This window comes from Sulfurimonas sp. (genome assembly GCF_050296975.1).
Taxonomy (GTDB): domain Bacteria; phylum Campylobacterota; class Campylobacteria; order Campylobacterales; family Sulfurimonadaceae; genus Sulfurimonas.
Window position 1 is genome coordinate 115,344 of the sequence record NZ_JBNKRX010000036.1, and the last position, 82,968, is coordinate 198,311.

The 82,968-nt window shown below is 34.1% G+C and carries 88 protein-coding genes, 1 tRNA gene, 1 other RNA gene and 1 pseudogene (1 of these 91 cut by a window edge); 46 read left to right on the forward strand and 45 right to left on the reverse strand.

Annotated features, from left to right (window positions below):
* The 6 genes from hemL to ACQY56_RS11245 form a co-directional block, all read left to right on the forward strand.
* Positions 1–530: the final stretch of a glutamate-1-semialdehyde 2,1-aminomutase gene (gene hemL / locus ACQY56_RS11220; RefSeq protein ID WP_428737800.1), read on the forward strand. 763 nt of this gene lie to the left of the window's left edge; the window shows 530 of its 1,293 coding nt (coding positions 764–1,293); the start codon falls outside the window, past its left edge; its stop codon occupies positions 528–530.
* Positions 523–852 carry an AtpZ/AtpI family protein gene (locus ACQY56_RS11225; protein WP_428737801.1) on the forward strand — a complete coding sequence of 110 codons (330 nt, stop codon included), beginning with the start codon at positions 523–525 and terminating at the stop codon, positions 850–852. Before hemL ends, ACQY56_RS11225 begins: the two co-directional genes overlap by 8 nt.
* On the forward strand, positions 836–1,345 hold the full coding sequence (locus ACQY56_RS11230; RefSeq protein WP_428737802.1) for a hypothetical protein: 510 nt from the start codon (positions 836–838) through the stop codon (positions 1,343–1,345). The genes ACQY56_RS11225 and ACQY56_RS11230 overlap by 17 nt, the downstream gene beginning before the upstream one ends.
* 121 nt (positions 1,346–1,466) lie before the next feature.
* Complete coding sequence (locus tag ACQY56_RS11235) at positions 1,467–1,880, forward strand: TOBE domain-containing protein (protein WP_428737803.1); 414 nt, start codon at positions 1,467–1,469, stop codon at positions 1,878–1,880.
* A gap of 122 nt (positions 1,881–2,002) precedes the next feature.
* Positions 2,003–2,593, forward strand: coding sequence for a LemA family protein (locus ACQY56_RS11240; protein WP_428737804.1), 591 nt, complete (start codon positions 2,003–2,005; stop codon positions 2,591–2,593).
* A gap of 3 nt (positions 2,594–2,596) precedes the next feature.
* A complete protein-coding gene (locus ACQY56_RS11245; protein WP_428737805.1) occupies positions 2,597–4,546 on the forward strand; it encodes a M48 family metalloprotease in 1,950 nt (649 codons plus the stop codon).
* A 2-nt stretch (positions 4,547–4,548) separates the two neighbouring features.
* Here ACQY56_RS11245 and ACQY56_RS11250 read toward each other — a convergent pair whose 3' ends face one another.
* A complete protein-coding gene (locus ACQY56_RS11250; RefSeq protein WP_428737806.1) occupies positions 4,549–5,235 on the reverse strand; it encodes a hypothetical protein in 687 nt (228 codons plus the stop codon).
* A gap of 6 nt (positions 5,236–5,241) precedes the next feature.
* Complete coding sequence (gene rpoD, locus ACQY56_RS11255; RefSeq protein ID WP_428737807.1) at positions 5,242–7,119, reverse strand: RNA polymerase sigma factor RpoD; 1,878 nt, start codon at positions 7,117–7,119, stop codon at positions 5,242–5,244.
* A 163-nt stretch (positions 7,120–7,282) separates the two neighbouring features.
* Between rpoD and ACQY56_RS11260 the strand changes: the two genes are divergently transcribed.
* The 11 genes from ACQY56_RS11260 to ACQY56_RS11310 all read left to right on the forward strand — a co-directional run bounded on the left by ACQY56_RS11260 (position 7,283) and on the right by ACQY56_RS11310 (position 14,881).
* Positions 7,283–8,104 (forward strand): flagellar hook-basal body protein, encoded by an 822-nt coding sequence (locus ACQY56_RS11260; RefSeq protein WP_428737808.1) that lies wholly within the window; start codon positions 7,283–7,285, stop codon positions 8,102–8,104.
* A 23-nt stretch (positions 8,105–8,127) separates the two neighbouring features.
* Positions 8,128–8,916, forward strand: coding sequence for a flagellar basal-body rod protein FlgG (flgG, locus tag ACQY56_RS11265; RefSeq protein WP_428737809.1), 789 nt, complete (start codon positions 8,128–8,130; stop codon positions 8,914–8,916).
* A gap of 149 nt (positions 8,917–9,065) precedes the next feature.
* A complete protein-coding gene (locus ACQY56_RS11270; RefSeq protein ID WP_428737810.1) occupies positions 9,066–9,572 on the forward strand; it encodes a 3-isopropylmalate dehydratase small subunit in 507 nt (168 codons plus the stop codon).
* Positions 9,572–10,639: a 3-isopropylmalate dehydrogenase gene (leuB, locus tag ACQY56_RS11275; RefSeq protein WP_428737811.1), complete on the forward strand. Its 1,068-nt coding sequence runs from the start codon at positions 9,572–9,574 to the stop codon at positions 10,637–10,639. Before ACQY56_RS11270 ends, leuB begins: the two co-directional genes overlap by 1 nt.
* A gap of 4 nt (positions 10,640–10,643) precedes the next feature.
* Positions 10,644–10,892, forward strand: a complete 249-nt coding sequence (locus ACQY56_RS11280) for a hypothetical protein (protein ID WP_428737812.1) — start codon at positions 10,644–10,646, stop codon at positions 10,890–10,892.
* Positions 10,883–11,212: a CiaD-like domain-containing protein gene (locus ACQY56_RS11285; protein WP_428737813.1), complete on the forward strand. Its 330-nt coding sequence runs from the start codon at positions 10,883–10,885 to the stop codon at positions 11,210–11,212. Before ACQY56_RS11280 ends, ACQY56_RS11285 begins: the two co-directional genes overlap by 10 nt.
* 1 nt (position 11,213) lies before the next feature.
* Positions 11,214–12,047, forward strand: a complete 834-nt coding sequence (gene purU, locus ACQY56_RS11290) for a formyltetrahydrofolate deformylase (RefSeq protein WP_428737814.1) — start codon at positions 11,214–11,216, stop codon at positions 12,045–12,047.
* A gap of 8 nt (positions 12,048–12,055) precedes the next feature.
* On the forward strand, positions 12,056–12,526 hold the full coding sequence (locus ACQY56_RS11295) for a tRNA (cytidine(34)-2'-O)-methyltransferase (protein ID WP_428737815.1): 471 nt from the start codon (positions 12,056–12,058) through the stop codon (positions 12,524–12,526).
* A gap of 2 nt (positions 12,527–12,528) precedes the next feature.
* Positions 12,529–12,660 carry a hypothetical protein gene (locus tag ACQY56_RS11300; protein WP_428737816.1) on the forward strand — a complete coding sequence of 44 codons (132 nt, stop codon included), beginning with the start codon at positions 12,529–12,531 and terminating at the stop codon, positions 12,658–12,660.
* Positions 12,661–12,886: 226 nt separating this feature from the next.
* Positions 12,887–13,543, forward strand: a complete 657-nt coding sequence (locus tag ACQY56_RS11305) for a LexA family transcriptional regulator (RefSeq protein WP_428737817.1) — start codon at positions 12,887–12,889, stop codon at positions 13,541–13,543.
* 9 nt (positions 13,544–13,552) lie between these two features.
* On the forward strand, positions 13,553–14,881 hold the full coding sequence (locus ACQY56_RS11310; protein WP_428737818.1) for an SH3 domain-containing protein: 1,329 nt from the start codon (positions 13,553–13,555) through the stop codon (positions 14,879–14,881).
* Here ACQY56_RS11310 and ACQY56_RS11315 read toward each other — a convergent pair whose 3' ends face one another.
* Together ACQY56_RS11315 and ACQY56_RS11320 are read right to left on the reverse strand one after the other, a co-directional pair.
* On the reverse strand, positions 14,882–15,190 hold the full coding sequence (locus ACQY56_RS11315) for a flagellar basal body rod C-terminal domain-containing protein (RefSeq protein ID WP_428737819.1): 309 nt from the start codon (positions 15,188–15,190) through the stop codon (positions 14,882–14,884).
* Positions 15,191–15,253: 63 nt separating this feature from the next.
* Positions 15,254–16,453 carry a tetrahydrodipicolinate N-succinyltransferase N-terminal domain-containing protein gene (locus ACQY56_RS11320; RefSeq protein WP_428737820.1) on the reverse strand — a complete coding sequence of 400 codons (1,200 nt, stop codon included), beginning with the start codon at positions 16,451–16,453 and terminating at the stop codon, positions 15,254–15,256.
* 77 nt (positions 16,454–16,530) lie between these two features.
* Between ACQY56_RS11320 and ACQY56_RS11325 the strand changes: the two genes are divergently transcribed.
* The gene (locus ACQY56_RS11325; protein ID WP_428737821.1) at positions 16,531–17,037 is read left to right on the forward strand and encodes an ankyrin repeat domain-containing protein; all 507 of its coding nucleotides are present in this window, start codon (positions 16,531–16,533) and stop codon (positions 17,035–17,037) included.
* On the opposite strand, the gene ACQY56_RS11330 is transcribed toward ACQY56_RS11325, so the two are convergent.
* From ACQY56_RS11330 to ACQY56_RS11350, 5 genes and pseudogenes are all read right to left on the reverse strand, one after another.
* Positions 17,038–17,229 (reverse strand): hypothetical protein, encoded by a 192-nt coding sequence (locus ACQY56_RS11330; protein WP_428737822.1) that lies wholly within the window; start codon positions 17,227–17,229, stop codon positions 17,038–17,040.
* Positions 17,230–17,239: 10 nt separating this feature from the next.
* Positions 17,240–17,974 (reverse strand): DUF6166 domain-containing protein, encoded by a 735-nt coding sequence (locus ACQY56_RS11335; protein ID WP_428737823.1) that lies wholly within the window; start codon positions 17,972–17,974, stop codon positions 17,240–17,242.
* A gap of 48 nt (positions 17,975–18,022) precedes the next feature.
* On the reverse strand, positions 18,023–18,754 hold the full coding sequence (locus ACQY56_RS11340; RefSeq protein ID WP_428737824.1) for a competence/damage-inducible protein A: 732 nt from the start codon (positions 18,752–18,754) through the stop codon (positions 18,023–18,025).
* Between the two features lie 347 nt (positions 18,755–19,101).
* Positions 19,102–19,278, reverse strand: a pseudogene (locus tag ACQY56_RS11345) (methyl-accepting chemotaxis protein); the annotation flags it as partial.
* A 1,184-nt stretch (positions 19,279–20,462) separates the two neighbouring features.
* Positions 20,463–21,056, reverse strand: coding sequence for a DUF2238 domain-containing protein (locus ACQY56_RS11350; RefSeq protein ID WP_428737825.1), 594 nt, complete (start codon positions 21,054–21,056; stop codon positions 20,463–20,465).
* A gap of 85 nt (positions 21,057–21,141) precedes the next feature.
* On the opposite strand from ACQY56_RS11350, the gene ACQY56_RS11355 reads away from it, so the two are divergent.
* The 3 genes from ACQY56_RS11355 (at position 21,142) to ACQY56_RS11365 (ending at position 22,974) form a co-directional block, all read left to right on the forward strand.
* Positions 21,142–21,414: a hypothetical protein gene (locus ACQY56_RS11355; RefSeq protein WP_428737826.1), complete on the forward strand. Its 273-nt coding sequence runs from the start codon at positions 21,142–21,144 to the stop codon at positions 21,412–21,414.
* A gap of 66 nt (positions 21,415–21,480) precedes the next feature.
* Entirely contained in the window at positions 21,481–22,131 is a 651-nt protein-coding gene (gene adk, locus ACQY56_RS11360) for an adenylate kinase (RefSeq protein ID WP_428737827.1), read from the forward strand.
* A gap of 9 nt (positions 22,132–22,140) precedes the next feature.
* Entirely contained in the window at positions 22,141–22,974 is an 834-nt protein-coding gene (locus tag ACQY56_RS11365) for a patatin-like phospholipase family protein (RefSeq protein WP_428737828.1), read from the forward strand.
* On the opposite strand, the gene ACQY56_RS11370 is transcribed toward ACQY56_RS11365, so the two are convergent.
* Positions 22,971–23,540, reverse strand: coding sequence for an adenylate kinase (locus ACQY56_RS11370; RefSeq protein WP_428737829.1), 570 nt, complete (start codon positions 23,538–23,540; stop codon positions 22,971–22,973). The two genes, ACQY56_RS11365 and ACQY56_RS11370, sit on opposite strands and share 4 nt — an antisense overlap.
* A complete protein-coding gene (gene aspS, locus ACQY56_RS11375) occupies positions 23,540–25,297 on the reverse strand; it encodes an aspartate--tRNA ligase (protein ID WP_428737830.1) in 1,758 nt (585 codons plus the stop codon). The genes ACQY56_RS11370 and aspS overlap by 1 nt, the downstream gene beginning before the upstream one ends.
* An 82-nt stretch (positions 25,298–25,379) precedes the next feature.
* On the opposite strand from aspS, the gene ACQY56_RS11380 reads away from it, so the two are divergent.
* The 3 genes from ACQY56_RS11380 (at position 25,380) to modD (ending at position 27,993) form a co-directional block, all read left to right on the forward strand.
* The gene (locus ACQY56_RS11380) at positions 25,380–26,234 is read left to right on the forward strand and encodes an NAD(+)/NADH kinase (protein ID WP_428737831.1); all 855 of its coding nucleotides are present in this window, start codon (positions 25,380–25,382) and stop codon (positions 26,232–26,234) included.
* A gap of 158 nt (positions 26,235–26,392) precedes the next feature.
* Positions 26,393–27,139: a molybdate ABC transporter substrate-binding protein gene (gene modA, locus ACQY56_RS11385; RefSeq protein WP_428737832.1), complete on the forward strand. Its 747-nt coding sequence runs from the start codon at positions 26,393–26,395 to the stop codon at positions 27,137–27,139.
* Between the two features lie 2 nt (positions 27,140–27,141).
* A complete protein-coding gene (gene modD / locus ACQY56_RS11390) occupies positions 27,142–27,993 on the forward strand; it encodes a ModD protein (RefSeq protein WP_428737833.1) in 852 nt (283 codons plus the stop codon).
* An 81-nt stretch (positions 27,994–28,074) separates the two neighbouring features.
* Here the strand turns inward: modD and ACQY56_RS11395 are convergent, their stop codons facing one another.
* Positions 28,075–28,737 (reverse strand): hypothetical protein, encoded by a 663-nt coding sequence (locus tag ACQY56_RS11395; protein ID WP_428737834.1) that lies wholly within the window; start codon positions 28,735–28,737, stop codon positions 28,075–28,077.
* A 387-nt stretch (positions 28,738–29,124) separates the two neighbouring features.
* Here ACQY56_RS11395 and ACQY56_RS11400 point away from each other — a divergent pair, with 387 nt between their 5' ends.
* The 11 genes from ACQY56_RS11400 to mrdA all read left to right on the forward strand — a co-directional run bounded on the left by ACQY56_RS11400 (position 29,125) and on the right by mrdA (position 38,888).
* Positions 29,125–30,651 carry an AAA family ATPase gene (locus ACQY56_RS11400; RefSeq protein ID WP_428737835.1) on the forward strand — a complete coding sequence of 509 codons (1,527 nt, stop codon included), beginning with the start codon at positions 29,125–29,127 and terminating at the stop codon, positions 30,649–30,651.
* Positions 30,648–31,421 carry a TatD family hydrolase gene (locus tag ACQY56_RS11405; RefSeq protein ID WP_428737836.1) on the forward strand — a complete coding sequence of 258 codons (774 nt, stop codon included), beginning with the start codon at positions 30,648–30,650 and terminating at the stop codon, positions 31,419–31,421. Before ACQY56_RS11400 ends, ACQY56_RS11405 begins: the two co-directional genes overlap by 4 nt.
* An 87-nt stretch (positions 31,422–31,508) precedes the next feature.
* The gene (locus ACQY56_RS11410; RefSeq protein ID WP_428737837.1) at positions 31,509–32,732 is read left to right on the forward strand and encodes a transglycosylase SLT domain-containing protein; all 1,224 of its coding nucleotides are present in this window, start codon (positions 31,509–31,511) and stop codon (positions 32,730–32,732) included.
* Positions 32,725–33,555: a septal ring lytic transglycosylase RlpA family protein gene (locus ACQY56_RS11415; protein ID WP_428737838.1), complete on the forward strand. Its 831-nt coding sequence runs from the start codon at positions 32,725–32,727 to the stop codon at positions 33,553–33,555. The genes ACQY56_RS11410 and ACQY56_RS11415 overlap by 8 nt, the downstream gene beginning before the upstream one ends.
* The gene (gene hisB / locus ACQY56_RS11420; RefSeq protein ID WP_428737839.1) at positions 33,556–34,128 is read left to right on the forward strand and encodes an imidazoleglycerol-phosphate dehydratase HisB; all 573 of its coding nucleotides are present in this window, start codon (positions 33,556–33,558) and stop codon (positions 34,126–34,128) included. It begins immediately after the preceding gene.
* Entirely contained in the window at positions 34,125–34,625 is a 501-nt protein-coding gene (locus ACQY56_RS11425; RefSeq protein WP_428737840.1) for a KdsC family phosphatase, read from the forward strand. Before hisB ends, ACQY56_RS11425 begins: the two co-directional genes overlap by 4 nt.
* A 24-nt stretch (positions 34,626–34,649) precedes the next feature.
* Positions 34,650–35,147, forward strand: coding sequence for an LPS export ABC transporter periplasmic protein LptC (gene lptC / locus ACQY56_RS11430; RefSeq protein WP_428737916.1), 498 nt, complete (start codon positions 34,650–34,652; stop codon positions 35,145–35,147).
* A complete protein-coding gene (gene lptA, locus ACQY56_RS11435) occupies positions 35,144–35,623 on the forward strand; it encodes a lipopolysaccharide transport periplasmic protein LptA (protein ID WP_428737841.1) in 480 nt (159 codons plus the stop codon). The genes lptC and lptA overlap by 4 nt, the downstream gene beginning before the upstream one ends.
* Complete coding sequence (gene yihA, locus ACQY56_RS11440) at positions 35,620–36,237, forward strand: ribosome biogenesis GTP-binding protein YihA/YsxC (RefSeq protein WP_428737842.1); 618 nt, start codon at positions 35,620–35,622, stop codon at positions 36,235–36,237. Before lptA ends, yihA begins: the two co-directional genes overlap by 4 nt.
* Positions 36,227–36,688, forward strand: a complete 462-nt coding sequence (locus ACQY56_RS11445) for an N-acetyltransferase (RefSeq protein ID WP_428737917.1) — start codon at positions 36,227–36,229, stop codon at positions 36,686–36,688. The genes yihA and ACQY56_RS11445 overlap by 11 nt, the downstream gene beginning before the upstream one ends.
* A 415-nt stretch (positions 36,689–37,103) precedes the next feature.
* On the forward strand, positions 37,104–38,888 hold the full coding sequence (gene mrdA, locus ACQY56_RS11450) for a penicillin-binding protein 2 (protein WP_428737843.1): 1,785 nt from the start codon (positions 37,104–37,106) through the stop codon (positions 38,886–38,888).
* A gap of 2 nt (positions 38,889–38,890) precedes the next feature.
* On the opposite strand, the gene ACQY56_RS11455 is transcribed toward mrdA, so the two are convergent.
* Genes ACQY56_RS11455 through ACQY56_RS11465 form a run of 3 tightly spaced genes read right to left on the reverse strand, consistent with a single transcriptional unit; the run spans position 38,891 to position 40,440 of the window.
* The gene (locus ACQY56_RS11455; protein WP_428737844.1) at positions 38,891–39,820 is read right to left on the reverse strand and encodes a calcium/sodium antiporter; all 930 of its coding nucleotides are present in this window, start codon (positions 39,818–39,820) and stop codon (positions 38,891–38,893) included.
* Entirely contained in the window at positions 39,820–40,239 is a 420-nt protein-coding gene (ybeY, locus tag ACQY56_RS11460; protein WP_428737845.1) for an rRNA maturation RNase YbeY, read from the reverse strand. Before ybeY ends, ACQY56_RS11455 begins: the two co-directional genes overlap by 1 nt.
* A gap of 18 nt (positions 40,240–40,257) precedes the next feature.
* Positions 40,258–40,440, reverse strand: a complete 183-nt coding sequence (locus ACQY56_RS11465) for a hypothetical protein (protein ID WP_428737846.1) — start codon at positions 40,438–40,440, stop codon at positions 40,258–40,260.
* Positions 40,441–40,511: 71 nt separating this feature from the next.
* On the opposite strand from ACQY56_RS11465, the gene queC reads away from it, so the two are divergent.
* On the forward strand, positions 40,512–41,186 hold the full coding sequence (queC, locus tag ACQY56_RS11470) for a 7-cyano-7-deazaguanine synthase QueC (protein WP_428737847.1): 675 nt from the start codon (positions 40,512–40,514) through the stop codon (positions 41,184–41,186).
* Between the two features lie 16 nt (positions 41,187–41,202).
* The gene (locus ACQY56_RS11475) at positions 41,203–41,700 is read left to right on the forward strand and encodes a M48 family metallopeptidase (protein WP_428737848.1); all 498 of its coding nucleotides are present in this window, start codon (positions 41,203–41,205) and stop codon (positions 41,698–41,700) included.
* On the opposite strand, the gene ACQY56_RS11480 is transcribed toward ACQY56_RS11475, so the two are convergent.
* From ACQY56_RS11480 to mobB, 7 genes are read right to left on the reverse strand one after another with little or no spacing between them, the layout of a single operon-like run.
* A complete protein-coding gene (locus ACQY56_RS11480; RefSeq protein ID WP_428737849.1) occupies positions 41,671–42,885 on the reverse strand; it encodes a putative glycoside hydrolase in 1,215 nt (404 codons plus the stop codon). The genes ACQY56_RS11475 and ACQY56_RS11480 overlap by 30 nt on opposite strands.
* Positions 42,886–42,888: 3 nt before the next feature.
* Positions 42,889–44,019 (reverse strand): TRAP transporter substrate-binding protein, encoded by a 1,131-nt coding sequence (locus ACQY56_RS11485; RefSeq protein ID WP_428737850.1) that lies wholly within the window; start codon positions 44,017–44,019, stop codon positions 42,889–42,891.
* A gap of 14 nt (positions 44,020–44,033) precedes the next feature.
* Positions 44,034–45,053: a hypothetical protein gene (locus ACQY56_RS11490; RefSeq protein ID WP_428737851.1), complete on the reverse strand. Its 1,020-nt coding sequence runs from the start codon at positions 45,051–45,053 to the stop codon at positions 44,034–44,036.
* Positions 45,050–46,987 (reverse strand): methionine--tRNA ligase, encoded by a 1,938-nt coding sequence (gene metG / locus ACQY56_RS11495; RefSeq protein WP_428737852.1) that lies wholly within the window; start codon positions 46,985–46,987, stop codon positions 45,050–45,052. Before metG ends, ACQY56_RS11490 begins: the two co-directional genes overlap by 4 nt.
* A gap of 57 nt (positions 46,988–47,044) precedes the next feature.
* Entirely contained in the window at positions 47,045–47,242 is a 198-nt protein-coding gene (locus ACQY56_RS11500; protein ID WP_428737853.1) for a hypothetical protein, read from the reverse strand.
* Entirely contained in the window at positions 47,235–48,077 is an 843-nt protein-coding gene (locus tag ACQY56_RS11505) for a class 1 fructose-bisphosphatase (protein WP_428737854.1), read from the reverse strand. The genes ACQY56_RS11500 and ACQY56_RS11505 overlap by 8 nt, the downstream gene beginning before the upstream one ends.
* A gap of 11 nt (positions 48,078–48,088) precedes the next feature.
* A complete protein-coding gene (mobB, locus tag ACQY56_RS11510) occupies positions 48,089–48,592 on the reverse strand; it encodes a molybdopterin-guanine dinucleotide biosynthesis protein B (RefSeq protein WP_428737855.1) in 504 nt (167 codons plus the stop codon).
* 64 nt (positions 48,593–48,656) lie between these two features.
* Here mobB and ACQY56_RS11515 point away from each other — a divergent pair, with 64 nt between their 5' ends.
* The 3 genes from ACQY56_RS11515 to ACQY56_RS11525 all read left to right on the forward strand — a co-directional run bounded on the left by ACQY56_RS11515 (position 48,657) and on the right by ACQY56_RS11525 (position 50,554).
* A complete protein-coding gene (locus tag ACQY56_RS11515) occupies positions 48,657–49,121 on the forward strand; it encodes a hypothetical protein (RefSeq protein ID WP_428737856.1) in 465 nt (154 codons plus the stop codon).
* Positions 49,122–49,197: 76 nt separating this feature from the next.
* Positions 49,198–50,133, forward strand: coding sequence for a zinc dependent phospholipase C family protein (locus ACQY56_RS11520; protein ID WP_428737857.1), 936 nt, complete (start codon positions 49,198–49,200; stop codon positions 50,131–50,133).
* A 1-nt stretch (position 50,134) separates the two neighbouring features.
* The gene (locus ACQY56_RS11525; protein WP_428737858.1) at positions 50,135–50,554 is read left to right on the forward strand and encodes a hypothetical protein; all 420 of its coding nucleotides are present in this window, start codon (positions 50,135–50,137) and stop codon (positions 50,552–50,554) included.
* On the opposite strand, the gene ACQY56_RS11530 is transcribed toward ACQY56_RS11525, so the two are convergent.
* Positions 50,551–50,829, reverse strand: a complete 279-nt coding sequence (locus ACQY56_RS11530; protein ID WP_428737859.1) for a YggT family protein — start codon at positions 50,827–50,829, stop codon at positions 50,551–50,553. The genes ACQY56_RS11525 and ACQY56_RS11530 overlap by 4 nt on opposite strands.
* The gene (locus ACQY56_RS11535; RefSeq protein ID WP_428737860.1) at positions 50,826–52,070 is read right to left on the reverse strand and encodes a glutamate--tRNA ligase; all 1,245 of its coding nucleotides are present in this window, start codon (positions 52,068–52,070) and stop codon (positions 50,826–50,828) included. The genes ACQY56_RS11530 and ACQY56_RS11535 overlap by 4 nt, the downstream gene beginning before the upstream one ends.
* A 173-nt stretch (positions 52,071–52,243) precedes the next feature.
* On the opposite strand from ACQY56_RS11535, the gene ACQY56_RS11540 reads away from it, so the two are divergent.
* Positions 52,244–52,576, forward strand: a complete 333-nt coding sequence (locus ACQY56_RS11540) for a hypothetical protein (protein WP_428737861.1) — start codon at positions 52,244–52,246, stop codon at positions 52,574–52,576.
* A 230-nt stretch (positions 52,577–52,806) separates the two neighbouring features.
* Complete coding sequence (locus tag ACQY56_RS11545; RefSeq protein WP_428737862.1) at positions 52,807–55,065, forward strand: glutamine--tRNA ligase/YqeY domain fusion protein; 2,259 nt, start codon at positions 52,807–52,809, stop codon at positions 55,063–55,065.
* A 98-nt stretch (positions 55,066–55,163) separates the two neighbouring features.
* Here ACQY56_RS11545 and ACQY56_RS11550 read toward each other — a convergent pair.
* The 5 genes from ACQY56_RS11550 to rnpB all read right to left on the reverse strand — a co-directional run bounded on the left by ACQY56_RS11550 (position 55,164) and on the right by rnpB (position 57,165).
* Positions 55,164–55,238: transfer RNA gene (locus ACQY56_RS11550), tRNA-Glu, on the reverse strand.
* A gap of 92 nt (positions 55,239–55,330) precedes the next feature.
* Complete coding sequence (locus tag ACQY56_RS11555) at positions 55,331–55,876, reverse strand: response regulator (protein WP_428737863.1); 546 nt, start codon at positions 55,874–55,876, stop codon at positions 55,331–55,333.
* A gap of 76 nt (positions 55,877–55,952) precedes the next feature.
* Entirely contained in the window at positions 55,953–56,159 is a 207-nt protein-coding gene (locus ACQY56_RS11560; RefSeq protein ID WP_428737864.1) for a hypothetical protein, read from the reverse strand.
* Between the two features lie 43 nt (positions 56,160–56,202).
* Entirely contained in the window at positions 56,203–56,829 is a 627-nt protein-coding gene (locus tag ACQY56_RS11565) for a hypothetical protein (RefSeq protein ID WP_428737865.1), read from the reverse strand.
* An 8-nt stretch (positions 56,830–56,837) separates the two neighbouring features.
* Positions 56,838–57,165: RNase P RNA component class A (gene rnpB, locus ACQY56_RS11570), an RNA gene on the reverse strand.
* A 178-nt stretch (positions 57,166–57,343) separates the two neighbouring features.
* On the opposite strand from rnpB, the gene ACQY56_RS11575 reads away from it, so the two are divergent.
* Entirely contained in the window at positions 57,344–57,967 is a 624-nt protein-coding gene (locus ACQY56_RS11575; protein ID WP_428737866.1) for a TetR/AcrR family transcriptional regulator, read from the forward strand.
* 79 nt (positions 57,968–58,046) lie between these two features.
* Here the strand turns inward: ACQY56_RS11575 and ACQY56_RS11580 are convergent, their stop codons facing one another.
* The 11 genes from ACQY56_RS11580 to mltG all read right to left on the reverse strand — a co-directional run bounded on the left by ACQY56_RS11580 (position 58,047) and on the right by mltG (position 69,017).
* On the reverse strand, positions 58,047–58,601 hold the full coding sequence (locus ACQY56_RS11580) for a 2-oxoacid:acceptor oxidoreductase family protein (RefSeq protein ID WP_428737867.1): 555 nt from the start codon (positions 58,599–58,601) through the stop codon (positions 58,047–58,049).
* Positions 58,602–58,611: 10 nt separating this feature from the next.
* Positions 58,612–59,466 carry a 2-oxoglutarate ferredoxin oxidoreductase subunit beta gene (locus tag ACQY56_RS11585; RefSeq protein WP_428737868.1) on the reverse strand — a complete coding sequence of 285 codons (855 nt, stop codon included), beginning with the start codon at positions 59,464–59,466 and terminating at the stop codon, positions 58,612–58,614.
* Entirely contained in the window at positions 59,466–60,620 is a 1,155-nt protein-coding gene (locus tag ACQY56_RS11590; protein ID WP_428737869.1) for a 2-oxoglutarate synthase subunit alpha, read from the reverse strand. The genes ACQY56_RS11585 and ACQY56_RS11590 overlap by 1 nt, the downstream gene beginning before the upstream one ends.
* A complete protein-coding gene (locus tag ACQY56_RS11595) occupies positions 60,620–60,970 on the reverse strand; it encodes a 4Fe-4S dicluster domain-containing protein (protein WP_428737870.1) in 351 nt (116 codons plus the stop codon). Before ACQY56_RS11595 ends, ACQY56_RS11590 begins: the two co-directional genes overlap by 1 nt.
* A gap of 157 nt (positions 60,971–61,127) precedes the next feature.
* Positions 61,128–62,000, reverse strand: a complete 873-nt coding sequence (gene sucD, locus ACQY56_RS11600) for a succinate--CoA ligase subunit alpha (protein WP_428737871.1) — start codon at positions 61,998–62,000, stop codon at positions 61,128–61,130.
* Positions 62,001–62,005: 5 nt separating this feature from the next.
* Positions 62,006–63,178: an ADP-forming succinate--CoA ligase subunit beta gene (gene sucC / locus ACQY56_RS11605; RefSeq protein ID WP_428737872.1), complete on the reverse strand. Its 1,173-nt coding sequence runs from the start codon at positions 63,176–63,178 to the stop codon at positions 62,006–62,008.
* A 26-nt stretch (positions 63,179–63,204) separates the two neighbouring features.
* Positions 63,205–63,762 carry a Fe-S-containing hydro-lyase gene (locus ACQY56_RS11610; RefSeq protein ID WP_428737873.1) on the reverse strand — a complete coding sequence of 186 codons (558 nt, stop codon included), beginning with the start codon at positions 63,760–63,762 and terminating at the stop codon, positions 63,205–63,207.
* Positions 63,763–63,771: 9 nt separating this feature from the next.
* Positions 63,772–64,623 carry a fumarate hydratase gene (locus ACQY56_RS11615; RefSeq protein ID WP_428737874.1) on the reverse strand — a complete coding sequence of 284 codons (852 nt, stop codon included), beginning with the start codon at positions 64,621–64,623 and terminating at the stop codon, positions 63,772–63,774.
* Between the two features lie 2 nt (positions 64,624–64,625).
* Positions 64,626–65,582 carry a malate dehydrogenase gene (mdh, locus tag ACQY56_RS11620; RefSeq protein WP_428737875.1) on the reverse strand — a complete coding sequence of 319 codons (957 nt, stop codon included), beginning with the start codon at positions 65,580–65,582 and terminating at the stop codon, positions 64,626–64,628.
* Positions 65,583–65,773: 191 nt separating this feature from the next.
* The gene (locus ACQY56_RS11625) at positions 65,774–67,945 is read right to left on the reverse strand and encodes an NADP-dependent isocitrate dehydrogenase (protein WP_428737876.1); all 2,172 of its coding nucleotides are present in this window, start codon (positions 67,943–67,945) and stop codon (positions 65,774–65,776) included.
* A 127-nt stretch (positions 67,946–68,072) separates the two neighbouring features.
* Positions 68,073–69,017 carry an endolytic transglycosylase MltG gene (mltG, locus tag ACQY56_RS11630; RefSeq protein WP_428737877.1) on the reverse strand — a complete coding sequence of 315 codons (945 nt, stop codon included), beginning with the start codon at positions 69,015–69,017 and terminating at the stop codon, positions 68,073–68,075.
* Here mltG and ACQY56_RS11635 point away from each other — a divergent pair.
* Positions 68,947–72,069, forward strand: a complete 3,123-nt coding sequence (locus tag ACQY56_RS11635; protein WP_428737878.1) for an AsmA-like C-terminal domain-containing protein — start codon at positions 68,947–68,949, stop codon at positions 72,067–72,069. The genes mltG and ACQY56_RS11635 overlap by 71 nt on opposite strands.
* A 9-nt stretch (positions 72,070–72,078) precedes the next feature.
* On the opposite strand, the gene ACQY56_RS11640 is transcribed toward ACQY56_RS11635, so the two are convergent.
* Together ACQY56_RS11640 and secA are read right to left on the reverse strand one after the other, a co-directional pair.
* Complete coding sequence (locus ACQY56_RS11640) at positions 72,079–73,281, reverse strand: ABC transporter permease (protein WP_428737879.1); 1,203 nt, start codon at positions 73,279–73,281, stop codon at positions 72,079–72,081.
* Positions 73,278–75,854: a preprotein translocase subunit SecA gene (gene secA / locus ACQY56_RS11645; RefSeq protein WP_428737880.1), complete on the reverse strand. Its 2,577-nt coding sequence runs from the start codon at positions 75,852–75,854 to the stop codon at positions 73,278–73,280. Before secA ends, ACQY56_RS11640 begins: the two co-directional genes overlap by 4 nt.
* A 141-nt stretch (positions 75,855–75,995) precedes the next feature.
* Here secA and lolA point away from each other — a divergent pair, with 141 nt between their 5' ends.
* Both lolA and ACQY56_RS11655 read left to right on the forward strand, forming a co-directional pair.
* On the forward strand, positions 75,996–76,511 hold the full coding sequence (gene lolA / locus ACQY56_RS11650) for a LolA-like outer membrane lipoprotein chaperone (RefSeq protein ID WP_428737881.1): 516 nt from the start codon (positions 75,996–75,998) through the stop codon (positions 76,509–76,511).
* A gap of 82 nt (positions 76,512–76,593) precedes the next feature.
* Positions 76,594–79,389, forward strand: coding sequence for a sensor domain-containing protein (locus ACQY56_RS11655; RefSeq protein ID WP_428737882.1), 2,796 nt, complete (start codon positions 76,594–76,596; stop codon positions 79,387–79,389).
* Positions 79,390–79,437: 48 nt separating this feature from the next.
* Here the strand turns inward: ACQY56_RS11655 and acnB are convergent, their stop codons facing one another.
* The 3 genes from acnB to ACQY56_RS11670 all read right to left on the reverse strand — a co-directional run bounded on the left by acnB (position 79,438) and on the right by ACQY56_RS11670 (position 82,861).
* Positions 79,438–81,981 (reverse strand): bifunctional aconitate hydratase 2/2-methylisocitrate dehydratase, encoded by a 2,544-nt coding sequence (acnB, locus tag ACQY56_RS11660; RefSeq protein WP_428743766.1) that lies wholly within the window; start codon positions 81,979–81,981, stop codon positions 79,438–79,440.
* A 206-nt stretch (positions 81,982–82,187) separates the two neighbouring features.
* Positions 82,188–82,592, reverse strand: coding sequence for a putative quorum-sensing-regulated virulence factor (locus tag ACQY56_RS11665; protein ID WP_428743767.1), 405 nt, complete (start codon positions 82,590–82,592; stop codon positions 82,188–82,190).
* A complete protein-coding gene (locus ACQY56_RS11670) occupies positions 82,592–82,861 on the reverse strand; it encodes a type II toxin-antitoxin system RelE family toxin (RefSeq protein ID WP_428743768.1) in 270 nt (89 codons plus the stop codon). Before ACQY56_RS11670 ends, ACQY56_RS11665 begins: the two co-directional genes overlap by 1 nt.
* Positions 82,862–82,968 lie beyond the last annotated feature (107 nt).

The following is an 82,968-nucleotide window of genomic DNA, read 5'->3' on the forward strand; positions in this document are numbered from 1 at the left end:
CAGGTGTTAAACCAGACATCGTAACACTTGGAAAAGTGATCGGTGGTGGTATGCCTGTGGGTGCTTTTGGTGCAAGAGCTGAAATCATGGCAAAACTAAGCCCAGAAGGTCCTGTGTATCAAGCAGGAACACTAAGCGGAAATCCGGTTGCAATGGCAGCTGGATACGCAGCACTTACAAAACTCAAACAAAATGCAAGAGTGATCGAGGTGTTAAACGCTAGAGCTGTAAGACTTGTAGAAGGAATGAAAGATGCGGCAGCAGAGTGTGGCGTAAAAATGCAGATAGACACTCGCGGAAGTATGTTTGGCTTTTTCTTCAATGAAAACCCGGTAAAAAACTTTGCAGATGCTACTAAAACAGATGCAGAACTTTTCGCAAAATTTCATGCTGGAATGTTAGCAGAGGGTTACTACTTTGCTTGTTCTCTGTATGAAACAGGGTTTATATCAACTGCTGTCACAGATGAGATGATCGAAGATACGATCAAAGCAGCTTCTAAAGTACTAAAAGAGATTACAAATGGCTAATGATAATCAAACTCCAGAGGAAGAACCACGTTTTAAACCTCTCATAGAAGCAGCAGATCATCTCTCTTTAGGGATCTCGATTGTAGTTGCAGTGCTTATGGGTGTTGGAATAGGATGGTTGCTACAACGTTGGACAGGTGCAGGGTGGACAATGTTCATCGGTGTATTTATCGGTGTAGCAGCAGCAATACTGAACGTTTACAAAGTCTACTCAAAACAGTACCAAGAGTACCAAGAGTTAGCAAATGAGAGAAGTGAGCGTATGAAGCCTCATTTTGATAAAGACGATGACGATGAGGACTATGGTGAGAAAAACTATTAGTCTTTTTCTGATTGCTCAAGGGGTTATACTTCTAAGTTTTCTGATCTCAAAAGAGGCGTTTATAAACATAGAAGTAGCCTTTTTCAGCTCTTTTTTCATCATTCTCGGATCATCACTCGCGTATAGAAATATGGTTAATAAAGATATAGAGAGTGGAAAATACGAAGAGAAACGCGATCTACTTGATGAGATCGATGACAAGTATGAACTCTACGACGATGAACCGATCAATGAAGCCCCAGCAGAAGATCTTGATCTAAAAGCGATCGTAAAAGAGGAAAAATCAAAGATCAAAACATTTAGCCTAAGCTCCATGAAATACGGAACAAAAGGGGGATTTTCTCTTTTTAGACTAGTGCCATACATCTTCTTGATCTTAGGTTTTATAGCCCTAAAAAATAACGAGATACTCAATCTCGCTTTCTATCTTCCAGCACTTGCATTTGGGATAGTTATTGCTTCTTTAGTTTCTAAAGAGGTTATAGCTACTTAATTTTTAAGATTATTGACCAATTCATTTACTGAAGTATGGGTACTAAGCATTATATCATCCTTAATATAACTATAAGAAAAATAGGACTAAAATCTTCATATATTAACACAAGGAATTATAAATGAAAACAAGTGCACGTAATCAACTTCGAGGAACTGTTCAGACAATTATAGAAGGAAAAGTAAATGACGAAGTAGTGCTTGATGTGGCTGGAAATACATTAAAAGCAGTTATTACAAAAGAAGCAGTTGAAGATATGGGATTGAAAACAGGTTCTGAAGTATATGCTATTATTAAAGCATCATTTGTGATGGTTGCAAAAGATAAGCCAGGAAAAATTAGTACAAGAAATGTTTTTGAAACAACAGTAAATGATATTATTGAAGGTGTAGTAAATAGCGAACTTAAACTTTCAATGGGAAGTACAGTTATTACTGCTATTATTACAGAAGAAGCAGCTAAAGAGTTAGACCTTGTTAAAGATGATACCGTTTATGCACTGATTAAAGCAAGTTCAATTATTTTAGCCTTATAAAGAATTATTGATACTATTTGGTAAAAACTTATATCCTGCATCAACAAAAGAAACTTTCAAAAGTTAGTTTATTTAAGTTTTCTTATGTTATAAAAATATAGAATTTTTAAAAAAGGTATAGTATGAGTCCATTAATCTTACTTGTAATAGTTATCGCACTTGCATTATTTTTGATGCAGATTTTTAATCGTCTTGTTACATTGAAAAATCAGTATCTCAATTCATTTTCCCAAATTAAAGTGCAATTAAAACGACGTTATGATCTTATCCCTTCACTTGTTGAAGTTGCAAAAGGGTACTTAAAGCATGAGCATGAAACATTAGAATCAGTTGTTTATGCAAGAAATAATGCTGTACAAGCATTACAAAAAGTACAAAACAATTTAACAAGTGTAAGTGCTGTAGAAGAACTTGCACAAGCAAATCAGGAACTAACAAGCAGTCTTGGAAAACTAAATTTTGTAGTAGAAGCGTATCCAGAATTAAAAGCAAATGAAAATATGATTAGATTGCATGAAGAGATAGCTACAACTGAAAATAGAATTGCTTTTGCACGACAAGCATATAATGATGCAGTTATGGAATACAATATTTACAAACAGATGTTTCCTCAAAATTTTCTAGCTGCTAATTTTGGGCATGTAGAAAATGCTGTCTTATTAGAGTTTGAAGATGAGAATGTAATACAAGAAACTCCAAAATTTAACTTTTAACAAATGAATTTTTTTCACTCCCAGAAAAAGGCAAAACGCAATACATTTGTATTGGTTGCTTTGTTCTTATTAGCAGTACTTTCTCTTGTAGTTTTATTGAACTTTTTTTTGATGTATGTACGGTATAACTACAATACCCATATGCCATTTCCTAGTTTGAGTGAGTATGTCAACAGTTTTTCTTGGGAGAACTTTATTGAAGTCTTTATAGTAGTAGTTACTTTTGTTGCAATGATTAGTTTTTTTAAATTGAAAGAACTTTCAAAGGGTGGGTATATTATTGCTGAAGCTTTGGGTGGAAAAATTGTACTACCTTCGACATCCACTTTTGAAGAGAAGCAACTTTTAAATGTAGTAGAAGAGATGGCTATAGCTTCTGGGGTACCAGCACTTCCTGTGTATATTTTAGAGCAGAGTAGTATTAATGCGTTTTGTGCAGGTTCGACATATAATGATGCAGTTATCGGTATTACAAGTGGTGCATTACGAGTTTTAAATCGAGATGAATTACAAGGTGTTATAGCGCATGAGTTTAGTCATGTTTTTAATGGAGATATGCGTCTAAATATTCAAACAACAGGTCTTTTACATGGTATTGTAGTTATTAGTCATATTGGAGACAGTATGCTAGAGATGATGACAAGCGCACACAAGTATGTTATACGCCCTTACTCCCCAACATTTGTTATCTTTTTAGTGGCGTATGGTTTTTTATTTTTTGGTTCTATAGGAAAATTTTTCGGAAATCTAATAAAATCATTGATATCTAAACAAAGAGAGTATTTAGCGGATGCCTCAGCTATGCAGTATACGAGAACTGATGGACTTGTAAATGCTTTAAAAAAGATAGGTGGGCATAAAAAATATTCGTATATATTCAATAAAGAAGCACGAATTTATAGTCATATTTACTTTTCAAACGCTGTAAAGTCTTCTTTCTTTGAAACGCATCCAGCATTAGAAAAAAGGATAAAAAGGCTTGATCCACAATGGGATGGAGAATATATCACTACTAGTAAACCCATTACGCATAATAACTCATTTGATGTTGTAGCAGAAGAAGAGTATACACAATTTCAAAAGCAAAATATTTTTAAAAAAGAACTTCTTGAATCTTTAGCTGTTGTATCTGTTCTTGAGGAACTTGAGCATATTGGACAACCAAGTAATGTACATGTAAAAAAAGCTCATGAAGTTTTAAGTGCTATTCCTACAACACTTTTATCTATGACTAAAGAACCATTTAGTGCTCAAGCGATTATTTTAGCACTTATATCCAAACAGGTTAATGAAGTTCCAGCACAACGACATAGTGCATTAGAAAAAAGGCATGAAGCACTCTACCAAGAGGTACAAAAAGCACGTATAGAGCTAAATATTTTGCCTGAGGAATATTATCTACACCTTATTCAAATATGTTTACCAGTTTTAAAATCAATGTCAAAGTTACAATATACCTATTTTAAAGAACTATTTTTGGACTGGGTATATGCAAATGAAAAGCTTTCTTTATTTGAATGGAGTCTCAAACATCTTATTTTATATCCATTAGATATTGCTTTTGGCAATGATACAATCAAAAGAGAAAAGTACAGATCAATAGGTGCTGTAAAACAAGAACTAGAGGTATTTTTAAGTATATTAGCACTCTCGCATACAAAAGATAAAGAAAAAGCAAAAGAGTTGTTTGACAAAGCAAAACTCTCAGTGGATATCAATAATAACCTAAATTTTATCGTGCATCAGGACTTTTCCAAGTCACATTATGAGATTTTAGATCAAGTTATAGAAAAGATACAACAATCAAAAATTATGTTGCGTAAAAAGATTTTTATTATGGCAGTTATGTGTTTATCTGAAAGTGAAAAAATATCTCCGCAAAACACTAAAGTGTTGTATGCCATTGCTTCAACGTTTGGATTGCCTTTATTGTTGCGATTAGATGAGATATAAACCTATGAAGTAATCATAGGTATATTGATAGTTATTTTAGACTTATTTGGATCGAGGTAGTAGTTGTAGTGTTCTGCAAACACTTTGATCTCTCCCTCTTTATCTGCGTTTACTGTGTCGCCTGATATCTCTATAGAGAAGATAGAGTACTTTTTCCCATCAAACTTGATATGCTCACCAACTCTGTAAAATACTTTTGTATCTACACTTTCACTTTGTGCAAAATATGCGTATATTTTGTTGAGAAGTTTGATGATTGAGTTTGATTCTAGTATAACTTCTGGGATAGTAGGGTCATACGTTTTTGTAAAGTTAACACCACTGTTTATAGAATTAGATGATATACAAAGATCGATGATGGTATAGATGTTTGTAAGTTGTCCATCTGGTTTTTTTGCATCGAGTTTATATGATGGAGACTGATAGAGTTTTATCCCTATTTGTTCTTCATCTTCGTATCCAACAGTGATACCAAAAAACTTATATCTTCCATACTCTAGCTGTACAAAAGTAGTTTTAAATCCAAAACTGATACTTGCATATGTTTGTGCAAGATCAAAAAGCTCACTAGCGTTTGCAATACCTAGTAAAAACTGAGCTTCAGAATTCAAGGAAATGATTTTTCCACTTGAATTAAAAAGTATAAAAGGGTTGTAATCGTATTCGATCCAACTTTGCTCAAATGTCATGTATGCTTACTCTTCGATGTAATTTTTGAGTCTACGACCAACTTTAGGGTGTTTTAGTTTCTTGATGGCGCTTGATTCGATCTGACGAACACGCTCACGAGTAACGCTAAGCTCTTTTCCGATCTCTTCAAGAGTTCTATCACTCTCATCGTCCATAATTCCGAAACGAAGTTTAATAACCGCTTTTTCACGCTCATTAAGTTGCTCAAGAACTTGCTCGATCTGAATTTTAAGATCATCTTTGAGGATCGCTTCAGAAGGTGAAAGTGATGTTTTATCTTCGATGAAGTCACCAAAACGACCATCCTCTTCACTTCCTATTGGAGCTTCAAGAGATATAGGCTCTTTTGTGATCTTAATAACGTTTTTAACTTTTTCAACCGAAAGACCAACTTCTGCTGCGATTGTATCAACATCCGGTTCTTTCCCGTGTTCTTGAAGGTGTTTACGCATAATCTTGTTAATTCTGTTGATCGTTTCAATCATATGGATTGGAATACGAATAGTACGTGCTTGATCGGCAATCGCACGTGAAATTGCCTGACGGATCCACCAAGTTGCATAAGTAGAGAATTTATACCCTTTTTGATATTCAAACTTATCAACCGCTTTCATAAGACCAATGTTACCCTCTTGGATAAGGTCAAGGAATGGTAAACCTCTATTTGTATAACGTTTTGCAATTGAAACAACAAGACGTAAGTTAGACTTAGCCATTTTTGTTTTTGCAGTTTCAGAGATGTTTTTACCACGTTTGATCTGCTCTAAAATGTCCGAGAGTTTTTCTGGTTCCATATCGAAGCTGTTTTTACTTGCTTCTTTTGTCTGAACAAGTTTTTTGATCTCCATATATGTAGAAACCATTGTAGCTTCTGGAACCATATTTACGATATCTTCTTTATTTAAGTCTTGGATTTTATCTACAAGAACTTTGTGATTTGCACGAAGTGTTGCATTAAATAAAGGAAGTTTATACTCAAGACGTTTAAGCTCTTTGTCATACCCCTCATCAGATTTAAGTGCAGTTTCCATCGCTTTTACAAGTTCATTGATAAGCTTAGAAGTTGGTCCAAGGTCTAAAAGTTTTTCTTTTAGCACAGCTTTTTTGAAAGTTACTGAGAGTTGATACATTACGATATCTTCGTTGATATCTCCATCAAGGTCATCAGGTGTTTTTTCTGTAAGTTTTACCCACTCTTTTTTTGCTTTTTCAAGTGCTTTAAAGCTTGTTGTTACTTTATCTACACGAGTTTTATCTTTTGCAGAGAGTGTTTTTTCTGTTGAGTTTTCATCATCATTATCGTTGTCACTGTCGTTATCGTCATCATTGTCGTTATCGCTGTCATCATCATTATCGTCTTCAAAACTTTTAAATAGCTCTTTTACACGACGTTCACGATTTATGAGTGGCTCTTTATAGTCTAAAATAAACTCAATGAGGTATGGAACTGAACAGATAGCATCGATGATAATACTTTCACCTTTTTCTATCTGTTTAGAGATATCTATCTCTTCCTCTTTAGTAAGAAGTGGTATTTGCCCCATTTCACGTAAGTACATACGTACAGGTGAATCTGAACGAGACCATTCAAGAAGTTCATGTTCTTTTAAGATGTCAAACTCATCGCTTTCGCTCTCTTCGATCATCTTTCTTTGTGCTTCTCTACGAGCCTCTGCTTCTTTATCGTTTAGTCTTTTTGCGTGTTCACTTGAAGTATATATACATTTATTGTATTTTTGTAATAGTTTATAAATGTTTTTTACTTGTGCCGCTGTAGGTTGTTTATCGAAAAAGTTTATAATCGATTCATATGTTATACAATCTTTTGATTTATGCTCTTCGAAGAAGGTTGTTAGTGCTTGATTGAGTTCTTTTGCCGTCATATCGGAGTATTCTCCACATCTTAAGTTTAAGGATTTTAAAAGGTGGATTATACCGAAATTTTTTTAAAGTAAGCTTTTTTTATCATAAATTTTATGCTGTTTTTTAGGTGGAACACTCTTTGCTATGAAACAAAAAATACTCAATTATTTATGAGGAAAGCGTATGCAAACAGGGTATTATAGTTCTGCTGCTGGTATGGTTACACAGTTCAACAGACTCGATACAATCGCAAATAACTTAGCTAATGTAAACACTATAGGCTACAAAGAAGATAATGTTGTAGTTGGTGATTTCATGCGTATTTTTAAAGAAGCACGTGATGAATTACCAAATGCAAATCAAACAAAAGAGGGTGCGGCATTTTTAAATAGAACGCTGACAAAGTCACCGCAGGTAGTAGATAGTTTTACAGATTTTTCTGTAGGAGATTTACAAAAAACTTCTAATACTCTTGACTTTGCACTTTCAAAAGACAACCTTTTCTTTGCGGTACAAACACCGCAGGGGATTCGTTTTACTCGTGATGGCTCTTTTACATTAAATGAAGAGGGGAAACTTGTAAACAAACAAGGTTATGAAGTACTTGGCACAGACTATAAAACATCAAATAATGGCATAACACTTAACCAAGAGGATGTTGTTGTCAAAGTAGATAAAAATGGACAAATGTATACAAATGTTCCAGATAGCTTTACAATGGTTGAAAACTCTAAACTGTTAGTGATCCAACCAGAAAATTTAAGTGAGCTAAAAAAAGATAGTGATAACCTTTATAGTTTAGTCAATAGCGATGCATTTGACGTTGTAGAAGATAGTGGAGCTGTTAGTCAAGGCTTTATAGAAAAAAGCAATGTCAATGCTGTAAAAATGATGACACAACTTATAGAGACAAATAGACTTATCGGGATGTATCAAAAAGCGATGGATACACAAATGAACGATATGAACAAAGATGCAATTGAAAAAATTGCAAGTAAATCTTAATTTAGGATAAGGGGAAAACAACAATGATGCAATCATTACACACTGCTGCAACAGGGATGTTGGGGATGCAGTTACAGATCGATACTACAGCCAATAACATTGCCAATGTAAATACTATAGGGTTTAAAAAATCTCGTGCAGAATTTGCTGATCTTATGTACCATACGATGGAATATGCTGGAACTGCAACAAGTGATACTACACAAAGCCCAACAGGTATAGAAGTTGGTCTTGGTGTGCGTACAACAGCGGTAAATAAGATATTTACAGAAGGTTCACTCAAACAAACTGATAATCCGTTAGATATCTCTATCACTGGAAATGGTTTTTTTAAACTGCAACTTCCAGATGGTACAGAGGTTTATAGTAGAAATGGTGCATTTAAACGTGACCAAAATGGTACAGTTGTAAACTCTGATGGATACACACTTATCCCAGAGATCGTAATTCCTGAGGATGCGACAGATATCAGCATTGGTACAGATGGAACTGTAAGTGTTGTACAAGCTGGACAAACACAAGCAACAGTAATAGGGCAGATCAATACAACTGCGTTTATCAATCCTGCTGGACTTCACTCAGTTGGAGATAACCTTTATATGGAAACAGATGCTTCAGGTCAACCTGTAGATGGTACTCCTGGGCAAAATGGACTTGGTGTTATCCGTCAAGGTTTTGTGGAGTTAAGTAATGTTGAACTTGTTGTTGAACTCACGGACTTAATTACAGGGCAACGTGCATACGATGCAAACTCAAAAATCATCACAACAAGTGATGAGATGCTACAAACTGTAAATAACTTAAAACGTTAATAATCCCCTAAAATAGCTTTGATACTTTTTAATATTAAAGCTATTTCCTCTTAATAAATCCAAAAATTTAAAGAACTTTCAATTTCAATTTGGGTATAATCGCGAAATTATTTAATAAATAGACTGTATGTCTAAGAGTAGGAATGTATATGCAAAAAGCAAACATAAACGGAAAAGTTTGGAGATTTGGTAAAGATATCGATACTGACTTAATTATCGCAGCACGTTATCTTAATACTTCAGACCCAAAAGAACTTGCAAAACATGTTATGGAAGATGCAGACCCAGAATTTGTAAGCAAAATGAGTGTTGGTGATGTAATAGTTGCTGATGAAAATTTTGGTTGTGGAAGTTCTCGTGAACACGCTCCTATAGCACTTAAAGCTGCTGGTGTTGCCGCAGTTGTTGCTCCAACATTTGCAAGAATTTTTTATCGTAATGCTTTTAATATGGGTCTTCCTATATTTGAACTTCAAGAATCGAGTGAAATTAATGAAGGTGATAAAATCTCTATCGATATGGATAATGGAACTATCACAAACGAAACAACAAATAAAACATACAATTTCATTCCAATCCCACCATTTATGCAAGAGCTTATTGATGCTGGTGGACTTATGAGTTTTGCAAAAAAAGAGATTGAGGAAGGAAAATAATGAAATCTTACAAAATAGCACTAATTAAAGGTGATGGAATAGGACCAGAGATCGTAGATGAGGCTGTAAAAGTTTTAGACTCTGTAGCGTCTTGTTGCGGTTTTAGTTTCTCATATGATGAGCTTCTTATGGGAGGAGTTGCATATGATATTACTGGTGATCCACTTCCACAAGAAACAATCAATGGTGCATTAAACTCTGATGCTGTACTTTTTGGTGCAATTGGTGGGGAAAAATGGGACACATTACCTCGTGAAAAACGTCCAGAGAGCGGACTGTTACGTTTTAGAAAAGAGCTAGGCGTATATGCAAACTTACGTCCAGCAGTAGTATATGATGAACTTGCAAACGCTTCATCATTAAAGCCTGAAATCGTAAAAGGTGTTGATCTTATGGTTGTCCGTGAGTTAATTGGCGGTATCTATTTTGGTGAGCCTAAAGGGCGTGATGAAAACAAAGGCTGGAACACTATGGTGTATACAAAACCTGAGATTGTACGTATCGCTCATCAAGCATTTAAAATCGCAATGACTAGAAATAAAAGAGTGTGCTCAATTGACAAAGCAAATGTACTTGATGTTTCTCAACTTTGGCGTGAAACTGTAGAAGAAGTGGCAAAAGAGTATCCAGAGGTTGAACTTTCTCATATGTATGTTGATAATGCTGCTATGCAACTTATCCGTGATCCAAAACAATTTGATGTTATGCTTACTGGGAATATCTTTGGAGATATTTTAAGTGATGAGGCTTCTATGCTTTCTGGTTCTATTGGACTGTTACCATCAGCTTCTGTTGGTGCTAAAATCGGTGTATATGAACCTATTCACGGTTCAGCTCCAGATATTGCAGGACAAGGGATTGCAAATCCGATCGCTACTATCTCTTCAGCATCTATGATGTTAAGATATGCACTAAACGAGCACGAAGCCGCAGATAAAATTGATGCTGCAATCAAACGTGCGCTTAGTGAAGGGTATAGAACTGGCGATCTTGCTCAGTTTGATGCAAAAGAGGTTTGTTCAACTTCTGAGATGGGTTCAATTATCGCGAACTATATCGTAAAGTAAAAAAATGCAGACACTCACTTTAGCAAATATCTATGAATTACAGGGTTTAAAAGAGGAAGCTTTAGAGATATATAAAGATATACTCAAAAATGATCCTGCAAACTCTGAAGCGAAAATTGCTATAAGAAGATTGTCTGGAGTGAGAAAAAAATTTTTAAAAGTAAATTCTCAAATGAAAGAGTTTTTCATAAAAATGGATACTGACGTTGAGTTTAAAGAGTTTGAAAGGTGGTTGTTAAAAGCATGGAACTAAAAGATGTAATATTATCGACTTTAGCAGAGATGGAAGAGGAACTTCCACCTGTTGATACAAAACAAGAAGAAAAAGCACATACAACATTTAATGAACCTACAACATCTACTGTTGCTACTGCATCACATAATAATAGTGTAGATAATGAACTCTATTTTCTAAAATCAATTAGAGAAAGACTTTTAGTATTATTTGAAGGGTTTCAAGCGCCAAATAACTCAAATATTGAAGCAAAAATAGATATGACACTCAACTTTTTAGAATATACTCTAGCAACAATTGATGAGAGAGTAAAAGTGTTAGAGAAGGACAAAATATAAGATGAAATATCGTGTATTGATCGATGCTAATGATGAAAAAGGTTTAGTATATAAAGTTTCAAGCGTATTTGTAAATCACGGTCTTAATATGGTTTCAAATAGTGAATTTGTTGACAATGAAAGCAATAAATTTTTTATGCGTAGTATTGTAGACGGAGATGTTAACAAAGAGCAATTAGCTCAGGATGTATTAAATGTGCTTCCGAAAAATTCTAGTGTGAAGATATTAGAGCCTAAAAAGAAAAATATTATTATCATGGCAACAAAAGAACTCCATGCACTCGGTGATATCTTAATTCGTCACGAAGCAGGAGAGTTAGAGGCAAATATTTTAGCAGTAGTATCTAACTATGATACGTTAGAGCCTTTTGTATCTAAGTTTGATATTCCTTACATCACTATCTCTCACGAGGGATTAGAACGTGCTGAGCATGAAACAAAGGTTATAGAAGCGATCAATAGTTTTGAAGATGTTGATTATATTGTTCTTGCTAAATATATGAGAATTTTAACTCCTAGATTTGTTGAGGAGTTTAGTGACAAGATTATAAATATTCATCATTCATTCTTACCAGCATTTATTGGTGCAAATCCTTATAAACAAGCGTATGATCGTGGTGTGAAGATCATTGGTGCTACAGCTCACTTTGTAAATAACAATCTTGATGAAGGTCCAATCATCGCTCAAGATGTTATCCATGTTGATCATGCTTATAGCTGGAGAGATATGCAAAGAAGCGGTAGGGATGTGGAAAAAGTGGTACTTTCACGTGCATTAAAACTAGCACTTGAAGATCGCATTTTTGTGTATGCAAATCGCACAGTTATCTTTTAGAAGTATAAATGGCATTTCATTTAGTATTAGTACATCCCCAAATCCCAAACAATACAGGTGCAATAGGGCGTTTGTGTGTAAATGCTGGAGCTAGTTTACATCTCATCAAACCAATTGGTTTTGACATAGATGAAAAAGCAGTTCGACGTGCTGGACTTGATTATTGGGATAAACTTGATCTTCATGTATGGGAGAGTTTAGATGACTTTTTTGCAAATAACGAGATTGCTGACAATGCTCACTTTGCAACTACAAAAACAAATCGACCATATTTTGAAGCAACATTTAAAGATGGTGATTTTATATTTTTTGGAAGTGAAACAGCAGGTATTCCAGAAAATGTTTTAAATAGATACAAATCTCAATGTGTAACTATTCCAATGACAAAAGATGGAAGAAGTCTCAATCTTGCTATAAGTACAGGTATTGTGCTGTACGATGCAATAAGACAAACATACGAAACATTTCCAAAGGCATAATGATGAATATACTTGACACTATAATGCTTGTAGCATTTTTTCTTTTTATGGTATTTATTTTTGGTGGGTACCATAAAACAAAATTTGAACAAAGAGAAAAACAAGAAGAAAAAGAGAAAGAGAAAAATTCTTAAAAAATTTTTTCTGCCCATATCTCCATTTTACTTTCAAATCTCTCAAAAAAACTTTCTGCTCGTTTAATAATGATAGCCATTTTTGACTCCTTTTTATTTCTAAGTTGAAAAAATATTACAGTTTAAATAAATAAAATTTAAAAAATATGACAAACTGTCATAAAAATATTGATTTTTTTTCAAAATTCGATTATACTTTGGTAATTTAAGTCAAAAAGAGGACAAGATGAACAGTTTTAATGACATTGTTGAAGAGATTAAAAGTATATTATCTTCAGATTTCTCTCCAAAAAAAGTTTTTGATAAAGATGTTGCAGAATCGATCGGGATTTCACAGATGAATTTTGCAACTATGAAAAAAAGAAACAAGATACCGTTTAGTGAGCTTTTAGACTTTTGTGCACGTAAAAGTATCTCTATAAACTGGCTTTTATATGGACAATCACCAGAGAGCTTAGTCGGTCCTACAAATAACTACATGATCAGATATTTTACTGATATCAATGCTAGTGCAGGTGGTGGTAGTGATAATGAGTTTGAAGAGATTGAAGAGTTACAAATCCCTGAGCAGTTTGTATTTATGTTAGGTGGTGAGAGAGAGCTTAGAAACATAGAAGCAATTAATGTAAGTGGTGATTCTATGGAACCAACTTTTAGCTATAATGATATAGTATTTATCAATAGAGCCAAAACAGATATAAATCGTGGAGGAATTTTTACTATTCGTACAGAAGGTGGACTTTTTATAAAAAGAATCCAAAAACGTATAGACGGTAAAATAGATGTAATTTCAGATAATTCTGTGTATAGCACACAAACATTGGAACCTCATGAATTAGAAGTGATAGGGCGCGTAGTAAGCCGTTTTGGGGATGTTGATTAAGGAGTATAATTGAGATACTTTTATCTTTTAACTTTTCTTGTACTTTTAAGTGCTTGTTCGCAAAAGCAACAACAGATTTCAGAACAAACATCCAAAATGACAAAAAAACAGCCAGAAAATATAGAAGAGTTAAAAATAATTCCTCAAGAACCTAGCTTTTATGCAAAAAATCTTTCAGATGAATACATCAGTGATATAGAAACTTTTGTAGAACACTATTTTAAACCTTGGCAAATTGATACAATCTCAATAGATCAAGATAAAGCCACATGGGCATATACTTACGATAACAATACAAGCTATACATATACATTGCAACCCATAAAGCAAAATTTTTTTAAAGAGATAAAAGAAAATTCAAACATGGAGCAATTTGCAACCATCAATGAAAAAGCACTCACTTTAAAACTTCTCAATGTAAGGGCCATCCCAACAGATAAACCTATATTTTTAGACCCTTCAATCGCTGGAGAGGGATATCCCTTTGATTATCTACAAAACACAACATTAGCTCCAAATAAACCTATATTGATATCTCATTATTCAAAAGATAAAGAGTGGGTATTTATTGAGTGTAGTTTTGGTTTTGGCTGGGTAAAAACAAAAGATATAGTTTTTATCAAACCAGCATATACACAACTATGGCAAAAAGCACAGCAGGTATTTTTTCTCAAAGATGCACAGCCTATTTATGATGAAAATGGAAATTATTTATTTGATTCACGTTTGGGAATGGTATTACCATTAATTGATGAAGATGATGAGACATATACAGTTTTAAGTGTTTCAAAATCAAAAGAGAATACACCTCTGTATTTACGATCAAAAATCTCAAAAAATATAGCACATAAAGGGATTATACGATTTAATACAAAAAATGTAGTGCAGTTGATAGAAGAGTTAAAAAAAGGAAAATATGGTTGGGGTGGAATATATGGACAACGTGATTGTTCTTCAACACTTCGAGACTTTTATACACCTTTTGGTTTTTGGCTTCCACGTAACTCATCTGTTCAAAGTAGTGTAGGGGATGTTTTAATGTTAGAACAGTTTTCAAATGAACAAAAAATAGAGCAGATAAGAGAAAAAGCAACGCCATTTAAAACATTTGTATATAAAAAAGGGCATATAGCACTTTATGTTGGTAATTATAATAATCAACCAATTATCTTTCAAAATGTTTGGGGTGTTAAAACAAAAAAAGATGGTGTTGAAGGTAGATTTTTAATCGCACGACCAATTTTTAGCACTTTAGAGGTTGGAAAAAATTTAAAAGAGTTTGACCCTGATGCTTCAATGTTAAGTCAAATGAAGAGTATAAATACAATTGTAAAGTAGTTATGCTTTTATATCTAAAAGTGTCCCCATTACATCATCTTGAGTTTTAATAGCGACTACGTTTGCTTCAGTTGCACGTTGTGCCACGATCTCATTAGGGATCTCTTTTGAAAGGTCTGTTTGACTTTTCTGTGCGCCTGTATCTTCTGCTTTTCTTGTTTCAGCTGTAACAGTGTCACTCCCTTTATTTGTTGCTATCGTACTATCTGGTACAAAACCATCAGTATTTGCATTTGCAACATTATTTGCAGTTGTATTTAAGAGTGTTTGACTCGTTTGAATTGATGAGATGTTATTTGAGATATTCATAATACACTCCTTCTTAGTACTATTATAGTACCAAGAAGATAAAAGTAAAATTAGACGTAGGTATTAGTGTAGATCAGTGTTGAGTTTAATTTCTCTAGTTGAACGAGATGCAGTAACTTCACCAGTGAGAGAGTTTTGTCTAAAATGAAGACCATTTAAACCTGCTAATTGTTTTCCTTTAAACACTTCACCCTCAAGTGTAAGACCTGTATTTACTTCATTGATTTTTGCAAGTTGTTCAGGGTAGATACCAACTTTAGTACCCTCTAAAATAGCAATACCAGCATCGATGATACAAGCATCGCCAAGAGGGATACCACATACAGAGTTTGCACCTAAAAGACAGTTTTTACCAACACTAATTGGATTTCCATCAGTTCCACTTAACACTCCTAAAATAGAAGCACCACCACCAACATCTGAACCATCTCCAACGATAGCAGAAGAACTGATGCGTCCTTCAACCATAGATACACCAGTAGTTCCAGCATTGAAGTTGATGTATGAAGCACCTGGCATTACAGTAGTACCTGCTGCTAATTGTGCACCAAAACGTACTTTTGAAGTATCTAAGATACGAGTATTGTCGGCTGGAATGATATGTTGTAAAAATCTTGGGAATTTATCTACGAAATCGATATGCGGGTATTCTCCTGAGAGTTTTAATTCAATCTCAAACTCTCTAAGATAATCTAATTCGATTGGTTTCCCAGCAGACCATGCAACATTTGGAAGTGCACCAAATGCACCGTTTAAATTGATACCTCTTAAAGGAACTTTTGCTAAACTCATAGCGTAAAGTTTTAAATAACTTGCTTCAACACTTTGAAGTGCAGCATCTTCAAAGATGAAACATACTTTAAACTCACCATCTTTATATCCATCATTAATCATTTGGTTATAAAGTGCTGAAACTACTTGAATATTTTTATGAGCATCCCCAAAAGCTTCGTCACTATATGGTGTAAAAGCGTTTAAACAAGCTTGTAAAAAGTCTAAATTAATGTCAAAAACTTGCTCACTTTGAGAAAAATCTACGTTTAAACCTTGATCTGCAAGTGCTTGAATAAAAATAGCTGCACTCCCAAAATTCTCATCCCAGTTGATTATTGGATAAGTAGCTTGAAGAGATTTATCTGGATTTAACTGCCCTAAATCAACTCTAGCAATACCAAATGCTAAAGGATCTTTATACCCCTTTGTTCCTTTTTTAATGTTTTCTATTAATGCTTTAAAAGCATCTGTCGTTTCTATAACTTCCATATGAATTCCCGCTTAATTAATTTATTGGTGCAATTATAATTAAAAATTACTAATAAGATTTGATATATACTGTCATTATGAGTAATAAATGGCTAGAACTTTTAAATAATGATGACTATATTGGTATAAAAAAATATCTCAAAACTGATGGCGATATTTCTGAGGAAAACGATGCAGGGGAAGGTATACTTGCGTGTGCTATCCGTGCAAGATGTAGTTTTGATACTCTGATGTTATTAATAGAATCTGGAGTTGATATTTTTGATTTTGATAATGAGGGTGTGAGTGTTTTTGATATAGCAATTACCTATGATAATCGTGAGATGGTAAAGTACCTAATAGAACACGGTAGAGATGTTAATCAAACAAGCAGAAAAAGTGGTTTTACACCATTGATGGCCGCTGCATGTTATGGAAGAGCAGAGATTGCTAAAATACTAGTAGAAAATGGTGTAAATCAAAATGCCACAGATGCAAAAGGTTTTAGTGCAGCAGATTTCGCAAGAAAGATGAATAAAAAGTCTGTTTTAAAAGTTTTGAAATACGATGAAAATGCACCTAAAAATACTAGCTACGCAAGGTAGTTAGTCAAAAAACTTTCCTTGCTTTTCATTGTCTAAAGGTTTTCTACGCTCTTTGGTTAGCCACTCTTGGAGTAATGATTCGATCACTTTGCTAAGACTCATTTTATATCTTATACGAGAGTACTTCATAGCTTCCTCCCATGTGTCTTTGTCTATAAGTAAACTTCGAATTATTTCATCTTTTGGCTTCAACTAAACTCCTTTAGGCATTTTGTAATAGATTGATAAACTGTTTATAGCTATCTACTATTTTTTGGTTTTTTTGGTTTTGCATATAAAACTCTATAGCTTTTTTCCCAAGTCTAGGAATCTCATTTTTTACCGCCCAGCTTGAAACTGTTCCCTCTGGAACTTCGAGTACTTCAGCCAATTGTTTTTGCGTGATACCAAGCTCTTTACATACTTTTTTTACAACATTACTTTTTGATTTTGATTGTTTTTTTATTGTAGATGCAGGGGTAGATGGCGTTTCTCGAACAAATGATTGACAATTTGCTTCAATCCACTTTAAAACCTCAGAAGCACTGAGTATCCAATCTCTATTGTTCAGTGTCCTTACAATATCATTTGTAAATGATATAACACACTCTTTCGCAACCTCTTCATTAGAAAGTTGACAAAGAATTGAAAAAGCGAGTTGGTTTGCACCTTTTGAACTATTGCCCCATTCAAAGCCACTTTCGGAAGTTGGATAAAGGTCGTATCTTGTAGGAAGTTCAAGCTCACCATACGTGACAAACTTACTTCCAAGCAGTGTCCTATGCCCTTTAAAAACGTGATTGTTCATTACTATTGCCATATAATTCTCTAATATTTTAAAAGTGTAATTGTGCCCAGAGTCATTTTTAACTTCTACATCATCAGATAAAAAAACAACTCTGTAAACAATATATGCAAAAGCAAAAAGCAAAAAAAGTACCAATAACCAAACTAACATGATAAATTTCCTTGACTAATGATAATTTAATATCGGTAGTTTGTTGTTTTACATTACTTTGTATGTGATTTTTTGATTATTTAACTCTTCAATAAAGAGGGAGAAATAGTGGTGCACCTCATTTTTATCTTCTCCATACAATGAAAGTTCCACATTTGGTAAGTTGTCAACAAAAATAGGAAGAGAGGAAAGTTCTATATGTGAAGGGATTTGTTTCATTATAGATATCAGAGAATTTTCACTTGTGTGTGCATAAAGAGTTATTCGAAAGTTTTCTTTAGAGTGTGAAAAGTGTTCTTTTATGGCACTTCTTATCATAGGGTGAGCCATAGATGGAAAACCTGGGACGAAAAAGTAACGATTATCTAGTGAAAAGCCAGACATATTATTGACTGGGTTAAAAAGTAAGTCAGAATTAGGTGGAATCTCTGCCATATGGATTCGATATGGATATGCTTCATCTCCAAAACGCTCAATAATATCTTGGAAAAATTTTTCATCTCTTTGGGTAGATGCATTGCGAAATACTTTTGAGGCTATTTTACGTGTTAAATCATCTGGTGTTGAGCCTATCCCACCAAATGAAAACATAACACTTTGTGGATCAGCTTTTATCATTTCGTAAGTTGTTGTTATAAGTTTTTGATCGTCTTTTATAACAAAGGAGGCAAAAAGCTGATGCCCATATAAAGAGAGTTCATTTTTTAAAAACTCAAAATGTTTATCGACCCTTCTGCCATTTAAAATCTCTGTACCAATAATAACTGCATAAAAATTCATATTCAAATTAGCATTTATACTTTGAATTTTTGAATCTCTTCAGTTAAAGCATCAGCATCATTTGTAAGTATATTTGCAAGTTCTAAAAGTTCATCGATTGTTTTAGAACTTTCACCTGCTACACATTGTACATCAGTAGTATGTTTTAAAATATTATCTATATCTTTTGTAATATCATTATTTTTCTCAAAAAGTTTATCTGTAAGCTCTTTTGTCATATTTAGTTTTGACGTAACTTCTACAATCATAGATTTTACTTCATCACTACTGCTACCTAAATCTTCTAATGATTCAGATTGCTCTTTAATATTTTCAACTGTAGAGTTGAGATTTTCCTCTAAAAGTTTAAAGCTTGAATCACTCTCAATAACAGACTTTTGTGTGCGTTCTGCGAGTTTTCTTACCTCATCTGCAACAACAGCAAAACCACGTCCATGTTCACCTGCACGTGCAGCTTCAATAGCGGCGTTAAGTGCTAAAAGATTAGTTTGACTTGCAATTTCAGAGATTACGTTAAGTACTGACTGTACATCTAAAATACTTGCTTTTAATTGATCTATATCTAACACTGTTTGAGCTGATTTTTCAACATTGTGGTGGATAGATTCTAGCATTGTCGTTATTTGGTTTGCAGCATTGTCAAGAGCAGAATCTGCTTCAGAGATACAATCTACAGATTCTTGATTTATACTGTTTGAATCCTTCATGATAGTTGTAATTACATGGGTATTTTCCATCATAATGTTGAGCAGATCACAACCTTTTGTAATCTCCTCTTTTTGATCTATAGTCATAATATTTATCTTTTGTGCTACATCTTGATTATTCACAACAGCATGTTTTGTATCACGAATAAAGTTTGCAGAATCTGCTAAAAATTCATTTATATAGGTTGAAATTTTTCCAATCTCATCATCATATTTTACTGGTAAGCGTTTTGAAAAATCTCTTTTCATATTTGCTAACATATTTACAATAGTATCAACTTGGTTTCTTAGAAAAAATTTCATTAAAAAATAGATAATAAATTGCAATACAATTAAAAGTAAAATTGTACCTATCCACATAGTAATGGTTTCAGTTCTTATTTGTCCAAGTTCTTCAGAGATATCTATATATACTGTAGCTCCGCCTAAAACGGTTCCTTTTTCTACACTATGGCACATAAGACAATTTGTATCTTTATAATTTTCTTGGGCTATAAAGGGGAGGGTGACACGCAGATTTTTGCTATTGTCTTCATCAATATCAATAACAGCTTCTTTTGTATCTATACTTTTTTGATCTAATGCATCGCGTATATTTTCAGTTGTTAAAGTTGTTGGGTATTGCTCGTTGAGTGTATGTGTACGAAAAGCATAAAACTTTTTTACACCATCTTGTAAAGATGCTTTTTTATAATAAAGTGTTCTACTATCAGGATCAGAGATAGAGCCTGTAAGCATCATCATATTGAGTGAATCAATTGTACTTTTGGCAATTGTGATTCCCTCTTTTTCTATCATCTTCATAGCATTTTCTTTGTTATATGCTTGAAGCCATTGGATAGAGAGACCTAAAATGACTAGTAGGACGAAGAAAATAGGAATTTGTAATTTTGTACCAATATTGAGGTTATGAAAATAATTCATCATAAGAATTCCTAATTTTTAAAGTTGAAATATTGTAGCATTATTTTTAAAAAAATAAAATTTATCAGAAATAAATATCACTTTTTTTCCAATTGCATATTATGAACTTTTGATAAAAACAGAAGTGATACAATTCCGCCAAAGAGTGCAAAAGCCATATCTGATTGAGTATCCCAAACATATCCTTGAGTACCTAAGAAAGCTTCAGCATTTTCTCCTGTAGCTAAAGCTACCCACCACTCTACAAGTTCGTAAAAGGCACTAAAAGCTAGGACAATCGAGATAACGATGTAATGAAGCCACATATCATTTTTGAGCACATTTTTTCGCAGTAAAATTTCACGTGCTAAAATAGCTGGAACAAACCCTTGAAAAAAATGCCCAAGTTTATCATAATTGTTTCTATTGGAGCCAAAAAACTCACTGATGTGATCAAACAATGGTACTTCTGCATAAGTATAGTGCCCACCAATCATTAAAACGATACAGTGTAAAAGTATCAAGATGTATAAAAGTGACGTCAACCTAAAAGAGTTGTATGTGACTATAAGAATAATAGCAGCTATTAAAGCAGGTGTGACTTCAAGTATCCATGTAAACATATCTTTTGGTGCAATGAATGACCAGATAAGAACTGCACAATAAATAAAAATCCATATATATTTATTCATGGGAAAATTATATCGAACTTTCTAAGTAAGTTTCTAAGTAAAATAAAAGTATAATGCTCCAAAACTAAATAATACGAGGCAATCCATGTCATATGCACAGAAATTAGAAGAGTTACTGACAACAAGTGTTATACCAGATATAAATGAAAGATTAGATGAGATATTTGAAGAGATTGCAGATAGTAAAAATGCAAGTGATGATGCAAAAGAAGAGATAGAAGAGCTTCGTGAATTTAAAGCTGATCTTGAAGATGTTTTAGAAGAGATTAAATTAGGTGAAATTGATGAAGAGGAGTGTAAAGAGCTGATTGAAGATATTCAAGACGCGCAAACTTCTTACGACGATGATGATGAATAGACAACATAGCTTTTTTTAAACTCATTACTATATAATTTCACTTATAAAAAAATTAGGACGACAAATATGAGAATTATTCTACTTGGAGCTCCTGGTGCTGGTAAAGGTACACAGGCTCAATTTTTGACAAAAAAATTCAACATCCCACAAATCTCTACAGGAGATATGCTTCGAGCTGCTATAAAAGCAGGTACTGAGATGGGTAAACTAGCTAAAGAGGCTATGGATGCTGGGAAACTTGTAACTGATGAGATTATCATCAGTCTTGTAAAAGATCGTATCGCTGAAGATGATTGTAAAAATGGTTACCTTTTAGATGGTTTTCCACGTACACTTGCTCAAGCTGATGCAGTAACAAATGCCGGAATTTCAATAGATGCTGTAATTGAGATTGATGTAGCCGATGCAGAAATTGTTAAAAGAATGAGTGGTCGTCGTGCTCACCTTGCAAGTGGTCGAACATATCATGTTGTATTTAACCCACCAAAAGTGGAAGGCAAAGATGATGAAACTGGTGAAGAGTTAGTACAACGTGATGATGATAAAGAGGAAGTAGTTTTAGATCGTCTAAAAGTGTATCATGACCAAACAGAGCCACTAATTGGTTACTACAAAGATCAAGCTTCTAAAGACTCATCTATTAAGTATATCACAGTAGATGGAACTGCTGATATTATAGATGTTGAAAAAGCTATCGTTGCAGGTTTAGCAAACTAACTTATACTCATGAAAAAAGATATAGCACTTTATCTTGGAAGCGGTGGTGCACGTGGTTATGCACATATAGGTGTTATACGTGAGCTTGAAAAGCAAAATTATAATATAAAGTTTATATCTGGTTCATCTATGGGAGCGCTCATAGGTGGGCTTTATGCATCAGGTAAACTCGATCTTTATGAAGAGTGGGTATTAAACCTTGATCCACTAGATGTTCTTAAACTTATCGATTTTAGTTTTAAAAAGGGTGGGATTATAGAAGGTGAAAAGGTCTTCAATATTATGGCCGATATGATCGGCTCACTTAAGATTGAAGAGCTTTCTATCCCTTTTGTTGCGATAGCAACAGATATCAAATCAAAACAACCTTATCTTTTTAAAGAAGGCTCCCTCAGAGAAGCAATCCGTGCATCGATAGCTATACCGACACTTTTTACACCTGTACTTAAAGAAAATATGGTGCTTGTAGATGGTGGACTTTGTAACCCTCTTGGAATTGTGCAACCTTATGATGATTCTCTTTATTCTATTGCTGTAGATTTAAGTGGAAGAGAATCGATCAATGAAGCATTTAAACTCCCTATAAATCCAAAAAATCCATTATTAAAAAAAGTGAGTGATTTTTTCTATTCTAAAAAAGCGGAGAATGAAAAGTTAAATTCCATTGGGATCATTCAAGATTCTATTGAAACGATGCAAAAGATTATCACTGATGCTCACTTGGAAAAAGTAGAACCTGATTTAACCATCTCTATACCAAATGATTTATGTGAATTTTATGAGTTTCATAAAGCAGAAGAGATCATTTATTATGGAAATCAGTCTGCTAAGTTTTTGCTTTAGATTCTTGCTTTTATAAAGCTTTCCATTTCTGATACTATCTCGTCTATCGTCCCTTTACCAGAGATCACTTTTAAAAGGTCCTTTGAGTTATAAAAACTGCGTATCTCTTCAAGTGGTTCCATATATACTTTCATACGGTTATCAAAAACTTCGTTATTATCATCTTCACCACGCGCACGTCCAAGAACTCTATCACGTGCTGTTTCTTCGTCTACTTCAACTTCGATAACACTAGTAAGTTTTACATCAGAACTCTCTTGCAGGTATCTATCAAGTTCCATCATCTGTTCAATACTTCTAGGGTATCCATCGATGATAACAAGATTATTTTTTGATGCTTTAATAGCATTAACGATAGTCTCAATTACGATAGCAATTGGTACTATCTCACCTTTTGAAGTGTATTTATTAATCTCTTGCCCACGAGGAGTGTTGCGTGCAACTTCAGCACGTAGCATATCTCCAGTAGAGTAGTGTGATATATGTTCGTTATTTTTAGCGATGAGTTCAGCGTCTGTTGTTTTACCAGAGCCAGGTGCTCCGATAATTAAAAATAGCTTTTTCATTACGCTTTAACTTGCTCGCGGATTCTGATATGAAGATCACGCAGTTGATCGTTATCAACAGCAGATGGTGCTTCTGTTAATAAACAAGAAGCTTTTTGTGTTTTAGGGAATGCTATAACATCACGGATAGATGATTTTTTTGTTATTAACATCATAAGTCTATCAAAACCAATAGCAAAACCACCGTGTGGAGGTGCACCGAATTTTAATGCATCTAGTAAGAAACCAAATTTTTCTTGTGCTTCTTCTTCACTGATTCCAAGAAGTTTAAAGATCTCCTCTTGAACTTCTTCTTTGTGAATACGGATAGAACCACCTCCAAGCTCAACACCATTAAGTACGATGTCGTAAGCGATCGATTCGATCTCTTCAACATCGTCTTTGTCAGTGTCTTTTGGCATTGTAAATGGGTGATGAAGTGCTTTTACACGTCCATCTTCCACTTCAAACATAGGAAAATCTACTACCCATAAAAATTCAAACTTGCTAGGATCAACAAGATTCATTTTTTCATGCTCAGCAATGAAAATTCTTAGTCTTCCCATGTAATCCCAAACAGTTTTTTTCTCTCCAGCACCGAAAAATACTACATCGCCAACTTCCATACCAAGTCTTTGGATCAGGAGATCAATATCTTCATCACTAAAGAATTTAATAAGTGGACCTTTTAAACCATCCTCTTTCATTTGGAAGTACCCAAGACCTTGCGCACCAAACTTACGTACGAAATCTTCAAATGATTTCATTTCACGTTTAGAAAATACTAAGTCAGCACCAGGAACTTTTAAAGCTTTAATACGGTTTACATGTGGTTTTTTAGCAATATTTGTAAAGATTTCGTTGTCACATCTCTCAAAAATATCGATAACGTCAACCATCTCAAGACCATATCTCATATCTGGTTTGTCTGAACCGTATTTTTCCATAGCTTCGCTATAAGGCATACGATTAAATGGAGCTTTTACTTCGATGTCACATGCTTTAAACATCGCTTCGATCAACTCTTCAGCAACTTTAATAACATCTTCTTGATTACAGAAACTCATCTCAACGTCTATCTGAGTAAATTCCGGTTGACGATCAGCACGTAAATCTTCATCACGGAAACATTTTGCTATTTGGAAGTATCTATCAAATCCACCTACCATTAAAAGTTGTTTAAAGAGTTGTGGTGATTGTGGAAGTGCATAAAATTCACCATTATGTACACGTGAAGGTACTAAGTAATCTCTTGCACCTTCAGGAGTAGATTTTGTAAGAATAGGTGTTTCAACTTCTAAAAACCCATTAGCATCTAAGATGTTTCTAGCTGCAATCGCTGCTTTTGAGCGAAGACGGAACGCTTCATACATTGACTGATCGCGAAGTTCTAAGTAACGGTATTTTAGACGTGTCTCTTCACCAACTTTATGATCACCGATCACAAATGGAAGTGGAGCAGACTTGTTTTCGATAACAAGTTCACTCACAACGATTTCAATCGCACCAGTTTTTAGACGTGGATTTGTTAAACCTTCACCACGAAGACGCACTTTCCCTTTAGCAACAAGTACATACTCATCTCTTACGCTATCAGCAATCTTATGAGCTTCTGCACTATCTTCTGGATCACAAGTAAGTTGGATAAGACCAGTTTTGTCACGTAAATCTATAAATATAATACCACCATGGTCACGATAGCTGTTAGCCCAACCAACAACAGTTACTTCGTCACCGACATTTGTTTCGTTTAAATCTGTACAATAATGAGTTCTCAATATAGAGTCCTATTTAAAATATTTTCGCGATTATATCTAAATAGTGTATAATTTTCAAAGTAAACCAACAAAAAGAGCCATTTTGGAAACAAAAAAGATTCAAAAAGTCGGAGTAGTACTACGTCCATCTACACCAGAATTAAAAGATGATTTTTTCAAATTAAAGTCTATCCTTGAAGCACATAATATGGATGTATATATAGAAAGCGTAAGCGGTGGTATGATCGATGTTATGGGGATGGATTTTGATCTTTTATGTAAACAGTGTGATGTATTGGTAACTTTGGGAGGGGATGGGACACTTATCTCTGTGGTTCGTAGAAGTTTTGACCACGATATCCCTGTATTTGGCGTACATGCTGGAAATCTAGGATTTTTAGCCGACCTTGGGATGGATGAGCTTGATACATTTGTAGCAAATTTAGAGCAGGGTAAGTACCGCATAGATGAACGTGCCGTACTTGAAGCTACAGTTATCAAAAACGGTGAAGAGGTTACGATGTACGCATTTAATGATGTAGTACTTACTCGTCCCTCTATCTCAAATATGATCCATATAGAAACTTTAGTTGATGGAAACTCTTTTAACACTTACTACGGCGATGGTGTAATCGTTTCAACGCCTACAGGTTCTACTGCATACAATCTTTCTGCTGGTGGACCAGTATTGTTTCCATTAACGCAGGTATTTACACTTACACCTATTTGTCCACACTCTTTGACACAAACTCCAGTGGTATTACCGGGAAAATTTCAAATCGAGATGAAGTCAACTGATAAGAGGGCACTCATCATTATAGATGGGCAAGATATGCATGAACTAGAACAAAATGAAAGTTTACATATAAAACTAGCATCTAAAACTGCAAAACTGCTCCATAGAGAAGAGTTTAACTACTTTGATGTTCTCAAGCAAAAACTAGGCTGGGGTGACTAAATAAAATCTTTATTTAGGTTCTATATGTTTTTATTGACATAACGTTATATAAAAAGATATACTACGATTGAAAATTTTCTTGGATATAAAACTCTAAGGGAACTGATTTTGCATAAATACCGTTATGTCATTTAAAATATAAATAAAAAGGAATAACAATGAAAAAGTTAATGTTGATACTAGTTGCTGGTCTCTTATCTCTCAATGCAGAAAGTATAAATATCGCAGTTGCTGCAAATGTAAGCTATGCTATAGATGAACTTAAAGCTGAGTTTGCTAAAACACATCCAGATACAGATGTACAAGTAACACTTGGAAGTAGTGGAAAACTCACAGCACAGATCAAAAACGGTGCACCTTATGGGCTTTTTATGGCGGCAAATATGAAGTATCCAGAGGCACTTTATAGCGACAAAATTGCCACTACAAAACCTGTTGTATATGCACAGGGTGCTTTAGCCTACTTAAGTGTTAAAAACCAAGATTTTTCTAAAGGGATTAAACTTTTAGATACTAAAGCAATTAGTAAAATAGCTATCGCAAATCCTAAAACTGCCCCTTATGGTAAAGCTGCAATCGAAGCGATGAAAACAGCGGGAATCTACGAAAATGTAAAACAAAAGTTTGTATTTGCCGAGTCGATCTCTCAAACAGTTACATACTCAATTGCCGCAGCAGATATAGGAATCATCGCAAAGTCTTCACTTTATAGCGATAAAATGAAACAGTATAAAGAGGGGAAAAACTGGGAAGCAGTAAATCCAAAACTCTACACACCGATAAAACAAGGGATAGTTTTGCTACAATATGGGAAAAATAATGCCCAGTACAAAGCTTTTTATGACTTTATTTTAAGTGATAAAGCAAAAGAGATTTTTAAATCTTATGGCTACATAGTGGAGTAATAATGCGCTTAAGCGATCAAGAACTTTTAGAATATATACGTGAAGATATACCATACTTTGATCTTACAACTCATCTACTCGATGTAAAGGGTAAACAAGGTGTTTTAGAGATAAAAACACGTGAAGATATAGTAGTGGCTTGTGTAGAAGAAGCTGCAAGAATGGGTGAACTACTTGGATGTGAGGTAAATCAAAAACTCACATCTGGTACTCAACTAGAAGCTGGTGGAACTCTTTTAGAACTAAGAGGTGACACAGAGTTACTGCATCAAGCATGGAGAGTTTCACAAATACTTTTAGAATACTCTTGTGGTATGGCAACAGCTGCATATAAAATGGTGCAAGATGTTAAAAAACTAAACCCAAAATGTGAAGTTTTTGTAACACGTAAAAGCTTCCCATTTGCAAAACGTTTTGTGATGCGATCTTTGGTATGTGCTGGAGTGCTTCCTCACAGACTAGGACTTTCAGAATCAGTCCTGATCTTCGATAATCATAGAGCTTTGTATGATACTCCTGAAGAGTTTGAAGCTGCACTTCCAAGCATAAAAGAGCGTTGTGTAGAGAAAAAATTAGTTATAGAGGCTGATAGCCTTGAAGATGCAAAAAAAATGCTCTCACTTGGTGCAGATGTGATCCAGATGGATAAAACAACACCAGAGGTTTTACGAGAGCTAGTAGAGTATAAAAACCAAAACTACCCAAATACCAAAATCCTCGCTGCTGGTGGGATCAATAGAAAAAATGCAAAAGAGTTTGCAGCAACTGGTATAGATGCTGTTGTTACTAGCTCTTTATACTCAGCAGGACTTAGCGATCTTACTAGTTGTTTTAGGGTTGTGGATAGCGTTTGAAATGAGCCAATCAGTGGCCTGTGTGCGGGTAACTGATTGGCTCCTCTGATTTGTTATGTGCTCTTTTGGTAAAGTATCTTGTTATGCCTCGTATATGTAGTTAACAATTTTGCTTCCATATCCTGTGACTGAATGCCTAAGATCGGCGGCACCATGGCCTGTCATCATTGTCTTCAAACTTCTTTGATTTGTTATGCGCATATCATTTAGTTGTGCCACAATTTCTTCAATACGCTTTTCATCAAAGTCCGGCAATCTTTGTCTTAGAGTTTGAATCGGAGTACCCATCGACCCTGGATTAGGCTCAGGTTTTTGGGAAAAAGCTTTTAAAACTTGAATATGATCTGGCGATATTTGCTCAAAAGTACGGAGTAAGCGAAGTTGGTCATCGTATGGCTCACCAGGGGATTCTATGGAATCAGTTAAAAAAGCTTTATATAAATGCCTTTTCTCTTCGTTTCGTTCTTCTCCAACTCTCTTCAAGGTTTGCTCCAGCAAATCTTCGAACTCTTCCGTTTTTACATAGCTTTCTGATGCTTCTGACTTAAACTCTTTCAGGTCATTAGATAATGACTCTAAAACCTCGCGCACTCTCCCTAGTTTTCTTCCTAATGACATTCCACTCAGTACATTGCTCACGGGTCCGCCAATCCATGGGACAGCACTGCCAACAAACGAAACCACATCTAACGCTTTCTCTGTTCCTGTAGATGCTAAAATTAACTCATTTTTTTCATCAGACACTATATTTCTCTTTTTAAGACATAACTATTTATTAGTAGTACATTATATATAAGTTAGCTATAAAATTACTTAATATCTTATCATTTAAAGTGTAATACTATTAAAGTATGTTAAATAATCTAAGCAAGGACTTCCATATAAAAATATTACCATTTTCAATGATTTCTCTAAAACATTTTAAAAATTTTTGTATCGTTTTTTATGTATAACTATTAACGTATATCCGTAATATCTTATCAATTTGTAAAGATATCAAGCAAAAATCGTAATAGTTTAGCAATATGATAAGTATATTGAAAGTGGAAAATATGTCAATTTGTCATATTCTTTTCTTCTCCATAAAAAACAGGTTAATATTTTTCAAAAATAAGATGTGAGGGTGTTCGCATGATTGAAAGATTTTATTTAAAAGATTACTTGAGTTTTCAAGAAGCTGAGCTTAATTTACAGCACGGTTTGATTGTGTTTTCTGGCCCTAGTGGGAGTGGGAAGTCTATACTTATGGAGTCTATCCTTTCATCACTTGGGCTTAGTTCTTGTGATGCAAATATTTGTGAGAGTAGTGTTACTTGGGATATAGACGAGGAAGAAACAGGGCTTGAAAACGATGAAATCAATGTCTTTAAACACATAAAAAAAGAGAAGTCTCGCTACTTCATAAACAACCAAAGCATCTCTAAAAAATCTATCAATACACTTACTTGTAAATATCTAAAACACTTAAGCCTACGAGATTTTCGTGATTTTGAAAACGAAGGGCTATTGTCTATACTCGATCATAAGATAGGGAAAAATGCACTTGATCTAAAGTCACATTACCGAGAAACATTTAAAAATTATAATCAAGTCAAAAAAGAGTTAGAAATTATAGAAGATGAGGAAAGACGCATAATTGAACTCAAAGAGTTCGCAAAATTTGAGATCGATAAGATTAACTCTATTAGTCCTAAAGTAGGGGAAGATGAAGAGCTATTAGTGATCAAAAAAGAGCTTTCACGTAAAGAAAAAGCACTAGAGATGATTGAGGGTGCAAATGAGATATTTAATTTTGAACATCATATCTCTTTAGCACTTGATACTTTAGATGTAGATAGTGCTTTTTTTGATGATACTATGAATGAACTGCGCTCCATTTTAGAGAGTGCGGAAGAGCGATTTAGCGCACTTGATGAAGTAGATGTAGAGGAGGTTTTAAACCGTATAGAGGAGTTAGGAGAACTTAAACGTAGATATGGGTCGATCGAGGAAGCCTTAGAGTATAAGGAGCAAAAACTACAAGAACTTGAAAAGTATGAAAATATAGAGGTACAAAAAGGGGATTTAGAGCAAAGATATCAAACACTTCACAAAGAGGTATATTCACTAGCTCGAAGCTTAACAGAGCTTCGCTCAAAAGCGGTTAAGAACTTTGAAAAAGAATTGAATGCTTATTTAAAACAACTCTATTTAAGAGATGCAAAAGTTTCACTTGCACAAGATAAACTTACACAATTTGGGCAAGATATACTAAGTATAGAGCTAAATGCAACGGAGCTTTCAAAAGTATCTACAGGGGAGTTTAACAGACTACGTCTAGCGGTCTTAGCTCTTAAATCTGAAAGTATGCAAAATATTGGTGGTGTGTTGATGCTAGATGAGATCGATGCAAACCTAAGTGGTGAGGAGTCTATGAGTGTTGCAAAAGTGCTTAAAAAACTTACTAAGAACTTCCAAATTTTTGTGATCTCTCATCAACCACAGCTTACTTCTATGGGGGATCAACACTTTTTAGTCTATAAAGATGGTACTATTTCAAAAACAAAAGAGCTTAATTTTGATGAAAAAATTGATGAGATAGCCAGAATCATAAGTGGCGATACTATCTCAGATGAAGCGAAAAAATTCGCTCGGGAGCTCTTAGAAGGCAATAGATGATCATAGATACTCATATACATTTAGATGACGATAGATACGATGAAGATTTAGACGCTGTACTTGATCGAGCACGTGAGGGTGGGGTAAAGCAGTTTATCATCCCTGGTGCTGATCCTGTAACGCTTGGTAAGGCTATAGATATAGCGCAGAAATATAATGATGTATATTTTGCTGTTGGTGTGCACCCTTATGATATGGAAAACTTTAGTGAAGATATTTTTCATACATATCTAAAACATGAAAAATGTGTAGCAGTTGGAGAGTGTGGGCTTGATTACTTTCGTTTGGAGGGGAGTGATGAGGAAAAAGAGCTTGAAAAACAAAAGCAAAAAGAGGTCTTTATGGCGCAAATAAAACTTGCTCGTGAATATAAAAAACCTTTGATTGTGCATATTCGCGATGCTTCAAATGACTCTAAAACTGTTCTTTTAGAAAACTCAGCCGCTGAAGTTGGAGGAGTGCTGCACTGTTTTAATGCAGATGAGCAACTTCTTTCTTTAGCTTATGAGGGATTTTATTTTGGGATAGGGGGTGTTTTGACATTTAAAAATGCAAAAAAACTTGTCAATGTTCTTCCTAAAATTCCAGAAGATAAACTAGTGATAGAAACAGATGGACCTTACCTTACTCCAACACCTCACAGAGGTGAGCGAAATGAGCCGCTTTACACTCAGTTTATAGCTCAAAAGATGGCAGAACTCTTAAAAAAAGAGCTTAGTGAAGTAGAGGATATCACTACAAAAAATGCCCAAAAACTCTTTAATATTTGATAATATTAAACTGAAATATTAGCCTGTTTTACGTATTTTTAACAACTTTTGGATAGAATAAGAAAAATTTAATCCCAAAAGTTGTTTATGATCAGATATTTTTTCTTACTTTTATTGCCATTATTTTTATATGCAAATTTAACGTATGACTCTAATTATGAAAAAGAGTTACGAGTGCTTACTTCTTTTGATATAGACCCTTCTTTTTTGTATGACCCCGTTTTAAACAATATGAAACAAAAAACTCTCTCCAAAGATAAACATTTTTTTAAAGCTATGGAGGATGCATATTTATTTATACCTGCTATAAAAAATGCTCTTTCAAAATATGATGTACCTCAGGAGTTTTTATATCTTGCTATGGCAGAGTCCAACTTTAGAACAAAAGCATATTCAAGTAAACGTGCAGCTGGACTGTGGCAATTTATGCCAAATACTGCTAAGCATTATCATTTGCATATTGATGAGTATACAGATGAAAGACGTGACCCTATCAAATCTACTGAGGCTGCTGCAAAGTACCTCTCTTCACTCCATGATCGTTTTGGAAAATGGTACTTAGCTGCGATCGCGTACAACTGTGGCGGTGGAAGATTGAGCCGTGCTATAAAAGAAGCAGGAACAGATGATATAGCTATTTTACTAGATGAAGATAAAAAGTATATCCCCCAAGAGAGTAGAAATTATATAAGAAAAATCGTAGCATTTTCACTTATAGGGAGCGATGAGAGATATCTTTTAAGAAGTGAGTATGAGTACCTTTTAAATCGTGCAAATGCTTACTCTTTAGCGACTATTAAGCTTTCAGGTGGTGAGTCTTTACAAAGAATTTCAAAACTTATAGGTATTCCGCTAAAAGATTTAAAAAAGCTCAATCGTCATCTAAAATATGACTTTGTGCCACCGTATTCAAGCAACTATGATGTGTATATACCATATATAAAGCTTTCAGAGTTTAAACAAAAGTATAGTGTTGAACCTGTAAAAAATATCTATAAAATTCATGTAGTGACAAAAGGGGATAACCTTTCGTACATTGGTAAAAAATATGGAGTTTCTTATAAAGTAATCAAAGACTTTAATAATCTAAAAACGACAAAACTAAGTCTGAAACAAAAGCTTATTATTCCTATACCTAAAAAGAGCTCAAAGCAAAAAGTTGACTCGAAACATTACTATATAGTCAAAAAAGGGGATTCGTTAGAGTCGATCTCAAAGGCGCATAAAATTAGTATACAAAATATTCGTTCTCAAAACAATTTAGAAGGTTCATTGATTAGAATTGGTGATAGGTTAAAGTTGTATGAATAAACAGTATTTTTATCTTATTTTATCGATTGCCATTATATTTTCTGGATGTAGTACACGAGGTAAAGGTGTGTATAGAGCAAATAACTATACACCTGCAAATGATTACTCGTCTAGTAGCAGTTATAATCCTAGTCCTACTCAAAAAACATATTCGCATCCAACAATGCGTCCATATGTTGTTCGTGGTAAAAAGTACTATCCAACTGTTGTGAGTGTTGGGGATGATTTTAAAGGGACTGCGAGTTGGTATGGTCCAGATTTTCATGGGAAGCTCACTTCAAATGGTGAAAAATACAACATGTGGGATATGACAGCTGCTCATAAAACGCTTCCAATGAATACAATTGTAAAAGTGACAAATAGACGCAATGGAAAATCCGCTGTAGTAAGGGTAAATGACCGTGGACCTTTTGTAGATACTAGAATTATCGATCTTTCAAAAGCTGCTGCAAGTAAAATCGATATGATAGGAACGGGAACTGCTCCTGTGAAGCTTGAAGTTTTGGGTTTTGCAGGGAAAGGGACAAAGAAAACACCAGTCACAAAAAAAGAGTTAGACAAAGAGCTTGAAAACTCTCCAAAAACTGTAGATATGGATCAGTTTTTATTGCAGATCGGCTCTTTTTCAAAGATTGAGGGTGCTTTGACAACTCAAGAGAAGTATGACAATACAGATGGGTATCATACAATGATTAAAGATGTGCAAACACAACAAGGACGAATGTTCAAAGTAGTTTTAAGTGGCTTTAAAAGTGAGCAGGAAGCAAGAGATTATAAATCGCTTGGGAAATTTGAACACGCATTTATTTTACGGGAGGATTAGATGATTACAAAAACAAGAACAACAAAAGAGACAGATATTAGTGTATCTTTAGAGATCAATGGGAGTGGTAAAAGTAAGATTGCCACTGGTGTTGGATTTTTAGATCATATGCTTGAGAGTTTTTCAAAGCACTCTTTGATCGATTTAGAAGTAAGTTGTAAAGGTGATACTCACATCGATGACCATCATAGTGTTGAAGATGTAGGTATAGTTCTTGGAGATGCTCTAAGCACAGCTATCTATCCTGTAAAAAATATGGAGCGTTTTGGCAGTGCAAATATTGTTATGGATGAAGCGTGTGTATCGTGTGACTTGGATTTAAGCAACCGCCCATTTTTAGTTTATGAGCTTGATGTAGTTGGAAAAGTAGGGCAGTTTGACACTGAGCTAACAGAAGAATTTTTTAGAGCATTTATACTCAACTCTAAAATAAGTGCGCACATTGTACAACTTCGTGGTAAAAATAAGCACCACATTATCGAAGCCGCTTTTAAAGCAGTTGCAGTGGCAATAAGACGTGCAACTGCTACAAATGAGAGAGTCGGTATACCAAGTACAAAAGATGTATTATGATTAAACTGTTAGTATTAGATGTTGATGGTTGTTTAACTGATGGTAAGATTATCTATTCAAGTGATGGAGTTGAGAGCAAAAACTTTAATGTAAAAGATGGTTTGGCAATCAGCTCATGGATAAAAATGGGTGGAGAAGTTGCTATCATTACTGGAAGAAACTCTAGTATTGTTGAAAAAAGAGCACAAGAGTTAGGTGTGCAACACCTTTTTCAAGGAGTAAAAGATAAAGCTATACTGCTTCAAGAACTAGTAGTGAAAATAGGATTGAAGTTTTATGAAGTAGCAGCTATAGGTGATGATTTTAATGACTATGAGATGCTGAAATCTGTAGGCAGAAGTTTCACCCCTAATGATGCTACAAAAGATATGCATGATTTAGTAGATGTAGTGCTTTCACACAATGGTGGAGATGGAGCAGTACGAGAGATGATCGATATGATTATTGAGCAAAATGATCAAAAAGAGCAATTTTTATCTTTATGGATTAAAGGATAAATCATTAATATAAATCTGTTCTTTATATTTGTTATTACTGTTTTATTATCTATCTTTTTTCTTTTTCAGCCTCACAAAGTAGATCAGAAAATTTTGCAAGATATGCCATTATTGCATATAGAAAATTTTATTATGTATGAACTTGATCCTTTTGGTCTGAAAACATTAATGCTAGGAAGTGAAGCATTTCGTTATAAAGATAGATATACTGTTGATAATATTAACCATACAGATCATTCACAAGTTCATATATCAAATTTACGAGCAGATTACGGTATTTATAAAGATAATACGCTCGATTTAACAGGGGATGTTACGTTGGTGCGTGATGATGGTTTAAGTTATAAAACGCAAAAGGCATCTTTTTATAAAGATAAGGGTGTTTTTGTAACCGATACAAACTATACTTTATCTCAAGGAAATAATGTGATCCATGGAACTTACTTAGATCATAATAATTTTACAGGTAAAATACATTCTAAAAACATAAATGCAAAATATTATATAAACGAGGACAAATGAAAACAATCATATTTCTAATAGTTTTTTTACAAACATTTTTATTTGCTGATGAATTGCAAGTCAAAGCACAGAAGTTTTTTGCAGATGAGAAAGCTGGATTGTCTATTTTTGAAGGTGATGTAAAGATAAAGAAAGGGTATGATGAACTTAATGCTTCTAAAGTGACTGTGTATATCGATAAAGAAAAAACACCAACGAAGTTTGTAGCCGAAGGCAATGTGTCTTTTCAAGTGGAAACAAAAGATCAAGTCAAGTATCGAGGTGTAGCACAAAAAGCAATATATCTACCAATTACAAAAGAGTACAATTTCTATAAAGATGTACATTTAAAACAATTGGGTGATAAAAAAGAGATTCAAGGCGATGAAGTAACTCTAAAAATACTTGAAAACAAGGCATTTGCAAAGGGTGCTCAAAAAGAGCCTGTTATCATGATTTTTGAGTTTAAAGATAAAAGTGAAGAAGAGCAAAAATGATAGATATTGTAGATGCAAAGTTTGTTACATCAGCACCAACAGTGAAAGAAGTCCCAGACTCAGATGAGCAAAATGAAGTTGTTTTTATGGCGCGAAGTAATGTTGGGAAAAGTTCACTTCTAAATGCTTTGACAAATCATAAAGGGTTAGCCAAAGTCTCTGCAACACCGGGAAAAACAAAACTCATTAACTATTTTGATGTGACGTTTATGGATCGCGATACAAATGAAAAAATAGTAGCAAAGTTTGTTGATCTCCCTGGATTTGGTTATGCAAAAGTGGCAAAATCTATGAAGAGTGATTGGGAGAAAAATCTGACTGATTACATCTCAAAACGTAAAAATATCAAAGTTTTTATCCATCTTATTGATTCACGCCATCCAAATTTAGATATCGATGTGGATGTAAGTAACTTTTTGTTCTCAAACGTAAGTGAGGAACAGTATATCGTTCAAATTTTTACAAAAATAGATAAACTGAATCAAAAAGAGCAAAATGCTCTTCGACGTGAGTTTCCAAATGCATTGATGGTTTCAAGTTCAAAAAAACGTGGAATCAATAAAATAGTAGACTTAGTCTATAAAATTTTAAATGAGAGTTCAAATGACAATTGAGTTTAGAAAGGCAACATTAGGCGATATTGCTAAAATGAGAGAACTGGTAAAACCAGAGGTTGATAGTGGAATTATTTTAGAGCGTAGTGAAGATGAAATTGCGACAAATATCCGCTCGTATACACTTGCATTTGATGGATATGAATTAGTAGGGTTTTGTGCTCTTCATATCCATACTTCTTACCTTGCTGAGATTCGCTCACTTATTGTTAAAGATGGGTATAGAGGAAATAAAATAGGAGAAAACCTAATCAAAAAACTTTTAGATGAAGCAAAATCTTTAGGTTTGCAAAAAGTGTTAAGTCTTACGTATAAACAGTCATTTTTTGAGCGATTAGGCTTTGTAGAGATTCCAAAAGAGACCCTCCCAGAACATAAAATCTGGGCTGATTGTATTAAATGTAAACATTTTCCTATATGCAACGAAGTATCACTTATCAAAAACCTCTAACGACAGTTTTTTACCTTATGGGGTATATTGTGTATAGCTCTATCGCTACTATATACCCTTTCTTACCACCATTATTTGCTGTGTTGTTTGTTTTATTTTTACGAGCATTAGAGGAACAAAATTTTAAAAATTTAATTTTTGTAACGTTTTGTTTGCTTATATTTGAAGTCAATTATGGATATATCCTTTTTAGTTCAATTACATTTTTTTACATACTCTATAAACTTGTTATGCCAAAAATTTATCTCAATTTTTCATGCCATCAATGTGTCAATATATCTTACATATTTTTGTCATATATCGGATATTTTTTATTTTTATCTCTTTTAGGAAATATTTTTTTATTTCCTTTGCCAAATATAGATTACTATATAATATACTATATAATAGTTGAGTTTTTTATAGTGAGTGTATTGTGAAAGTAAAATTTATCATTTTTATGTTTGCAACGATTTGGTTGATGTTATTAACAAGAGTCTTTTTCCTTGCTATCCAATCAAATGACTATTATGCAACACTTTCACAAAACAATACAATAAAAATAGAAGAGATAGCACCAGTAAGAGGTGAAATTTTAGATATTCATAATAATCCAATTGCAATCAATAAACTCGGTTTTAAAATAGCACTTGCTCCACATCTACTATCGAAAAAAAAGAAAAAAATTTTTCAAAAAGAGATAGATCTTATTATGAAGTTATTTCCTGCACTTGATAGGGAAGATATTGAAAAAAACTACATCAAACAAGACTCTTATTATAATCATAATTTTATAGAAGTGGTTTCATTTATCCCTTATGAAGATATGATGCCCGTCTATTCTATTTTAAATTTACGAAAAAATATCAAAATTACTGCAGCTCCAAAAAGATTTTATCCATATAAAAATATCGCTGCGCATATGATAGGGTACGTTGCACGTGCTAATAAAAAAGATATTAAAGATAATCCTTTAGTGGATTTGATTGGTTACACTGGAAAAACTGGGATTGAAAAATTTTATAACCAATATCTTCAGGGAACTCCCGGTGAAAGAAAAATCAAAGTAAATGCAAACAATCAAGAGATAGAGGAACTCAGTTATACACCAGCAGATGAAAGTAGAAAACTAACTCTCAGTTTAGATATGGAGTTACAGCAATATATCTCAAAACTTTTTGATGGAAAAGTAGGGACTTTCGTTGTTATGAAAGTAGATGGTTCTATCCTTTCAGCGGGAAGTTTTCCAAACTATGATCTTAATATCTTTGTAAATGGTATGTCACATGAGATGTATGATGAACTCTCGTCGAGTTTAGACCATCCTTTTACAAATAAACTTGTTCACGGTCTTTATCCTCCTGGTTCTACTATTAAACCAGCTTTAGGATTGCTTTACATTACGACAGATTTAAATGAGTACTGGAGTGTTGATTGTAAATCAAAACTCCCTCTTAGTGGACGTATATTTAGATGTTGGAAACATGATGGACATGGGCGTACAGATATCGTTAAAGCGATTCGTGAGAGTTGTGATGATTATTTTTACAAGGGTAGTTTAGTACTAGGAAATCAAAAGATGAGCGATGGTCTTAAGCGCTATAACTTAGGCAATAAAACAGGAGTTGATCTGCCAAATGAGTTTATTGGGATTGTTCCATCACGTGAGTGGAAATACACAAAATATAAAAGAGTTTGGAACATTGGTGAAACTGTAAATATGTCTATCGGGCAGGGGGATTTTTTAGTAACACCTATTCAAATTGCTCAAATGACTGCTCTCATAGCTACAGGTAAGCTACCGACTCCACATTTTGCTAAATATATTGGTGGGGAAGAATATGTCGCTGAATATAAAGAGATTTTCAATGTAAAAGAGAAAGCAAAGCTCCCAATTATCCAAAGAGCAATGTATCAAGTATGCAACAACCCCCATGGAACTGCTACACAATATCTCCACTCAAAAGTAAAATTAGCTGGGAAAACAGGAACAGCACAAGTGATTGGAATCAAGCAAGATGTTAAAAGACGTAAATTAGAGCATGAACTTGCATACTATAATCGTTCTCATGCTTGGATTACTACGTATGGTCCTTTTAAAAATCCTCAGTATGTTGTGATGGTAATGATTGAACATGGTGGGCATGGTGGACTTGCAGCAGGGGGAATTGTGTCAGATATATACAACAAGCTCTTAGAGCTTGGGTATATAAAAAAATAGTTTTAAACTATGTAGTTTTGAATAAGTAATGCTAGGATAGTTAACAAAAAGATTCCCCCAGCTTTGTTATAAAGCTTATTTGCGATGATGAAGAGTAAAGTTAGTGAAGCAGATGTAAGAACAATAAGATCAAATGATGTTTTTGTCACATCTATTGCTAATGGGTGTACAAGTGCAGCTGAGCCTAAAACCATAGAAAAATTTGCTACATTTGAGCCTATGATATTTCCTATACTCATCTCAGCATTGCCTTTTTTAACAGCTACAATAGAGACGATAAGCTCAGGTAAAGATGTTCCAAAAGAGATCAAAAATAATCCTATTATCCACTCACTAACTCCTAGAACTCTGGCAATACTTGTCCCACTCTCAACAACAAAATGTGCACCACCAATAGTGAATGTAAAACCTATAACTAAAAGAGCAATTGATTTCAACCAAGCAAACTTCTCTTTTTCTAACTCTTCATCGATTTCATCTTCTAAATCCTCTTTAGAGCTTCTAAAAAGGAAGATAAGATAAGAAACCATCATAAGTACAAATAAAACTCCATCAAAACGTCCGATTATACCATCTTGTATCATTACAAGAAAGATAATCACCGGAATAATCACCCATGCACTATCCAACCCAAAAAGATCACGTTTTGGTTTCATAGCTTTTGCAATTAAAAATACAACTCCTAAAACGAGTGTGATGTTTAGTGTAACACTCCCTACAACATTGGCAACTGCCATATCTGTTTTTCCATAAAATGCTGCCATAACTGAAGCTGCCATTTCTGGTAATGATGTGCCAAAAGCAACAAGTGTTGCACCAATTACAAAGTGTGATATATTAAAGTGTAGAGCAATTCTTTCCGATTCTTTGATGATAAAATCTGCACCATATATCAAAGCTGCCATAGCTACTAAAAATATAATGTAGTCCATTAACCCTCCGTTCTAACGATAAGACTATCTGGTAAATTAAATTTTTTGATGAGTTGTTCTTCCATCTTTCTCATTTCACCATTATCAACTTCGTGATCGTATCCAAGAATATGTAAAAGCCCATGAATAAATAGAAGTGTAAACTCATCTTGTACACTATGTCCTAACTCAGAAGCTTTTTCTTCAACAAACTCTTTTGAGATTACAATGCTGCCAAGCGGAGAAAATGGCATCTCTTCATAAGGGAAACTCAGTACATCAGTAGGATAGTCTTTTCCTCTGTACTCTTTGTTGATTGTTCGGATATCTTGGTTGTCTGTAATAACAAGCTCAACCTCTTGTTGTGTCAAAGATTTTAAGATAGTTTCCAATTTAGAAGTATCTATCTTTAAATCTGTTTTGTTTTCTATATCTATCATAAGCGAAATTATAGCAAACTACGCTTTGATATCTATGTTATTTCCAATTCCTGCTATGGCAGATGAAGTTTGTTGTGTTTGTTGTGAAGCACTGTCTAAAACACTTAAAACATCTCTCGCGGCAACTTCTTGTGCTTTTTTCATGACATCAACTTGGATAGCTGCCATTGTAGAACCAGAACTTACAGATGAAGTACTCATAATATGGCTCCTTGTGTTTATATGTATAATAGTATAACAAATAATTTTAAAAGATATGCTAAAATCTCATTATGAAAGAAAATAGAAAAAAAGCAGTATGTATTATGAGTGGTGGGATGGATTCTACCCTTGCTGCATACATGATGAAAAATGATGGTTATGAGATTGTAGGTGTTCATTTTAATTATGATCAAAGAACACAGACAAAAGAACTAGAGTGTTTTGAAGCAATTTGCGAAAAATTAGACATAAAAGAAAAGTATGTATTGGATTTAGATTTTTTTGCTCGTCTTGGAGCTTCAGCACTTACAGATAAAAATATTGATGTCCCAACTTCTGGTATAGAAGAGGGTATACCAGTTACATATGTCCCTTTTAGAAATGGGATATTTCTCTCAATGGCTGCTGCAATTGCTGAAAAAGAGGGGGCAAGTGTTATAGCTATAGGTGTTGTTGAAGAAGATAGCAGTGGGTATCCTGATTGTAGAGAAAATTACATAGAAGCGATGCAAAACGCTATAAACCTTGGAACTAAAGATGAAACAAATATAGAGATTAAAATGCCATTGGTGCATCTGAAAAAATCTGAGATAGTTCAAGAAGCCCTTAAACTTGACGTTGCTTTAGAGCTTACTTGGAGTTGTTACAAAGATGAAAATGAGGCATGTGGTGTATGTGATAGTTGTAGATTACGCCTCAATGGTTTTAAACAAGCTGGAGCGATAGACCCCATAAAATATGCATAATACTAAACAATATGATTTGGAAATTATTGTAAACAAAAAACTCAAACATAGTTATATATCTATCTCTCCAGATAAAAAGGTTGTTGTAAAAACACCCTATAAATCGCAACATTTTGTAGATGAACTTTTAGACAATAAAGCGCAGTGGATTGCAAAAAAACTACTTCAAATTGATCAAAAACAATTACTACATCATACACAACTCCATACCTTAGAGTTCTTACAAAGCAGGGTAAAGTTTTATAGTAGTATGATGCGATTACCATACAAAGAGCTCAAGTTTAGAAAAATGAGAAGAAGATGGGGAAGTTGCAGCTCATCAGGCGTGATTACACTCAATAAAGAGATGTTAAGGCTTGAAGAACATCTTGTGGATTATATAGTTGTGCATGAACTAGCGCACTTAAAACATATGAATCATTCAAAAAAGTTTCATGCTTTAGTTGAACAGTATCTTTTAAACGCACAAACACTGCGTAAAGAGCTAAAAAACATCCAAATCATATCTACTTGATGGAGACCATAACATCCATCCACTTGTATTTGCATCCTCTGCTGCTTTTATCTGTTGTTTGATCTCATCTTTTTTATAATGCACATTTGCACTAGTGTAATCTTGAAAATATTGTAACCAAGGACGAACCCTAATAGGTTCTATTTTGTCGTTAATATTTATAATGCTTTTATATACAACCATATAAGGATATTTTGCCGGGGAATCTTTTCCAAAAGAACCACTTGCAAAACCTGAAGGGTAGAGCATAGGCGCTATATAATCAGCATGTTGTGCTAAAGAATTTATAGTTTGTCCTATACCATTATCATCTTTACTCCAGCAAACATTTCCATAGATATCTACCGAGATAAAAACACCATATTTTCTAAGTCTTTCTTGTGCAGTATCTAAAAATTTTCCAATTGCTTTGATTCTATTTTTTTGTGTATGTCTCTTTTGAAATGATAGGTTTGTTTTTGCAGGAAATCGAACATAGTCAAAGTTTATCTCATCAAAACCAACCTGAGCAGCTTCTTCGGCTATACGGATAGTATAATCGTGAGATTGTGTATCATATGGATCAACCCAAGCCAAATCATCGTGGTTTCTCCAGAGAGTTTTGTTTTCATCATTGTTTTTAATAGCATACTCGTAGTTGTTTGTAGCCTGTAACTCATCTTTAAAGGTTACTATTCTTGCAATTGTATAGATATTTTTCTCTTTTAAAGTCTGCATGAACTTTTCTATATTGCGGTTAGTTCTTTTAAGATAAGCACCGTATTTATTGGCTTGTTTGAACTTTGTCCAAAACATCGTAGAACCGTACTCATTTTTGATATCTACAACTACTGCATTTAACTCTGTTTTATCCATAAGTTCAAGTATTTTTTCTAATCTTGGAGAGTTGTTAGAAGCTCCCCAAAATGTTAGGTATAACGCTTTTATATGGATAGGTGATAATCTATAATACGAGATGTTTTGATCTGTTTGAATGCTCAAAGGTCTATACCCATAAGCTTTAATATGTAAAGTGTTTTCAAGAGTATCTATAGAGAAACGACCATACATATCACTTTTTACTGCATGGGTAGAATCACTGACAGTTGCATCTTTTATAACTTGAGCATTTGTACTGTCTAAAAGTATTCCATTCCAGCCATATAGAATTTGATTTAAAAAAAATAGGATAAAAATTTGTTTCATAGACTATCTTTGATTTAAAAAATACCCTAAGCTTACATCACTCCATTTTTTTGAAAGTTTTAGGTACTTATCAATGGAGTCATAGATTGTTTCAAAGTCTTTATTTTGTTCACTTTGTTCTTTTACAACCTCTACGATAGCTTTTTTTCCAGTATCCATAACATCTTTTGGAAATTGTGAAAGTGTAACACCTAGACCTTGAAGCTCTTGAAGTGCATGTATATTTTGTGCATGAAATTCTGAAGTCATATTGGCATTCATTTCACTTGATGCCACTTCTATCATTGCTTTGTGTTCATGTGCCAATTTTTCCCAAGAATGCTTGTTGAAAGTGAGTTCAAGTACGGAACCTGGTTCATGCCATCCAGAGTAGTAATAAGGGGCTACTTTATAAAATCCCATTTTGATATCAAGTGCAGGTCCAACCCATTCTGTTGCATCGATTACGCCACGTTCAAGTGATGTATATATCTCTCCAGCAGGTAAAAGTACAGGATTTACTCCTAGCTTGGCAAACACCTCTCCACCAAGACCAGGGATGCGCATCTTAAGACCTTGCATATCCTCTAGTGAGTTAATAGGTTTGCGATACCATCCACCCATCTGAATATTTGTATTGCCGCCAAGAAGTGGGTAGAGATTGTACTTTGCATAATACTCACGCCATAGATCAAGTCCACCACCATAAAGCATCCAAGAGTTTACCTCTTCTGCAGTAAAGCCAAAAGGGATTCCGCTAAAGAGTGAAAAAGCAGAGTTTTTCCCTTTCCAGTAGTATGGGCCTGAATGAAAAGCATCTATTTGTCCACTACTAGCAGCATCAAAAACTGCTAGGGCAGGGACAAGTGTATTTTTAGGATAAAGTTTGATCTCTAAAGTTCCACCACTAATCTCTTTAACACGTTCAACAAAACGCTCAACTCCCATTCCAATGATAGGAAAATGAGCAGGCCAAGAGGTTGCAAGTTTAATAACAGTTTTTTTAGCTCTATTGATATTTATATCTTTATCATGTACACTTTTTTTTGGATGTTTTGAGTAGTCAATTGCTTGGCGGTTGCTATCATTACAACCATTAAAAGCCATTGCAGCAGACGTTATGCTAGCAGTTGTTAAAAAATCTCTTCTATTCATATAGATACCCCAAATTATGCAAAATCAAAGAGTGTTGATTGTGCGTTTAGATTGATAGTTTGGGAAAGTATGGACTTTCCAGCACCAATGATAAGTGCAAAATGAAAATTGTGCTGTTTTAAGATATTGCGTATCTCATTTTTATTTTTGTATGTCACAATGTTATATGTTTCAATAAACTCTTGATTGAGCATTTGAAAATTTGATTCTGGCAAAATATAAAGAATTTTTGCCCAATATGCTTGTTTATGAAGATACTCAATTTCACTCTCGATAAAACTTTCACTTTTTTCAAAGATAAGCACTTTGTCACTTGTCCCAAACTCTTTGATTTCAAAATTTTTATTTGTAAATACCGCTTCAAAATGACCAATAGGTGTAAACTTTCTAAGTCTAAAGTTTATCTTTAAAGCTTTAAAAAGATGCAATAGTTGCTCTAAATATGGTATAAAAAAAGGTGAAATCAGTTGTCTTTCATAAAAGATATTATCATAGATAAATGAACTCTCAAAGAGAGTTTGCTCAATTACTTCTATAGGCTCTGTAATATTTGTTGGTAATGACTTGATCTTTGTAAATATATCTGCAGATGTTAGTTTTGGAGAAAAAAGTACAACACCACCATCTTGAATGTTTTCTAATAAACGATAAATAGACTTTATATCGCCATCAAGTGCCAAGAAATTTGTTTCAGTAACCACTTGTAAAGCAAGTTTTAAAACTATCTCATTACTCTCATAAACAGTTATATTTTTATCGATGAGTTTAAAACGTAGTAAACGTTTGAGCGCTTCATCTAAATCTTGGACTTTTATCCAAGCGATTTCGGTATCGCTTATTTGTGTTGGTTTATTGAAAATAATTCCATAAGCACCATTAAATACAGCTTCATCTATAGCATTTTCATCGTACGCTACAAAGAGATCACCTCTTTTTACAGCTCTAGCTTCAAAAACTATATTGTTAAAATTGCTGACATATGGAGAACTAATTAACTCTCCATGTGTAAGTGCTAGGATATTTTCAAGCCTCATCCAATAGGTGTACCTGCTTTTTTAGATTTTTCTGGTCTGATTAAACATAAACCATCTTCATCTTTAGCAGCAAGAAGCATTCCTTCACTTAAATTACCCATGAGTTTTGCAGGTTTGAGATTTGCAACTACACACACCTGTGTATTTACAAGATCAGTAGGGGAGTAAAACTCTTTGATTCCTGCAATAATTTGGCGATTTTTTCCTTCACCTAGGTCTACTTGAAGTTTTAAAAGTTTATTGCTGTTTGGAACCTCTTCGGCCTCTACAACAAGACCAACTTTGAGTTTTGTTTCAAAGAATTGTCCAATCTCTATGAGATTATCTTCCTCTTTTTCTGCTTTAGTTTCCTCTTTTTTAACCTCTTTTGGAGGGTTTGGCTCAGCTTTTGGAGCTTCAGGCATTAAAGGCTCTTCAACACGTGGGAAAAGCGGTGGAACTTTTTTGATAGTAAAAGGTTGTAAAAGTTTTTTATCAAGGATAAGGTCATTGTAGCTTGTATTGTCAATACTAAAGCCCAGTGCATCAGCAATTGTAGCAGTTGTTTTAGGCATAATAGGGTGTAACATCACAGCTGCTTTTGCAAGTACATTTGCTACAAGTGCCACAGTTGCAAGTGCTTGATCTTTTTGGTCGTTTTTCATCTTTACCCATGGCTCATGCTCTGCAATAGCACCATTTCCAATAGCAAAAAGTCTCCATAACTCTTCAAGGTATCTGTGTGGTTGGATATTTTGCATAAAAACATCAAGTGAAGCAACAATTTCATCTACCTGTGCCATCTCTTTAGCGTGGTATTTTGCAACATCAACGCTATCAATTGCAAAATCACTATATTTGCCACTCATACCGATAATACGATTTAAAAGGTTACCCAGATCATTACTAAGCTCAGAGTTTATACGATCTATAAATGCTCTTTGAGAAAAGTCACCATCTTGACCAAACGGAACTTCACGAAGCATAAAGTAGCGTAGGTTCTCAGCACCATATGCATCTGCAACCTCTTTAGGAGAAACGACGTTCCCTTTAGATTTGCTCATCTTTTCACCATCACGTGTCCACCAACCATGCGCACCGATATGCTTTGGAAGAGGGAGGTCTAAACTCATTAAAAAAGCAGGCCAATAGATCGCATGAAAACGTAAGATATCTTTTCCAACAAGGTGAATATCTGCTGGCCAAAAATCTTCCATTTTAGCGTTGTCATTACCGTATCCAAGAGCTGTAACGTAGTTGAGTAGGGCATCTAGCCATACATACATTACGTGTTTTTCATCATTTAACTCTTGTGGCATCTGTACACCCCATGTAAATGATGTACGAGTAACTGAAAGATCACGTAAACCGCTTTTAACAAAGTTAATAACTTCGTTTGCACGTGATTTAGGCATAATAAAATCAGGATTTGCTTCGTAGTGTTTTAAAAGAGCATCTTCATATTTTGAGAGTTTAAAGAAATAACTTTCCTCTTTTACGATGTTTGTACTTCTGCCGCAGTCTGGACAAAATTCACCATCGATAAGTTGTGTTTCTGGGAAAAAAGTTTCACAGCTAACACAATAATGACCTTCGTACTCACCTTTATAGATATCACCTTTGTCATACATCTTCATAAATGCGTGTTGTACACCTTTTTTATGCTCAGCATCTGTTGTGCGGATAAATTTATCATAAGAGATTTCAAACTCATCCCAAAGGTTTTTAAATGTAGCACTGATTTCATCTGCAAATTGTTGTGTAGGTTTATTGTTTTTTTGTGCAGATTCCTCTATCTTTTGACCATGTTCATCAGTTCCGGTCAAGAAAAAAGTATTTTCATTTGTTAGTTTATAGTAGCGTGCAAGTGAATCTGCTATAAATGTTGTATACGCATGTCCAATATGCGCTTCTCCGTTTACGTAATATATTGGTGTTGTTATATATTTACTCAATTTTTTATCCTACCTAAAATTATTGTTGTATTTTACCGAATTTGTCTTAATGACACTCTAAAATTCAAATCCACCAGTGTCACCCTTGCTCATAGAGTTATAAACTGCATTTACATACTCTTTACGAAGTTCACATTTTAAATATTGTTCACAAGAACTACAGCTCTCAATATTATGTTGTTCTTGACACTTTTGGAGTTTTTCTATCATCTCATCAAGATAGATTTCAAATCTATCTTTTTCTTGGTTATCCATTTTGAGAATATACCTCTTTTACACGGCTAATCTCGTACTTTGAACCAAAAAAACATGGAGAAGTATCGTGAAGATGTCTATAACCGAGTTCTAAAAGTCTCCCTTTACCATCAATAGCTTCACCACCAGCTTTTTCATATACAAATGCAAATGGAAATACTTCAAATAAACGACGAAGTTTTCCCTCAGGTTTATCGCTAGTTCCAGGGTAGCTAAATAATCCACCACCTTTTAAAAGGATTTGATGTAAGTCAGGTACCATTCCACCTGAATAACGAAGACGATACCCCTCAGCAAAGAAGCTATCTACCATCTCTTTGTGGTATGGTTCCCAGTTTTGCTGTGTACCACCAGGAGCGTTGAGTTTACCTTTTTCTGTGAGTCTGATCTCTTTTACATACTCAAAATCACCATCTTGCAGTAAGTAGAGTTTTACTTTGTTTTGTGCAAAAACCATCTCAACTCTTGGACCATATACAACATAGCAAGAAGCTACCATATTTTCAGACCCAAATCCACCTTGATAGATACCAAAAATAGAACCAACACTTAAATTTACATCCACTAATGAAGAACCATCAAGTGGGTCGTACGATATGAAGTACTCCCCATCTGGATGTAATTCCTCTGCATGTTCTTTCTCTTCTGATGAGATAGTATTTACTGAAGTAACACGTGAAAATTCTTCTTCAATAATCATGTCACATTGAATATCAAGTTGTAGTTGTGTTTCACCAGAGCTGTTCTCTTGTTGAGAATATCCAATATCTTTAATATCTATAGCATTTTTAATTCTTTTTGCACTCGCTTGTATCGCATCAAATATCGCTTCCATCTTTTTCCTTTTTAAACTTCTTTTGCATTTTTTAATATCCAAGATATTACTTGATCTGGATCATTCAAGTTTAACATCTCTACATCATTAGGTATTTTATAATCCACTATATTTATACTCTCGTCAATCGCTAATGCATTCATAAATGGGAAATAATCCTCATCTAAAACATTTCTAAATACACTTATCTTTGGAAGTGGTAAACCTTTAAGCCCTTCAACTAAAAGGATATCAAAACTATGAAACAATCGTATCATATCATCGAGTTCTGAGTGTCTATGAGAAAAGTATGTTGTCCTAGTAGGAGAGGTTACAATAACTTCAGCCCCTGTATCACTAAACTTGTAACTATCTTTTCCCTCAACATCAAATCTTGCCTTGTCTTTTGGATCGTGCTTGATAATTGCAACCTCTAAACCGTGTTCATGGATTAGTTTTCTTGCAACTTTAAGCATCAATGTTGTTTTTCCACTGTTAGAAGGTCCTGTAAAACCTACTGCTAATCTTTTTTTCATACGCAACTTTTTAAATTTTTAGTAATTATACAGAAAATGAGTTTAAGTAAGCTATAATTTCGAGATGAAAATAGTACTAACTCTCCTTATATTTATAACTTTTTTTACAGCTTGTGTTGATAAAAATGGGTTTGATAATTTCCATTTTAGCCTAGAACAAGAACAATGGGAAAATAATTTTATCAGCTCAAAAATTGAAGATAAGATAGGATTTCAAGGAACAATTAGTGCAGTTTATTTAAACAAAGTTTTTCCACAAAAATATAAAGAAAATGAGTACTTCTATATTGCTTTGTATTTAAAAGGGGGGAAACAACTTCTTTTATACACACTTAACTCTAACAACTCTTTATCAGTTCAAGAATTAACCAATAACAATGAATTTCAAAACTTTATGCACAGTTCAAACAAATGGAATAGATACTTTCTTGTAGAGTTTGCAGAACAAAAAGATATTGATGTTCTAAGTTTTGAAGCAAAAAATGAAACTCTCTCTTCAAGCACAATGATCTTCAAAAAAGATGAGTAATATCAAGAACTCTTAAGAGTTTGAATGATATCATTTAATATAACAAAAAAAATTATTTTTTATTAAAGGATTGGTAATGCCGGGAGCATATGCACATATTACTTTAGTAAATATCGCCAAAGAGATTGATAGATTAGAAAGCATAGATGGTTTTCCTATACAAGCTATCGCTTCTATATTAAGGTATTTTAAATATTGTGAACTAGGTTGTGTTAGCCCAGATTATCCCTATTTAAACATAGGGGATAGTGATGCTGCAAAATGGGCAGATATAATGCACTATGAACATACTGGTGAGATGATCCATAATGGGATAAAGTTCATTCATGAGCATCTTAAAGGAAATGAAAAAGATAAAGCATTAACTTGGCTCTTAGGATATAGTGCACATGTTATTACAGACGTAACTATTCATCCAATTGTAGAGTTAAAAGTTGGAGAATATGCTCAAAATAAAACTGCACATAGAAGATGCGAGATGAATCAAGATGCTTACATTTTTCAACGACTAAACCTTGGTGAGATAGGGGTATATGAACATCTTGATTCTGGGATTAAACAATGCTCAGATGGTGAGAACAGAAAAAAAATTGACCCTACTGTATTGAAAGTGTGGCAGTATATGCTCAAAAATACATATGAAAATGAATTTCAAAACAACCCTCCAAATATAGATAAATGGCATGAAAAGTTTTGTCATTTTGTAGATGACTTTGCAGAGGAGGGGAATCATCTTTTTCCACTTGCAAGGCATGTAGCTATCAATGCTGGACTGACATACCCCAAAGAAGATGAAATCGATAGACAATATATAGACAATCTGCAAACACCTCAAGGGTATAGCTCATACAATGATATTTTTAACCATGCTATAGAGAATGTGCTTAATATCTGGCGCATCATTGCACGTGGAGTATATGAAGAAGATACAACGTATGAACTTGCAATTGCAAATTGGAATTTAGATACTGGAAAAGACTCAAATAGTAACTATGGTATGTGGGAGGTTTAGAATGAAAAAAAGATATAGAGTTTTAATTATAAGTATCTTGTTTATAGTCACAGGATGTGCAGCTAAAAATAACTCGTATCAAGAAAAGATGTACACTCTATCATCTGCACTGACAAAACTCTCTAGTGCAGTGGAAGCGACAGTCCGGTATACCCAAGTGGATCAAAATATATCGGATGAAAAGCTCTTAGAATTGGCAACACAACATGATCCATCACTCAAAGAGCCATTTAATGAATATAGTGTAAAAATTTTGCAACAAAATAGACATGCTATCGTTTTAATATGTACAAAAGATGAAAAAGGGGCTCTTTTTGAAGATGCTGGGTGTAGTGCGCAAATGGATTATCATCGATGGTTGCCAAAAGAGCTACCACCGTGTGAGTTTACAATGACTAGTGAGGTATGTACTCACTATTAGATATGTCGTAGTACTGCATTTAGCACTACTATCACCACTTGTAAAGCGATAACAATAACAAGTGGTGCAAAGTCTAAACCATTAAGATTTGTGTTTATATAGCGTCTCACAAGTGCATACGCAGGGTTAGTCACTCTATGTAAAAACTGTACAATAGGGTTGTATGGATCAGGATTTACGAAACTAATGAGTGCTGCGATGATAATCACAATTATATATACATTGATAAGTCCAATGATAATTCCACCTAAACCTTGTATAATCTCTGCTATCATTTTGTAAACTCCCCTAGATAATTTTTAATATATTGGTAAATTTTAGCCAAATCTGGACCACTTTTGGCATTTGACAATAAAATTCTAAGTGTTTGAGAGATATTTTCCTTATCTAAACCCGTTTCACTGGCAATATAAGCTTTAAAATCATCATACTGATCAAAATAAGGTGCTTGTTTTGCGCAGTTTTTTATAGCATTATACTGCTCTTGTAACTCCTCTGGCACAACACGAGGCTCAAAAATAGGTGCTATTTTTGTTTTTAACTCTTTTGTTGTTTGCACTTGATCAACATATAAACGCGCTAACTCTCCGATCTCTGCATCTGCAAAACCAACATAACGAGAAAGCTCTTTTGCATCCATATTTTTAAAGCACTCTTTGTTTAGCTCTTTTAGATCATTTAGACTAAAACTTTTTGGGTTTACTAGAAGTGTTTTGATATCAAACTTCTCTAGTGCAACTTCTAGGTCCATCGATAGTAAATAGTTTACAATAGTTTCTGGCAAATAACCTTGTTCTAAAAGCGATCGAACACTTGGAGTTTCATCGTCTCCTATAGGTGCTAGATGGATATACTCAACTTGTTTGTTGTACTCTAGTTGATCTCTTAGGTAGACTTGTTTAGGAGTGCTCTCTACATCCTCTTGGCTTTTGATCACAAGAGATATATCATTTAACATATCATCGATCCCACTTGCAAAATCAGCCATAGGTGTTTTGTCTTGTTTGAGTATCATAAAACTATCGATAGTATCTGCTTTAAATGTCACATCTCCTTGAAGGTGATCTTTTATCGCGATGTCGTTTTGAGGTCTGTAGATACGCACTGTAAAAGGGTTTGTATTGTCGATCACAAGCTCAGCAGGAAGGTTTGCACATGCATCATCATAAAGATAAGGTTTTTTTGCAGCCTCAGTATCATTGATCTTACCTTGGATCCATTCAGGTGAACAAAAACAAGAAAACGCTTTTCCCTCATGCATAAGTTGCAATGCCATAGCAGAGTGGAAACGGAAGTTTTGGCTTTGGTAGATCGTTTGTGTGTATCTGATCCCAAAGAGATCAAGTAAGTCTAAACTCTCTTTGTCTTTACCCTCTATGACATTTCTTTTGCTTGTATCTTCAACTCTAACTATAAAGTCTTCACTTCGTTGCTTGGCAACTATAAAGTTCAAAAGTGCAAGTCGCAACTCATCGAGACTTAGATCATGAGTAGGGCTAAAAGCAAATCTTAACATCCATATTCCTGTTTTTATTTTTTTTGGAATTTTATCAGGTTTTAGCTAAGAGGCTGATAAATGAATGTTTTTTGTAATTTAAATCAACAAATTTTGTGTTATTTAATTTTGATATTTTGAGCTATTTTGTATATAATGTTTATTGAATAAATAGTTAATATAAGGAAGAAAGAATGGTAAAGTTTCTAACATTATTAGTATTGCTAAGTTTAATCGAACTATCTGGATTTGAAGTAAAGTTCCCAGATAAGCCTGGACATGCAGAAAAAAGAATTACTATAAAAGGGAAAGATGGTTGGGCTGTTTGTACAGCAAAAATTTCAGGACATACTCAAAATAAATTTGCAAAACTCAAAGGTCGAAAAGACAATGAAGGAAGAGAATATACTTTTAAGGACAACCAAAAGCAAGATGTACGTGCTGGAGATTATTATTTTATGGCAGGTGGTTCAGTATGTTGTAGTGATAAAATTATTGCAAAACTTTCATGTCATCCTTCAAAGTAATTATTTTTATAGACTATACAACAAAGGACCTTAGAAATAAAAATAAGACTTATACTGAACTTGTTCTCATCGTCTCCGATGGGGAAATACATATCTATAATTGAACTATGAAATACATACTCCAATACAAAGCATTGGAGCAAGTCAGTAAATTATTTGCATATTATAAGCTCACATTCGCTAAAATACCCCATTAAATAAACTATCATTTTTAAAAGGTTTAAACAACGATGAGTGAACACAAAGATTTTTTACGTACCATAGTTGAAGAGGATTTAAAATCTGGAAAATATAAAGAGATTGTAACAAGGTTTCCCCCTGAACCAAATGGTTTTCCACATATTGGACACGCTAAATCTATCGCTATAAATTTTGGTATTGCACGTGATTATGGTGGTCATTGTAATTTGAGAATGGATGACACAAATCCAACAACAGAAGATACAAAGTACGTAGAAGCTTTAAAAGATGCCGTAGAGTGGTTAGGTTTTGAGTGGGATAATAGTGTTCGTTATACATCTGATTATTTCGATAAACTCTATGAGTATGCGATCGAGCTTATAAAGATGGGTACAGCGTATGTTGATTCGCTCGATGAAGAGACTATGCGAGAGTATCGTGGAACTGTTATAGAGGCAGGTCGTCGCAGCAAGTTTGCTGATCGTTCAGTAGAGGAAAACCTTGATCTTTTTGAGCGTATGAAAAATGGTGAGTTTAAAGATGGTGAGCATGTATTACGTGCAAAGATCGATATGTCTGCAGCAAATATGAAAATGCGTGATCCTCTTTTATACCGCATACGTCATGCACATCACTTTAGAGCAGGGGACAAGTGGGCAGTATATCCTATGTATGACTTTGCTCATTGTTTATCTGATTATATAGAGGGTGTAACTCACTCTATCTGTACACTAGAGTTTGAAAATAACCGCGAGATTTATGACTGGGTACTAGACACTTTAGGGCTTAAAAAAAGACCTTACCAACATGAGTTTGCAAGACTTGGGATTAACTACACTGTTATGAGCAAAAGAAAGCTTTTAGAGCTTGTAAATGAAAAAAGAGTAAGCGGATGGGATGACCCACGTATGCCTACAATTGCAGGGTATAGAAGAAGAGGGTACACACCTGAGTCTATTTTAAACTTTTGTGACTCGATCGGGATTGCAAAAGCAAACTCAACAGTTGATGTTGCACAGTTAGAGTTTGCCATTCGTGATGATCTAAACAAAAAAGTACCACGTGTTATGGCAGTACTTGATCCACTCAAAGTGACAATAGCAAACTATGAGGGTAGTGAAGAGCTGGAAGCATCGTACTACCCTGAAGATGTACCAAAAGAGGGCTCAAGAGCTATACCTTTTTCTAAAACTATCTATATAGATCGTGAAGACTTTAGTGAAAATCCTCCAAAAGGGTACTTCCGTTTAACACTCCATCAGCCAGTGCGTCTAAAACATGCGTATATCATTACATGTAAAGAGATTATCAAAGATACTGATGGCAATATTACTGAGATCATCGTCGAGTACAACCCAGATTCAAAAAGTGGACAAGATACAAGCGGTATAAAGGTAAAAAGTGCGATCCAATGGGTAGATGCCACAACTGCTAAGAAGATTGAAGTACGCCTTTACGATAGACTTTTTAAAGATGAAGCACCAGAAGGCTTAGAAGATGTTAATCCAGATTCTTTAAAAATTGTGAAAAATGCTTTGATCGAGAGAGCTGTTATCACTCAAAAACCTGATGTTAGATTTCAGTTTGAGAGAGAAGGGTACTTTTACGCTGATCCGATCGACTATACAGATGAAAACCCTGTATTTAACAAGATCGTAGGGCTTAAAGAGTCTTGGGGTAAAAAAGAAGATACAAAAAGAGCTCCAAGAAGTGAACGTAAACCTCAAGAGAAAAAAGTACAGATTGATGGTGAAGTTGAACCTATGAATGAAACACAGCAAGTTTTGTTTGATAAATATACATCTAAATTTAAACTCAATAGTATGGTCGCAGATATTTTAGCACGTGATGAGCAATTATCCTCTTTTTACGAAGATGCGTTACATATAAACCACTCCCCTGTGACATTGGCAAATATTGTAGCAAATGAGGTCTCGCGTGAGCTTAAAGAGAAGCAGAGCAGTGATACACTGAAGTTTAGTGCTGCTCAAATTGCTGAGCTAGTTAGCATGATCGATGATGAAACTATCTCAAACAAGATTGCAAAAACAGTATTTGAAGAGATGGTTATAAGTGGACAAGCCCCAAAACAAATAGTTGAAGCTAAAGGATTGGTACAAATAAGCGATCCAGCTCTCATAGAGCCTATAATTGATGAGATAATGGCAAAAAATCCAGATAATGTAGAAAAATATAAAGCAGGGAACTCAAAACTATTTGGTTTTTTTGTAGGACAAGTACTAAAAGCTACAAATGGAAAAGCAAATCCAAAAGTAGTGAACGAACTCGTAACACAAAAATTACAGTAGACTAATCTTTACAGATTGGTTTGCTTACTAGCCCGTCCAAAAATAAAATATTATGAATATATATAATTGTTAAATGGATGTTTTAAAAAGGAGAATATTGGTGACCCCAAGGAGACTCGAACTCCTGTAACATGGATGAAAACCATGGATCCTAACCGCTAGACGATGGGGCCAAAAAATGCTCAACTGTTTTGTTGAGCCGAAATTATATAGATAGATTCCTTAATTTAATATAAAATCTATCTATATTTTGTATTGTTTCTAATTAAGCGTCGTAAAAACTTCTTAAAGCTCTAATAATTACGGCATTTTTAGAGATACTTTCAGCTTTTGCATTGTCGTTTACAATTTCGTAAAGGTCTAATGGAAGAGAGATAGAAAAAGTTTTTGTTTCAATTTTCTTTCTTTTTGCAACCATTGCAACAACACCACCAAGTAGCTCGATGATTTTTTTAGTATCTATAGGTTTTTGAATAAAACTATTTACACCAACTTCAATAGACTCTGATATCTTTTCCATATCATTACTAGCAGAGATAACAATAATGATTTGCTCTTTATTCATCTCTCTAATTTTACGAGAAAGCTCAATACCATCCATACCAGGCATGATAATATCAACAAATACAATATCTAGCTGTTTTTGTTCATATATTTTTAAAGCACTCTCACCATCAAAGCAAGACTCAACACCTGCAAAAAAGTTTTTAAAAGTTGAACTAAGTAACTCATTTGTTACCTTTTCATCTTCAACAACTAACGCAGTCAGCTTTTTTGTTTGTTCAGTCAATTTTATTAAATCCATATTCATGATTAATTCCTAACAAAAAATTTTCATCATTGTATCAAAAAATTGGTAAATGTGATTAACAAATTTACACAAGTATCTATTGCGTTTTAAATTGTTCCAGCCAAACAGTATCAATTTCTTTAGAATCTTCTTTTTGATCTAAAAGGGAATCGATGATACCTATAAGCGTTTTTTCATCCATAAACTCTAATAGAGAAGGGTTGATAGTTGTTGGTTTAACACCTTCATAGCTATTGAGTAAATTTTGTATATCTTCTATAAGCTTTTGTTTTCGTTCTGACATATTATTCCTTATTGATTAACATAATGTATATTCTCTTGAAAAATTATTTAATACTTTTTATAGGCTTTCCACCATCTTTATGCACCAAACCATCTATAATGATGTTTTTTTCACTCCACGTCGTTTTAATATAGCTTTTAGGATCATGTAGCTCTACGATATCATCACTTTGTAGTTTGTTTATATCCTTAATGCTTGTATTGTTTTTTATAGCTTTTATGATTGCATAAAAAAGTTTTTCATTTTTGCCATATAAGAGTTGTATTCTCTTTTTATTTTGACTTTGTGCAATCAAATAGAGTCTAGAACTATCTTTTTTGCTTTTGAGAGAAAAAAAGCTTACATTACTTTGTGCGAACTCTTTAGAGTATATATAATCACTAAATCCTATCCAGATTGTTTTTTTGATAGCTCCATCAAAACTATAGCTACTATCTGTATATAGTTGCTCAACCGTTAGAACAGAGTTATTATGCATAAGATATACGTTTTGTACGATGTTAATATTGCTTAATTTTAAATTATTTATATATTCTATATCTCCACTACCCTCGATAATAAGAGTATTTTCTTTAAATAATTGTATATGATCTTGTTTGAGGCTGAAATCAATTGAAGTACAGGAAGTAAATAAAAGTATAAAAGATATAAAAAAAGTTTTTATATACATATATTTCCTTTTAAAGCATAAGAATAAGCCGAGTTTTGTTGTGATAGCATTAATCTACTACACAATTTACATTGTGTCTCTAGCGAAGCAATAGCAATTGTAAGACGCTAACCATCTGCTTCTTGCTGCCATGTTGGGTTTACAAGCTCTCTATGTTGCCATAAAGACTGGTGGTCTCTTACACCACCTTTTCACCCTTACCTAATACAGGCGGTTTAGTTTCTGTTGCACTTTCCCTCGCATTGCTACGGCCATTCGTTAAATGGAACATTGTCTTACAGCAGCTCGGACTTTCCTCTTGAGCAAGATGCTCAAGTAACTATCTTCTTATGCTTTTAAAATACTACTCAAAAGAAGTTTTAAATGTGCTTATATTTACATATTAACAGTTGTTCATTTTATTCTTTTATTATATGAACAAGTGTTCTTTTTAACTAAGTGTAAATTAACAAATGTTCATATATACTTTTAAAGATATTAACAAATGTTCACATAGTCAAAGAAAGGGGTTAAAATGCCTGAAAATAGGGATATTCAAAAAAGAAGTGGTACAAAGGAAAAGATACTTAAAGTTGCAAGTACCCTCTTTTCAAACAATGGTTATAAGGCTACAAGTGTACGAAAAATTGCTTCAGAAGTGGGTATTAGAGAGAGTGCTTTGTATAATCACTTTCAAAATAAAGAGGCAATCTTTTTAGAGATAGCACAAAGTATATTTAGCTCCCCTTTTTCACTCTCAGGTGAAGAGATAAAAGAGCTATCAATTAGAGGAAAACCTTTTTTACAAAAATTTGCCATGCAGTATAAGATGCTTACATTTGATAAAAAAAGCGAAAGTATGTTCAAACTACTTATGATAGAGCTTTTACAAAATAGTGAGCTTAGAGAGCAGTTTATGACACAATTCCATCAAGAAAATATTAAAACGCTTTCTGAGGGCTTTTTTATAATGATGCAAAACAATCTCATAGCTTCTAATGATCCTATGATGGTTTCATATGAGTTTTTATCAACATTGTTTTATATACGTTTTCAGATCACTCTACTACGTTTTGATTCTAAATCTGTGGATAGTTTATCAACGCAGTTTGAAAGACATGTGGACTTTTTTTGGGAAAGTATCAAAATAAAAAGTTAGATATTATTTAGTATTAAATATTAATATAAAAAAAGCAGCTCTTCAAGAGCTGCTTTTATATAGTTTACTATATAGTAAATTATTTACCCATAGCTTCTAAAGCGTATTTTTTTCCAAGCTCATATGCTTTTTTATTTGCAGCATGAACTTTTTCTGGAACTTTTGAAAGCATAGTATCTATAAGAGATTGTTCTGGAAGAACTTCTGTCATAGTATTTGTAATTGCTAAAGCAACAACAGATTGAGTAATAACATTTCCAACCTCTTCTTTTGCAATAGTAATAATTGGAATCTCATGGATGGTCCATTTTTTTCTATCTTCATCAGTTGGATGAACAAGATTTGGATCAACTACAATGATTCCACCCTCTTTTACACCATTTTTAAATTGGTTGTAACTTACATTTGCAACTGAAAGCATGAAATCAATTTCACCCTCATTTGCATATGGATAACGAATTTCATTGTCATCAAGAGTGATATCAACAACAGTAGCACCACCACGAACTTGTGATGTATATGTAGCAGTTTTTAAACCGTTACCACCATTTTGAATTTTACAAGCAGCCATAATTTCACCAGCAAGTAAAACCCCTTGCCCACCAACACCAGTAAAGCGTAAAGTATTTCTCATCTATGACTCCTTATATTTTCTTAGCAAAATCATCTTGAGTGATTTTTCCACGTTTTTTCTGTGCAGCAGCTTGAATTTGGGCATACATTTCACAGTACTCTTCTTGTTCTGCCTCTTTTAAAACACCTGTTGGAAGTTTATTTTCTTTTTCTTCATCACTAAGAGCTTCCCATTTTTTAAGTGGCATAGAGATGCTATCGATCCAATCAAGGTTTTCCATAGCATTTTTCATCATATTTTTACGACCAAGGTTAATGTGACAGTTTGAAAGAACTTCTATGAAACTAAAACCTTTGTGTGAAAAACCTTTTACTAAAATTTTCTCTAGTTTTTTCGGATCAATCATACTTTCACGAGCAACAAAACTAGCCCCTGCCCCTATTGCTAGATTACAAGCATTAAAAGTTGGGTCGATATTTCCATTCTTTTGAGAAACAGTCCACATACCTCTTGGAGTTGTTGGAGAAGTTTGTGAGTTTGTTAAACCGTAAATAAAGTTATTGATAAGGATAAAGTTAAGGTCAATATTACGACGACAACCATGAATAGTATGATTCCCTCCAATTGCAAGACCATCACCATCACCTGCAACAACGATAACATTTGCATCTGGTCTAGCTAACTTAATACCAGTCGCATACGCTACAGTTCTACCATGTGTAGTGTGTACAGTGTTACAGTTGATATATGAACTAAAACGTCCAGAACAACCAATACCAGATACAATACAAACTTTGTCCATATCCCATCCCATTTTTTCAATTGCACGGATAGTAGCTTTTAAGATAACACCATCACCACAACCCCAACACCATAGTGTTGGCATCTTATTTACACGTAAATATTTATCATAATTAAATGCCATTACATCATCTCCTTAACTTTTGCTACCATCTCAGCAGGTGCGATTGGACGACCATTTGCTTTAAGTAAAGTTGTAAAATCATCTCTTTTAATGATTCTTTCAATCTCTTTTGAGTATTGACCCATGTTAAGTTCAGTGATAAAGATTTTATCCCCGAATTTTTCACCAATTTCAGCAATCTTTTTAGCAGGACTTGGCCATAACATAATTGGTCTAAACATACCAGCTTTGATACCTTCAGCACGAAGTTTTTCAACAGCTTCATATGCACCAAGACCGATAGAACCATATGCGATGACACAAACTTCTGCATCCTCCATTCTGTACTCTTCGTAATCTGGTAAATCATCTAAACCATCATTCTCTGCAGCTACAGTGTTCACCTTACCAACTAGTCTTTCAATGTTAAACTCACATTGAGCAGCATCTTCAGTTGGGAAACCTTCATCACCATGGTGAAGACCAGTAATGTGGTACTTATAACCTTCAAACATTGGGTTTAATACAGCTGGTTCATTCATTGGAACTTTATACGGCTTATACTCTGAAGGATCACCTTCAAATTTTGCACGTGTAACATTTGCAGCTTCAACATCTGCTAAATCTGGAAGAATAGCTTTACCATGCATATGTCCAATAGTCTCATCTAAAAGGATAAATACTGGTGTCATATATTTTTCAGCTAAGTTAAATGCACGAACTGTTTCAGTGTAACACTCAGAAAGTGAACCAGCACATAAAGTGATAGAAGCATAATCTCCATGAGTTGGGTATTGTGCCTGACCAATATCAGCTTGAGATACACGAGTTGGAAGACCAGTTGATGGACCACCACGCATAACATTAACAATAACTAAAGGAACTTCCGCTATAAAACCAAGACCAATTTGCTCAGCTTTAAGTGAAATACCAGGACCTGAAGTTGCAGTGAAAGATTTTGTACCAGTCATAGAAGCACCAAGTGCCGCCGAAATTCCACCAATTTCATCTTCCATTTGAATAGCAGTTCCACCAACTTTTGGTAAAAGGTCAGATGCAACATGCATTACTTCAGATGATGGAGTAATTGGATAACCACCAAAAAACTTTGCTCCGGCATCTATTGCAGCTTTTGCTGCTAACTCATTTCCTGTTGAAATAACTTCTCTTGCCATTACTTAACTCCTTCTTCACTAAGCGACATATAGTTGTTTGCAATAATTTTTTCTTGACGAGCTTTTGCTTCATCTGTAAGTTTTGCAAAACTAAGTCCAGCTTCTTTAAGCTCTTTTCTATCTGCTACATAGATAGCAAAGTCAGGACATGAAAGCTCACACTCACTACATCCGATACAAGATTCAGGATGATCGATTGAAATCATAGCACCAAGAGTAGAGTTAATATCGTATTTCATACCAAGTACTCCAGATGGACATACAGAAACACAAATATCACAAGCTTTACAGTTGTTCGTATTAACCCAAACAGGTTGGTTACCAGGGTTTTCAGTTTTAAAAGTTCCCATTTATTCTCCTAATTTTTAAGATACAAATATTTATTTGTATGTTACTTTCAATACAGAAAGAGTAGCTAAGTTTTAATAATTTCGCCATAAAATGTGCTGTTATCGCCTTAAAAGTGCACCTTTTGGTAACACTCTAGGCTCACACTGTTTCAGTTTGTTACTTTGATAAAACTTCTGCTACTGCTTTTCCAATCTCAGCTGGGCTTACAACAACTTTAACACCAGCAGCTTCTAAAGCTTCCATTTTCTCTTTCGCAGTACCTGCTGAGCCAGAAACAATAGCTCCTGCATGACCCATACGTTTCCCTTTAGGAGCTGTTTGACCCGCAATAAAAGCAACAACTGGTTTTGTGATGTTTTCTTTAATGAATTTAGCAGCTTGGATCTCTAAATCCCCACCGATTTCACCAATCATAACGATCGCTTCAGTTTCAGGATCTGCTTCAAACATTGGTAAAAGTTGTTTATACGAAAGACCAATAATTGGGTCCCCTCCAATACCAACTGCAGTAGTGATACCAAAACCTTGTTTTACAACTTGGTTTGCACCCTCATAAGTTAAAGTACCAGATTTAGAGATAAGACCAACGTTGCCTTTCTTGAAGATCATACCAGGCATAATTCCGATTTTACACTCTTCTGCCGTGATAATACCAGGACAGTTTGGTCCGATTGTCATCATTCCGTGTTTTGTGGCAAATGCTTTTGCAGCTTGCATATCACGTACTGGAGCACCTTCTGTAATAATTACAGCAAGTTCAATCCCAGCATCAGCAGCTTCCATAACAGCATCACTTACAAATGCAGGTGGAACAAAGATCATAGAAACAGTAGCACCAGTAGTTGCAACTGCATCTTTTACAGTATTGAAAACTGGCTTACCTAAATGCTCTTGACCACCTTTGTTTGGTGTAACACCACCAACAATGTTTGTACCGTATGCTATACATTGTTCAGCATGGAAAGTACCCTCTTTCCCTGTGAAACCTTGAACGATAACTTTTGTATCTTTATTTACTAAAATACTCATATAAATTATTCCCCTTTCGCTGCAGCTACTGCTTTTGCAGCACCATCTGCTAAATCTGTTGCTGCAATAACATTTGAAATACCAGCATTTTTAAGAGTTTCAGCTGCTTCTGGTGCGTTTGTACCATCAAGACGTACAATAACTGGAACGTGTACATCTACAAGTTTTGTTGCCTCTAAGATTCCGTTGGCAATACGATCACATCTAACAATTCCACCAAAAATATTTACAAAAATAGCTTTTACTTTAGGATTTTTAAGAATGATCTCAAAACCTTTTGCAACTGTTTCAGCATTTGCTTTTCCACCAACATCAAGGAAGTTTGCAGGAGTTCCACCCATATAGTTGATCGTATCCATAGTACCCATCGCTAATCCAGCTCCATTTACCATACAACCGATTTCACCATCTAAAGAGATATATGAAAGACCATAACGGCTCGCTTCTCTCTCATCAGCATCTTCTTCAGAGATATCACGCATATCTTCGATATCTGGATGACGTCCAAGAGCTGAATCATCAAATCCCATTTTACCATCTAGTGCCAGGAAGTCCCCTGCTCCAGTTTTGATCAAAGGATTAATCTCAATTAATTCTGCGTCATTTTCCATATACACTTTGTAAAGTTTTGAAGCAAATTGAATAAATTTCTTTTGCTCTGCTGGATCAGTAATACCAAGACCAAAAACTAATTCACGTCCATGAAAACCTTGAAAACCAACAGCTGGATCAACTGCAACTTTAATGATCTTCTCTGGAGTCTCTTCTGCTACTTTTTCGATCTCCATACCACCTTCAGTAGAAGCCATGATAACTGGCATCTCTTTAGCACGATCTAAAACAACACCAAGATATAACTCATCTTTAATGTCTGCACCCTCTTCGATGTAAACCTTTTGAACAAGTTTACCCTCAGGTCCTGTTTGGTGAGTTACTAATTGCATACCTAAAATTTCAGATGCAAGTTGTTTTACTTCATCATGTGACTTAGCAAGTTTTACACCACCGCCAAGACCACGTCCACCAGCATGGATTTGCGCTTTTACAACCCAAATATTTCCACCAAGCTCTTGTGCATTTAAAAAAGCTTGTTCTGGCGTGTTTGCCACAATACCTCTTGGTGTTGGTACACCATATTTAGCAAAAATTTGTTTTGCTTGATATTCATGTATATTCATTTATTCTCCTTGTTTTAAAGTGGAAGTTATTTTACTTCGTATTGTTCACGACCCATTTGATAAAGGTCTTGACCATAAGTATCATTGATAACTGTAACTGGAAACTCTTCAACTGTTAATTTTCTAACAGCTTCAGGACCAAGTTCTGGATATGCAATCACTTCTGCACTTTTAATCTGTTTTCCTAGTAGTGCACCAGCTCCACCAGTCGCTCCAAAATAGATACCACCATACTCTTTACAAGCATTAATTACATCTTGGTTTCTTTTACCTTTGCCTATCATCCCCTTTGAACCGTATTTAAGCATCGTTGGAGAATAGCTATCCATTCTATAACTAGTTGTTGGACCTGCACTTCCTATAGGATCACCTGGTTTTGGCGGTGTTGGACCAACGAAATAAATCACACTTCCTTCTAAATCAAATGGAAGTTGCTCTCCAGCTTCAATCAGATCAACAAGCTTCTTATGTGCAGCATCACGTGCAGTATAAATTACACCGCTTAGATAAACTATATCACCCGCTTTTAACTTTCTAGTTGTTTCTTCAGTTAATGGTGTTGTTAGATAGTATGTTTGACTCATTATTGCACCTTATATTGTGATATGTGTATGTCTTGAACTATGACATTGCACATTAACTGAAACTGGTAATGAAGCGATATGACATGGGTTTGCTTCGATATGTACAGCCAATGCTGTTTTAGTTCCACCCATACCCATAGCACCGATTCCAAGTTTATTGATCTCAGTTAAAATTCTCTCTTCTAATTCAGCCATCTCTGGGTCTTCATTTACACTCCCAATATTTCTAAAAAGTGCATGTTTACTTGATATTGCAGCTTTCTCAAACGTACCGCCAATACCAACACCTACTGTAATTGGGGGACAAGGGTTTGGTCCAGCATCACTGATACACTCTTTTACAAACGAAACAACACCATCTTTTCCAGCTGCTGGTGGAAAAACACGTGCACGAGATACGTTTTCACTTCCACCACCTTTTGCAGCATATTCGATATCAATTTTATCACCCTCTACAATATCAAAGTGGATAATTGCAGGAAGGTTGTAACCGATTTTATCTTTTAAGTTTGCACGAGAAAAAGGCTCACATGTTGAAGCTCTTAAATATCCCTCTTCATACCCTCTTGCAGTACCTTCATTTATAGCATCTTTTAAAAGTCCACCAACCACTTTTACATCAGCACCAACCTTTACAAAAAATACTGCAAGACCAGTATCTTGACATAAAGGTCTTGCTTCTTTACTAGCGATATCAGAGTTTTCAAGAAGTTGTTTTAAAACCTCTTTACTTACAGGACTTTTTTCATTTTCATATGCATCTTTTAAAGCATCTAATGCATCTTTTGGTAAGTTACATGCAGAATAAACGATAATATCTCTAACGTTTTTTACAATCTCTTCATATGCAATTTCACGCATAATTATTTTTCCTCAAAAAAATTATTTTTATTTAAAGTATCTATTAGTGTTTGAACAGAATCGCAAGATTTTTTGAACATTGCTTTTTCTTTATCATCTAAAGTTACTTCAATGATTTTTTCAGCACCTTTAGCCCCTAACATAACTGGAACCCCAGATACAACATCGCTGTAACCATATTCACCATCAAGGTAAACTGCACAAGGATGAATTTGTTTTGTATCTTTTAAAATAGCATCTACCATAATAGCTGTAGATTTTGCAGGAGCATAATAAGCAGAACCAGTTTTTAAATAACCTACGATCTCAGCACCACCATGACGTGTACGATCAACAATTTCACTAATCTCATCTGGAGTTAGAACATCTGAAAGAGGCACACCCGCAACAGTTGAATATCTTGGAAGTGGAACCATATCGTCTCCATGTCCGCCCATAACTGAAGCACGGATTTGCCCTCCACCATAACCAAGTTTTTCTTGAATAAATGCCGCCATACGTGAGCTGTCTAAAATACCAGCCATACCAATTACGCGACTTCTATCAAACCCGCTTTCTTTAAGTGCTACATATGTCATTGCATCTAATGGATTAGAAACCATAATAACTACAGCATTTGGAGAATATTTTGCAATCCCTTGAATTACATCTTTTGTAATGTTTGCATTAATCATAAGAAGATCATCTCTGCTCATTCCTGGAAGTCTCGGACTTCCTGCAGTTACTACAACAACATCACAATCAACTAAATCAGATATATCCTCAGCTACACTTACAACTGTATGACTTCTTACCGCTGAAGCTGCTTGAGACATATCTAGGGCTTTTCCTTTTGCTACATCAATTTTATTATCACGTAGGATAATCTCATGACAAGATCCGAGCATTGCTAGAGAGTAAGCTACAGTTGCTCCAACATTACCAGCACCTACAATCCCAACTCTTTTACCTTGATTCATTTATGCTCCTTAATATTATATACTATGACACACATTTAGATACACTTAAACAATATGTGCGAACACACAACATTTAAGAGTATACTATGTATCATATTAAGGTGAAGTTATTTTCACCTTTTATATAAAACCGTATCCAAATAGTTTCATAAAAAAAGTGAAAACCACATGCAAAAGCATGTGATTTTAGCTTATATAGCGTCTATAATAGCGTTTAATGTAGCAGATGGACGCATAGCAGCATTTGCTTTTGCATCATCTGGATGGTAGTAACCACCGATATCTTGTGTTTTACCCTCAACTGAAAGTAGTTCTTCCATGATTTTAGCTTCATTTTCTTCTAAAGCAGTGGCAACAGGAGCAAATTTAGCTGCTAAGTCTGCATTGTCAGATGTTGCTAATGCTTTTGCCCAGTACTGTGCAACAAAGAAATGAGATGCTTTATTATCTGGTTCACCAGCTTTTCTACTTGGAGCTTTATTGTTATCAAGGTAGCCTTGATTTGCAATATCTAGTGCAGCTGTTACAGTAGCAAGGTTTGCACTTGGGTGTTTTTGTTCAATATATCTTAAAGATTCAGCAAGTGCTAAAAACTCACCAAGTGAATCCCAGCGTAAATGCCCTTCTGCAAGGAATTGATCAACGTGTTTAGGAGCACTTCCACCAGCACCAGTCTCAAATAAACCACCACCAGCAAGTAAAGGAACGATTGAAAGCATTTTAGCTGAAGTTCCAAGTTCTAAAATCGGGTACATATCTGTTAGGTAGTCACGAAGAACGTTACCAGTTACAGAGATAGTGTCTTTACCTGCACGTACACGAGCATTGGTAAATTTAGTTGCAGATTCAATATCCATGATTGGAAGTTCTAAACCTGAAGTATCATGATCTTTAAGATATTCATTCACTTTTTTGATCATGTTCACATCGTGTGCACGATTTTCATCTAACCAAAATACAGCTGGATTACCAGTTAAACGAGCGCGTTCAACTGCAAGACGAACCCAATCTTTGATCGGGATATCTTTTGCACGGCTCATTCTGTAGATGTCACCTTTTTCAACATTGTGACTCATAAGAACATTACCAGATGCATCTTTAACTTCCATAACACCATCAGCAGGAACTTCGATAGTAGTTGGATGAGAACCATACTCTTCAGCTTTTTGTGCCATAAGACCAACATTTGCAACGTTACCCATTGTACTCACATCGTATTGACCGTTAGCAACACAATCTTCAACCATAGGGCGATAGAAGTTAGCGTATGATCTATCTGGAATTACAGATACACACTCTTGCACATTTCCATCTTTGTTCCACATCTTACCGCCATCACGAATAACAACAGGCATAGAAGCATCAATAATGATGTCATTTGAAGCGTGTAAGTTAGTGATACCATTGTCACTATCAACCATAGCAATATTAACATCACCGTTATTGATAATATCTTTAATAGCTGCAAGGATTTCATCTTTTTTATCAGAATTTTGAAGTTTTTTCTCTAAATCACCAAGACCAAGGTTTGCATTTACACCAAGTTTAGCGAATTCTTCAGCATATTTTTCAAATACATCTGCAAAAAATACTTCAACAGCATGACCAAACATAATAGGATCACTAACTTTCATCATTGTAGCTTTTAAGTGTAATGACCAAAGAACACCATTTGCTTTTGCATCTTCAATAGATTTTTTATAAAATGCTCTTAAAGCTTTTGCAGACATAAAAGTTGCATCTAAAATCTCTTTATCTTTAGCATCTACATTTCTTAACACTTCACCGTTAAGCTCAATTGTTACATTTTGCTCACCATCAACGATGATTGATTGTTCGTTTGCATAAAAATCATCACTATCCATAGATGCAACATATGCTTTTGAATTTTCTGCAAAAGGGCGTAGTTTATGTGGATTTTTTTGTGCAAAGTTTTTAACAGCTGCAGCTGCACGTCTATCTGAATTCCCTTCTCGTAATACAGGGTTAACTGCAGAACCAAGACAAGTAGCATATTGAGTTTGTAATGCTTTTTCATCATCAGTTTTAGGGTCTTCAGGATAATTTGGAATATCATAACCTTGAGATTGTAATTCAGCAATACACTCTTTTAATTGTGGAATTGAAGCTGAAATATTTGGTAATTTAATGATGTTACCTTCAGGTTGCAAAACTTCTTCACCTAGCTTTGCTAAGTTATCTTCTGCTTTACCCATTGCCGCAAGAACACGTCCAGCTAATGAAATATCACTTAACTCTACATCTACGCCACCAGCTGCACAAAATTTTTGTACTATTGGTAAGAACGAGTATGTAGCTAAAGCCGGAGCTTCGTCAATTTTTGACCAAATAATTTTTGACATGCTATGTCCTTAATATTTATTTTTTAACCCATTTAGATTACATGGATTTTACAAGTTTAATGATAGCACTAAGATAGGTAATATTTGTCAAGCTTTACAAAACAAGAACGTTTATTTTAAAAATGTTTCATTTCGTAGCATTATGTACATTTTGTATGTGTGTAGAATAGTTACATGTGAAGTTATGAGTACCCTTTTTGGACTTCATAAAGTAGAGATAATTGGTTTTAGCAGGAAATATTGCTGCTTGAATAGCTTCAAAGCTTACATTACAAATGGGAATTTTTGGAACACCTTTATAGATATATGTATTATAAGAAGACTTATCATTTTTTATTCTTTGTGGAGTGATTTTTATATGTGAGTATTTTCCATAGTTTAAACTCCCATCCATTTGTAGCTTCATCCCCTTTTTCAGTCTATTATAGATAACAGAACTCACTAGTGGCATCTCTTCATTATTTGCCGATTCTTTTTGAATAATTGATGCAATTGCTAGATAAGAAAACCATTTTGTTTCATTGTAGTTACCAAAGAGTTTATAGGAGAACTCTTGCATCTTACTTATAGATTGTTTGAGTAGGAGTGCAATTAAATCTTTTTCTGTAATTCCCATTGGAATTTTATAAGTATTAGGCACTAAAACCCCCTCTTCTATTGGTGAGTGTTGTATAAACTCATTTTGTAAAGTTTCAAAGTCAAGATTTAATTCTTGTGATAATTGCTGTAAAAAGATATATGTTGTTTCGCCAGGTATAAGTGTTACATTTTGTAGTGCAGCCTTTGCTTTTGTTAACTTATATAAAAAATCTGCTTTAATATTTGTAGTATTATCCATATCTATCCACCCACTTTGTGGAGATCCAAGCGCTCGTAAAAGGAGTGAATCCAATTTACAAACATCAAAATTATTTCGTTGCATTTGTGATATAATTTGATTTATAGAACCTTGAGGTATATAAAGAACTCTAGGTGTTTGAATAGGTTTATTTAGGTAATAGATGAAAGATACAATTATAATTAGCACTATATCTAAGATCCATTCTGCAATTATCAGCTTCTTATCTTTCATTTTTTTAACTCTTTTTTTAGGGTTTATAGTTCTTCAAAATGGTTTATATCTAGAAGATTTTTCAGTATCAAATATTAGTATAAAAAAGCTTTATCTAAAATGGGATCATAAATTAAATCTTTATGTAGAACATCTAGATATCTCTCCTACTTCATCAAGTGCACAAAACAGTATAGATAAGAAACATCTCCTGCATTATTCGAAAAGTTTTTATCATATAATGAACCTCTTTGATTCAATTGTAATAAGTGACTTTAAATACAAAAGTATAGAAGGAAAACTAAGCTATAAACCTCAAGAGGACTTGAAACTTTCTTTGCACTCTAAAGAGCTTCAACTTGCAACAGCTTTGGCAATCAATGAAAAACATCTTCTTATTCACATCAAGCAGTTTGAGTATGATAAAATATCAGTAAATGGGGATATTTATCTCAACCCTTTCAATTTGAATAGCTTTTCAAAAATTAATTTGAGTATCAATAACGATGCAAATTTAACACTCTATACAGCTGCAAATGATGAAAGAATTGACTATAAAGTACTCTCTCATAATAAAATTCAAGATATCAAAACCATTATGCACGATATCCCTTTTCCAAAAGAGATTCACTACTGGATATATGATGCTATAGAGTTGGAAAATTTAGATATTTATGCAATCAATGGCTTTTTAGATTTTAATAATTTATCTGAAGGATTTAAAAATATACATGTAGTAGCATCGGCAAATAAACTAGAGTATTTTTATAACCAAAAACTTGATGCTGTTCATACTGACCATACTGATCTTGAGTTTAAAGATGGTGTTTTATGTATACGCCCTCAAGAAGCTTTTTCATATGCTTTTGATTTAGAAAAAAGTTGGCTAAAAATTGATTTTACAAAAAAAGAGGAACTCCTTAGCCTTTTTTTAAACTTCTCACCAACACTTGATAAAAATATTCTTAATATTTTAAAAACATATAAAATCACTTTGCCTATAAAACAAAATAGTGGCACTGTAAAAACTGATCTTCAACTTGTCGTAAACCTACATACTATAGGTGTTGATGCAAATGGTACATTTGTAAGTGACAAAGGAAACTTTCACTATCTAGGGCAAGATTTTGATATAGAAAACTTAAAACTCCAACTTAACAACTACGACATCAATGTACAAAACATGAGCGCACACTATAAAGATATGATTGATGCAAAAGTGGATATAAAATATAATGCAAAAGAATCAAAAGGGGATGTGAAGTTTGAAATCACAAAATGTAAAATCAAAGATCAAATCCAACTTACTAAAAAACCTCTCAAAGCGACTTATTATATAGATAAAAAACAGGACATTCTTTCAGTAGATAGCTCACAGTGGACCTTAAAAACATTCCAACTTAATGTTGATAAAATTGATATGCCTTTAGATATCAACACTTATAAGATAAATATCCCAACAACATATTGTTCACTAAAAAATACGGCTGATGGATTTATATCTGGAAATATTGATCTTAAAAATCTTTTAGCAGATTTAAGTTTAGACCTTTTAAATTTTCAATATGCTGGGATTAAATCAACACGTTCCAATACACCTTTTAAACTTGAATACAAAGATAATGTTTTTTCAATTAAATCCCTCGATGACATCTATCTCAATATTATCAACAGTGACATTACCGTATCTAATTTAACTCTTGAGTTAAAAAACAATAATCTTTATATAAAAAATCCAACTATATCTTTTGGAAAGTTTACAAAAACACGTTTATATGCACGATATGATTTCCAAAAACAAAAGGCACATTTTAGCTTTAATGATCTAGTTATCAAAAATCCAAAAACACCTACAACTATATTTAAAAAGAAAAAAGTGTTACTCAGTGCGTCTATCAAGGATGATGGGTTAAAAATAGAATCTTTAGAGTCACGTTCAAGCTTTAGTGTTGATAATGAAAAGTGGTCGCTCAAACTGAGTGCTTTAGAAAATTTATCAAGATATTCTGATCTTATGAAAAAGTATCATATAGATAATGGTGAAATAGAGTTTTATAAAAAACTCGATGATAATACTACAAGATTTCAAGGTAAAATCAACTATCCATATAAAATTTTAATGCACGATAATCAACCTGTAAAAGAGTATAACATCTCTGGAAGAGTAACTAAAAAACAAAATGTTTATATCAAAGTAAATCAAAACGTCAATATTTCAGTTAAAGATGATGTTGCAATAACTTTACACAATAGTGCGGTTTCTCTCCCTGAAATCACTAAACTATTCTCCACTGTTGATAACAATGAATCAAATACCTCTGTTGATGTTACTCTTAAAGCTTTCAACTCTATGATCTACCTTGGAGATGGAAGAAATGCGCTTTACGATACTTTTATGGCGCAATACCATAACAATATTTTTACAGCACAACTACAACATCAAAATGGAAAAGCTGGTTTTAAACTCGAAGATCAAAACTTTCATCTCTATGGAGAAGGTTTTGGAGATCAGTTTATGGAGAAACTTTTTATATTTTCAAAATTTAAAAATGGAACTTTTGATTTTAATGTCGATGGTACCCTCAATAAATACTCAGGTGTATTTCTAATAGAAAAAAGTACTTTAATGGATTATAGGCTTTTAAATAATGTTTTAGCTTTTATCAATACCATCCCTTCACTTATCACTTTCTCTATACCAGGATATAGCAAAAACGGGCTCTTTATGAATCATGCATATCTTAAATTTGATTACGATCACGGGATTTATAATGTTAATGAGATGTATATGGATTCTAAAGAGTTAAAAATCTCTGCTACTGGGAAAGCTGATGTCAAAAATGATTCAGTAGATATGTCTATGACATTAAAAACGGATATAGGGAGTGATATGTCAAAAATCCCTTTAGTTGGCTATATTATTTTTGATGGTAAAGCGATCTCAACAAGTGTAAAAATCACAGGGAAGTTAAGTGATCCAAAAATCGAATCAGCTCTTGCAAAAGAGGTGATTGTAGCACCTCTAAATATTATAAAAAGAACGCTCAAGTTACCTTTAAAGCTTTTTGAATAGCTATACTAACTATTCGTTTCTTAAAACTGTTAAAATATCTACTTCACTTGCTTTTTTAGCTGGATAATATGAAGAAAGTACAACAATCACAAATGCACCAAAGACAATCATGAAAAAGTCATTCATACTCAAATCAAGTGGAAGTGTAGCTGTTGGATAAACATCTTTTGGAAGATCAATAATATCAAAAGTTCCAAGCACCCATATCCCACTAAGACCTAGAATAATTCCAGCAAGAATTCCACCAATTCCTATAACAATTCCAAGATACAAAAACACTTTTTTGATTTCAGTAGTTGTAGCACCTAAAGAGAGTAAAAGTGCTATCTCCCCTCTTCTATTCATTACAGTCATCAGAAGTGATGAGATGATGTTTATTGAAGCGATTAAAATGATAAGCATTAGAACGATAAATAAAGATGTCTTTTCCATCTCTAAAGCTGCAAAAAAGTTGACATTATCTTGCCACCAACCTTTTACAGCTACAGTTACAGGAAGCTCTTTAGCAATAAGTTTGATATCTTCTCTTGGATTATTTGAATAGATATGAATCCCATCATACATACCTGATGGCATTCTAAGAAGCGTTTGTAATGAACTTAAAGATGTATAGTGATATGCTTTATCATATGCAGATAATCCAGAATCAAACACAGATTTGACTTCAAAACGTTTAAGTTTAGGAGTAACACCAAATCCTCCTGGTTCAATATTTGTAAAAATATACATCAACTTATCATCTAATTCGAGTTGATACTCATCTTTAAGTGATTTTCCTACAATGACATCAAATTTATCAAATGTTTTTCCATCTATTGCACTTTTTAAAACGCTATTAACCCTAGCTTCCTCTTCAAAGTGAATACCAAAAATATAACCACCTTCGAGTTTTGAGCCACTTTTTGAGATTACTGCAGATTGTACATAAGGGCTAAAATGTAAGTTTGGAAATTTTGATTCTAAATCGATAATAAGATCTTGATTTACAGCACCATAAAATTTTGGAAGAACTGTTAAGGGGTAGTTCATAATAGTGAGCTTCTTTTTAAACTCATTATCAAAACCGTTCATAAGTGCCATAGCGATTAAAAGTACCATAACACCTAATGTAATACCTAAAAAAGCCAAAAGTGCCGAGATAAAGATAAAAGGTTGTTCTTTATCAAAGCGTAAAAACTTTTTAACTAAATAGGTAATCAAATTCTTTTTCAAGATGCAAATACACCTTTTTTAGGTCCACTTTTCCCACAGCATTGTTTATATTTTTTACCACTTCCGCATGGGCATGGTTCATTTCGTGCTGTTTTTTTGGCTAAAGAACCATCATCTTCATTTTCAGACAAATTAAATTGCATCATCTGCTCTTGTGCTTTTTGTCTTTGCGCTAATTCTTGGGCAAGTTTTTGCGCTTCCTCTTCGGCAGATTCTATTTTAAACTGAATAATCTGCAATGTTTTTACAACACCTAATTTTAAACTTTGAGTCAGCTCTGTAAAAAGATTATATGCTTCTTTTTTATACTCAACTAATGGATCTTTTTGGTTATATGCACGTAAACGGATACCTGTTTTCATCCCATCCATTGCATAAAGATGATCTCTCCAATCATTATCTAATTCTCTAAGATAAAGTTCTCGCTCAACTTCGTTACGCGTTTTTTCATCAAGTACAGACATTTTTTCTTCATATGATGCTGTTATACCATCTAAAAGATACTGATATAATTTTTCATACTCTAAAGATTGTAAAGAATTTACATCAACTTCAGTATTGATCTCTTCTTTTAGTAGCTCTGCTAATGTTTCTAAATTATAATCTTCCTCAGGTAACCCTTCATAAATCCCTGCACTTCCAAGAATATGTGTAATAAACTCTTCTCTTATCTCTTTGATTTTTGAAGAAACATCATACTCATCATCCAATAACTGATTTCTAAATTTATAGATGATTTTTCTTTGCTCATTTGCCACATCATCATACTCTAAGATGTGCTTACGCCCTTCATAGTGCATATTTTCAACTTTTTTCTGTGCTTTTTCAACTGCACGTGTAACCATCTTAGATTCGATATATTCACCATCTTCAACACCAAGTCGCTCCATAATTGACTTGATCTTATCTGATCCAAAAATACGAAGTAAATTATCTTCTAAAGAGAGATAGAACTGTGTTTTTCCCGGATCACCTTGACGACCAGAACGCCCACGAAGCTGATTGTCTATACGACGGTTTTCATGTCGCTCAGTACCTACAATATATAAACCACCTAAAGCACGAACTTCATCATTTACTTTAATATCAACACCACGTCCAGCCATATTTGTAGCGATCGTTACAGCACCTTTTTGACCAGCATCTTTAATGATCTCACCCTCTTGTGCATGGTTTTTTGCGTTTAGCACTGTATGAGTAATTTTTTCTTTTTGAAGCAGAGCATGTAAAACTTCAGACTTTTCAATCGACGCGGTACCAATAAGTACTGGCTGACCAGTTTTTTGTAACTCTTTAATTTTTGCAATTACAGCATCAAATTTTTCACCCTCTGTTTTATAAATGAGATCATTCAAATCTTCTCTTGCTATAGGGATATTTGTAGGGATAGAAACAACATCAAGACTATATATTTGTGCAAGTTCAGTTGCTTCTGTTTCAGCTGTACCTGTCATACCAGCTAATTTATCATACATTCTAAAATAGTTTTGGAAAGTGATATCTGCTAAAGTTTGTGTCTCTTCTTTAATTGTTACACCCTCTTTTGCTTCGAGTGCTTGGTGTAAACCTTCCGAGAAACGTCTCCCCTCACTTAAACGCCCTGTAAACTCATCAACAATAACGACTTCATTGTCTCTTACAACATAATCAACATCACACTCAAAAAGATAGTTTGATTTTAGTGCTTGATCTAGAATATGTGAGAGTGATGAGTTTTCAATACTATAAAGATTTTCTACCTCAAAAAGCTCCTCAGCTTTTGTAATACCCTCTTCTGTAAGTAAAACGATTCTATCTTTTTCATCTACAGTAAAGTGTGTGTCTTTTTCCATACCAAGAGCTACACTATTGGCACGGATATAATCTTGCATTTTATGATTTGTAGGACCTGAGATAATAAGTGGTGTTCTTGCTTCATCGATCAAAATAGAATCAACTTCATCAATAACAACAAAGTTATGCCCACGCTGTACTTGATTTTCCTGTGAGTAACTCATATTGTCTCGTAGATAATCAAAACCAAACTCATTGTTTGTACCATATGTGATATCAGCACCATATGCTGCACGTTTCTCTGAAGCATCATACATATTTTCTAAAATAGTACCAACACTGTAACCTAAAAATTCATACAGTGGTGCCATTTCAGTTGCATCACGTTTTGCAAGATAATCATTTACAGTAACTAAATGTACACCTTTGCCACTCATAGCATTTAAAACAATTGGAAGCGTTGCAACAAGTGTTTTCCCCTCACCTGTTTTCATCTCAGAGATTTTTCCATCATGTAACACCATACCACCAACAAGTTGTACATCGAAGTGTCGCATCCCTAAAATACGTTTAGAAGCCTCTCTTGTAATCGCAAATGAATCCTCTAAAACATCATTTAGTGATTTGTTCCCATTTACAACACTTTTTTTCAACTCATCAAATGCTGCTTGTAACTCCTCATCACTCAAAACTTCATACTGTTTTTCAAGAGCATTTATCTTTGTTACACGTTTAAAATATTTTTTTAATTCTCTATCGTTTGCTGTACCAATTATCTTACCTATTAATGCTTGTAGCATCTGCAACCTTATATAATCAACTATATAGTTTACTATATAGTAACTTGAAATTGCTATAATTTTATCACAGAAAAGTTTATAGAAAGTATAAATGACTTCTTTGATATAATCTTAATACAAAATATATTCTAGGAATCCTAAATGAAACACTTTTTTTTAACCTTACTATTTGGTTCAATTCTTTTTGCAAATATCATTGATTTAAATAATTTTCAAGCAGATTTTGAACAAAGTATAACTGATGAAAAAAATAAAAAAATAACCTATTTTGGAACTATACAAGCTTCAAAACCAAGCTATGCCCTTTGGAAATATACACAACCAATCGATAAAACTGTATATGTATTAAAAAATAAGGTGATTATGGTTGAACCAGAACTTGAACAAGCTATTATAAAAACGATTGATAGCAATTTTGATTTTTTTACACTTTTAAAAAGTGCTAAAGAGATTAAAAAAGATCTCTTTAGCGCTGTTTTTAATAATGTAAAGTACACTATATATACAAAAGGACTTAATGTGGAGTCTATTCATTACACAGATGAGTTTGAAAATAAAATAGAGATAATATTTAAAAATCAAAAAGTTAATGAATCAATAAAAATAGATATTTTCAATCCATATATTCCTCAAGGATTTGACGTTATTCGAGATTAAAACATCTCTAGAGTTCACAACCAATAAAAAATATTTTATGTTATAATAAGTTTAGATACACTCTCTTTAAAAGGCTTGATGTATGTTATCTAAACGTATTTTACTGCATTCATTAGATACTATTTCCGATCCTGTTTTTATTACAGATGAAACAAGCCATTTTATCTATGTCAATGAGGCAGCTTGTCAATCTTTAGGATATACGTCTAAAGAGTTGCTTACCATGCGTGCTTTTGATATAGACCCTCTTTTAACGCAAAAAAAACTAAAAGATTTAAAACAACAAATCAACAACCCTCAAAAAAAAATTTCATCAGTACAAACACAACATAAAAGAAAAAATGGTGATATTTTTTCTGTCGAATTAGATATATCTCATACAAACTATAATAATCAAGATTTTTTTTTCTCAATAGCTCATAATACAGAGAGAAGAAAACGTGAACAACAACTTCTTTCCATTTTACAAGTAGCAATCGATAACGCAAGTGATGCAGTATATATCATCAATCATTCAGAAGATGGAAAAATACTTTATACAAATAAAATGGCAACTGAAATGTTAGGATATACGCAAAATGAATTTTTGGATATGTATGTCAAAGATTTGGATGCACACTATTCTAAAAAAGAGCTTCAAAATTTAAGGGATTTAGATGAGTTTACTGTAAATTCTTCCCATCGAACTAAATATGGAGAAATTATAGATGTCAAAATCTCTGCTTCAACCTTTATGTACGATAACATTCGATTTCGAATCTCTTTAGTCAAAGATATACGTGAACAACAAAGGATGGAAACAGAACTTCTACAAAGTAAAGAGGAGTACTATTCCCTTGCGGAAAACATTCCGATGTATATAGTTCGATGGGATACGCAAGGCAGATATTTATATATAAATCAAACACTTCAAAAAGCACTTGGATTTAATCTCAATGATATTAAAGGAAAACATCTCAAAGATGTTTTAGGCACTCGATGTTTAGAAATTCAAAAAGCTTTTCAAGAGGTTATTAAAACACATAAAACAATTTATTTAGAAAGAGTCCCCATAGCTGTTGTTGGAAATAAAACTGAGATACATAGTTTAAATATAGTTCCCGAATTTGATGAAAATGGAGATCTCAAAAGTGTTTTAACTGCTGGATGGAATATGACAGATGTATACACCTTGCAAGATACCTTAGCAACAAAAGAGCAAGAGTTTCGTACCTTAGTTGAGACTGCTCCAGGGATGATTGGTAGTCTTTATATTCCAGCTGATGGTAGCAAGGCATTTATGCCTTATGTATCGCCAAATATTTATGAACTTTATGGGATCAACCCCCAAGATGTACAACAAAGCATTGAAACACTCTTAAATTTACATCATCCAAAAGATCAAAAACAAATCAAACTGGATATTGATAAATCTGTGTCTAATATGAGTATTTGGCATGCACAATACCGTACTATTCATCCCGTAACAAAAAACTTGCGATGGGTTCAATGTACCTTTAAACCAAATTTTCATCCTGATGGAGGAGTTATATTCCATGGTTTTGTAATAGATATTACTCAAGAAAAAGAGTCTGAAAAACAAAAAGAATTCCTTGCTTTTTATGATCCTTTAACAAAACTACCCAATCGCATTTTAACTAAAGATAGAATGGAAAGGGCTATAGCACATGCTAAAAGAGATCATCTAATTGTGGGGATCTTCTTTATCGATCTTGATAATTTTAAAACAATTAATGATTCACTTGGGCACAATATAGGGGATGAAGTGATTAAATCGGTTGCAAAACGATTAACAAAGAACCTTCGTCAAAATGACACTGTAAGTAGACACGGTGGTGATGAATTTCTTCTTATTGCAACAGATTTAGATTCAATTGCTAGTACGACACAAATAGCTCAAAAAATTATAGACCTTTTTCAAGAATCCTTTCATGCAAATGGCTATACATTCTCTCTTTCAGCCTCTATAGGTATCTCTTTGTACCCTGAAAATGGAAAAGATTATGATACTCTTTTAAAAGAAGCTGACTTAGCAATGTATAAAGCAAAAGAAAAAGGGAAAAATATTTATAGCTTTTCACAACAAGGAAGTAGCTCTCGACTTTTAAATCAACTAAAAATTCAAAATAAAATTCTTGAAGGGATTCAAAAAAATGAATTTGAACTTTATTACCAACCACAGATTGAACTCTCAAGTGGTAAAATTATAGGTGTTGAAGCACTTATTCGTTGGAACAGCAAGGATTTTGGATTTTTAGAACCAAGTAGCTTTATTACTATTGCTGAAACAAGTGGGCATATTGTAGAACTTGGTGATTGGATTATATTCGAAGCATGTAGACAAGGAGCATTATGGCAAAAAGAGGGAAAAAAATTAAACTTGGCTATCAATATATCTGCCATTCAGTTTCAAAGGGGTGATTTAATTCAAACCATCTCAAAATCTCTCTTAAATGCTCAATATGACCCAAAATATTTAGAACTAGAGATTACAGAGTCTGTAATGATGAATAACGCCAAAAATGCTCTTGCAAATATCTCTGTACTTAAAGGTCTTGGTATTCAACTCTCTATAGATGATTTTGGAACTGGATATTCATCTCTTTCTTATCTTAAACGTTTTGATGTTGATAAACTTAAAATTGATCGCTCTTTTATCATCAATATTCTTCATGATAATGATGATAGAGTTATTGTTAAAAGTATTATCAAAATGGCAAAAAGTTTGGGGTTAAAAACAATTGCTGAGGGTGTTGAAGATCAACAAACTGTAAAACTACTGGGTAAACTTGGATGCGATGAGATTCAAGGATATTATTACGCTAAACCAATGGATATAAAAAGTTTTGAGAAATACTATAAAAAAAATAATTTTTAAGAAAAATTGAAAGTTTTACATGCCGATTATGGCATGTAAAAAGCAAGATTATGCTAATTTGTAATCTTGAATAAGATTGAAGTTAAGATATTTATAGATATCTGCTTCTTTTCCTACTATTTTTTTAGTTAGGTCTAAATACTCTTGTTTTGTTGGAATTTTGCCAAGAAGTGAACAAACAGCTGCTAACTCTGCAGAACCAAGGTACACTTGAGCACCTTTACCTAAACGGTTATCAAAGTTACGAGTTGAAGTTGAGAATACTATTGCATTATCACCAACACGCGCTTGGTTACCCATACATAATGAACATCCTGGAATCTCAGTTCTAGCACCTGCAGCACCATAAAGAGCATAGTATCCCTCTTGTGTTAATTGTTTCTCATCCATTTTTGTTGGAGGACATACCCATAGACGAGTTGGAACTGCACCCTCACCTTTTAATACTTCACCAAGTGCACGGTAATGACCAATATTTGTCATACATGAGCCAACAAATACTTCATCAATATTTTTTGGTCTATCTGATGCTAAAACTTCACTTAGAGTTGCAACATCATCTGGATCATTTGGACATGCTAAGATTGGCTCAGTGATTTGATCTAGATCGATCTCAATTACTGCTGCGTATTCTGCATCTGCATCTGGTTCCATTAATTCTGGATTTGCTAACCATGCTTCCATTTTAGTGATACGACGAGCAAGAGTTCTGTGGTCTTCATAACCAGCATCGATCATAGATTGTAACAGAACAACATTAGATTTTAAATATTCAATTACAGGTTCTTTATCTAATCTTACAGTACAAGCAGCTGCACTTCTCTCAGCAGAAGCATCAGAAAGCTCAAACGCTTGTTCAACTTTTAATTGTGGAAGACCCTCGATCTCTAAAATACGACCAGCAAAGATATTCTTTTTACCTTTTTTCTCAACAGTTAAAAGTCCCTCTTTAATAGCTTGATGAGGAATAGCATTTACAAGATCACGTAATGTAATGCCCTCTTGTAATTCACCTTTAAATCTAACAAGTACAGACTCTGGCATAGTAAGTGGCATAGAGCCTGTTACACCAGCAAATGCAACGATACCTGAACCACCAGGGAAAGATATACCAATTGGGAAACGTGTATGAGAATCTCCACCAGTACCTACGGTATCTGGAAGAACCATTCTATTTAACCAAGAGTGGATAACCCCATCACCAGGACGAAGTGCTACACCACTTCTCATAGAGATAAAATCTGGTAAAGTGTTATGCATTGTAACATCTGATGGCTTTGGATACGCAGCAGTGTGACAGAAAGATTGCATTACAAGATCAGCATTAAATCCTAGAGCTGCTAGTTCTTTGATCTCATCACGAGTCATAGGACCTGTAGTATCTTGAGAACCAACAGTAGAAGTAACAGGCTCAACATACATACCTGGACGTACACCCTCCATGCCACAAGCCTTACCTACCATTTTTTGAGCTAGTGTGTAACCTTTGCCAGTATCAGCAGGCTGCTCAGCAGTCAAGAATGCATCACTTGCACCCATACTAAGTACACCGCGAGCTTTAGAAGTCAAACCGCGACCGATGATAAGAGGGATACGTCCACCAGCACGTACTTCATCAGTGATAGTGTTAGGGTTTAGTTTAAATGTAGCGATACACTCACCGTTTTTATGAGCTTCACCTTTATATGGATAGATAGTAACAACGTCACCAGTCTCCATTTGTGTAACATCTAGCTCTAACGGAAGAGCACCTGAATCTTCACAAGTAGCGAAGAAGATAGGAGCGATGATACCGCCAAGAACAACACCGCCAGTACGCTTGTTAGGTACACCTGCAATATCCTCACCCATGTGCCATTGAACAGAGTTTACACCTGATTTACGAGATGAACCGGTACCAACAACATCACCAACGTAAGCGATAGGGTTACCTTTTTCTTTTAAAGATTTGATCGTGTTGATCGGATCGTCCATCTTAGCTACCAGCATTGAGTTAGCGTGTAGAGGGATATCTGAACGAGTAAACGCTTCAGAAGCAGGAGAAAGGTCATCTGTATTAGTCTCACCCGGAACTTTAAATACAGTAACCGTGATCTCTTCAGCTAATTCTGGCTTAGATGTGAACCACTCAGCGTTAGCCCATGAAGTCATAACTTCAGTTGCTGCTGCGTTACCAGCTTTGTGTAACTCCTCTACATCGTTAAATGCATCATATACAAGTAAAGTGTGCTTTAGTGCTTCTTTAGCAGCTTCTACGACAGCAGAATTGCTTGAGCTTAAAGCATCTACAAGAGGCTTAACATTGTAACCACCAAGCATCATACCAAGGATCTCAACAGCTTTTTCAGGAGCGATAGCCGCAACGCTTACTTTCTCAGCAGCTACATCATTTAAAAATGCCGCTTTAACATATGCCGCGTCATCAACACCCGGAGATACACGATTTGTAAGAAGGTCTAACAACTCATCTGTACAATCACTCTTAATTAACTCTATTAGTTCTGCAGTTTGTTCAGCTGAAAGTGGAAGTGCCGGTACACCTAGTGCTTCTCTTTCAGTAACATGTGCTTTATAGTCTTCAATAAACGCCATAAACAGTTCCTGTAAATAAATTTGTAGGATTATATCAAAATAAAAATGGGGAAAATTGTATATGTTACTAAAGTAAACAATTTATAATGATTTTGTGCAAGCCATGTATATATTCGTAACATATGCTTTTTCGATTTTTACTCAACTATGCAGTAAAAACAGATTTATACATATTACAGGCTCTAAACTGTTAAATTTTGTATAGCTTACAGGCTCCTGCTTTTTAGCTCCATCTCGATCACCTGTGAGTCCTTACCTTTATAATTCGCCTTTAGCCACAACAGGTACGAGTCCGGAAGCTCGTTGTAACGCATCCCTTTGTATTGTCCGAAGTCTATCCTGACATCTGTTTTAAACGACAGGTTTTTCTCCTCGCAGTAAGCATCCAACCCTATATGTTCTAAAAGAGCTGCGAACTCACTGAAATCAAGTCTTTTTTGTATGGTAAACGAGTATGTCTCAAAATCGAACACACCCTTTCTCTGCTCTACAAATTTTTGTATATTTTGTATCTGCTCTACACTAAGCTCTTCAAGGTTCTCTATATTTACACTAAAGGAGTTTGTGTGTTTTGTGAAGATAAATTTTGGTTTAGTCATTGCAGTATTCATTAATAAACATCTTTCCTAAAACCTACTCTTAATACCAAAAGAATGATATCATCACCCTCTACTCTAAAAAGTACACGTATCTTTTTGGCAACGGTAAACCTGTACTGATCTTTGAACTCACTTTCTTTGAGCTCTCTTACCTTTTTTGACTCTTTTAAGATCTCCAAATTATCTGCAAGATAGTGAATCTTTTTTGCTATTAAGGTTCTGTCAGGTGGAGTGAAGCTTTTTAAGTCTTTTACAGATTTTTCTGAATACTTTATATTCAAATCTCTATGCCCAGCTCTTCATATACGTCACTGCTGTCATAGACTTTCATAGTTCCCTCTTTGATCTCTTTTGTAACACTATCAGCTACCACACCATCAGTATAATC

Coding starts and splice junctions, on each gene's coding strand:
- ACQY56_RS11225 (WP_428737801.1), top strand. CDS start 523: ATGGCTAATGATAATCAAACTCCAGAGGAAGAACCACGTTTTAAACCT.
- ACQY56_RS11235 (WP_428737803.1), top strand. CDS start 1,467: ATGAAAACAAGTGCACGTAATCAACTTCGAGGAACTGTTCAGACAATT.
- ACQY56_RS11240 (WP_428737804.1), top strand. CDS start 2,003: ATGAGTCCATTAATCTTACTTGTAATAGTTATCGCACTTGCATTATTT.
- ACQY56_RS11245 (WP_428737805.1), top strand. CDS start 2,597: ATGAATTTTTTTCACTCCCAGAAAAAGGCAAAACGCAATACATTTGTA.
- ACQY56_RS11250 (WP_428737806.1), bottom strand. CDS start 5,235: ATGACATTTGAGCAAAGTTGGATCGAATACGATTACAACCCTTTTATA.
- rpoD (WP_428737807.1), bottom strand. CDS start 7,119: ATGACGGCAAAAGAACTCAATCAAGCACTAACAACCTTCTTCGAAGAG.
- ACQY56_RS11260 (WP_428737808.1), top strand. CDS start 7,283: ATGCAAACAGGGTATTATAGTTCTGCTGCTGGTATGGTTACACAGTTC.
- flgG (WP_428737809.1), top strand. CDS start 8,128: ATGATGCAATCATTACACACTGCTGCAACAGGGATGTTGGGGATGCAG.
- ACQY56_RS11270 (WP_428737810.1), top strand. CDS start 9,066: ATGCAAAAAGCAAACATAAACGGAAAAGTTTGGAGATTTGGTAAAGAT.
- leuB (WP_428737811.1), top strand. CDS start 9,572: ATGAAATCTTACAAAATAGCACTAATTAAAGGTGATGGAATAGGACCA.
- ACQY56_RS11280 (WP_428737812.1), top strand. CDS start 10,644: ATGCAGACACTCACTTTAGCAAATATCTATGAATTACAGGGTTTAAAA.
- ACQY56_RS11285 (WP_428737813.1), top strand. CDS start 10,883: ATGGAACTAAAAGATGTAATATTATCGACTTTAGCAGAGATGGAAGAG.
- purU (WP_428737814.1), top strand. CDS start 11,214: ATGAAATATCGTGTATTGATCGATGCTAATGATGAAAAAGGTTTAGTA.
- ACQY56_RS11295 (WP_428737815.1), top strand. CDS start 12,056: ATGGCATTTCATTTAGTATTAGTACATCCCCAAATCCCAAACAATACA.
- ACQY56_RS11300 (WP_428737816.1), top strand. CDS start 12,529: ATGAATATACTTGACACTATAATGCTTGTAGCATTTTTTCTTTTTATG.
- ACQY56_RS11305 (WP_428737817.1), top strand. CDS start 12,887: ATGAACAGTTTTAATGACATTGTTGAAGAGATTAAAAGTATATTATCT.
- ACQY56_RS11315 (WP_428737819.1), bottom strand. CDS start 15,190: ATGAATATCTCAAATAACATCTCATCAATTCAAACGAGTCAAACACTC.
- ACQY56_RS11320 (WP_428737820.1), bottom strand. CDS start 16,453: ATGGAAGTTATAGAAACGACAGATGCTTTTAAAGCATTAATAGAAAAC.
- ACQY56_RS11325 (WP_428737821.1), top strand. CDS start 16,531: ATGAGTAATAAATGGCTAGAACTTTTAAATAATGATGACTATATTGGT.
- ACQY56_RS11335 (WP_428737823.1), bottom strand. CDS start 17,974: ATGTTAGTTTGGTTATTGGTACTTTTTTTGCTTTTTGCTTTTGCATAT.
- ACQY56_RS11340 (WP_428737824.1), bottom strand. CDS start 18,754: ATGAATTTTTATGCAGTTATTATTGGTACAGAGATTTTAAATGGCAGA.
- ACQY56_RS11350 (WP_428737825.1), bottom strand. CDS start 21,056: ATGAATAAATATATATGGATTTTTATTTATTGTGCAGTTCTTATCTGG.
- ACQY56_RS11355 (WP_428737826.1), top strand. CDS start 21,142: ATGTCATATGCACAGAAATTAGAAGAGTTACTGACAACAAGTGTTATA.
- adk (WP_428737827.1), top strand. CDS start 21,481: ATGAGAATTATTCTACTTGGAGCTCCTGGTGCTGGTAAAGGTACACAG.
- ACQY56_RS11365 (WP_428737828.1), top strand. CDS start 22,141: ATGAAAAAAGATATAGCACTTTATCTTGGAAGCGGTGGTGCACGTGGT.
- ACQY56_RS11370 (WP_428737829.1), bottom strand. CDS start 23,540: ATGAAAAAGCTATTTTTAATTATCGGAGCACCTGGCTCTGGTAAAACA.
- modA (WP_428737832.1), top strand. CDS start 26,393: ATGAAAAAGTTAATGTTGATACTAGTTGCTGGTCTCTTATCTCTCAAT.
- modD (WP_428737833.1), top strand. CDS start 27,142: ATGCGCTTAAGCGATCAAGAACTTTTAGAATATATACGTGAAGATATA.
- ACQY56_RS11400 (WP_428737835.1), top strand. CDS start 29,125: ATGATTGAAAGATTTTATTTAAAAGATTACTTGAGTTTTCAAGAAGCT.
- ACQY56_RS11405 (WP_428737836.1), top strand. CDS start 30,648: ATGATCATAGATACTCATATACATTTAGATGACGATAGATACGATGAA.
- ACQY56_RS11410 (WP_428737837.1), top strand. CDS start 31,509: ATGATCAGATATTTTTTCTTACTTTTATTGCCATTATTTTTATATGCA.
- ACQY56_RS11415 (WP_428737838.1), top strand. CDS start 32,725: ATGAATAAACAGTATTTTTATCTTATTTTATCGATTGCCATTATATTT.
- hisB (WP_428737839.1), top strand. CDS start 33,556: ATGATTACAAAAACAAGAACAACAAAAGAGACAGATATTAGTGTATCT.
- ACQY56_RS11425 (WP_428737840.1), top strand. CDS start 34,125: ATGATTAAACTGTTAGTATTAGATGTTGATGGTTGTTTAACTGATGGT.
- lptA (WP_428737841.1), top strand. CDS start 35,144: ATGAAAACAATCATATTTCTAATAGTTTTTTTACAAACATTTTTATTT.
- yihA (WP_428737842.1), top strand. CDS start 35,620: ATGATAGATATTGTAGATGCAAAGTTTGTTACATCAGCACCAACAGTG.
- ACQY56_RS11445 (WP_428737917.1), top strand. CDS start 36,227: ATGACAATTGAGTTTAGAAAGGCAACATTAGGCGATATTGCTAAAATG.
- ACQY56_RS11455 (WP_428737844.1), bottom strand. CDS start 39,820: ATGGACTACATTATATTTTTAGTAGCTATGGCAGCTTTGATATATGGT.
- ybeY (WP_428737845.1), bottom strand. CDS start 40,239: ATGATAGATATAGAAAACAAAACAGATTTAAAGATAGATACTTCTAAA.
- ACQY56_RS11465 (WP_428737846.1), bottom strand. CDS start 40,440: ATGAGTACTTCATCTGTAAGTTCTGGTTCTACAATGGCAGCTATCCAA.
- queC (WP_428737847.1), top strand. CDS start 40,512: ATGAAAGAAAATAGAAAAAAAGCAGTATGTATTATGAGTGGTGGGATG.
- ACQY56_RS11480 (WP_428737849.1), bottom strand. CDS start 42,885: ATGAAACAAATTTTTATCCTATTTTTTTTAAATCAAATTCTATATGGC.
- ACQY56_RS11485 (WP_428737850.1), bottom strand. CDS start 44,019: ATGAATAGAAGAGATTTTTTAACAACTGCTAGCATAACGTCTGCTGCA.
- ACQY56_RS11490 (WP_428737851.1), bottom strand. CDS start 45,053: ATGAGGCTTGAAAATATCCTAGCACTTACACATGGAGAGTTAATTAGT.
- ACQY56_RS11500 (WP_428737853.1), bottom strand. CDS start 47,242: ATGGATAACCAAGAAAAAGATAGATTTGAAATCTATCTTGATGAGATG.
- ACQY56_RS11505 (WP_428737854.1), bottom strand. CDS start 48,077: ATGGAAGCGATATTTGATGCGATACAAGCGAGTGCAAAAAGAATTAAA.
- mobB (WP_428737855.1), bottom strand. CDS start 48,592: ATGAAAAAAAGATTAGCAGTAGGTTTTACAGGACCTTCTAACAGTGGA.
- ACQY56_RS11515 (WP_428737856.1), top strand. CDS start 48,657: ATGAAAATAGTACTAACTCTCCTTATATTTATAACTTTTTTTACAGCT.
- ACQY56_RS11520 (WP_428737857.1), top strand. CDS start 49,198: ATGCCGGGAGCATATGCACATATTACTTTAGTAAATATCGCCAAAGAG.
- ACQY56_RS11525 (WP_428737858.1), top strand. CDS start 50,135: ATGAAAAAAAGATATAGAGTTTTAATTATAAGTATCTTGTTTATAGTC.
- ACQY56_RS11530 (WP_428737859.1), bottom strand. CDS start 50,829: ATGATAGCAGAGATTATACAAGGTTTAGGTGGAATTATCATTGGACTT.
- ACQY56_RS11535 (WP_428737860.1), bottom strand. CDS start 52,070: ATGTTAAGATTTGCTTTTAGCCCTACTCATGATCTAAGTCTCGATGAG.
- ACQY56_RS11540 (WP_428737861.1), top strand. CDS start 52,244: ATGGTAAAGTTTCTAACATTATTAGTATTGCTAAGTTTAATCGAACTA.
- ACQY56_RS11545 (WP_428737862.1), top strand. CDS start 52,807: ATGAGTGAACACAAAGATTTTTTACGTACCATAGTTGAAGAGGATTTA.
- ACQY56_RS11555 (WP_428737863.1), bottom strand. CDS start 55,876: ATGAATATGGATTTAATAAAATTGACTGAACAAACAAAAAAGCTGACT.
- ACQY56_RS11560 (WP_428737864.1), bottom strand. CDS start 56,159: ATGTCAGAACGAAAACAAAAGCTTATAGAAGATATACAAAATTTACTC.
- ACQY56_RS11565 (WP_428737865.1), bottom strand. CDS start 56,829: ATGTATATAAAAACTTTTTTTATATCTTTTATACTTTTATTTACTTCC.
- ACQY56_RS11575 (WP_428737866.1), top strand. CDS start 57,344: ATGCCTGAAAATAGGGATATTCAAAAAAGAAGTGGTACAAAGGAAAAG.
- ACQY56_RS11580 (WP_428737867.1), bottom strand. CDS start 58,601: ATGAGAAATACTTTACGCTTTACTGGTGTTGGTGGGCAAGGGGTTTTA.
- ACQY56_RS11585 (WP_428737868.1), bottom strand. CDS start 59,466: ATGGCATTTAATTATGATAAATATTTACGTGTAAATAAGATGCCAACA.
- ACQY56_RS11590 (WP_428737869.1), bottom strand. CDS start 60,620: ATGGCAAGAGAAGTTATTTCAACAGGAAATGAGTTAGCAGCAAAAGCT.
- ACQY56_RS11595 (WP_428737870.1), bottom strand. CDS start 60,970: ATGGGAACTTTTAAAACTGAAAACCCTGGTAACCAACCTGTTTGGGTT.
- sucD (WP_428737871.1), bottom strand. CDS start 62,000: ATGAGTATTTTAGTAAATAAAGATACAAAAGTTATCGTTCAAGGTTTC.
- sucC (WP_428737872.1), bottom strand. CDS start 63,178: ATGAATATACATGAATATCAAGCAAAACAAATTTTTGCTAAATATGGT.
- ACQY56_RS11610 (WP_428737873.1), bottom strand. CDS start 63,762: ATGAGTCAAACATACTATCTAACAACACCATTAACTGAAGAAACAACT.
- ACQY56_RS11615 (WP_428737874.1), bottom strand. CDS start 64,623: ATGCGTGAAATTGCATATGAAGAGATTGTAAAAAACGTTAGAGATATT.
- mdh (WP_428737875.1), bottom strand. CDS start 65,582: ATGAATCAAGGTAAAAGAGTTGGGATTGTAGGTGCTGGTAATGTTGGA.
- ACQY56_RS11625 (WP_428737876.1), bottom strand. CDS start 67,945: ATGTCAAAAATTATTTGGTCAAAAATTGACGAAGCTCCGGCTTTAGCT.
- ACQY56_RS11635 (WP_428737878.1), top strand. CDS start 68,947: ATGAAAGATACAATTATAATTAGCACTATATCTAAGATCCATTCTGCA.
- mltG (WP_428737877.1), bottom strand. CDS start 69,017: ATGAAAGATAAGAAGCTGATAATTGCAGAATGGATCTTAGATATAGTG.
- secA (WP_428737880.1), bottom strand. CDS start 75,854: ATGCTACAAGCATTAATAGGTAAGATAATTGGTACAGCAAACGATAGA.
- lolA (WP_428737881.1), top strand. CDS start 75,996: ATGAAACACTTTTTTTTAACCTTACTATTTGGTTCAATTCTTTTTGCA.
- ACQY56_RS11655 (WP_428737882.1), top strand. CDS start 76,594: ATGTTATCTAAACGTATTTTACTGCATTCATTAGATACTATTTCCGAT.
- acnB (WP_428743766.1), bottom strand. CDS start 81,981: ATGGCGTTTATTGAAGACTATAAAGCACATGTTACTGAAAGAGAAGCA.
- ACQY56_RS11665 (WP_428743767.1), bottom strand. CDS start 82,592: ATGAATACTGCAATGACTAAACCAAAATTTATCTTCACAAAACACACA.